Consider the following 110,670-nt stretch of genomic DNA (forward strand, 5'->3'; position numbering starts at 1 on the left):
GGCACCGAATAGCAGGTAGGAGGTGAACGTCATGAAGAAGACCATCAAGGTCCGCAAGAACAGCAACTACCTCGGCACCCTCCTGGGCTGAGGCAGAACTGCCCACGCCGGCACCGAATAGCAGGTAGGAGGTGAACGTCATGAAGAAGACCATCAAGGTCCGCAAGAACAGCAACTACCTCGGCACCCTCCTGGGCTGAGGCAGGACTGCCCACGCCGGCACCGAATAGCAGGTGGGGGGTGAATGTCATGAAGAAGACCATCAAGGTCCGCAAGAACAGCAACTACCTCGGCACCCTCCTGGGCTGAGGCAGGCAGTGGGCAACAGCCGCGCACGGGACAACTCACAAACGCTGCGCGAGCGTGCCGTAAGCGGGGCGGGCCGAGGTGATAGCTCGGCCCGCCCCGCCGACACGCCAACAAATAATTGGGGAGTGTCATAGTGATTGTCGTCCGTCCCGATGCTTACCGCCAGTACCCGGTAGGCCATAACCGATTCATGCTCGTCCTGGAACGGTGGCTGTCGGAACACGTGCAGGTCGAACCCCCGAGCCGCTACGGAGTGTGGGACACACTCACGGTCGAACCGGGGCGCTCCCTGACCGACGTTCTGCGTTCCGACATCCCGCAGGACAGCGACGTTCTCGTCGTGGCCCAGGACGGCCGTCTGCTGGCAGCTCCCGCTTCTGAGGTGAGCCCGCACCGTACCGTCGCTGCCCTGCACGTGGCTACGGGTTCTTTCGCCCTCGATCAACTGGGCAAGATCTTCGTGGCACTGGAGAAGAGCGACCCGGAGGCTTTTGGCGCGGCCGGCGCTGCGCTCGGCGAGGCTGCGGCTGCGGCTGGCGGCCTGGTCCTTGAGGATCCCCTGACCGAGTCCATAGCCAAGGTGACCTTCTCGGCACCGGTCTGGTCGCGGATCGACGGCAGCTTCCAGCCCGGGATGGTGCAGTACGCGCCCACCGGCCTGCGACGTCTTGACCTTGCGGCCTCTGGTAGCACCATCAGCGGTCAGATCGCGGTGAAGGGCTGGTCCGTCGTCCGTGCGCACGAGTCTGACAGGGCCGCCGGCCAGGAACTGTTCGAAAAGCTTTCCGGGCTCTTTCACTACCCGCTCGTCCTTACCGTCGAGGACGGGAAGGTGACCGAAACGAAGGCGACGGAGGCGGGTTCCGCCATCGCGGCCACCGCCTTGACGGAGATCTTCGCCGCACATCCGGGTCACGCCGAGGTCACTGCTCTCGAGTTCGGGCTCAATCCGGCCGTCCCCCATCTCCCCTTCAACTCCGAGTCCAATGCGGTCGGCACGGGCAAGGCATCGGCATCCATCCATCTAGTGCTGGGAACCCTGCCGCTCACCCAATTCGAGATCGTCCTCGACTGCGTCACCAGCTCCCTCACCGCCCTCGGCGGCACCACGTCCCTTGCCGGAGCGGGTACAGCTCTTGCCGATCAGACTCCCCGCCGTCGGATGAATCGCGTCATCGCGGCCAACTGCGGTTGCCACTGACATGACCGCTCCGGAGACACCAATATGGGAGCAGCGTTTCCGAGTAACACGCCACACGCTCCCCGCCTGGGCCAAGAGTTCCCCGGACCGCTGTGTGTTCGTCAGCGACCGCTCCGGGAACGCCCAGGTCTACTGCTGGGACCGCACGGTCGGCACGCTGCGGCAGGTCACAGATCGTCCCGCCGGCGTTCAGCGCTGCGCCATCGAAGCCTCTGGCGAGACCGTTTGGTGGTTCGCGGACACCAACGGTGACGAACTCGGCCAGTGGATGCGGCAGCCGTTCGCAGGAGGCTCTGACGAGCCGGCCGTACGGGGTCTGACCTCTTACTGGCCCGCAGGACTCGCTCTCGGCCTGGGTGGTCACAATCTGCTCGGTCACAGCTCCGAGCAGGGCACCGACGTCTCCCTTGTGCTGCCCGATGGCACGCTTCGACGCCTTTACCGGCACGAGGAGCCCGCACACGCCGTCGACCTGTCCCGCGACCTCGCTCTCGCCGTCATCGCGCACAGCGAACGCGGCGACCTGTGGCAGCCCGGCGTACGTGTCCTGACGACGGACGGACTTGCTGTCGCCGAGCTGGAAGGCGAGGCCATCGGTTTCTCTCCCATGCTGGGTGACAACCGGCTGCTGCTTCTGCAGCCGTGCGAAGACCGCTGGGAGCCTGTCATTTACGAGCCGCACACCGGTGAGCGCACGAGTCTTGATCTTGAGCTGCCCGGTGAGATTTCCATCGAGTGGTCACAGGACGCCGCCTCCTTACTCGTCGTTCACGATCACCATGCCCGCTCCGAGGCATTCCGCTATGACCTGGCGGCCCGTGAGCTGTCGCCACTGCAGATCCCTCAAGGCACTATCGAGAACGCCCGTACCCGGCCCGGCGGCGACGTGTGGTTCCAGTGGTCCAACTCCGCGAACCCGTCCGTGTTCCAGGCCCTCGACAGCGATCCGCAGTTCCCTCTCACCAGCCGTCCGCCGCAGACCGCGCTCGCCACTGACATCTGGGTCGACGGCCCGGGCGGCAGCGTGCACGCCCTGCTGAGTCTGCCCCGGACAGGTGTGCAACCGCACCCCGCGGTATTCCTTCTGCACGGCGGACCCGACGAGCACGACCAGGACGCTTTCGACCCTGAGGTCGCGGCCTGGACGGATGAGGGATTCGCCGTCGTACGCATCAACTACCGCGGATCGACCGGCTACGGAAGAGCGTGGACAGAAGCCCTACGGCACCGTGTCGGTCATACAGAACTCGAGGACATCACCGCGGTGCGGCAGTGGGCCATCGGCCAAGGGATCGTCGACCCTGCCCGCCTGATACTCGCCGGCTGGTCCTGGGGCGGCTATCTCACCCTGTTGGGCCTGGGAACCAGGCCAGACGACTGGACGCTCGGCCTCGCGGGTGCTCCGGTGGCCGACTGTGCCGCCGCCCACCGGCAGGCCATGGACGACATCAAGGCTCTCGACCGCAGTCTTTTCGGCGGGACACCGGACGAAGTACCCGACCTCTACCGCGACTCCTCACCCATCACCTACGTCGACGCCGTTCGAGCCCCGGTCTTCATCTGCGCTGGCATCAACGATGCCCGCTGCCCCATCGACCAGGCCCGCGTCTACGCCGACCGTCTCAGAGACCGCGGCCTGACCGTCGAGTTTCACACCATCGACGGGGGCCACAGCATGACGGCAGTGGAGGAGCGCGTCGCGGTCTTCCGCCGACAGCTCGAGTTCTCCCGCAAGCACATTGATGACCGAAGGGGACTCTCATGATCCGCCGGTACGCGCCGGGAGGCCGCGACGAGATCGTCGTCCACGGTGTGCGGCGCCGCCGCGACCTCTTGCTCCGTTGGCACACTCCCGCCTGAACGAACCTGGGCTACTCCAAGGCCCCGCCCACGCGGGCCATGTGGAGCCGGAAGGTGTACGAGGGGTCTTCGCGCCGTCGTTCCTTGAATTCCGTCCAGCGGAGCTGCTCGCGCAGAGTCACTCCGCGAAGTGCCTGTTCGGCTTGCTGCTGCTCGGCCGCCACGATGGTCCGAGCGGTGTCCACGATGTCCGATCGCCCCTCTGCAGGGATGATGACCAGGCCGTCGCAGTCGCCCACGGCCACATCGCCCGGCTGGAATGGGAAGGGCTGCCCTGCGGCGTCATCGGTTTCCGGATGCGGCAGGGGCGATGAGGGGCACGGCCCCAGGCTGAACACCGGTAGCTGGATAACCGCCAGGTCATCGGTATCCCGGTGGCACCCCCACACCACCAGGCCGGTTACTCCTGCGAGCCGTGCTTCGATCGCGACAAGGTCGCCCACACACGCCTCGTCTGTCCGTCCTCTGTTGTCGATGAGCAGCACGTCTCCCGGGCGGGCCTCGTCCAGGCCTTGAAAGATTGAGGCGACTCCTTCGGTGTGACAGATGCGGCGTAGGGGGCCGGCGAGCCTCATCCCTGTCACCGCCGGCCGCAGTGGCAGCGGTGGCAGTGTAAGCGGCTGTCCCAGCCGCATGGCCGCATCCCAGATAGCGGCTGTAGGCCATGTCTGCCCGTCGGCCGGATCGACGCTCATGTCCAAGGCCGCGCTCATCCCGCGATCAGCCGTGTAATGGCTGCCGCGGCGGCCCCCAGGAACACCACGAGCAGGGTGGGCCACTTCCGCCAGACTCCGAATGCGCCCACGGCCAGACCCACCACACGGGCATCGATCGTCAGCGCCTGACCGGCACTGAAGATCTGAGTGGAGATCAGTGCCGCCAGCAGTGTCGGCGCCATGAGGGCTACTACCCGCTGCATGCTGCTCGGCAGCTCCTGCCCACCTAGCAACACTGGCCCGGCGGCCTTCATCGCCATCGACACAGCACCCACGAGGAGTACCGCAAGCCATACTCCGCTCATCATTTCCTCAATCCCAGAAGACAAGCCACGGTTGATGCGATCAACGGCACGCCCGGTGAGGCGACCGGAGTCAGTGACAGTGCGATCGCGACCCCGAGGATCGCGCACACGAGCGCACGCCGGTCACTGATCTGGCTCCTGAGCAGGGCCAGGAAGAGGACCGGCGAGACTACATCCAGCCCGAAACGCAGCGGATCCCCGACGTACTGTGCCCCCAGCACGCCCACGGCTGTACCACCCACCCAGGCGCAGTAGACCACTACGCCCGCGCCCAGAAGCCGTCCGCGCGAGTAGCGCCCTTCACCCAGATGGCCCACGGCCCAGGACTCATCGACTACCAGCTGCGCGCCGAAGAAGCGCTTGAGCGCGTTGCCGGTCATCACCGGGGCGACGCTGATCCCGATGGGCAGGTAGCGGGAGTTGAGCAAAATGGCGGCCACGATGGCCGCAGCGATGCCTCCGCCCGTGCCCACCACGGATGCGGCCGCGAACTGGGCCGATCCGGCGAATGTGGTCAGAGACATGGCGATGGGCGCCGCGATCCCCATGTCAGCTGCCCGCGCAACCACGCCGAACGACACAGCGAAGCCGAAGACGGCGATCGCCAGTGGGACCGCCATGCGCAGCCCGAGGAGCCACTCTTCCTTGAAGGTGGGCGGGGAAGAATACCCTTCAGCTGTGCTGGCAGTACTAGGTAAGGCGCCTTGAGGGTCCATCGACCCTCCAGTCCCGAGATGATCCATACTGGTAGATGATACGGAGCCATGATGAGATTTGCTAGTTACTTTGAGAACCCGGTTACATGGGCCGAGGACCTGGTGAACACCTATAACATCGTCCGGGGAAAAGAGAAGATGCCAGATCCGGCCGCACTGGCGGAAATGCTCATCGCCCACGGAATCCGTCTCAAGGCTGCCCCCACCGGCAACGACCTTGAGAGGGCCTACACCCTGCGAGCGGCTCTGCGCGAGGTCTTCAGCGCCCCCGACGACGAAACTGCTGCCGCCCTCCTCAACCGCATACTTGCCGAGCACCACGCACTCCCCTACTTCCACAAGCACGACGGAAGCTGGCAACTCCATGCCACTGACCTGCAGGATGACCCCATCGATCAATACGCTGTCACTGCCGCCATGGGCCTTCTCGGCGTCATCACCACCGCAGGGATGAGCCGCCTCCACACCTGCGACGGCAACCGCTGCGAAGAGGTGTTCGTAGACATCTCCCGCAACCAGTCGCGCCGGTACTGCAGCCCACAAATCTGTGGAAACCGTGCAAGCGCCGCCGCGCACCGGGCTCGCCAAAAAGGGGCCACTTGACGGAGCAAGAGGAGTGGGGCACATCTGACTTAGTCGGGGATTTCTGGCATGCCCCACCAGGCGGTTTTGTTGCTGACTTCGGCTTTCGGGCATGTACGCCGCGCCTGCCCCTACGGGCGTCTGCTTCGCGCGCTTGGCGTTCCGTCCCATACCAGCCTTCTGATGGGTGGGCGTCTTCGATCAGGACAACGACATACGAACCAGGCAGGTTGACGTCACCGTGTCACCGGGGCGGGGGCAGCTCGTCGGGGTAGTTCTCAAGCGGTTCGTGCAGGTCGGGCAAAGGTTCCTCCCGTGCCGGATGCGAACCTCCCGATTCTCGATCTGCCCCGGCGCCAAGGCGGGACGAGGTCCGAGATCGGCCACGCACTGGCCGGTTGGCATCCTCTTGTTCAGCGTCCGGGCATCGGTCCCCTGTTCTGGCCGGGCCCGGCGTCTGGGCGCTGGCGCTGGTCGGCGGGAGCGGGGGCGGGAACTCCGTGCCAGCGTCCGGATCGGCCTGTGCCCGCTCGAAGAGCCGGCGGCGGGCATCGGCCTCCTGGGTGAACTTCGCGAGCCGGGTGAGGTTCTCCGGGGTCCGCAGCCACGTCGCCGGGTCGGTCGTACGGCCTCCGACGTACTCCTCGGGCATCGCCGCCTGGAGATGGGACCGAGTCGCCTCGGCGCGCTGCTTTGGGGTGAGGGCGGCGTCCCGGCCGGGGTGGTCGACCGCGTGCGGCGGCGCGGGGTCGTGCTCGCCCTGGTCGCGGTGCTCGGTGACCGTGGTGGTGCCGGCTTCGGCAGGAGCTCCGTCCGGCGCGGCGGGCACGGTGGTGCGGGCGGCGCGGATCACGTCCTGCACGGCGAGGCCGGCGACCTGGGCGCGCTCGTAGCGGGACGACTCCCTCGGCGGCCTGCCGTCAGTACCGGCGATCCACCACCGCTTCGGCTAAATGAAGCCGGCGGTGTAGGTGAGCAACTCCGGCGCCGGATCAGGGCGGCCTTGCTTCACCGGGGTGAGGCGGCGGGCGTGGCGGGCGAGGACCTTGTCGGCGATGTAGGTGTCCAGGCCGAGGACGAAGGCGCGGCCGCACAGGGTCTCCAGCAGATGCCGGCAGACGGTCCAGCCATCTGGCGGAGGACCGCGTCGACGCCTCGGTGCACCGCTGGATGTACGTCGGGGGCATGGCGCACGCCTACGCGGAGATGGTCAACGATCCGCAGGACACCGATATCGCGGTACTGCGCCTGGGTACCCCCTATGAGCCTCGGCCGGGACTGTTCGAGTCCTTCTTCCACGCCGGGCGTCTGGACTTCCCCAGGAACGAACTGGCCGACATCCTCAAGATCATGGGCGCTGTGCCTATCGTGATGGTGATCCATTTGGAGCGCTCTGCCGTAATCCCGGAGATCGCCGAACGAGCCGCGGCGCTGCTAGCCGATTTCGGCGCACACGACGAAGTCCTCCTAGACGTCCTGTTCGGGCACGCGCGTCCTGCAGGCCGTCTGCCCTTCCAGCTGGCGATGGCTCAGGGCAGCGTGAAGTGGTTCAACGCGGAGAAGGGCTGCGGGTTCATCCAGCAAGACAGCGGCGACCCGGACCTCTTCGTGCACTACTCGGAGATCATGGGCCAGGGCTTCAAGTCCCTGGAGCAGGCGCAGAAGGTCGAGTTCGAGATCGGCCAGGGCTCAAGGGGACCACAGGCCCAGCAGGTCCGCGCGATCTGACCCTGTCCGGGCGACCACCGGTGAATACAGCGGTGGCTACGATCGGCAACGGCCCGGCCACGGCAGGTGCGATGCCGGGGCCGAGCCGTTGCCATGCGGGCGGCTACCTGAGCCAGACGATGTTCAGGACCGTCAAGCTGCGCAAGGGCCGGTTGATCCAGTAGGTGAGGGAGAGCTGGCCGACGGCCGCGTAGCGGACGTCCTCGCCCTCGTCGTCGTCGGTGTCGAACTGCCGGAAGCCGAACGGATCGGCGGCGGCCGCGGCAAACATGTCCCACACGATGTCCGCCGCGTGCTCGGGCAGGGCGTCGAGAACCTTGGCGGCCGCGGCGGAGACGCGGACCGCGTACGGCGACGGGCTCACCTTCGACGGCGGCGAAGCTCCGCCAGGTCGACGGCGTCGCTGTCGTCGTAGCCGGAGGCGACGAACGCGTCGACGGCCGGGGCGTGCGCGATGCGGCCCTGCCAGTCCTGGACGACCTCGTAGAGCCCGGCCAGGGAGAACGTGCGCCAGGACTCCTCAAGGGCGGCCGCGTAGTCGCGCTCGAAGGCCGGCACCCACCGGTCCGCGCGTTTGTCGGCGCGGATTTGGGCGAGGAGTTCGGCCGGCGCTCCGGGCTCGGGGGCGTAGGTAGTGACGGGTGCGTGGTCAGGTTGCGCGCTCATCTGGTCCTCCCGGCGGGTCGTCACTTCACCGTACGCGCGCCGAATGGCCGTGGACGCCGTCATGGGCAGATCCCCTCCTCCTGGGCGTGGGGCCGGATGCGGGCCACGAGGACCTTGAACTCCGTCAGCGCCATCCCAGCTCTTCCTCCCAGTCGAGGAAGTCGGCACCTTCCTCTTCCTCCTCCTGGCGCTGGTAGTCGTCAGCGGCCTGGCGGTTCGCCGCACGTTCGACATGGTTCTTCGGGTCCGGATACGGGTGAGCCGAAGCACGATGGTCGCCACCATTGGCAGCCACTGAGCAGCGAGTTCGAGGTTGTAAAACACCATAATTGCCACAAAGCTGGCACGCTATATGTCACCATTGATGTGGAAAGCATTCTTGATGTCACCGATTTACCGCTTCCTCGGCTACCTGGACTACCTGACCGCCCCGGGCAATAGCCCTGTACCTCCGTGGCTGATCGTTTCAGTTGTACCTGCAAAGTGAGCTTGCGACCGCAGACGCTCCAGCGCCAGCACGAACAGGCCCATGGACAGAGCAAAGAATTTCCATCAGCCTGGTTCGGTGATCACACTTATGACTGCCATCGTCGGCTTGCTCGCTAGCATGTCTGCGCTATGGATCACTCTCGCGGACCGTCGACGGGCCATCGCGAAGGAGCGACGAGAAGAGGCCGAAGCGGGCCGACGCGCCGCTGCCGAAGAAGCCGCCGAACTGGCTCAATCCGCCAGGCTCGTGGCACAGGAGGAAATGTCACAGGCCAAGTCCGTGCAGCTCCGACTTACTAGCAGATCGCCCGCTGAAGACTTAGGTAATGCGCCAAAGGTCTGGCTGGTAACGGTCGCTAATCGGGGACCGCTACCGATCACAAACACGCAGGTGGTCCACACTGTGGGGCCCGCGATGCCGTACCACTCGGATTCCTTCGACCTGCAAGGCGAAAGCACGCATGAAGTTGAACTCCCCGGTACAGGGGAACAGCCCCGCTTGGCTGAAGTCACTACGGTGTTTACTGACGCAGCGGGCCGCCGTTGGCAACGCCACCTCACCGGTGGCCTTTGCCTGGGCACCCTCGAAGGCGATGGCACCTATCAGTGGGACGAGCCGCGCTTCCCCGAGACCATGGTCTTCCCAAGCTACCCACCAACCCCTGCGGTGTCTCGCAGACGGGTGTACCCCGCCCTGGTGGTGCCGTTGCTCGTCCTCGTCGCGATCGGCTGTCTGCTCTCCATTCTTCTCCGCTGAGACTGAAGTTAGTACTCCAGCAGCGGATCGTGTCCTGAGCTGGTGTGGTTCGTTGTCCGGGCATGGTGGGGATGTTGGATGGTGTGGCCTGGGCTGCGGAGTTGGAGTCGGTGTTCGCGCGGGTGGCGGGCCGGTTCCCCCGGGCGGATCTGCGGTGGCGGATGCGGGACTATCTGCGGGGGCTGCTGGCGCCGGTGGCCAGGAAGAATGGTTGGCAGCTGGCCGAATACGCAGGTCACAGGACTCCGGACGGGTTTCAGAGGCTGCTGAACTCGAGTGTCTGGGACGCGGACGCGGTCCGTGACGACGTGCGTGATTACGTCGCCGAGCGGCTTGGTCCGGGTGGTGTGCTGATTATTGACGACACCGGGTTCATCAAGAAGGGATCCACCTCGGCGGGGGTGGGACGGCAGTACACCGGAACCTCCGGGAAGATCGACAACTGTCAGATCGGGGTGTTCGCCGCCTATGCCACGAGTCGTGGACGGGCTTTGGTGGACCGGGAGTTGTATCTGCCGAAGGCCTGGACGTCGGACCGGGAACGTTGCCGGGCGGCGAAGATCCCCGATAAGCGCCAGTTCGCCACGAAGGGCGAGCTCGCCAAGGCGATGGTCACCCGCTGTCTGGCCGCTGGGCTGCCCGCGGAGTGGGTGACGGCGGACGAGGCCTATGGTCAGGAGTGGAAGTTCCGGCGCCTGCTCGAGGAACTCGGGGTCGGTTACGTGGTCGCGGTGCCGAAATCACAGCAGGTCAAGAGCCTGGCTGGGTTCTGGCGGATCGACGAGCTGATCGCCCAGGCGCCCGAGGACGCCTGGCAGCGGCTCTCCTGCGGCGACGGTGCCAAAGGCCCGCGCATCTACGACTGGGCCAGCGCGAAGCTGCCGGCGATCGGCTTCTTCGACGGTGACACCCCGACGCACAATCGCTGGGTGCTGGCCCGCCGGAGCCTGGCCCGGCCGGACGAGATCGCCTACTACTTCGCCTACGCGCCGCTGGCCTGCACCGTCGCCGACCTCGCGAGGGTGGCCGGGATGCGGTGGGCGATCGAGGAGTGCTTCCAGGCCGCCAAGAACGAATGCGGCCTGGACGAGTACGAGGTCCGTCGGTATGTCGGCTGGTACCGGCACATCACCCTGGCCATGCTCGCCCACGCCTTCCTCGCCGGCCTGGCCGCCGACGAGACGGTAAAGGGGGCAGCAGAAACGACCCCACCAGCAGGATTGTCGCCCTCACCGTGGCAGAGATCCGCCGGCTCCTGGAACATCTCCTGCCCCACCAGCGAAGACACCGGCCTCATCCTCGAGATCACGCACTGAACTGGTCCCGCTGGCGACGACATCGGCAAGCCACCGCCCGCCGTTGCCACTACCTCAGAAGAACCAGTTCAGGACACGATCCGCTGCTGGAGTACTAAGCAGCGGTACGCGGATCGGGATGATCTTGGCGCCGGGGGCGAGGCCCTGGAGTCCGCCGCCCTTGCCTGTTCCCGCGATCAGTTCGGCGGTCGTTGTCCCCTGGCCGTTGCGGTCGCTGGTGTCGGGGCCGCCGCCGTCGGGGATGGACGCGTCCCGGCCGGGCAGGACCTGGCCCTTGAGGGAGGATGTCGAGGGGTTCACGCCCGAGTCGATGACGGCGATCTTGATCCCCTCGCCCGTCGTCTTCTTCCAGATCTTGTCGGCGTGCATGAGGTCGAGGTACCACTGCCGGTCCCTGACCTCGTCCGCATGCGCCGGGGCGGCCTGACCGACCAGTCCGGTCGCCGCCATCAGGGCGGCGGCCAGAGCGCGCGTCCACACGCCGTGCTGTCGGGCGACGGCGCTCGGTCTCCGTCCTCTCGGTCCGCGGAGGGGTTTCAGGAAGGATGCCATGCACTCGATTGGATCACGCCGCCTGGGGGTTCAGGTGCCGGGCTGCTGTCCAGGGGGTGACGATGCCCGCTCGCTGACGGACCGCAAGATGTGCCCCCTCATGAGCCTTATCCCGACGAAGGCCACAGGGCACTGTCGGTCCTGGGCGGCGCCTTGTCGCGGGCCGCGTCGTTCCTCTCCTCGTTCGTCGGCCAGTGCTGGAGGATTTGATGATCGGTTCAAGACCGCCGGGCACCCGGGGCTGTCTGTCGGTCCCCTCGATCAGGTCGGTCGGCACGGCCGTCGCCGGCCAGGGCTACTCGCAGGACGCCCTTCTCGACTACTTCGGTGTTTCCGATCCGAGGGTCGCCGGTTTGTTCCGGGCGAGCGGAATCCAGCGCCGTTTCCTGACGCTTCCCGCCTCGGGCGCCGATGGACGTCCCGCCGAAGAGGGGCCGGGTGGTCTGCGGGACAAGCACCGGCGGGTCGCGCTCGACATGGGCGGCCGGGCGGTGCGTACGTGCCTGGAGCGGGCCGGGATCGGCGTCGGGGAGGTGGGTTTTGTGTGCTGTGTGACAACGACGGGTCTGCTCACCCCGGCGCTGAGTGCGCTGCTGGTGCGGGAGATGGAGCTGCCGGCGGCTGTCCAGCGGCTCGACATCGTGGGGATGGGTTGCCATGCGGCCATGAACGGCCTGGATGCCGCCAGGTCCTGGTGCGTGGCCAACCCGGGGGCCGTCGCGGTGGTGCTGTGTGCCGAGGTCTGCTCGGCCGCGTACGTTTTCGACTCCACGATGCGCACCGCGGTGGTCAACTCGCTCTTCGGTGACGGCGCGGCCGCCGTCACTCTCGTCTGTCAGCCCCCGGGCGCCGCCCCGGGGCGGCAGGGCGGGAGCGGGCCGGTGCCGTATCTGCTGTCGTCGGCCAGCCGGGTGATCCCGTCGGCGGTGGACGCGATGCGCTACGACTGGGACGACCAGCAGGGGCGTCTTTCATTCTTCCTCGACCCGCAGATCCCCTACGTCATCGGGGCGCACGCGGAGGAGGTCGTCGATGGCCTCCTCGCCGGTGCCGGGCTGCGCCGCAGCGCCGTACGCCACTGGCTGGTGCACGGCGGGGGCAAGAAGGTCGTCGACGCGGTGCGGGTGAACCTGCGGCTGAGCCGGGAGGAGGTGCGGCACACGATGGGGGTGCTGCGCGACTACGGGAATCTGTCCAGCGGCTCGGTGCTGTTCTCCTACGAGCGTCTGGTCGAGGAGGGGGCCGTCCGGGCCGGGGACTACGGAGTGATCATGGCGATGGGGCCGGGCTCGGCGATCGAGACGGCGCTGGTGCGGTGGGAGGAAGCGTGATGAGGGAAGAGACGGTGCGGGCCGTGGAGGTGCTGGAGGTCGGCATCGACGCCGCGGCGGGACTCACCAGGGAGCTGATCGTGGCCGTCGGCGAGGTCTGCGACCGGGCGGAGGACGGCCAGGGAGCCGTCGTCGTGCTGCGGACCTTGGGCGCCGCCGGTCACGTGCCGGCGCTGGACACGGCCGTGCTGACGAAGTGGGAGGGCGTACTGCGGCGGCTGGAACGGCTTCCGGCCGTCTCGGTGGCGGCGATGAGCAGGCCGTGCGGCGGGGTCGCGCTGGACGCGGCGATGGCGGCGGACTACCGCGTCGCCCATCCGGAGACGGAACTGGTGCTCTCGACCGCGTCCGGCGAGGTCTGGCCGGGGATGGCCCTGTACCGGATGAGCCGCCTGTCCCAGCGGGCCCCGGTGCGGCGGGCGGCGCTGTTCGGTATGCCGGTCAGCGCGCACGACGCCCTCGCGGCCGGCCTGGTGGACGAGCTGTCGGAAGAGCCGGTGACGGGCGTGGCACGGCTGGTGGGGCATCTGTCCGGCGGGTGGGGCGCGGACCTGGCGATCCGGCGGGATCTGCTGCGGGGCAGCACTGCGGAGTTCGAGGGGGCCCTGGGCGGGCACCTGGCGGCCTGCGACCGGGTCCTGCGCCGGGCGGCCTCTGTCTGAACGGATCATCCACTCGTCCGCCGGGAGCCCGGCGCCCCTCACGAAGGGCGCCGGGCTCCCGCACGGTCAGGCCGGGAGGGGCACGCGCATCTCCCGGTTCGCGCGCAGGGCCAGCTCGCGGATGCCCGTGTGGCGCTTCCACCGGCCGGCCGCGCCCAGCAGTTGACCCATGTAGTCGCGGGCGCGGGCGGACTGGACGCCGGCGAGGATGTCGACGGCCTGGTGCCCGCTGGCGACGCCCTCCTCCAGGGCTCCGGCCTGCATGTAGGTGGCGCCGATCACGGCGGTTCTCAGTCCCACGGCCCGGGTGAAGTCGTCCTTGCTCATGGCACCGGCCTCGCGGCTCCAGCGCAGCGCGGCCTCGGGCTGGGCGAGGTCGCGGTGGATCTCGACGGCGTCGGAGGCGAGCCGGGCGTGGGTGAAGTACGCGAGCCACGGCGGGTCGTCGTCGGCGCGGATCTGGCCCAGCAGCGTTTCGGCCTGGTGGAGCGCGGCGCCGGCGTCCTTGGTGTGGGCCGGTCCCTGGCGGGCGTGCGCGCGGGCCTCGGCGAGTTTCGCGAAGGCGAGCACGCGCGGCGCGGCAGCGTGCCGGGCCCGCTCGTAGGCGCCTTCCGCCATGTCGGCGGCTTCGGCGGGGTGTCCGGCGAGGAACGCCTGGAGGGCCATCGTGGACAGCACGTAGCAGCCGCTCTGCACGTCTCCGGCCAGCCGGGCCAGGCGCAGAGCGTGCGTCAGGTGCTGCTGGGCGGCCTGGTGGTGGCCCATGTCGACCGCTGCCCAGCCCACCGAGCGGGAGAGTTCCGCGGCCGCCGTGAACAGTCCGCGCCCGATCGTCTCCGAGTAGGTGCCCCGCAGCATCGGGGCCGCCTGCATCCGCAGGGTCCGGGCAATGGCGCTGGTGCGCCAGTCCCCTCCGCCGAACCGGGCGTCCTGCCGCCTGGCGAGCGAGGCGGCATGCCACAGGGCATCGACGTCGTCGCGGCCGACCCGGCGGCCGGCGAGGCCGGGGACGGGAGGGTCGGCGGGGACGGACAGCCACCGGGTGACGGGGGCGGTGAACGCCGAGGCGGCGAAGGCCGAGCCGGCAGTGAGGAATTCTCTGCGGTCCATGGTGCTCCAGAAGTCGGCGACTCCCCGCAGCGCCTCGGCGGGGTCGCGGGGAAACGACGTTCCCGGCCGAGAGCATGGGTTCTTGGGGGCGTAGCCGATCTCCGCCTCGGTCACGGGCCGCCCCAGCGCCTCGCCCAGGATGTTGGTGATGAGGGGGACTATCGCATCCCGGGGACGGACCCCGAGGACGGTCCAGTTCTTAACGCTCGTATGGGTGTAACTTGCCGCCTCACCGACGGCGAGCGCCCGCACGTTGACGCGCCGGGCTAGCTCCTTGTTGCTCAGCTCCGCCTTCGTGATCAGCTCTGCCAGCAATGGGTTACCCGCTCCCACAGCCATCTGCACCTCCCGTGACGCCCCCAGGGCCCGCTCGTACGCTCCGGCGCGGGCTCAGTGCCCACCAGGCTCGTACATCCGGGCCGCCGGGGGAGGCGGGACGCGGAAGATGTGCCCCCTCATGAGCCTCCCTGGAGTCGCCGGCGCCCGGGAGCCTGTGGGCGAAGGGAGCGGTGGCCCTGCCGCGTGGACGGCAGGCCGGCGCAGCACCCCCCGGGATTCGTCTCATCCATCCAGGAGATCGCCATGCGTCTGCTCGTCACCGGCGGTGCCGGCTTCATCGGATCGCACTTCGTCCGCCGTGTCCTGTCCACCACCAGCGACCGGGTGACGGTCCTGGACGCCCTGACCTACGCCGGCTCCCGGGAGAACCTGGGCCCGGCGCTGGCCTCGGACCGGCTGACGTTCGTCGAGGGCGACATCCTGGACGCCGCCCTGGTCGACGAGCTCGTGAGAGAGCACGACGCGGTGGTGCACCTGGCGGCCGAGTCGCACGTCGACCGCTCGCTCCTGGACGGCGGCCACTTCCTGACCGTGAACGTCATGGGCACCCAGATCCTCCTGGACGCCGCGCGCCGCCACCGGACCGGCAAGTTCGTGCACGTGTCCACCGACGAGGTCTACGGCCCGCTGCTGAAGGGCGCCGCGACGGAGGACGTGCCCCTGCGGCCCACCGTGCCCTACGCGGCGTCGAAGGCGGCGAGCGACCTGGTGGCCCTGTCCGCGTACGCCACCCACCGCGTGCCGGTGTGCGTCACCCGCTCCTCGAACAACTACGGTCCCCACCAGCACCCGGAGAAGGTGATCCCGCGGTTCGTGACCCGGCTGCTCAAGGGTGAGCGGATCGGGCTGCACGGCCGCGGCGAGCACGTGCGCAACTGGGTCCACGTCGAGGACAACGCGGCCGGCATCGACCTCGTGCTGCGGCACGGTACGCCCGGCGAGGTCTACAACCTGGGCGGCGGCACCGACCTCACCGGCCGTCAGCTCGCCGAGCACGTCCTGAAGGCCTGCGGCGCCGGCCGGGACCGCGTCGACTACATCCCCGACCGCCCGTCCAACGACCTGCGCTACGCGATGACCTGGGACAAGGCCGCACGGCTGGGCTACCACCCGCGCCGCGCCTTCGAAGAGGGCCTGGCCCAGACCGTCGCCTGGTACCGGGCCAACCCCGGCCGGTGGGAGCCCGCCTCCCACGAAGCCGGCTCCCCCGTGCTCCACACCTGACCACCCGCCCTCCCGGCCCGAACCCCCGCCCGGCCCGCGCGGGCCGGGCGGGGACGGCACCGTCTTCCGCCCGCTGCGACCACCGTCCGCGAAGGAGAGCCCGTGCTCCCGTCGAACGCCGCCGTCCCTCCCGCCTCGGTGCGGCACAACGCGCGCCCCTACCTGCACGGCCCGGAGATCGCCGCGATGGCCCGCGCCGTTCAGGCCGGACAGTACGGCCACGGCCCCCAGGCGGAGCGGTTCGAGCGCGAGCTCGCCGCCCACCTGGACGTGCCCGATGTCGTGGCCGTCTCCTCCGCCACCACCGGCATCCACCTCGCGCTCCTGGCCTGCGGGGTCGGCCCCGGCGACGAGGTGATCGTGCCCTCCCAGACCTTCGCCGCGACGATCCAGCCGATCGTGGCCCTGGGCGCCGTCCCCCGCTTCGTCGACCACCACCCCGCCACCCTGTGCGTCGAGGTGGAGGCCGTACGCGAGGCGATAGGCCCGGCGACCCGCGCGGTCCTGCCGGTCCTCTACGGCGGGCGTCCGGTCGACCTCGGTGCCATCGTCCCCGAGCTGGAGCGGCGCGGCATCCACATCGTCGAGGACGCCGCGCAGGCCTTCGGGTCCCGGCGGACGACCGCAGCGGCGACGACGGTGTACTCCTTCGGGCCGATCAAGCAGCTCACCGCCCTGGTCGGCGGGGCGATCGTGCCGCGCACCGCCGACGAGGCCCAGGCCCTGCGCCGGATGCGCGCCCTGGGCATCACCAGCTCCCAGACCGACCGCATCCGGGCCACCACCTACACCGTCGAAGGGCCCGGCCTGCGCGGCGTCCTGCCGGACATGAACGCCGCGGTCGGCCGCATCCAACTGGCGCGGTTCGACAAGGTCGCGGCCCGGCGAATCGCCCTGTGGAAGGCGTACGAACGCGCCCTGCGCGGCGCCTTGGACGTCTCCCTGGTCGATGTCGGGGACGACGCCGTGCCGTTCAACTGCGTGGTCCGCGTCCCCGGCCGCGACCGCGTCCACCGGATCATGCGGGAGCGGGGCATCGGCGTGGGCGTCCACTACCCGCCCAACCACCTGCAACCCGCCTTCGCCCGCTGGACCCGGCACCTGCCCGTCACCGAACAGGCGGCCGGGGAAATCCTCTCCCTGCCGTTCCACCCGGCCATGACCCCCGACGACACGCAATGGACGGCCACCGCCCTCCTCGACGCCCTGGCCGACACGACCGCCTGACCCCCGGCCTCTGCCGACTCCTGGGAGGAACAGACCACCATGACCGCGCCCCCCTGCCCCGCGGCCCCCCGCCGGCGCCTGCTGCTGACCGGCGTCGGCGGGGCCCCCGGCCTCGACCTCGCCGCCCGCCTGGCCTGCACCGGCCACACCGTGCTCGGCACCGACTCCAACCCCCTCGCCCCCGGACTGATCATCCCGGGCATCTCCTCCCGGACCGTCGCCCGCGCCGACAGCCCGGCCTACAAGGACGAGCTGCGCACGCTGCTCGGCGAGTTCCGGCCCGAGGCGATCATCTCGGGCGTCGAGCGCGAGCTGCCCCTCCTCATCGAGATGCGCGACGAGCTTGACGCGGCGGGTATCCGGACGTGGCTGCCCCCGGCCCGCACGGCGGCCGTCACCCTGGACAAGGCCCTCTTCCACGAGGCCGTCACCGCCGCGGGCATCCCCACCCCGCGCACCGGTGGGCCCGGGGACCTGCACACCCTGCCCGAGGACGGCGGCCTCGTGGTCAAGCCCCGCCGCGGGCAGGGCTCCAAGGACGTCCACTTCTGTGCCACCCGCCGGCAGGCGGCGGTGCTGTGCGAGCTGGTCGAGGACCCGATCGTGCAGGAGCGCATTGGCGGGCAGGAGTTCAGCGCGGACTGTCTGGTCGACCGCGACGGGGTCGCCTCGGTGGTCCTGCGCCACCGGCTCCTGGTCAGCGGCGGCATGTCGATGGTCGCCGCCACCTTCCACCACGAGCAGGCGACACGCCTGGTCAAGGCCACCCTCGCGGCGATCGGAGCCACCGGCCCGTGCGACGTCCAGGGGTTCATCACCATTGCACACCCCCACCCGGTCGTGATCACCGAGGTCAACCACCGTCTCGCCGCCGGGTTCCGGCTCGCCGAAGCCGCCGGCGCCGACCTCGTCGACCAGATCCTCAACGGTCTTTTCGGCCTCCCCGTGGACCACCGGCGCCTGGCCTACCGGCCTGGGGTCCACCTCACTAAGTACGTCGCCGAGCTCTCCACCCAGACCAGACCCGAGCCCGTAAGGAGCCACCTGTGACGCCCCCGCTGCCCGCTCGCCTGACCGGCCCCGGACTGACGCTGCGTCCCCTCTCCCCCGGGGACGAGCCGCTCGTCGCCCAGGCCCTCGACGATGCCGAGATCATCCGCTGGGCCACCGGAGCCCACCTCCATTCCCTTCCCGTCGGCGAGCGCGCCGCGCGGTGGCTGGGGCGCCGCCTGGAGGCGTGGTCCGGCGGCGTCCCCCACTTCGCCATCGCCGATCCCCGCACCGACGAGCTCACCGGGTACATCGGCCTGCGCCGCATCCACGGCGGTAACGCCGAGGTCGGAAGCTGGATCGCGCCGTGGGCCCGGGGCCGGGGCCTGGCGGCGGGCGCCCTGCTGACCGCCGCCGGATGGGCGCTGGCTCCCGCCGCCGACGGGGGCATGGGGCTCCACCGGATCGCCCTGCACCACTCCACCGGCAACCCAGCCTCGTGCGCCGTCGCGGCCAGGGCCGGACTCCTGCTGGAAGGCACCATGCGGCAGGCCACCACCGACCACACCGGCGCCCGCTACGACTCCCACCTCCATGCCCGGCTGGCCACCGACCCCGACCCCCGCGAGCGCGTTCCCGCCCCCGCGTGACCGGGGCCGTGGGACGATCCCCAGGTCCGCCGGCCTGCCGCCATCACCCGCGCCACACCGAGGAATCCCGTGCCCAGTCGAACAGAACTCCGCTCCGTCCTCGCTTCCTACCTGGCCCGCCACCCCGCCGAGAGCGCCCGCCTGGCCCCCGTGGAAACCGCCCTCGCTGCACACACGGCACCGGGTCCGGCTCTGGTGACGTGCAGCGCGGTCGTCGTCGACCGAACCGGCCACATCCTGCACGTGCCGGACTCCCCCACCGGAGCGGGCCTGCCGGGCACTCGCCCCGAAACCGGCGACCGCAGCCCGCTGGCCACCGCCCTGCGCGCCGTCCGGGAGCAGACCGGCATCCCGCCCGCCGACCTCTGCCTCACCCCGCAGTACCTCCGCGCCCCGATCGACATCGCCCCAGGCACCGGGACGGCCGGTGCGCCGATCGCCGACTTCCGCTTCGCCTTCTACCTCGCCCATGCCTCCCGCACCGAAGGGTCCTGGCGCCCGGCCGCGGACCCCGGTCTCGGGAAGAAAGCGGCGGCTCTGGACGGACAGGCCGCTCCGCTGAACGCCTCCGCGCTGATCCACAACTCGCGCGGCGAGTACCTGCTGCACCTGCGGGACATGCGCGACGGCATCTGGGCCCCGGGCTGCTGGGCCCTGCTGGGCGGCGGCCACGATCCCGGCGACCGCACCCCCGAGGACACGATCCGCCGCGAACTCCGGGAAGAAGCGGGCATCGTCCCCGAGCATCTGGAGACGTTCCTCGACGAGGAGCTCCGCGACGCCGACGGCCTGACCATGCCCGTGCGGATCTTCTCCGCGCTCTGGGAAGGCGACCCCACCCGCCTGCCTCTGACAGAGGGCGTGATGTGCGCCTGGTTCCCCCCGGCCACCGTGCCCCGCCTGCGTCTCGGCGGCGAAACCCTCGACCTGGTCCAACGCCACGCCCGCGTGACGGAGCCGGCATAGACCCTTGAAGCCGGTCTCAGGGGGCAGTGGAGCAGCCGATATCGGCTGTTCCACTGCCCCCTGGCCCTGTCGATGACGAAGAGCAACGCTTATCAAGCGGTTCGGGAGGCGCTGCCCGCGTCGGATACCGATAGCTCCGGACGGCAGCTCGGCGCCGACCGGCAAGGCGCCGTGTGCCGCTCGTCCGGGGCCCGGGACAAAAACGCTGGCTACGGGCGTAGGTGGCGGCCCTCGTCCCGCCCTTGCCGAGTGCCGGCAGGTACCTCCCCTTCTCGTCGACATCGAGCCCCGGGCGCGGGTGAGTACCCCCCGAGGGCGTCGACAACCGCTGTCGGGTGACGTCGACAAAACCAGACATGGGCAGGCCGGGTGTCGCCTGCCCCGCCCCAGCGGTTATCCGGCGCTGCCCGTCCGGCTCTGTGACAGCAGGAAGTACGTCCGGCTCTGCGACATCAGGTAGTTCTGGACGCGCTCCACGACGTGGTCCGGGTGCCCGACCCGCTGGTGCCGTTGCAGGTACCGGTCGGCCACCGTCTCCCAGCCGCCCGTCCGGCCCGCGACCGTACTGAACCCGCCCACGAGGGTGGCCGCGACCTCGACGTACCGGTCCGGGCCCGTCACCCAGCCGGTGACGACCCGGACGATCTCCTCCACCGCCGTCTCGTCGTACCGCTTCGACTTCTCGGCCAGCTCGGCGCCGATGCCCCAAGCCAGGCGCACCATGACCTCGGACTCCCAGGAACCCTCCCGGCCGGCCATGATCCGGTACCGGGCTCCGCCCTGCCGCCGCTCGCCGCTCCCCTGCTGTGCCTCGGCAAGCACCAGCCGGTACAGCGCCACCAGCACGGACGCCGCCGCCTTCCGCCCGGCCCCGGCGAGTGCCGCCTCGATCGCGGCGCATTCCTCCGCCGCCGCCACATCCACCGGCCGTACCGGCCCGCGGGTTTCCACCAGGGCCTGGTACGAGCGTTCCTCCAGGTTCCGGCGCCATCCGGCGTCGGCGGCGTACAGGCCGTCCCCGCGCTCGTGCCAGCCCTGGAAGTCACGGTCGACGACCCGGTAGGGGCGCTCGACGGGATCCGGGTCACCGATCGGCGCCTGCGGCACCCACTTCGTCAGGTCGCCCTGGGTGTCCCAGTCGACGAGGACGGTGGTCTTCTCCAGCCCGCCGGGCGCGTTGGGGATGCCGAAGGCCACATCCATCAGGGTGACCGGCCCGGGCTCCCCGGCCGCGGGTGCCGGAGCGGTACCGGCCGGCAGGGCTTCGGCGGACAGCCGGGCGGCCATCAGCTCGGCCCAGCCCCCGGGGAGCGCCGCGTCCTCGTACCGGGTGTGGGCGGCGAACTCACAGCACGCGGTCAGCGCACGCGCACGGGTCATCCCGAGCCAGAGTGCGGCCGAGGTCTCTTCGACGGGCACGGGGCAGTGCTCCTGGAACCACGCGCGCGCCACGGCGTGGAAGTCGGTGATGACCGCTCCCAGTTCACCGTCGCGGCCCCACAGGCGTGCCGCCCAGGCGCGGACAAGCAGCAGGCCGGCGAAGTATCCCGGCAGGTTCGGCTCCGGCGGCCAGAACCCGAAGGGCACAAGCACGTCCGCCCGGCCCGGGTACTGCTCGCCGGTCTTCTCCCGGCGCAAGGTGTACATCTGGTCGGCCAGGACCTGGGCGAGCTCGCGCCGGTCGGCATCGGCGGGCACGGTGAGGGTGAGAACGAAGTGGACGAAGTCCAGTCGCCGCTCGTCACCGGCCTGCCCGGCGGTGGCGGTGCGGCGGTCGAGCTCGTGGGCGGCCTGGGTGTAGCGCAGGCCGGTCTCGTCCATGACGGCCCGGACGGCGTTCACGCGGGAGCGGAAGTCCTTCGGCATCGGACACTCCTCGTACGACGGCATGCCCCACGCGCACGCCGCGGTCGTTGAGAGCGGTCGATGCTGCGCGAGGAGTCGAAAGACGTCTGGTCCGGTCGGCCGGGGACCGGGCGTGGGCCGGTGATCCCCTCTCGGAGTCTGGCGGTCGCGGACCGCCGCACGCCCGACCTTACCGAAGGAGACCACCGCCAAGGACCTCTACCGTCCGGCCCCACGGCCCGGGGTGCCCGGCCGACTCCTACGCCGGCCAGCCGGGCGGCGTCCGGGTCGCCGGGGGTGAGCGAGGCCCTGGCCCGCGAAGCAGGGCGGATCCTGGAGCACTCAGACGACAACCCCACGACTGTTACGCAGGCCCAGGATGTCCTCGACCGGACAAGGCCCATGGGCCGGCTCACCGTCAGGAAGGTGACACACGACAAACGCGCCACCACCGTCTCCGCTCTCCTGACCGATACCGCCCAAACGATCGAGCAGTGCTTTCTCTTCACCCTGTCCCATCCCGGAAGCCAGGTGCCGAGCCCTGTCGCCGTCACTGAACCTTTTTCATCCTGCCCCTGAAGGGCTATAAGACCTGTTCAGCCGGGGTGGTGACGTGACAGAGCCCCCGGTCGTTGGCGGTGTTGATTCCACTCGACACTGCCGACAGCCCGGGGGCTCTGAAGGTTTCCGTATCCTGCCATGCTCGACGTTCCGCACGAGCTGGTCGAGCATGTTTCCTGGCTGATCTACGCCCGAAGGCGTGAACTGAACTCGCCTTGGAGACGGCTCGGCTGCTTCAAGCAGGCACTCCTCACGCTGGCCCACCTACGGAAGAACGAGACGTTCGCCCAACTCGCAGCCGGCTTCGGCGTCTCAACAGCAACCGCCTGGCGCTACGTCGACGAGACTCTCGACATCCTCGCAACGTGGGCGCCAGGCTTGCGCGAGGCCCTGACCGGCCTGGGCGAGGGCGACCACGTGATCGTCGACGGCACGTTGATCCCCATCGACCGCATCACCGCCGACGAGCCGTATTACTCCATGAAGCACCGTCGGCATGGCATGAACGTGCAGGTCATCGCCCGTTCTGACGGCGCACCGCTGTGGTTCTCCCGTGCGACACCCGGCCGCACTCATGACCTGACCGCGGCCCGGGCCCACGGGATCGTGCAAGCCTGTCTGACACGGCAGATCCTTGTCCTGGCGGACCGTGCCTACCAGGGCGCCGGTGCCACTGTTCGCACCCCGTACAAGAACCACCGCGAACAGCTCGAGCACTACCAGCAGTTCAACCGCGACCACGCCCGCCTGAGAGCTCCCGGCGAACGCGCCTTTGCGCAGCTCAAATCCTGGCGGATCCTCCGCCGAGCCCGATGCTCCACCCGCCGCATCGGCACCATCATTCAAGCCGTCCACATCCTGCTGACCTGCAACTATTCAGGATGAAAAAGGCTCATTGTCGACCACATGAACGTGCCGCCCGGCCTGGATCGTCAGACCCTGCGTCTAGAGTGCGACAGGATGGGGCCGGTCCCGAGGCCGCCAGCACCGGAAAACGGCAGCCTCCCTGGTCTGCTCGGGGGTGGTTTCGGCCCAACCAGCGTCCAGGCATCGTCGAGGGCCACGAGTGCAGCCTGACAGCCCGGCCCCGTCTCACCCGGCGCTCTGGATTCCGCGGTGCACTTTCAGGGCACGTCGACAGGGCTGGCCGGGGGTGTCACGAACCTGCATCGGTAGCCATCCGTTCCACCCACTCACGCACGGTCACTGCTTGCTCGATGCGGCTGACGATGTCCTTCTTGGAGGCCGTGTCCAGGGTCTCCGGGATCTTGTCGAAGGTGTCGGGAAGGACGTCGAGCAGACCCCAGATCTGTTCGCCGGTGTTGACGGTCAGCAGTTGCTGGCACCTCCACTGCAGCGGCGTCTCGGGACGGTGCGTGAGTCGCTGCACGAGTGTCGGGAACAGGTAGTGCGTCGCCTCTGCGGCAAGGTGTTCTCGGAGCCAGTCGACCGGGAGCCGCTGGCTGAAGCCGTGCATGGCGGCTTCCTGGGTTAGGTCCAGGAGCTGAGCGGTGTCGACGGCTCGGACGGTGCGGGGAAGGGGCGGGGTCATGTCGCGATGATGCCAAGAAGCCTCCGCGGGGCCGAGCGGTCAGCCGGGCCGGGCTGCAATCTGGCGACGGGCAGACCCCCAGACTTCCTCGAACTCCTCGAAGGTGAGTTGTTCGGGGTCGTGGCCTTCCCATTCCGAGACGGGCAGCTCGGCTGTCATCCCGAACCTGCTGTCGTACTCGTCGAGGCGGCCTGCGTCGCGGGCCCGCTGCCACTCGGCGAGGGAGGCAGCTGCGATCGGGGTCAGCTCAGGCCCTTCGAGTTCGACCTGCCGGATCACCCAGCCTTCGGCGTCGACCTCGAAGTAGAACCAGGTGTCTTCCTCGTCCCAGTAGCAGCGCATCCATGTGGTCACCAGGCCATGATGCCGGGCCAGATGCGCCGCCCTGCTCCGCTCTGTCTCATGGCTGGGCGATGAATCCTGCGGATCGGTCGAGCTGGAAAGGAGAACCGACCCGGGTTGGATCCCAGCCTTGATCCCGTGCCTCTCGAATGCCGGCAGCAACGTGAGACGGACGAATAGGCTCCGTCTCGACGCCCACCCAGTTGTTGGGATGGGCCTGGCCGCTGGTGACGATCAAGGTCGTGCCCGGCTGGCTGTCGCCGGCCGCTTCAACCGCATAGGTCATCGGTGTCCAGCAGAGTCCTTGCATGTAGGAGGGCTTCCTGCGGATCCGCCAGCGGTACTCGATCCCGTCAACGGTTATGCGCCGGGAACCCTTCTTGTTCAACGCCACCTTCCCTCCTCCGCTGTCGGACTGTAGCGCCGTACGACAGGTCCGTCTCCTGGGTGGCCATTTGCTCAGCGCAGACGGCAGACTCCAGCGGTGACCTTCACCTCCCCGTGCCCCGCTCGACACGAACCGACTCCTGCCGACCCTGATCTCTATCCGGATCTCGCGGCTGCTGGCAGTCTGGCCGCGGCACTGGCACTGGCTGCCGCCGAGCAGGGACTCGACCTGGATGTGGTACTAAGCAACGATTCGGACCCGCTGCGGACAGCCGGCGTCACCAGCACAGCCCCTGGCCGGGAGCCCTGCTGGACCTTCATCGGGTCGGAGAGCCGTTGGTTCAACATCAATGGCCCGTGCAAGGGGGTTCAGCTGCTCTCGGGATCGACTTCCGATCTGGGCGAGCTGGCCCGAGCTGCGGCAGGTTGGCGTGACGGGGCCAGGATCCGTAAGATCCAGGGTGATGCTGCCTTCATCGAGGTGAGCGAGTTGGCCGAAGCGCATGAACGCGGTCCGGCCGAGGCAGTCACCGTGCAGTGGCGACTTCTCTTGGAAGACTTGCACCAGGACGCCGATCAACTCAACCTCGCCCGCCAGACACTGGCGCTCGCCGAAGCTGCGTCCGCCGAACCGAAGCTGCGGCAGTTGTATCCGTTCACCAGCCACTGGTCGCTGCACTTCACGACCTGCACCGGGCTCCCGTACTCATGGGACGTACCGTTCATCGATCCGCTGAGCGACGGTCGATATCGCGTCTGCGGTCCTTCTCGTGGAACGGTCATCGGTGAAGGCGACACCGCTGCGGCAGCCATCTCCATGGTGGTGGGGGCGCTTTCGGCGAACTGCGGGCATGCTGTCGCAGGCACTGCAAACGATCAGCGTCAGGGCTGACTCGCGATCTGACCCTGCATGGTGCTGATGGCCGCGGTGACCTTCTCGCCGAAGGGAGTCAGTTTCATGGCCCGGCCGCGTTCCGCGCGTTCAAGCAGTGCCTTTCCGAGGTCCCGTTAGAGGCGGTTGATCTGGATCACCAGGGCCGACTGGTGGAGGCCGAGATCTTGGGCTGCTTCGGTGAGGGTGGGATAGGACTGGACTGCCAGGAATCGCGCGAGTCGTTGCCGCGCGTATTGGCCAGTGAGAGCTTTGCGGAGGATGACGGGAAGAGCCTCGGCTTCGTCGGCGGTGCATGGACGCCAAGCACGCCCGGGAACTGGAGAAGCTCGGCATGGCCTGGTCTCACCACGACGTCGCCGGGAAAGAAGGAGTCACCGCCGCGCGCGGGTGGGACAAGGAGAACGGGCACCTCCTGGCGCCGCTGGACGCGGTGTTCCAGGGGGCGGCGGTGGGGATCTGGTTGAAGAACGCGCGGGCCGCCGCCCGCAGGGCGGCCGACCTGGAACAGCGCCAGGCCAAAAAGCTGCCCGTGGAGTCGTGGGCCGGGGCACTGTCGCAGGCACGGCGCGAGCAATTGGAGGAGATCGACCCGTCCTGGTGCCCGAGCTGGCCAGTGGAGTGGCAGCGCACCTTCCACCTCGTCCGCCAGCACCTGGACGAGGGCGGGACGCTGCCGCTGGCGGCCAGGGAGACCGTACGACAGGGCGAGGACCTGGGGCGGTGGGTGCGGGCGCAGAGGCTCGGGTTCGACAAACTCACGAGCGTGCAGCAGTGGATGTGCGAGCACGTCCTCGGCATCACCCCCGCCACCGAGGAGGAGAAGCCGAAGCCGCGTACGAGCCAGGCGGCCAAGTGGGCGATGCACTACACCGCCGCCCGCCAGTTCTACGAGCGCGAGGGACATCTGACGGTTCCGAGGAAGCACGTCGAGACCGTCATGCTCGGCGGCGACGATGAGAGCGGGGGCCAGGAGCGGCGGGAGGTGTCACTCAAGCTCGGCGCATGGGTCAGCAACCAGCGCACCCGGGTCACGTCGCTCTCTCCCGAGCGGATCGAGCAGCTCTCCAAGATCGGCATGTGGTGGGCGTGATGGGCATGGGCGGCTGTATCAGCGGCTGAAGATCGTGAACAGGATGACCGTGGCCACCACACTGATGCGCAGAGAATCCAGGCAGCCGATCCGGTTGCCGGAGAAGAACATGCTGTCCGCCTACCCGGGAGCTTCTTGATCACATCGAGGCTTCGAATTCTGGATCTTCGTTCCGGGGCTTGCGGATGGGCGGTACAGTCCGCGTCGTGGACATACCTGATTGGTCCGTCTGGGTCGCGCTGGGCATGATCGTCCTGCAGCTCCTGGGCCTCGTGCCTGTCACCCGCCGTATGCGTGATCCCGATCCCGCGGTGCGTTCCAAGGGTCGCCTCGACCTGCTGGAGACCATCGGCTGTCTCCTGCTCTTCGGCGGCGTGCTGCTGAGCCTTGCGATAGCGGAGTCCTGGGTCTGGCTTACCCTCATCGGCTTCGTCCTCATGGCGGCCACCTACGTAGCGAAGGGCATCCGCCGGCTCCGTATCCACCGTTCCGCGGCTCATCCGGAACGCACCTCGTAAACGGCCAACAAGCCCCGGCTCACCAGACTATAGATACTCGGCGACCGGGGCCGTCAGGTCATCATGATCCTCGCCCACCTCCTCACTGAGCCGCGCAAGAGCCGGCAGACCGCGCGGGCCCCGGCCGCGAAGACACCTCCACAGGCGCCGGTGGCCGTGCCCGTACGCGCCCCGGAGCGGGCTGCCCAGCGGGCCCGGGACGACGAAGGAGGAACGGCGTGAGGATGGGGTCGTACCACGCGTACGCCTACTGACTGGAACTGGCGCGGTTCCGTCGGCACCAGGACGAGGCGGTGAACGCGTGCCTGGATATGTTCCGGGCCCTGGCCGCCGCCGGGATCCCGGCCAAGCGCGCGGACGAGCTCGTCGCGCAGCTGGAGGCCGGAGCGGTCGCCGGGGCCTACACCTGGATCGTGGAGAGCAGCGCTCCCGACTGGGTCGAGGAGCGGTTCGAGGACGGCTGGGACGCGGGTGTACGCGCGGCCGCCACCGACGTGTTGCGCCTGGCCGGACAGGGTGACGCCCAACGCGGCCGCGCCGCCACCCACTACCTCTCCCCCGAACGGCAGCATGGTGCCCCGGGCGGGACGGCGGCACGGGGCCGCTGTCCGGGCCCTCGCGATGTCAGTGGCTGGAGCCGTGGGAGCCGCCGGACCGGCCCGTCCGCTTGCGGAGGGCCACGGCGAGGACGGTGCCCGCGGCGGCTCCGGCGAGGGCCCAGGGAATGCTGGGGTGTCCGTCGTTCAGGTTGTAGCCAATGGCACAGCAGAGCAGGAACAGGGCAAAGCCGTACACGAGGGCCAGCTGCCTGTGGTTCATGGTGCTCCTTTCGGGGTCAGAGGTGCCGAGGGGGCCGGACGACGGGTGTCGTCCGGCCCCGTCAGGGTGCGTCGGTCACCGCTTGAAGCGGAATCCGCAGTGCTTGTTGGTGCAACGTACGTTCCAGACCGCAGTGTTGCGGGCGGGAGCGGAGCCGAACCACGCGGAGGTGTAGTAGTCCATCTTCATCTCGAAGCGCTCCTGGAAGCCACAGACTGGGAGGATCTTCAACATGCACACCTGGCCCTTGCCGTTGGCCTTCCACTGGTGCCAGGCGTAGCGGTTGACGCTGCGGTAGGCGCTGTGGAGGGACAGGTCCCAGCCGATCTTCGAGGCGACGCCGCCCTCGTCGCCCCAGCTGGAACCGCTGGACCAGGTGATGCCGGCGTTCTTGGTGCAGACCTCGACTCGCATGCCGACAGTGCCGATCTGGACCGGTGCGCCGCCCTCGAAGACCTTGTAGCTGCGGGTGTAGGTGCGGCAGGCGGTACCGGTGGTGTCGCTCTTGTTGACCGGGTCACCGCAGGAGTAGTCGTTGCAGCTGCCGCCGGGGACGGAGTCCTGGCTCAGGAAGCGGCCGGTGGCGGGCGAGTACAGGCGGGCGCCCATCAGGACGGTGCCGTCGGCGGTCTCGGTGGAGCGCTGACGGGAGCCGAGCCAGCCTTAGCGGGCCGTCTCGCCGGTGGCGTTGCCGTACTCGTCGGTGGACAGGACCAGTGGGGCGAACGCCGTGTCCAGCGGGTACTGCACGGCCACGTCGCCGTGGAGGTCCGTCAGTTGCAGGGCGGTGCCGCCGCCGGCGATCGCGGCGAGGACGCCCTCGCTGCTCTTGACGAAGCGGCTGGTCTGGCGGGGCGCGGCGCTCTCCAGGATCCAGTCGGGGCTGTCGGCCTCGGAGCCGTAGTGGTTGGTCCGGGTCGCGGTGGTCTCCCAGGTGCCCTCGGGGGACTTGGACTCGGCGGTCCAGGAGCCGAGGCGGCCCGCAGCGTCCAGACTCCAGTTCTGCCGGCGGTCGCCGGTGGTCTGGGAGCGGACCATGTCGTTGGCGAAGTAGGAGTAGTCGGTGCCCGCGGCCTTGGTGGTGCGGCCGAAGGCGTCGTATTCGGTGCCGGCGGTGATCAGCCGGTCGGCGCTGTCGTAGGAGTACGAGGTGGTGTCGCCTGCTCCGTCGGCGCACGGGGCGCCCCCGGTGCCGGTGGTGACGTTGAGGGAGGTGCGGTTGGCGTTGGCGTCGAAGCCGTAGGAGCGGCGGGCGCAGATCTCGCCCGACGAGGTGTCGTCGGTCCGGACGAGGGCTCCGGCTCCGTCGTAGGTGTAGCGGCGTTCCTGGGTGCCGCCGCTGGTGCGGTCGCTGCGCAGCAGCTGGCCGTGGATGCTGAATTCCGCGGTGTCGGAGAGGATTACGGCGCCGTCGGAGTTCCGGCGGTAGGTGCGGGTGATCGGGTCGCCGGTCTGGTCGCGGATGATGGTGAGCGTGATGTCACCGGGGAGCTGCTCCTGGGTGAGGTTGCCTTCCAGGTCGTAGGTGGGGGTGAAGGTGCCCGCGTCGGAGTCGGTGGTAGCGGTGGGCAGGCCGCCGGGCAGGGCGGTGTCGTATCGGTAGGTGCGGGCGGACGGGGCGGAGTCGGTCACCTTGACGGGCCGGTCGGCGGCGTCGTACTCGGTGACGGTGGTGCTGCCCGCGCCGTCGCCGTAGGAGGTGAGGCGGCCGAGCTTGTCGTAGGCGCGGGTGATGGTGGCGTCGCCGGTGGTGGTGGTCAGCGGGTTCCCGGTCTCGGGGCTGTAGGTGACCGTGGTGTCGGCGCCGGCGCCGGCGCCTCCTCCGGTGACGGTGGCCTTCAGGGTGCGGCCCGCCGGGTCGGCGGTCACGGTGGTGGTGCGGGTCTGTCCATTGGCGGTCTCGGTGAGGCGGGCGACGCCGCCCCAGCGGTCGTATTCCGTGGTCTTGACGGGGAGGGCCGTGGGGTTGTCACCGCCGCCCGTGATGGCTCCCGCGGGGCCGGTGCTGCAGGGCAGGCCCGCCCATTCGGGGTGGCCCTGGCAGGCGCCGGTGCCTCCGGCGCTCCAGTAGGTGGTGATCTCCGTGCCTGCGTCGGATCCGCCGGACTTGGGGGCGGTGCTCTTGGTGAGGCGTCCCTGGGCGTCGTACTCGGTCAGGCGGGTGATCTTGCGTCCGTCGGCGTCCTGGACGGCCTTGGTGCGCAGTCCGCTCTTCCAGTCGTAGCCGCTGGTGGTGGTGCGCCGGTCGGCGTCCTGCGGGTAGCCCTCGATCCAGGCGCCGGTGGTGACGGTGGTGGGGCGGTCGGAGACGGGGCTGTCGGTGGGACGGCCTTCGTCGTAGACGGTGCGGGTGTGCTCGCGGGCGGCGACAATGGATCCTGCGGGCAGGGCGGGCCGGGGCCCGGCCGCGGCGACGGGCTCTATGAGCGTGACCCGGTGCAGCGGGTGGTGCAGGTCGGTCTCGCGGAGGCCGTCGGCGCTGTAGGTGGTGGTGGAGAGGAGCTGGGCGCGGTTGGCGGTGGAGCGGTCGGCGATGCCGAGGGCGTCGAGTTCCGCCTGATGGGCGGGAGTGCCGCCGAGGGCGAGTTCGCGGTTGTTGGGCGACAGCTCGCGGACGGGTTGCCGTGCCGGTCGTACTCGACGGTACTCAGGCCACTGCCCGGCAGACCCTTGTTGACCTCGCGGCCGGAGGGGTCGATGTAGCTGAGGGTTGCGCGGGTGTAGGCGTCGCCGGTGAGGGCGGCACCGTCGTGGCCGGCGGGTTCCGTGCCGGTGGGGAAGACCGCGGTGGCGTCGGAGGGCAGGCCGGTCTGGCCCCAGGCGGCGGCGTTCTGCGCGCCGAGGGCGTGCGGCGCCTTGTCGCCGGTCAGGGGGACGTCGTACACGATGCTGCTGGCCGTCTGCCCCTCGGTCTCGGAGGCGTCGCCCTGCTTGAGGGCGGGGCGGGAGACCTTCAGGAGCATGCCCTCACCAGCGGTGGCGGCGTTGCCGGCCTTGCCGTAGTGGAAGGTCCAGGGCAGTTCCCCGGCGGGGGTGAGCGTCGCGACGCGGCCTGCGGAGTCGTAGGTGTAGCCGGTCTTGAGAGCGGGGGTGATGCGCGGGTCCCATCCCTCGCGGAGACGGCCCTGCTCGTCGTAGGCGTAGCGCGCCACGGCGGAGGGGGTGGAGGCGTTCTCGCCGGGTCCGGTAACCCAGATTCGGATCTCCTTCACCCGGCCGGTGTGGTCACCGAAGGTGCCCGCGGTGGCGGTGGTGGCGGTGGTGGCGTCGGCGTACACGTACTCCAGGACGCGGCAGCCTGCGGTCGCCGGGGTGGCCCCGCAGGTGGCGACGGAGACCGCCGGGGTCGGGTTGACGGCCCACTTACTGATCGTTTCAGAATGCCGCCCTGCGGAGACGCTGGCAGCCCATGGAACAATCCCCTTCAACCACGGGCTCAGGGGGGATGACGCCGTATGGAACGGGTTGGGGATGCACGAGGGCTCGTGCTTGGTTACGTCGACGCTCTGAACGCAGTTCACGCGGCCATGAGGGCGGCGATCCCTTCGCTTGAGCGACTCGCAGATGTCCTCGGCCTGGTCCGTTCGCACCGGGTCATCAACCGGAGTGGGCGGGTCGGCACCTACTCCTACTCGGTTCATGGGGCCGGGTGCCGCTTCGTCAGCGGCGACGGCATCGAGGTCGATGTCGACTTCGCGTCCGACGGGAGCGAGATCTTCGACCTCTGGCGGCTGCGCTGGTACGGGCTGAGCCTGCCTGAGCCTCTTGACGTCACGGATCAGGACCTGCGGACCGCCGTGCGGTCCCTTCAACCGTTTCTGACCGAGGTGCGACCGGGGTGGTTCAGTGTCGCCAGCTGATCGCTTCAGGATGAGGTTCGCAGGCGGCGCAGGCATATGAGGCTGCAGGCCAGTTCGAGCAGGCCCTGGTGGAGATCGGCGCGTCGTTCGTAGCGGGTGCGGAGTCGTTTGAACTGGTGCAGCCAGGCGAAGGTGCGCTCGACGACCCAGCGCACCTTGCCCAGTCCGGAGCTGTGCGCGACGCCGCGTCGGGCGATCATCGGCTTGATGCCGCGTTTCCACAGCAGGCGGCGGTACTTGTCGTAGTCGTAGCCCCGGTCGGCATACAGACGCCGGGGCCTGCGGCGGGGACGCCCCCGCAGACCCCGGATCGACGGAACGGCGTCGAGCAGGGGCAAGAGCTGGGTGACGTCGTGCCGGTTGTCGCCGGTGAGCGTGACGGCGAGTGGGGTTCCGTGCCGGTCGACGATCAGGTGGTGCTTCGAGCCAGAGCGGGCCCGATCGACGGGCGAGGGTCCGACGTGGTCCCCCCTTTCAGCGCCCGGACGTGCGATCCGTCCACGGAGCAGTCGTCCAGGTCCAGCAGGCCGGCGCGGCGCAGCTCGGTCAACAGGGCCGCGTGCAGGCGCGGCCAGACACCAGCCTCGGTCCAGTCCCGCAGCCGGCGCCAGGCCGTCACCCCGGAACAGCCCACCGTCTCAGCGGGGACATCACGCCACGCGACACCGGTCCGCAGCACATACATGACGCCGACGAGCGCCACCCGATCGGGAACACGCAGCCGCCCCGGGTGGCGATGGCGCCGTTCGGGGGCGGGCGGCAGCAGCGGGGCCGCCCGCTCCCACAGGTCATCCGGAACAAGATCAACACGCACGCCGGACACCCTGCCGACCAAGATTGCCGAGCGCAAGACACACGGCTCAACTCATTCTGAAACGATCAGTCAGACGAGGTGGTGGTGGCCGCCGACAGTTGGGCTTCGGCCACGGATCTCCTTCGAGCCTGCGGCTACCTCAAGGTCCCCAGGCGGGCCATGAGCACGAAAATCCCGGCAGAGGCAGTCGAAGCAGCCCTTACCAATCCCGGAACAGTTTTCCGAAAGCGCTTCATGACGGACACACCGTGGACACTCATCACCAAGTGAGAGACCCGTTTTCATCCTGAATAGTTGCAGGTCAGCAGGGTGTGGACGGCTTGGACGATGGTGCCGATGCGGCGGGTAGAGCATTGGGCTCGGCGGAGGATGCGCCAGGACTTCAGCTGGGCGAAGGCGCGTTCGCCGGGAGCTCTCAGGCGCGCGTGGTCGCGGTTGAACCGCTGATAGTGCTCGGGTTGTTCGCGGTGGTGGTAGTAGGGGGTGCGGACGGTGGGGCCGGCGCCCCGGTAGGCGCGGTCCGCGAGGACGAGGATCTGCCGGGTCAGACAGGCCTGCACGATCCCGTGGGCCCGGGCCGCGGTCAGATCATGAGTCCGCCCGGGTGTCGCACGGGAGAACCACAGGGGTGTGCCGTCGGGGCGGGCGATGACCTGCACGTTCATGCCGTGCTTGCGATGTTTTTGTGAGTAGTACGGCTCATCGACGGCAATGCGGTCGATGGGGATCAGCGTGCCGTCGACGATCACATGGTCATTCTCGCCCAGGCCGGTCAGGGCCTCGTGCAAGCCCGGCGCCCACGCCGCGAGGACGTCGAGAGTCTCGTCGACGTAGCGCCAGGCTGTGGCTGTCGAGACGCCGAAGCCGGCTGCCAGGGCGGGCAGCGGCTCGTTCTTCCGCAAGTGCGCCAGTACGAGCAGGGCCTGGCGAAAGCATCCCAACTTCCGCCACCGCGAGCGGCGTTCACACCTTCGTTCGTAGATCAGCCAGGAAACATGCTCAACCAGCTCATGCGGGACATCGAGCGTGGCACGATACGGGACCAAGCGAGGCTCCTCGGACGATGCGTGGTGCGTAGAGAACACCACCGCAACGACCAGGAGCCTCGCCTCGTCACCCACCCCCGCTGACCTGCCGTTTCACCCCACAGAGACAGGATGAAAACGACTCCGTGACCTTCCACATCACCTGCGGACGCGGCAACGCCCCCACGGCAAGAAAGACTGCACCTGACACCAGCAAACAGCACGTGATGTTCCGCCCTCGATGAGGACGACGCAGCGGGAAAGATACCGTCCGTCCGCTGCCTGTGGCTTGGGAGGCCGGCCGATGTCCTGCGTGTCCCCGGCTTTCTTATGCCGACCGCCGGTCGTCACGTCAGGTGGTGCGCGGTTTTCTGAGGGGGGCTCCCGCCGCGTGGAGGCTGGCGAGGGTCTGCTGGTAGGACTTGATCAGGCTGGTTTCCAGGTAGCTGATCCCGAGTTCCTGACAGTGCTGTCGGACGATGATCTGGGCTCTGGGCAGGTACGGGCTGGGCATGCTCGGGAAGAGATGGTGTTCGATCTGGTAGTTAAGGCCACCCAGAACGACATCAGTGAAACGGCCTCCACGCACGTTGCGGGAGGTCAGGACCTGGCGCCTCAGGAAGTCGGGCCGGTCGGCGCCGCTCAGGATCGGCATGCCCTTATGGTTCGGGGCGAAGATCGAACCGAGGTAGACGCCAAAAAGGCACTGGTGCACGAGCAGGAACACAATCGCTTTGCCGGGCGGAAGTACCAGGAACAGCGCGCCAAGGTAAACGGCGAAGTGCGCGGTGATCAGGGCGCCTTCCCATATGCGGTGCTTGAGCGAGCGGTCGAGCAACGACCTCGCTGCAGACACGTGCAGGTTGAACCCTTCCAGGGTGAGCAGGGGGAAGAACAGCCACGCCTGCGAGCGGCCGAGCAGTCGGGGCAGTCCTCTAGCCGCACGGGCCTGGTTCTGCGTCCAGACGAGGATGTCCGGATCGAGATCGGGGTCGAGGTCCTCATGGTTGGGGTTGGCGTGGTGCCGGGTGTGTTTGTCCTGCCACCAGCCGTAACCCATGCCGATGCCGAGGTTCCCGGCGATGCGCCCGGATATCTCGCTGGCCTTGCGCAACCGGAAGACCTGCCGGTGGGCGAGGTCGTGTGCAAGGAGCGCCACCTGCCCGAACACGAAGGCGAGGAAGCCAGCCGTCAGGAGCGTCCACCAACTGTCCCCGACCAGGACGAAGGCCGTCCACCCGGCGGCGTACAGGACGCTCACAACCGTGATGCGCAGTGCGTAATAACCGGGGCGCCGGGCCATGAGCCCGGCCTCCTGGATCTTGCGGGAAAGACGGGCGAAGTCGCTGCCCGCGTCCTTACGTACGGGAGGGGGACGAACCGTCTGTGAAGAGATCATGGCCGGGATCGCTTTCCGTAATTGTAGAACGAAGGAGCGCGCCGGACAGGCGGGACACCGTGTCCGGGGTTCCACCCACTGCGGGTGGGCCTCCTCCCACTGCGCTTACCCGGGATACCAGGTTTGACGTTCTTCCCAGCCCGTCTCTCTTCCTCACCCGGGCCAGGTCAGATTGGATCACTGCAGGGTTTTGAATGTGCTGGTGGTCGGATCCGGAGAGTAACCGGGCTCGATCTGGAATGGCTTTCTGCTGTCGGTCAGCTCCAGCGGTTTGCGAACGGGCCCGGTCAGCGGTCCCAGGAGAATGAGTCGGGTGCAGCGGTGTCGGGCATCGACAAGGGCGCAGTCGCCGAAGGTCACGCGGGTCAGGTCCAGCATGATCGGCTGCATCTGGATCATGCATACGCAGTCGAGGACCCCATACAGATAATGAGCCTTTTCCAACCTGGCTCGGGCGTACGGCTGTTGGGCTGACAACGCGGTGAAGCCCCTGGTAGATGGGTTTTCGACCAAGAGAACCATCTCCACCAGAGGCTTCACGTGCTTGTCTATCTGTCGGGCGTCGACGTGTCCAGCTCCGCCCTGCGCTTCCTCACGCAGCAGCTGCGGCGCCATCGCCGTGTGATCGGCTCCCGGTGGTGGCGCCTGAGCGCGGGCCGCCAGGCCCTGCTCACCCTCGCCCACCTGCGGATGGGACATACCTATGCCCAACTCGCGGCCGGATTCGGCATCGGCACCACGACGGCCCACCGGTACGTCACCGAGGCGGTCGAGCTCCTGGCCGCTCTCGCCCCTGGCCTGGCCGCCGCGGTGCGGACCGCGTCGGCGAAGGCGTACCTGATCCTGGACGGCACCCTCCTGCCCATTGACCGCATCGCTGCGGACCGGCCGTTCTACTCCGGCAAACACAAGAGACACGGGATGAACGTGCAGGTCATCGCCGCCCCCTTCGGCCGGCTGCTGTGGGCCTCACCGGCGCCGTGCACGACGTCCGCGCGGCCCGCGAGCACGGCATCGTCGACGCCCTCGCCGAGGCCGGCATCCCGTGCTGGGCCGACAAGGGATACCGAGGTGCCGGCGGCACCGTCCGCATCCCGTGCTGGGGACGGTGGGAGAACCTCTCCACCGGCCAGCAAGCGGTCAACCGATCCCACGCGAAGATCCGGGCCCTCGTCGAGAAGGCCGTCGCCACCCTCAAGTCCTGGCGACTCCTCCGCAAACTGCGATGCTCGACCACCCGGATCACCAAGCTCGTCCAGGCCGTCCTCACTCTGCATCTGACCAGCTCAGAGTAAGGATGGAAAAGGCCCAGTATCTCGACCTGGTGTTCCGCTTCGGCTGGCAGTCCGGCGTTCCGCATCCCGCCGACGGCGAGAACACGGCCGCCGACTGGTTCCCGCTGAACGACCTGCCTCCGATGCCAGACGACATGCGCAAGCGAATCGCAGCCGCCCTGTCCAACGCGCAGACAGCCCAGTACGTCTTCTCTCCGCCGTCACCCGGCAGCGCCTGAGAACCCGGCCCCACCGCGCCATGTGAACAGGCACGCCCACGACAGCCGGCCACCCTCGCGATGGACAGCCGACAGCAGCGGCCCGGTCACCTCATAACAACCGTGATCACCAACGCCGCACAGCTGAAGCAGGTCTGGACCCGCCCGTCCTTACTGACGCCCCTCCAGCGCCACTACCGCACCCATTCACAGCAGTAGTTGGCGTTCGCCACCATCGCGGACATGTCCTGAGATCCATCCCCACGAGCGCGGGGAGCAGACGTGCAGATCGTCGATGATCCCGCCGTGCACGGGTCCATCCCCGCGGGCGCGGGGAGCAATCGCCGGCCGGCTTCTGGGCGGCGCAGGCGATGGGTCCATCCCCGCGAACGCGGGGAGCAGCGGACTCAGCGTACGCCGGACGCGCCGAACAGGGGTCCATCCCCGCAGGGGCGGGGAGCAGCACTCATCGTTACCGCGATCGAGGCTCTGTCCGCAGCCCAGGAGCCCGATGCCACCTGGCCCCCAACGGCGAATGGCGCCCCCTCCGCCCGAAGTCGGAGAGGGTGATGTCATGCTTACTGATCTTTTCGTTAGTTGGGTGGGGCTAGTGGGTGGAGGGTGAGGCCGGTGTGAGTGAGAAAGGACCAGGGCAGTTGCGGGTTGTCGTTGATCCGGCGGATGCCTTGTTCGGTGGCGTCGGCGACGTCGGCGAGGTGGTCGCCGGCAAGGTTGGCGAGCTCGCGTTTCTTCAGCGAGGACCACAGCAGTTCCACCGGGTTCAGCTCGGGTGCGTAAGCCGGTAATCGCTCCAGGGTGAGCCAGTCCTGCTCGGCGGCCCAGGCCCGCATGTCCCGGCTCCAGTGAGCCGATAGCCCGTCCCAGACCAGCACCACCCGTTCGCCGTTGTAGAACGTCTTCAGCTGCTCCAGAACCTCGATGAGCGCGGCGGTGTCGTAGCTGCCGGGTTTGAGGTGGAAGCACAACCGAGGGCCTCGGTCCGGGTCGGCGGCGCGGTAACCGAGGGCGCCGGCCATCGAGGCCCGCTTCCAGTTCAGCCGGTGTCGCAGCAGCGGGGTGCGGCCGCGGGGCGCGTAGGTGCGGCGGACCTGCGGCAGCAGCGACACTCCTGATTCATCGAGGAACACGATCCAGGCACGTGTGTTCACGGCCCCTTTTTGATCCGCGGCCACTCGTGCGCGATCCAGCGGGCGATCTCGGACTCGTCGCGCTCCACCGCACGCCGCTCGGGCCGCTGCAGACTCCACCCGAGCCGGCCGGTCAGCAACCGCCACACCGACGCCCGCGACAAGGCCACGCCGGTCACCCGCTCAACCACCAGGCCGACCCGCTCCAGCGTCCACAGATCCGCCTCGAAGCCATGGGCCTGGGCGCCCTGCTCCAGCGCAGTCCGTACCCGCTCGACCTGGGCATCGTCCAGCTTGGGCGGACGACCACTGGCCGGACGCCGACGCAACCCGTCAGCGCCGCCTTCCTCCCAGACGCGTCTCCACCGCCGCACACTCTCCTCGCTGACGCCCAGCATCCGCGCGATCTCAGCACCAGAACGTTCCTGATCGAACAACTCGGCCGCCCGCACACGACGCGCCTCGGCCAACTGCGGCCGCGTCAAAGGAGGAACCACAGGCGAAGACTTGAAAGACACGCCATCAGACTCCCACCAATGACGTCACCGCACCCACGGAACTAAAGAAAAGATCAGTAGGGGGTTGTGCCGTTGTGCTCACCGGCCGAACGAACGCACTCGGTCGATGCCCCACGAGCACCTCCAAGATCAGGTCTTGGGGACAGTCTGCCGGCAGGTAAGCAGCAGGTCGTGCGACCGCTCTGGGCACTTCGGCTGGTGAGTCGGCAGGGCGGAGCTCGCGAACGGGCGCCGAATCACACCGCCGGCGGTTCCAGGTCGACCGCGTCGCGGAACCGGAACCCCAAGGCGTGAACCAGCGCGAAGACCAAGTCCTCCGCCAGCGGATCACACTCAGCCACCAGGGCAGCCCTAAGCGCCACCAGGTCCGGCTGAAGGCCGGCCCCTCGAGCCCAGGCTGCAGCTCGCTCGCTTACTTTGACCGAATCACCGATCCACTCACCAGGCAGGCCGTAATCCCCCGCCATCTCCGGCGACAAAGCACACTGCCATGACAGGTCATCGGGGCTCGCTGCCTGAACGGTCGCGAAGTCACTGTCGACCACATGGCAGACCAGGACAGAAGCGCGCGTCTCGCCGATGATCGAAGGCTCCGGATCCGTGATGGGACACGCTTGCAGGATCTGCCACTCGCCATCGCGCGCCGACCACAACGGCACACAGTCCGACGCCCGTATCGCCGCCAACTCCGTCAGCGGCCGACCGGCTCGCGCCACGATGAAAGACCCCGAGAACCCCATGACCGGGAACCATAGCCCCGATCAATGACGCTGCTGATTACCCGGCCAAGGCTGGGTGACGAGCCACTGACATGGAGGTCTCATTCCTCCTCGGGTGCGTCGTCGAAGGGCGAGGGGTAATCGTCGAGGGTCGGCATCCGCAGGAGTTCGCTGGTGACCGGGGCCCATGGCGACAGGTCCTGGTCGGTAGCCCGGCGCATGGCGACGATGTCGGTGAAGGAGATGCCCGATAGGGTGCCATCAGCCCACTGGGCGCGCATCCAGGGGACATCACGCGGGCCGGTGGAGTGGCCTTCGATCTTCCAGACAGCCGCTGCAGGCGGTGGGCGCGGGCCACGCCCAGCAGGTGCCGCTCGATGTTCTGCATCCGCTGAACGGTCGTGTCGCACAGAAGGCTCGGGGCGTTCAGTGGGCTGGGACGCAGGAGGCTGTTCCAGATGTGGTGCTGGGCCCTGAGCCCCTTGGCCACCTGGGTACGGCGGCCGTCGGCGCAGTGGGCCGCCCAGGCCCAGCCGGCGATCACGGCCATGGGCAGGGCGTGAAGCCCCAGGTGGGGGCCGCTCCCCCACTGCGTGACGAGTGCGACCGTCAGCATCCAGACAACGACGCCGTGACTCCAGAAGCGATCTCGTATCCAGCCCACCGAGCGCCTCACCCCTCCACCCGGCCAAGCAGCGCGGTGCGCCGGTGCCGCACGAGGGCAGGAGTTTGTCGGCGCTCGGGGCGGACGGCGCCGAACTCCTCGAACTCTCGCGGCCCGCAGGCATACGCAGCGGCCGCGGCGGATGTGCTTCTTCGGGTCGGCGTGATGGTCATGAAGGCTCCCAGGGTCAGGCAGCGTGCAGGCAGGGCGCGGAGTGGGCGTGTGCGGGCTCGGCCAGGGCCGGCCGAGGAGCTGCGCAGGGCTGGTCGAGGCAGTCGACCCAGCCCCCGGCGGTGTGGATGGAGATGTGCGCGCCGTAGCGGGCGAGGACGTCGGCCAGGCGTCCCCCGCACACCGCGCAGCAAGGTCGCGGCGGCACCGCGCGGCGGGCGGGCCGGGCGGGTTGCCGGGCGAGGGGTACTGAGGGTGTCGGGGAGGGGCGCGTGCAGTGGTGTCCGGTTCGGGCGGCCAGTTGGTGAGCGCGCCGGTTGTCCTGCTCGGCCCTGCGGCGGGCTTCGGCCGCCTTGCGGCGGATGTCCTGGTGCTCGGTGGCGAGCTTGCGCTGCAGGTCTTCGGGCAGTACCAGGCCAGTGCTGTTGCCCGAGCCGGTCCAGGGGACGGTCTCCTCGTGGAGGTCGTCGCCTGGGCAGGGCGGGTGGTGCAGGGCGTAGCGGGACAGGTCCTCGTTCTGCCACCAGCGGCCGGTGCGCGGGTGGGGGGCGGCCCCACAGGAGGCGAACCCGGCGGTCGGCGAGGTCCAGGACGCACACCGTGCTCTGCTCGGCGAGCAGGACGTGGGGCAGGGCTGTTCCCGGGCGCATGAACCAGATGTCGCGGAGGCCGGCTGCTGTGTAGTCCCGGTGGCGCTGCTGCCACAACGAGTCGGTAATCAGACCGCTTTGGGCCTCCAGGGCGAGGCGGGAGCCGTCGGCGAGGCGGACGTGGACATCGGCGCGGCGCTCGCGGCCGGCAATCCACTGCTCCTGGCGGACCTCGGTGGTGCCGGGCAGTGAGTACGCCCACCGTTCGAGCCGGTTCTTGGCTTCCAGGTGCCAGAGCGTTTCGGGGTGGTGGCCGCCGGGCGGGGCCATGTGCGGCGGGTGCGCAAAGTGGTGGCGCCGGGCGCCGCCGATCCTGCCCCGCGCGATCAGCGGGACGCGCGTGCCCGCCGGTACTACGTCCAGGCCCAGGAAGCAGGCCGCGCACACCAGGCTTTCGCGGTGGTCGTAGCCCAGCGTGCGCCACTGGCCGATGGGCCGGTCCTCGATGTGGACGTGGCGGCCGGTTGTCAGGTCGAGCCCGATCACCAGCAGATCGTCCGCTGCCATGCGCTGCCCCCGTCGTTGCCGGTCTGCTCGGTGCTGGCAGTTTTCGGGACGCAAGTGCTGGTGGAACGCCGTGCGGGGGCTGCATCCCGCCAGGCGGACTGTCGGGCGCGGAGCATCTTTCGTGGCGGTCCGCCTGGCGGGACAAGGGGCAAGGTCCGGGACAGGCGGGCGGAAGGCGGCCGCTGGGGGCAGGGGCGATGCCCGGCGGCGGCGCCGGGACGGAGACGGTGATGGTCGGCTCAGGCGGCCGCATCCGGTCACTTCTCATGATCCCTGCACGCAGGTGAACGGCGCTGTCTAGGCTGAGGGTTGCCGTCCCGGTGGTCCCCCCGTGCCATCGGGACGCTGCATGCCGAGGGTCTTGCCGATCGTTTCAGAATGAGTTCGGGGCACACTCGGGGTATGAGCCCGCCCATCGAGTTCCCCGATGCTCTTCTGCGCGCCACCGTCGTGGCGATCGCCCGCCGGACGGCGGAGAATCCGGGACTGGCCGGGGCTCTGCAGTCGGTGCTTGAACTCATCGACAACGACGAGGCAGAGCTCGCCCTGGACCACCTCGCGCGGAGTGTGAAGTACCACCGCATTCCGGTGTTGCGGGAGGAGTACGACCGGCTGGTTGCCGAGGCGGCCCGTCTGGACTCCGAAGATTCGCTGTCGGAGACGGGGCTCGAACGGTTGGTCATCGGCTGAAGCCACACGCGCCGGGATGCGATCCCCCGCATCTCCGGGAAAGGTGGCGTGGGGTTGGCCGGGCAGGATCGATACTGCGCACCGAAACGCGGCCGGTGAGCGGCCCGGCCGGTGGCCTCCCGGGGGCTGCGACGGCGAGCTGGGATGCCGTTCCCCACGGCGGGAAAGCCACGGTTTCCTGGGCGGGGGTGGTGTCCGGCGGTCCCGGGATCGCAGGCGCGAGGACGGGCGTGGCAGAAGGCCGGTGACCTCGTTGGGTGACGGCTTCCGGGCGGCATGTCACTTGGGTGTGAGTTCTTCGGGCAAATCGCTGGAGTGGGCACGAAAGACCGCGAACGGGGCAGGATGAGAACAGGCCGCACGGGTCTGGGTGAGCCTCACAACTGGCCCAGCTCGTCGGCCTCTTGCTGCGTTACGGTTCAATCCCTGTCAACGTCAGCAAAGGCCAGGAACCGATGAGTGACCCGAAGCCGGCCAGCGTGGTCTTGCTGGTGTTGTACTCGTCCCGGCTTGAGGAATGCCGCCGCTTCTACCAGGGCCTTGGCTTGGATTTCGCCGCGGAATGGCACGGCCAGGGTCCCGAGCACTACGCCGCGGTCCTTCCGAACGGCATGGTGTTCGAGCTCTACCCAGCCCGTCCTGAACGTCAGACGGACATACTGTGCCTCGGCCTGGCCGTCGACGGCAGTACGGCTACTCCGCCACTCACGCCAGGACGCCACATCCTCACCGATCCCGACGGCCGCACGGTCGAGGTCCACTCGACCTGAGCACCGTCAACCGCTCCCAGGCCATTACGGATCGCTGGACAAGTGCCGGGGTGCCGGTGGTGTGATGGGCCTATGCGGCCTGAGCATTGTGTAACCAGGAACCACCTCGAAGTGTGGCACGAGCGTGCGCTGCCGTCAGGACCTGAACGAGTAGGGCTGGGTGCGGTCCTGCGCGGTTCGCTGTTGCCGGTCGTTGTGTGGACTGGGGTGGCGTGCTTTACGTACTTCGTCTACAACCCGGTCGTGACGATGGTCCTCGGCGGGCTATTCGTCTTGTCATTCGTCGTGGGATTCGGGCTGCGCCGCAGGGCGAGGCACTCGGTTCGCTGCAGCGCCTACGGTGCGCTGGGCGGGGTGTTCGACAAGTCCATGGCCGGGTTCTGAGCCGTTACGCCCCAGGACGCTCGTAGTTGTCGGGCAGGGGCAGGAGGGTGTTCGCCATGTCCGGTGGGCGCGTGCCAGTCCGGACGGCGATCGGTGGTGACCGGCACTACAAGCAGGGCCATGCCCGCAAGGTCGATGGGCACAGAGCCTGCGCCCACCTGAATGAACAGGTCGAGAGGCTGGCGTGACAGCCTTCCGGGGGCCTTGTACCGGGCGTGGATGGCAGCCTGCGGTGTAGATCGTTGGGCGGATCCTGAACGGTTCCAGTCCGGAGAGCTTGTCAGTGCTTGTCGTTAATCTTCCGTCGTGGGAAACGCACCGGGTCAGGATGATGGGCGCCGCTACGCATGGCGGGATCTGCTGCAGCGGTGGAGTGATGAGTGGCTTGACCCTGTGCTGCATGAGCAGGAACGGGCCGAGCCGTTTCCGGCCGCCGTGCACAGGGCCCGATGGCTGGGGAGCACTGGAGCCAGCGGCGAGGAACTCGGCACTCTCGAAAAGCGCCTGGGTGCGCCTCTGCCGCCGAGCTACCGGCAGTTCCTGCTGATCAGCAACGGCTGGCTCAACACCACGCCGGACATTCACCGTGTCCTGCCGTCCCACGAGGTCGGATGGACCCGGGACCTGGACCCGGGACTCGTCACCGACTGGACAGCGGGGTACCAGGGCGTCGAGCGAGTGGGTGATGAGGAGTACTTCCTCTACGGCGAGGCCCATTCCCCCACCAGCCTGCGCCCTGAATACCTTCCGCACACCCTGAAAATCAGTCATACCCCGAACGCCACTGACGTCTACCTCCTCAACCCCTGCGTGCTCACCCCGGACGGGGAATGGGAAGCCTGGTACCTCGCTCACTGGCTGCCCGGCGTGGTCCGCTACCCGTCTTTCTGGGACTTGATGAACGACGAGTACAGAGACTTCCACGGCGAACAGTGAGCCCCACAGGTTCACTCAGGCGCCGACTGCGCCGAGGGACGATCTGCTGCTTGGGCTGTCGTCCGTGATCAGCACGGATGCGCCGAGAACCGATCACACCAGCAGATGTTCGACCGCGCAGGCTTCGGCCTCCTGCGCAGACGGGTCTTGCTCGCGTGACGAAGCCATGCGGCCTTCCACGGCCGAAACGGCTACACCGGCTCCTCGAACAAGTCGATCCCGGCGGGCCTGCGGTCAAGAAGCGGTCCGAGACGCTCCTCCATGGCAGCGAACCACCCGTCGAGGTCCGTATCGGTGTCGTGAAAGAACCAGGAGTCGAAACTTCCCAGAGCGTCCAGGTCCAGTGCCGGCGTGTAGCGGAGTTCGCAGCGAACTTGCACGTACTGGTCGTGCTCGATGTCGTCACTGACGTTGAGCTGTCTCGTGAGGTCCACAGTGAACATCGGCCGTCCGCTGGTGACGTACGTGCCGTACTGGAAGAGCAGGCCGTCGGAGTCGGCCTGGGGCACTGTGTGAAAGCGCATCCGCCCGAAGCGCATGAAGGCGAGCCATACACCCCGAGTCGTCCCCTCAGCCGTCGTCGACTGCTCGGCCACCAGCTCGGCACGCAGACAGTCGAGAACGTCCTTGGACTGCGCCCTGTCGGGCATGCCGACTCCCCTCCTTTTGTGGATCAGCACCATAACCTGGCGTGATCGGATCGAATTCAGCCCTGGTGTCGGCGTGCGGGTTTGCCTCCCCATCTATGTACAGACGAACGGGCTCTGTCGCTGATCTTGTGACGCCGTGATGATTGGATCATTTCGCGTAGGTGTGCGTATCCGGGGGTTTGCATCAGGTCTTGCCACATCTTGCGGACGTCGTGGTTGAGCGGGTGCATCAGGGTGTGGATGTCCACGTGCTGCGTGCGCGTTCTCGTAGGCACACGGCCGATATGAGCGGCGGGTCGGGGGCGCACCGCTGGGCGGGCTGCCGATGGTGATCGTGCTACTGATCCGGCGCTTCAAGTGTCTGACGGCGGACTGCCCAGCGGTCGCGTTCGCCGAGCAGATACCAGGGTTGACTCGTCCACACGCCCGACACACACCTGTGCTGCGAGACCTGCTGGCCCGCGTCGCGCAGGGACTGGCTGGACGGCCTGGCGCACGGCTCGCTCGGAGACTGGGAATGTCGGTGGCGAAGGACACCATGCTGCGGCTGCTGCCAGCCAGCCCGCTGGAAGAAGCGGGAACCGTGCGGGTCCTGGGTATCGACGAGTTCGCTCTACTCAAGGGCCACACCTACGCCACGCTGCTGGTCGACCTCGAAGCCCGCCAGCCGATTGACGTCCTGCCCGGCAGAGAGGCCGCTCCGGTGGCCCGCTAGTTGGCGGACCACCCCGAAGTGCAGATTGTCTGCCGCGACCATGCTTCCGCCTATGCCGAGGCTGCCAAGCAAGCCGCGCTTCAAGCCGTCCAGGTCGCGGACGCCTGGCACCTGTGGAACAACCTGGCCAAGGCCGTGGAGAAGACCGTCACCGCGCACTACGGCTGCATCCGCGCCGCCCGCGCCGCCGTGCACCAGCCCGCGAAGGCCCAACTGCCGACGGAGCCGGACGGGATGCTCGACGTCCGAGGACGCCCCCGTCGCATCGTCGCCACCATCCGCGAACGCCATCGAGCAGTCCACGAACTCCTCGCCCAAGGCCGTTCCCTGCGCGGCATCAGCCGCGACCTGGACCTGGACTACTACTCCGTTCGCCAATACGCGCGGACGGTGAACGTCGACGAACTGCTGGTGAAGGTGACCCAGCGCTGGACCCTGCTGGACGACTACAAGCCCTACATCTACCAGCGGTTCCTCCAAGGCTGCCGCAACGCCAGCCAGCTCCACCGAGAGGTACGCGAGCAGGGCTTCCCGGGCGACAGGAGCGTCGTTAATTCCTACGTCCGCCTCCTCAAGCAGGGCACAATCACGACGCCGCCGTCCCCGCCGCTGCCGAAGCCAAGGCGGGCCCTGCGCTGGATCATGACCCGACCTGAGCACCTGCGGCCCGAGAAGGCCGTGGGCTTGAAGGAGGTCCGAGAAGCCTGCCCCGAACTCAACGCGACCATTGAACACGTCCGGGGCTTCGGTTCGCTCATGCACGAACGCCGCGGCGAAGACCTCGAAGGATGGATCGACCAGGTTAGAACCCACGATCTGCCCGCCCTGCAGCAGTTCGCCGGCGGGCTCCTGCGTGACCGGGACGCAGTCGTCGCCGGACTGTCGAGTACCTGGAGCTCCGGCCAGGTCAACCGGGTCAAACTACTCAAAGACGCCGGCTACGGCCGGGCTAAGCTCGATCTCCTCCGCACTCGCATCTTGCTGAGAAGCTGATCGGCTGCTCTCCTCTTCAGCCGTCAACGCCTCAAAAGACCGCCGCGACGTGTCGGCCACGTCAGTGCGAGCACGAGAGGGTTCGTGACCACCCAATACGCCGGGTGCACCCAGCCTCTCTCCTTGGCGAGAAGACCCGGTCCGTCCTCACGGTTCTGATGCCGCATGAGCCAGTCGTATGCCGGGCCGCCGCCAACCAGGAGTAGCGGAGCAACGAGCACCGCACCGCTCCAGACAACGCACCGGAGCGCGAGCTGAGGAAATCCACCTGTGCGCACCGGACGAGTATCGCTCAGCAACCGAAAAGCCGGCAGGCCGGATCACGATCGGCAGAACAGACCTGAACGTCACAAGATCAGCGACAGATCCGATGAAAGTGCACCGTTGTTAATGCGGTGAGGTCGGTCTCGCGCGAGTCTTCTGTCGTCCTGTTCGGGGTCGGTGGAGGGCGGCGAGGGTGGTCTTGGATCCACATCGCTGGTTGGAGTTGAGGCGGTTTCGCGGGCTGTATGAGTCCGGTGCGATGAGCCTGCGGGAGATCGCGAAGGAGACCGGGCTGAACCGGCGTACGGTCGCTAAGTACCTGTCGGGTGAGACTCCGGTCGCGCCGCCGCGGAGGGCTCCCAACGGGCAGCCGTACCGGCGGGTGGTGGATGAGGTCGCGCCGCTGATCGACGCGATGCTGTGGGCCGAGATCTTGCTCAAGGGCGCCGTGATTCACGAGCGCCTGGTGACCGAGTACGGCTTCACGGGCAGCTATCAGCGGATCAATATGTACTTGCAGGAAGCCCGCCTGCGGGTCGCGAAGGAGCTGGGCATCAGCCCGGGTGAGCTTGCCGGGCTGCACCGCAGGTTCGAGGTGGTGCCCGGGGCCCAGGCTCAGGTCGACTGGGGTGACGAGAGGAAGATCCTCGCCCATGTCGGTATCCCGAAGGTCTACTCGTTCCACATGACCTTGTCGTACTCGCGTGATCCGTTCTGCTGCTTCACCACCAGCCAGGACCTGGCCACCTTCTTTGACTGCCACCGCCAGGCGTTCGCGCACTTCGGCGGTGTCCCAATGTCGATCGTCTACGACCACACGAAAACGGTGGTCCGCCGGCATGTAGCACCAGGTGAGGCCGTCCCTCTCCATCCGGAGGCCGTCGCGTTCGCCGGGCACTACGACTTCGATCCCGACGTGCTGGCTGCCTACCGGCCCACGGGCAAAGGCCGGGTCGAGCGGCAGGTGCTGATCGTCCGCGACCACGTCCTGGCCGGGCCTTCTCGCCGGTCGAAGAACTGAACGCCGCGTTCACCGCCTGGGTGCCGCTGCGGCGGGCGAAGGTCCACGGCACCCATGGTGAGGTCATCGGCCTGAGGGCGATCCGCGACCACGTCGCTCTCCGCCCGCTGCCGAAGACGCCCTATGTGGTCACCCAGCGGCATCTCCGCCATGTCGGCAAGGACTGCCTCGTCGCCTTCGACGCGAACCTCTACTCGGTGCAGGCCCGCAAGGTCCGCCCCCGCCAGCTGGTCGAGGTCAGGGCGACGAAGTCCCAGTTCATGCTGCATGGCATCGGCCCCGATCACATGGGCGAAACGCTACTGGCCGTCCATCCCCGGGCGGTTGGCAGAGGCGCCCGGATCGTGGATGAGAAGCACTGGGACGGCCTGCCCACAGGGGTCGGCCGTCGCGTCACCGCTGGGGATGGTGGCTTGCCGCGGCCACGCCGCCACGACGATCCGGGCTCGCAGGCTGGCCCGCTGACGGCCCTGCTCAACCGGGCCGCGATCACCCAGGTCGAGGTCGACCGCCGGCCGTTGTCGGTCTATGACTAGCTGACCGGCACCCGCCCCTTCACCACCCACCGAACGCCGAAGGAAATGTCTTGAGCGAGCTGGTCTCCACCCGCATCCGCAACACGGCCGGCAAGCTGGGCCTGCCCCACCTGGCCGAGGCCCTGACTCAGTACGCCCAGCGGGCCGACGAGGCCAAGATGGGCTACCTCGACCTCATCGATCTGGTCCTCTCCGAAGAACTCGCCGTCCGTGACGACCGCCGCTTCCGCACCGGTCTGCGGATCTCGAAGCTGCCGCACCACAAAACACTGGACGACTACGACTTCTCGTTCCATCCTGAGCTCGATCCTCGCAGGGTAAAGGACCTTGCCACGTTGTCGTTCGTCGAGGCCAAGGCCAACGCTGCCCTGCTCGGGCCGCCGAGAGTGGGCAAGACGCATATCGCCGTCGCTCTCGCGGTCACGGCCTGCCGAGCCGGGTACTCGATCTACTTCACCAGCCTTGACGACATAGTCCGCAACCTCAAAGCCGCCGAGGCCGCCGGACGCCTGACCAGCAAGCTCGGCAGCTACCTGCGGCCGGCCGTTCTTGTGGTCGACGAGGTCAGCTACCAGCCCCTCGAACGCGCCGAGGCCAACCTGGTCTTCCAGGTGATATCAAGGTGCTACGAAAAGGGCTCCATCATCCTGACCTCGAACAAGAGCTTCAGCGAATGGGGGCGGGTGTTCGGCGACGAAGTCCTCACCACCGCCATCCTCGACCGCCTCCTCCACCACTGCGACGTCATCTCCATCAACGGCCTCAGCTACCGGCTCAAGAACCGGCTCGCTACCATCGAGCGAGACCAGGACAACGCAGCCTGACAACAACGTGGCCGACAATGAGCGCATGGACGTCCCTGAGCTGCTCGAATCGGCTTCCCTGCTGGTTCCGGAAGAGACCGCCACCGAGAACGACATCACGGTGCGAGACATCTGGGACTACCTCGCTCACGACGAGTGGGAGATCGCCCTGGGCCTGCTGGAGGAGCTCGGGGATGGTCATCCGCTTCCGCTCGCCTTCTGGGAACAGCTCGCCGACGCGGCTGACCAACTCCGCCTTGAGCGGAGCTCGGCCTGGTGCCACTGGCGGTGCTCCGAGATTCGCAACGGCGTGATCCAGGCAGACCTGACGCTCCGTCCTGCCGCCGAGGCGCGACGCACGACGCCAGTCGCTGGCCACGGTGTTCTGCGGCCCATGTGGGACATCGGACATCTCTCGCCCACCGGTGGACGTGCGGTCAGCATTGCCTCGCTCTGGGTTGAGAACATGCCAACCCTGGAGCCCGGCGGCCGAGCCACGGTTCGCCTCGTGCCCCTCACTCCCTCCCGCTGGACGCACCTCCAGCCCGGCCAGCAGATCACCATGCACGAGGACCAAACCGTGGCCGGCACCGCAGTCATACTGGAGGTTCACCGCCCTGCCACCGCTATGCCCACGGAATGACGTCGACTGATCGCAGGGCCTTCGGTGGTGCACATACCTCTGTACTTGGTGGAGCACTCACAGAAGTACGCCGACACTCCTCGCCGCCCAGGCCCCGCGCCTGGACCGCGCCCTGAAGAAGGTCGCTAAGCAGGGCGGGGAGGTGGTCCTAATCGACGGCACCCTCCTCCCCACCCAGCGCCGCACTGGAAAGGCCGACCGGCGCAACTATTCCGGCAAGCACCGTCGTCACAGCCTGCACTTCCTCGCCCTGACCGACGAGAGGGGCTGCCTGATCTGAATATCCGCCGCCCGGCCCGGCCGCACCCACGACAACACCGCCGCCCGCCACGACCACATCCTGGCCCACCTGCGCGCCGCAGGCCTCGGAGCGATGGCCGACCTCGGCTTCCGCGGCCTGGACAACGACACTCTCGACCCCGTGCTCGTCACCGGCTACACCGCCAGCCGCACCCACAAGCTCACCCCGGGCCAGAAGACTGCTAACCGAGTTCTCGCCGTCGTACGTGCACCGGTCGAGCACGGCTTCGCCCACCTCAAGAACTGGCGGATCCTCACCAAGCTCCGTACCGATCCCGACCGAGCCACCCGCCTCCTGCGCGCTCTGCTCGTCCTGACGAACCTCGAAGTCAACCGCTGACGGATGATCTTTTCCGTGGACCTCCGCTCACGACCAGCACGAGCACCCCGAGAACCAGTCACACCAGCCCTTTGAACTGCGGCTTCAAGTTGGCGGAAGCTCACTGTGGTGCCAACGCTCCAGCCGACGCGAGCTAGGTCCTGCCGACCCAGGTGGGTGAGGCCACCGGGTCGCCATCGCCTGGGCCGAAGGACGGTTCACCCGATGGTGTGAAGATCCGGTTCTGACTCCTGCCGCTGCTCCTGTGCCTCTATCGTGTTCCGCGAGTTGAACGGATCGAGAGAGATCATCGTGACCAGCGAACGAGCCCGTCCGGGCCACACGCCGCACGGGTTGTTTCCCCACCTTGTTGGGCCTGTCGGGACGGAGAGGGCCGAGTTCGACAAGGACATGGCCCGAGCGGTTCGTGAAGGCTCCCTTACGCCTCTGGAATTGGTGCAGATCGCGCATTCTGTGCGGGATCTGCCGCGCGCGTCTCGGAAGGCGTGGTCCCGGTTTGCCGAGGATCCGGCGCTCGCGTGGACAGCTCTGGGCCTTCTGGCGGATTCCGTGGGGGCGGAAGTGGTCCGCCGCAGCGGGCCCCTTGAGGGCTGTTGGGAAAGCGTCCAGCTGGGGCTCCAAAAACACGACAAGGTTTTGTCCGGCCCGGTGGGCGTGGGAGTTGAACAGCGTCACGCATTGCACCAGGCAGTACTGGCCCTTCTGGAGGCCGTCATCCGGCCGAGGGCCGATTTCCGCGAGCCGACACCGCAGGCACCCCCCTGGTCCCCAGCCGCAGAACTGCTCGAACGGGAAGTTCCCTCTGAACTACCTGCCGTCCCTGTCCCGTCAGGGCACATGGGCAAGAACGACAGCACTCGGCTCCTTGTGGATTCCTTGGGGGACGCGAGAGATCGGGCGGCCGCCCAGAAGACTGCAGCCGTAGCCCAGAGGCTTGCAGCGGAGAAGGAGCTCGCCCGGGTCAAGGCCGATCATGCGAGGGCTGCGGAGTCTCATGGCGATCTCCTACGCCTCGCGGAGGAATTCGAGCGGCTCGCGAGCGAACGTCATGCCTTGGAAACGAGCACCCTTCCGGAGGCAGAGCGTACGGCCGCAGACGAGGCGCTGGCGAAGCGGGAGGAGGAGCTTGTCCGGGAGCGGCTTGAGTACTTCCGGGTGAGGATGGCGCAAGCCGGGGCTGCCGATCTCTTCGTCTCCGGGGCTCTGCCGGGACAGGAGCACTGGGAGTGCCACAGCGAGGCACGGCCGACTGGTGATGTGGAGGGGTGTTCGCTGTGGGTCGGTGAGATCCGCGGGCGGCACGCCGATGGGCGGGGTCCCTGCGAGGGGACGGTCGCCGAGCGGGATGCGGACGGCTGGTACACGTGGCGTGGTCCGCTGCGGGAGTCGCCGGGTGCTGCTCTGGATGCCGCGGCCCGGCTTGTGTGGGGTGAGCTGCAGGACCAGTGCGTCCCCGATCCGTATGTCCCGGGAGCGTGGCCCGGCTTCGTCATCCCGCAGCGGTCGGCGCCGGTCCTTGCGGCCCTGGCCGAGGGCGGTGCGCTGCAGGGGTTCGACATCCGGGAGGAGCAGGTTGGTGATGCCTGCCGGGTGGAGATGACTTGCTGGTCCGGTGGTGTGCGTCTTGAGGTGTCGGCGGACGGCGTCTCCGAGGAGGCGCGGGAGTGGTGCGCGCGGCGGCTGCTGGGCGTGCTGGCCGCCGAGACGGGCTTCGGAAGCGTGCCGTGGTCCCCGGGTGAGGCCGGGGAGCGCCTGGAGGAGTTCGCGCGGGAGCCGTGGCTCGAGGAGGTGCGGCACCGGACGTGGGCGGCTCGCGGCGGCGGCCGGCATGTGGAGTTCTCCTGTCTCGTCGACGGGGCGGTCGTCCGCGCCGAGGCCGTGGCCGAGCAGGAGGCTGTGGCCGTGTCGACGGCGGCGTGGCTGCTGGCCCAGCGTCTGGGGCGGGGCGGGAAGGGTCTGGTGCTGGACGCGCGGCCGCCGTCCGCTGCAGTGACTGTGGAAGCGCTGCGGGAGCGGGGCGTCGTCGGGGCGGTGGAGTTGGCGGACGGGCCCGGCGGCGTGGAGGCGGTGGTCGCGTCGGTGGAGTTCGGCGGGCGGCGGCTGTGGGCGGCCGGTGAAGAGCGCGAGCAGGCTCTTGACGGAGTGCTGGCGGCGGTGCGGTGCTGGACGATGGCGCCCGGGGTGGCGCAGGCATCGAAGGTGGGCGCGGTGCGGCCCGGCTGGGTGCGCCGGCGTTCCTGGGACGGCGAACGCATCGAGGACCCCGAGGAGTTGCGGCTGCTGCTCGGCGAGGGCACGCGGTTGTGCGTGGCCGGGGTGGAAGGCGGCCGGCCGGGGTTCGTGCTGGTGCCGCCGTCCGGCGGCCGGAGCGCGGCGCCGGCGGGTGGCGGGCAAGGGTGGCGGGTGTGGACCGAGCGGGGCCAGGTCCGGGTTCCCGGGACGCTGATTGCGGTGGAGCTGGTGGCGCGCGCGGTGGTGGGCCGGGAGTGCGAGCCGGGGTGGGATGCGTCGGTGGCGGCGTGGAGGGAGGTTCTGCGCTTCGGCTGTGAAGCGGTGGCCGCGGGCCAGGTGTGGCCCGGGGTACGGGGGGACGACAGCGTGGTGTGGCGGCCGGGCCCGTGGAGCGATGAGCAGGCCGAGGAGGTGAAGCGGCTGGCGGCCGCGCTGCCGCCGTGGGCGCACAGCGCGGCGGTCGACGCCGGCAAGGGGGCGATGCTGTCAGCCGGCGCGGCGGTGAGTCTGGTGCTGGTGGCGCTCGCGGACGAGCTGGTCCGCGGCCCCGGGGTGGCGGCGGTGTGGGGCTCTTCGGCGCTGACGAGCCCGCGGGGCGGGCCGGCGGAGGGCGCGGTGGCCCAGTGGCTGGACACAGTCGAGGAGATCGCCGACGCCCTCCCGCCGCCGGGGGTGGTGCTGTCGGTGCAGCCGCCGCCCAAGCCGAGGGTGGCAGCGTCCTCGCTGAAGGTCCACATCCGGCTGCGTTCCGCCGAGAAGGCCGGGAAGCTGGTGACGCTGCCGGACCTGCAGAAACGGCTGGGGGCCGAGCACCCGGCCGTGCTGCGGGCACTGCGGGCGCTGCGCAAGGCCGCCGGGTGCTGGCCGGTCCTGGCGCCGGCCGTGCGGGAGCGGGCAGATCAGGTCCGCGTCTCGCCCGGTGAGGCGGCGCTGCTGCTGGGGCAGCTGGGCCGGGCGCTGCGGCGGGCCGGTATCGAGGTGGAGTGGCCGCAGCAGTGGGCCCGCCGCCTGCGTCCGGTCGTCGTGGCCGCCGGGCCGTCCGAGGCGACGCTGTCGCTGCAGGAGCTGGTCGACTACCGGTGGCAGATCCGGCTGGACGGCACGGTGCTGAGCGCCGAGGAGTGCGTCCGCGTCGCGGAAGCCGCCGGCACGCTGGTGTGGCTGCGCGACCGGTGGGTCCTCGTCGACGCCGTCACCGCCGAGCGGGCCCGCGGCGGCCGGCTGCGGCAGGCCGTTCCCGCCGGCGAGGCCCTGACCGCGGTGCTCCTGGGATCGGTCAGCGTCGGGCAGGACGAGCACGCGGATCTGGTGGCCGAAGGTGAACTCGGCCGGCTCGCCGCGCTGCTGTCGGGGGACTTGTTCACCGCGGTCGAACCGCCCCGGTCCCTGGTGGGTGAGCTGTGGCCCTACCAGCGGGACGGGCTGGTGTGGCTGGCGAACGTCTCCTCAAGGTTCGGGGCGCTGCTGTGCGACGACATGGGGCTGGGCAAGAGCGTCCAGGCGATCGCGCTGGTCCTGCACCGCCTCGAGCAGGGCCTGTCCCAGGGCCTGCCGGTCCTGCTCGTCGTTCCGACGTCGATGATGCTGACCTGGGTACGGCAGCTCGAACGGTTCGCCCCCGGCGTGCCGGTGCGGATGTACCACGGCGCGGGGCGGACCCTGGAAGGCCTTCAGCTCGACACCGTGGTGGTCACCAGCTACGGCACGCTCCTGGCCAGCCAGGACGAACTCGCCGCCCAGACCTACTCCCTGGTCGTCGCCGACGAGGCCCAGCACGTGAAGAACGCCTCCAGCAAGACCGCCCGGGCCCTGTCCCGGCTGCTCGCCCTGGCCCGGGTCGCCCTCACCGGGACCCCGGTCGAAAACCGCCTGAGCGACCTGTGGGCCCTGCTGCACTGGACCAACCCGTCGCTGTTCACCTCGCTGCCCTCCTTCCAGCAGGCGTTCGGGGCCCTGGAGGCAGGGCCCGCGCCGGAGGTGGCCGCCGCGATGAACCGGGTCGTGGGCCGGTTCCTGCTGCGGCGCCGCAAGAGCGACCCCCACGTCGCTCTCCAGCTCCCGGAGAGAATCGACTCTCTCCATACCCTCGCGCTCACCCCGACCCAGGTGGGCCTCTACACCAGCACCGTGCAGATGGCGATGGAACAGCTCCGCAAGACAAGCGGCAACGAGCGCAGCGGCCTGGTCCTGCGGCTGCTGGCCCACCTGCGGCAGATCTGCAACGCCCCCGCCCACCTGCGTGTCGGCGCCGCGGACTCCGGACGATTGGAAGCGGCCCTGGCCGGCTACCAGCCCCACCAGGACGGCAAGGACTCCTGCAAGCTCACCGCGCTCGACGAACTGGTGCCGGCCATCGTCGACGCAGGCGAGTCGATGGTGGCCTTCACCGAGTACCGCACCATGGCGATGCTGCTGCACCGGCATGCCGCCGACTGGGGCGTGCAGCCCCTCCTGCACGTGGGCACGATGAGCTCCGGCGAACGCGACGCGGCCCTGGACGCCTTCCGGCGCCGCAAGAGCCGGCTGCTGATCGTCACCTACGGCTCGGGCGGCACCGGCCTGGACCTGACCGCCGCCAGCCACGCCGTCCTGTTCGACCGGCCCTTCAACCCCGCCACCGTCGCCCAGGCCATCGACCGCCTGCACCGCCCCGGCCAGGTGGCCGACGTCCACGTCCACCGCCTGGCCGCGGCCGGCACCATCGAGGACAAGATCGAGCAGCTCCTCGCCCGTAAAACCGGCCTGCTCAACGCCCTGGACACAGGGACCGCGCTGAACCCGGCGATGCTGACCGACGAAGAACTCCACGCGCTCGTCGCCCTGGGAACCGCCTCATGACCAAGCACCGCATCGCCGTCCCCCGCACACCCGCCCCCGGCGACATGCACGCCCCCACAGCTGAGCCCCCGGAGCTGACCACCTTCTCCGCGGCCCTCACCCAGTGGAAGACCACCCCGCCCGAGCCCGCCAGCCGGCCGGCCGGCGAAGCCGCCACCCCCGCAGCATCCGGGCCCCGGCTCCTGCACGACCAGGCCCTGCCCGAGCCCCCGTCCAGGCTTCCCGCCCTGCCTGCCCTGCAGAATCTCGCCCACGCGGCGGCAGACCGCGCCCGCCGCATCCTCGACGGCATCGCGCTGCCCGACACCCCCCTCGCCGACGCCGTCCACATCGCCGACACCGCCTCCCTCACCGACCCGACCCCCGCCTACCGCCTCGACGTCGACCTCGGCCACTGGCGCGAACTGCTCACCCGCCATCGCACCCACGGTTGTACCACCGGAGACACCGCACCAGGCCAGGACCCATCCAAGGCCCATTCCTGCCGGCAGTGACCCGAGAACCGAGACCAAGCCGGATACGGGTGACGGTCTCCTCACGTCGACGGCCCGGCGTCCGCCGGTGGAGACATCTACTGCGTACCGCGCATAGCCTGTACGCCACCAGGAGACGATCCCAGGATCTTCAGGACTTCGCTTTCGTCGTCCGCGTCAGCGCCCGCCTCCGGATCCTCGGCGTCATCGTGGAGCCCGGAGGGACAACGCTGACCATCACCGCCCCGCCACCATCGAGCCCGCCGCCGTCATCAGGACATTGCACCGGATGCGCTCGAAGATTGCCGCCCAGGTCCTCAAGGCCCACGCATACGCCCCCGCCGGCCCCGCGCCCGAGGAGGTGAACGGCGAAGGGTTCACGTGACTCGGCAGAACACAGCTAGCCGGCCAGGTCCGCCATCAGCTCGTCGCGCCAGTGCAGGGACATGCGCAGGCTCAGGACCGTCTCCGCCGCCGCGGGCAGGGGCAGCAGCAGGAACCGGCGCAGGGCCCCGGCCGCCGCGTCCCGGCCGTGCCACGCCGCGGAGTCGGCCTCGGTGACGGGCGCCGGGTCCGGTCGGCGGCGGGCCGCGTCGAGCAGTCCGCAGACGGCCCGGGCCTCCGCCCGAATTGTCCGCATCCGCAGGTCGAGGGGCCCGTCGGCCGTCAGGTCTACCGGCTCGCCCCGGCCGGCCCGCTCCAGCGCCCGGGCGATCTCCGGGTAGCCGTCGATTCCGGTCTCCGACGCCAGCCGGGCGAGCTGCGCCGCCACCGCGGAGCGCAACCGCTCCGGCGGGGTCCGCTCCACGAGGGCGCCGAGGTCGAAGTCGCGTACGACGGTGACCGGGTGCCGTGCCTCCGGCACCTCGTCGAGGACCGGCAGCAGCAGCGCGCTGGTCAGTGGCGCCGCCGCGTCGTCCGCTGGATCCCAGTCGATGCCGTGCTCCGCCTTCAAGCCTGCCAGTAGCCGCGCGTAGGCGGCCGTCGAGCCGGGCCAGGGATCGACGCCGATCCGCTGGAACTGCTGTCCGGTCCGGTCGAGCACGGGCTGCCCGTCGGGGCCGGTCACGTAGTCCTCGCGCGGCGATTCGACCCGGTGGCCCGCTTCCGGCCGCTCCGTGCCGTCCTCCACGACGGTCACACGTACCTCGGGGCCCTGCTTCGTCAGTCGTACTACCCGGGTTCCACGGGACAGCCGTTCCAGCACCTCGGGACGGTCGAACTGGGTGTCACCGCCCTCCTGCGTGGCGTACGACCACCCGCCGCCGCAGGACCGGGCCCGGACCATCGGGCGGTGCGCGGCCCAGGGCGCGCCGGCGGACAGCCGCGCCTGTTCCCGGCTGCGCGGCCGGGTGGTCGCGGGCACGGAGCCCAGCCGGTCCAGCAGCTCCCCGGGGTCGGCGCCCGCCACGAACACGACGTCCGGCTGCACCGGCGGTGCGGGCTCGGATTCGAAGAATCCGCCGCTCCCGAAGGCGATGACGGCACAGGCTCCGTCGGACTGTGGGACGGGCGGAGCGGGCTCGGTCGCGGAGGGGACCTGCGGCTCGGGGAGCCCGGCGGCTGCGTCCAGGGTGGAGGCCGGGTCGGCGACGACCGTCCTGGCGCCGTCCCAGATCAGCCGGTCCTCGTGGGCCAGGGGCGTCCGCCCGTCGAAGGGCAGACCGTCCTCCAGGGCCGCGGCGAAGTCGGAGAGGACGTGCCGCAGTCCCGGCCAGGGAGTGAAGGCCGAGCCCGTCTCGTCGAAGTACCGGCCGACCCGCCCGTGGTGTGGGCCGGGGCGGGTGGCCAGGAAGAGCCCGTCGGAGGACTGCCAGCCGATGCCCAGGGTGATCAGCAGTCGTTCGTGCGGCCAGTACGCGTACTCGTCGCGCTCCTCCTCGGCGAGGTCGGTCTCCTCCTCGGCGGCGTCCTTCCCGACCTCGCGCAGGAACTCGGTGCTCCGCACGATCTCCCTGACTCCGGACAATGGTCCGTGGTAGTCGAGCAGGAGCGTTCCGTCCTGGAGCTCCACACCGTCGTGCCGCAGCAGCGATTCCCTCAGGTCGTGCGGGAAGGCCACCCCCAGCCGGAGTTCGGCCGCCGCGACGTCCGCCGGGGAGGCGGGCGGTCGCAGCAGCCCGTGGGTGACGGGGGCGTGCCGCGCGAGCCAGCTCTCGATGCGGTTCCAGGACTCTTCGACGGTGAACGTGATCATGCCCCGCACTCTAGGCTCGGGCACTGACGCCCAGACGGCCGGAGCTGTCTGTCGTCCCCTCGGTTCCGGCCACCTATAAACTACTGATCTTTTCGTTAATTGGGTGGGGCTGGTGGGTGGAGGGTGAGGCCGGTGTGGGTGAGGAAGGACCAGGGCAGCTGTGGGTTGGTGTTGATCCGGCGGATGCCCTGTTCGGTGGCGTCCGCGACGTCGGCGAGGTGGTCGCCGGCGAGGTTGGCGAGCTCGCGTTTCTTCAGCGAGGACCACAGCAGTTCCACTGGGTTGAGCTCGGGTGCGTAGGCCGGTAATCGTTCCAGGGTGAGCCAGTCCTGCTCGGCCATCCAGGCCCGCATGGCCCGGCTCCAGTGAGCCGACAGCCCGTCCCAGACCAGCACCACCCGCTCCCCGCGGTAGAACGTCTTCATCTGCTCCAGGACCTTGATGAGAGCAGGGGTGTCATAGCTGCCGGGTTTGAGGTGGAAGCACAACCGAGGACCTCGGTCCGGGTCGGCGGCGTGGTAACCGAGGGCCCCGGCCATCAAGGCGCGTTTCCAGTTCAGCCGGTGCCGCAGGAGCGGGGTGCGGCCGCGGGGCGCATAGGTGCGGCGGACCTGCGGCAGCAAAGAGACGCCTGACTCGTCGAGGAAGACGATCCAGGCACGTGTGTTCACGGCCCCTTTTTGATCCGCGGCCACTCATGGGCGATCCAGCGGGCGATCTCCGACTCGTCCCGCTCCACCACCCGCCGCTCGGGACGCTGCAGGCTCCATCCGAGCCGGCCGGTCAGCAGCCGCCACACCGAGGCTCTCGACAGCGTCACCCCTGTCACCCGCCCAACGACCAGACCAACGCGTTCCAGGGTCCACAGATCGGCCTCGAAGCCATGGGCCTGGGCGCCCTGCTCGAGTGCGGTCCGCACCTGCTCGACCTGGGCGTCGTCCAGTTTGGGCGGGCGACCGGTGGCCGGACGCCGGCGCAGAGCATCGGCGTCGTCCTTCTCCCAGACCCGTCTCCACCGCCGCACGCTCTCCTGGCTGACTCCCAGCATCCGTGCGATCTCGGCACCAGAACGTTCCTGATCGAACAGTTCGGCCGCCCGCACACGCCGGGCCTCGGCCAACTGCGGCCGCGTCAAAGGAGGAACCACGAGCGAAGGCTTGAAAGACACCACACCAAGATCTCACCAACACGGCTGCCATGCCCACGGAACTAACGAAAAGATCAGTAGGACGTATGTCGAAACTCTCATAGGAGGTGACACGATGACGGACAGCATCTGGAATCACGCCCCGAACGCCGACGTCACCGCGGGCACGGACCTGACGGGCTGGAAGGTCGAGGCCACTGACGAGCACATCGGGAAGATCGACAAGCACTCTCGTGAGGTCGGCGCGCAGTACATCGTTGTCGACACCGGAGTCTGGATCTTCGGCAAGGAGGTCCTCCTCCCCGCCGGCGTCATTCGCTCGCTCGACCCGGAGAACGAGACCGTCCACGTCGACCGTACGAAGGACGAGATCAAGGACGCGCCGGAGTTCGACAAGGAGAAGCACCTCGGCAACGCCGACTATCACCAGCAGGTCGGGAGCCACTACACCAACCGGCCCGGCAGCGGCATCTCCGGCACCCTCTGACTGATCCCGGCCGGGCCCCGCGCCTGGCATCGTCCGGGGTGGACCGTCGTTCGATGGTCCGCCCCGGACGTGTCCCACCCGGTCCCTGGGCCGTCGGGACGACGGCGGCGGCGGCGTGTCAGGCGGCGGGACGTCGATGCACGCTGACGGCGTACCCGCAGCCTGGTGTGTAGGGCTCACCGTCCCACGTGGCGTAGCGGTGCAGCAGGGTCAGGTCGGCCAGGACGCACCAGTGGTCGAACGTATCGATTTCAAAAGGGGGTTCGGGCAGCGGCAGGTGTGTCGCGTCGAGTCCCATGCCGGTGACGAGCAGGCCTCCGGGGCGCAGTGCGGCGGCGAGGTGCCGGACGACCGTCGGTTCGGTACCGGGGGCGAGCAGGGGGATGACGTTCCCGGCGGCGAGCACCAGGTCGAAGTCCGTCTGCAGCCCGAGGGTGTCGAGCCGGGCGAGGTCGCCGAGGAGCCAGTCCTGCGCGGGGGCGGCGCGGCGGGCGACCGCGAGCATCGAGGCGTCGACGTCTACCCCGGTGCAGTCGTGGCCCAGCTCCGCGAGCCGGATCGCGATCCGGCCGGTGCCGCAGCCCGCGTCGAGGACCCGCGCGGCCGGACGCAGCAGCGCGTCGCAGAAGGCGGCCTCACCGTGGACGTCCTGCCCGGCCGCGGCGAGCCGGGCGAACCGCCGCGCGTACTCCTCGCCGGCCTGCCCCCCGGTGAGCTCCGCCCAACGGTCCTTTTGCTCCGCCATATGCAGCGTCCCCTCGCGGTCTGCGTCGCCCGGCGGGTACGACGGCGATGTTGTCGGCCCGTCCATCCTCTCAGGTGGCCTGCGCGCGACGGTTGTAGGGGGCGGCACGCATGGCGGGGCGGCTCGAAGCCTCGCAAACGACGACGGCCGACCGTTCACGGCCCATCGAACGCCTCCGCGCGGACGGCGGACGCTACCGGCCCTGCGCCCCGTGCCGACCCAGAGCAGGCCGCACCGGGCAAGTTCCGCTTTCCTCGCTCTCGCGTCCCCGCCCGGCGGCGGGCCCGCCTGGACCTCGCCGGCGAACGGCACAACGCTGTGCCCGGTACCGGCGCGGGCCACCCACCTGACGCTGATCCCCGGCCGGGACACGATCTACAATCCACGCGCCCGTCAGGGCTCGGTGTCCGTCGAGTTCCACTTCGAGGACGACTCGACCTGCGAGGCGGCCCTCATCCTTACCTCGGTGGAACTGGAGTGGCTGTACGCGCAGACCAGCCGCCTCCTTGACGCGCACGAGAACACCCTCGGCGAGACCTCGTGAACAGGGCCCGTCACCGCTTCCCCCGCTGCGCGCCCGTTGCGCGGGTGGACCGCAGCGACCGGATCGCCCTGACGTTTCTCGCCTTTGCCGACCTGGTCGGGCCCGCCTGGACGCTGCATACCTACGCCAGGCAGATGCTGGATGCCCACGGCCCACCGAGCGGCCATGGCAACACCGGACAACGTCTGGGCGCTGACATCGACGGCCAGGACCAGCCAGCCGTCCGCCGACCGGGAGAGCGGCACCGAGGTCAGGGCCTGTCGTATCCGGTCCGCGTCGATCCGGCCTCGGGCGAGGGCGGCGTAGAGCCCTGCGTGTCCGCAGCGGTGTCCGTTGAAGCGGAACAAGCTCACCTTGTCGCGGGTCGCGCTTTCGCGTACCTGTGCCCTGTGTTGGCAGCGTCAGAGTGTCAGTAACGGCTGTTCATCGCGGCACGCACCTCGGCGAGTGTTTTGTCGGCAACGGCGTTGGCTCGCTCGTTGCCCTCGCGCAGGATCTCGCGGAGGTAGGTGCGGTCATTCGCGTATTCGCTTCGGCGGGCCCGGATGGGGGCCAGGTATTCGTTGACGGCCTCGGTCACCGTCTTCTTCAATGCGGCGGCTCCTGCGGAGCCGATGTCGGAGGCGATCTGCTCTGGTGTCCGGTTCTGGCATAGGGCCGCCAAGAGGAGGAGAGAGGACACTTCCGGGCGGCTAGCCGGGTCGTAGGCGATGTGGCGTTCGGAGTCGGTTTTGGCCCCCTTGATCAGGCGGGCGGTCTCGTCGGCGTCGGCGGCCAGGGTGATGGCGTTGCCGCGGCTCTTGCTCATCTTGCCGCCGTCCGTGCCAAGCAGGAGGGGTGCGTTCGACAGTAGGGCATCGGGCCGGGGGAAGACGGCGGAGCCGGCGCTGTAGCGGTCGTTGAAACGACGGGCGATGGTCCGGGTGAGTTCCAGGTGAGGGAGCTGGTCCTTGCCGACCGGGACCAGGTTGGCCTTGCAGAAGAGGATGTCGGCGGCCTGATGGGCGGGGTAGGTGAACATCAGGCCGCTGACAGTGGACTGCCGCGAGTGGGCGATCTCATCTTTCACTGTGGGATTGCGTTCGAGGTCGGCGACGGAGACCAGGCTGAGGAAGGGCAGCAGCAGCTGGTTGAGAGCCGGCACGGCGCTGTGTGTGAAGATCGTGCTGCGTGCCGGGTTCACACCGATGGCCAGGTAGTCCAAGACCAGTTCTTCGACGTGCTCGGTCAGGTTGTCCGCGATGTCGCGGTCGGTCAGGACCTGGTAGTCCGCGATGATCACGTACATCTCTACCCCGAGGTTCTGCAGACGCACTCGGTTGTGCAGCGTGCCGAAATAGTGGCCCAGATGCAGGCGGCCGGTGGGACGGTCTCCGGTCAGCACCCGGAAGTGTCCGGGGTTCTTGAGGATCAGCTCTTCGAGCACCGCGCTGCGATCCTGAGCTGCGGACATCCCCAGTGGGTCGGCGAAAGCAGAGGAGGGGGCCGTGGGGGCTACAGCCTGGGCGGTGGTGTTCATCGGTGTCTCCTGGCGAGTTGGATGTCGCCGTCAGGACGGCAAGACCCTGGTCCAGGGGACACGAAAAGGGCCGTCCGTCCGAACGGCCCTTTTGCATGCGTGAGAGGTGGCCGCTCCTACGAGGAGCGCCACCAGCTCAGACACGACGAAAGATGCATGTGCCTACTGTACTGGGCGCCTGCAGATGAACGAGAGAGGCAATCGGGCGATTGGCAGGTCGCTGACCTTGGGGCAGCGCAGTCGGTGATCGGCGGACGAAGACTTCGGTCCGAAAGCGGGCGTCACCGTCGCGCCGTAGGTTCCGGGCCCGCAATGTCGGTAACGGCATCGAGTGTGGGGGTGCAGGCGGACGGGGGTAGGTGGAGCTGATCGGTGGGGTAGACGCCGAAGATGATCGCCGAACTGGGTTTCGACGAGTCCGCGGTCATGGCTGGGGAAGATGCCAGAGGTGTATTGCGAGGCTTCACCGGCTGAAGCACCCAGCCACCCGCGCCCGCCGAGTACATACAGGCCCTCAGCCGGACTCCTTATCGCGGGGCGAACGTCTCAGGCCTGGCGGGGGCGCCGGTAAGGCTTGCGCGGGCGGCGAATCGTGTCGGTGCCCATCCCGGCGGCGTCGGCGGAGGAGAACAGGCTGGGCACGCCCGGGTGCGGCAGCACCTGCGTCCGACTCCCCTGACCCTGACCCTGGCTCTGGGGCTTGGCGGTGGTGCGTCGGGCGGGGGCCGCGGCGCGGGCCAGGACCCGGGCGTGCGGGATGCGGGGCGCGCACATCGCACAGACTTCCTCGACGATCCAGACCTGTCCGACGATCGGGTCGTGGCGCAGGATCATCACCACTTCGCCCGCGCACAGTGTCTTGTCTGCGGGGTGTGCTTCACAGCGTTCGGCGCGGCAGTGGCAGGCGGCGTCGGGCCGGACGGTGGCCGCCTTGGCGTGGGCGGCGGCGTGCTGCGCGGCGAAGGTGCGCAAAGCGGCCAGGTCGCGGGTACGGGCGGGCATCGTGCACGGCGAGGTGCAGGTGACGCTCACCGTGCGGTCGCTGTGTCCGGTCAGGCGGACGGTCCAGGCCCGCCCGGGCACACGCGTAGTCGAGGGTTCCAGAGGGGTGGTCGTCACGCGGCAGGTTCCGTTTCGGTAGAGGGGGCGATCATGGACCGGATCCACTATGCGCTCTGCACGGGCTTCCGGAACCACGGGGTTTCTTCCCCCCGGACGCGTCACGCAAGCAGGGTGGTCCCGCTTGCGCCACAGCGATCTGCCGAAGGTGGCCGGCTCGTGTCTTTCGGGCTGAACGGCCTGGTCCGATCTGTCGCCTGCTTGCTCGGCTCAGTTCGGCGGCGTGGGGGCCTTGTGCGCGTTACCGCGGAACGCAACAGCGTCCTCACCGATCCCGATCACTTGCAAGAGGGCGCCGAGAGCTTCATCGGCCCGCTCGTGCGGCTGAGTGAGCCAGACATCGTAGATGTCGCGCGGATCACCGTCGTGCTTGCTGATCGCGAAGCTGAATCCTTTGAGCCGGAACAGGACGACATCGAGTTCGTCCAGCCCGTCCCAAAAGCGTTCCACCTGCAGACGCAGTCGCCAGGCCACGGACTGCACCGGCAGCACCAGTCCGCCGATCATCTGGAACAGCGGCGCGCAGCGTTCCCAGACGCTGTACTGGTAGGCGGGGTTCTTGCCGGTGTAGTAGGGCATCTGCACGGCCGGCTGCCAGTTGGGGTCGGGCCCGGGCATCTCGATTTCTGCCATAGCCCTCCCCCTCCCTTCGCCGCACTGTGAGCTGGTGATCAATCTGCCTGCACCACGCCATCGGGTGGGATGCGGTGATGGCCGCGACTGGTTCAGAACTGTCTTTCTTGTGCTTCCAGCCTGTCCTTGAGCGGTTTGCAGAGGGTGTCCCAAGTGTGGGGGGCACTGGTAGAGGTCGGTGATGAGGAGGGTGAACGGGCGCGGGTAGAAGTTGGTCGGGTACAGGGCGCCGCCGATGGTGTGGTGCGCACGTTCGATATCCGTCCAGGCCGTCAGCCGGGCCTCTGTCTGCTGGTGCCGCCCGGGCACCGGCCGCTTCTTCGCCGACGCTGTCGTGCCCTTCAAACCCGGCTGAGTGTGAGGGTGCGTCTGCCAGACTTGGGCTGGGTGCGCCGCGGTCGGCGGTGCAGGGGGAACGGATCTCAGCGTGTCCAGGTGGATCGTGCTTGCCATACCTGTCAGCGGTGTCAGCGAGATGGACCGAGACGCACGAACGATCGCGGAATTCGACGGCAGCGCGGAGGAAGCCGAAGCGGCCTTGGTGGAAGCGGCGCACACCTACGAGCACACGCTGTGGAAGGTGAACCGCCGTGAGATATTCGAGTGCTCCAGCCGGTCCTGCTTCCTGCGCATCCACGGCCGAGTGGCGACCTACGGGTTTCTGATCCAACTCGCCGAGCGGGTCCACGACACGGCGGCATCCACAAGCAAGACCCCTTCCTGAGAATCGCCCAGCACAGAATCCGATCCAGAACCGCTCCCCGTGAACAGTGCCACTCTCTATCACCAGGCGCCTGTCTTGGCGGGCCTCAGTGCCTGCCGCAAGCAGGCGATGCTCGTCGGATGTACTGAAGCCGGGACAAGCTTGGCTACTTGACCGTAGACTCGCCAGCCGATCTCTCTCCCTTCAAGGGGTGTCTGTGCACCAACGTGAGTCCACCGGCCCGGCAGCCGGCAGCGCCCCGATCTACACGGCGCTCGTGCGGGAGTGGGGAGATGTGCCTGCGCAGGTTCGGCAGACGGCGGATGAGTGCCTGCGCATGGCGGAGCGAGCGGTCGACTTCAGTTCTCTGCACGCCGGCCGGACGAGCTCGCCGTCTGCCGGCTGGACCGCTTGGCAGCGAGTGCCCGGACCGCAGCAGCACTGACGTGAGAGCCTGGGTGCCGGTGTCGTATGGCAGCTGACCGGCGGATGCTGAGCTTGTTGTTTACGGCCCGGGATGGAACGTGACTCGAACGTGCTGAGGGTTCTGCAGCCTGTGCACCGAACCCATCCCGTCCTGGCCCGGGTCGGTCGTCCGGTGTAAAGAGCCACCTCCTGGCAACTCGTCACGGCATGGGCCGGGTCCTTGATACTGGCGAGGCATTCAGTCGCCTCGTCGACCACAGGCTCTGTACTAGGCAGTGTCTTCAAATGGGCCGGAGCCAGAGGAGGAGGGAGGCGATGGTGATGGCTGCCTGGTAGGACTCTCGGGTTTTGTCGTAGCGGGTGGTGATGGCGCGGTACTGCTTGAGGCGGTTGAAGCAGCGTTCGACGACGTTGCGTTTCTTGTAGAGCTGTTTGTCGAAGGCGCATGGTCTGCCTCCGTCGCGGCCTCTGCGTGATCGGTGGGCTCGTTGGTCGCGGCGTTCGGGGATGGTGTGGCCGATCCCGCGTTTACGCAGGTAGGCGCGTATCTTGCGGGAACTGTAGCCCTTGTCGCCCAGGACGTGGTCCGGGCGGGTCGGGGCCGTCCGGGTCCGGCCCGACGGACCTTGACGGTGTCCGTGACCTCCTCGAAGCGGCTGCAGTCGGCGGCGTTGCCGCCGGTGAGGACGAAGCCGAGCGGCCGGCCTCGCCCGTCGCAGGCGAGGTGGATCTTCGTGGTCAGCCCGCCCCGGGATCGTCCGAGGGCGTGATCACATACTTCGTCCCCCGGCCCAGCCCCTTTTTGCGGGCACCGGCGGCATGCTGGTGAGCCCGGGCGACGGTGGAGTCGACCGACACCAGCCAGTCGATGTCACCAGCCGCATCCCTCTCCGCCTGGACCGCGGCCAGCATCCGCGTGAACGTCCCGTCCAGCACCCACCTGCGAAAACGCGTATACAGAGTCCTCCAGAACCCGTAACGCTCCGGCACATCACGCCACGCCGACCCCGTCCGCAGCTTCCACACGATGCCATTCAGAACCCGCTAGTCATCCAGTCGCGGCCGCCCCGACGACGCCCGCGGCAACAACCCGGACAGCGCTTCCCACTTCACATCCGGCAGCTCATGACGACGCACCATGCCTCACATGATCCCCCATCAGAACCCTTTGAAGACAGGCCCTAGCCCCAACGCTGCCGGTCATCAGGATCGAACCTCCAGCGTGCCAGGTGGCCGACATCGGGACCCGGCCCGCGTTCACTTCACCGGCCAGCCTGCAGAGCCGTCCATGTTGCCGGACCCACGACGCCGTCCACCGTCAACGACCGGCTGGTCTGGAAGTCCCTGACCGCCTGCGCAGTGCCGGGGCCGAAGCTGCCGTCGATCTCTACGGTCCGGCTCAGTGCGGCCGTCAGCGACCGCTGGAGTCGCTTGACGTCGGCGCCCGAGGAGGTCTCCTGCAAGACGGGCTTGGTTCCGGCCGAGAGCAGTGCGGTCCAGGACTGGCGGCCGATGACCCCGTCGGGCGACAGACCGCGCGCGCTCTGGAAGGCCTTCACGGCGGTCTCGGTCTTCGTGCCGAAGACGCCGTCCGCGGTACCGGCGGCGAAACCTTGTGCGTTGAGCAGTGTCTGCGCCGCCGTGACCTGGGTGCCGGTGGACTCGCTGCGGAGCGTGTTGTAGGCCGGGAAGTCGAGGTTGACCGGCGTACTCGTGCTGCCCCCGACGAGCTGCATGTAGTAGGTCCAGTTCCAGTTCGGCCCCGGGTCGGTGTGGTCATTGTTCGGGACTTCAGAGTGCCCTATAATGTGCGCCCGGTCCTTAGGGATGCCGTACTTGTCGGTCAGGTGACGCGTGAGGGCGGCGGATGACCGGTACATGGCGTCGGTGAACCAGGCAGGGTTGTCGACGTATCCCTCGTGCTCGATGCCGACGCTGTAGGCGTTGCCCGAACGTGCATGGTAAGCGGTGTCCTTGTCGCGGACGGTCTGGGTGACCTGCCCGTCGGACGAACGGATCACGTAGTGCGCGCTGACGTTTGAGCTCGGGTTCTGGAACCAGCTGATCGACCCGGCGTACGACCCCTGGGTAACGTGGATGACGACGGCGGAGATTGCGGCGGACCGACCCACGGTGTAGTTGCCGCTGTTCGCGGCCACCCACAGCGCGGGCGGATAGTCGGTGCTCAAAGTCCCCACGGCGGCCGAAGCCCCCTCATCCAGGGCGGGTACATCCGTGTAGCGGCCCCGTTCGGGACGTACGGCCTGTGGGTGTACGTCGACGGTCTCGCCTAGGGGCGTGGTGGCGCGGACGCCGTTCGCGAGGAAGTCGTAAACGGAGTCCGCGTAGAGCCGGGCCATGCGGTCGTCCGTACTGCCGCTGTACTCGGCCACAGCCGGGTACCAGGCGCCGATGTCGTCGTGGTCCTCCAATTGTAGGCCCAGCCGGTCGGCGTATGAGCGCAGGACGGCGGCGGCGCCACGGATGTTGGTCGCAGTATTACGCTGCAACGCGTTCGGTGCCGCGCCCGTCAGCTCTGCGGCCCGCTCCAGGGTGTGTGAGCGAGGGTTGCTGACCAGGTGCATGACGCCGTACCCGTTCGCGTGACTGGGCTTGCCGTCGTGGGAGTCGAGTCGGCTCTCGCCGTATCCAATGGCCACGAGCAGATCGCGAGGGACGTCGAATTCGGCGCCGGCCCGGGTGAAGGCCTGGTCGACGGTGTCGTGTGGGGTCGGCGTCGCGGCGGCGGAAGGCCCGTCCGTACCGGTGAGCAGGACGGCGACAGCGGTACCGAGTACGAGCGAGGTGGTGTATCTCCATGATCGCTGGGGTCGGTTCATTGGTGGTTTCCCCTCGGTGGCGTCGAATCGAACGGTGTCACGACGACCCGGATAGGACCGTGACACGGCGTTCCGGTGTGTGCAGGGAGCCGCTCCAACCGCCATTGCATGCTCACGGCAGCATGATGTGCTGGTTACTGTGGCGCGAGGACTTCGGCCCCTTCGGCTCCGTCATTGATGGCACCGATGACGGAGTCTCTTCCCTCTTGGTGCTTGAGGTGTGCTGGTCATCAACTGGGTACGCTCTGCCCGGCTCTGGATGCGTTGGCCGAAGGAGTGTCGGATGAGCTTCCGTGGACGTGGTTCTCTTGTTAGGCGTTGCCCTCCCCCTCGCCGGGCAGGAGGGCCCTGCCGGGGCGTTTGCGGTGCGGGACGACGAGCCCGGTGTTGAGATGGGCGCCGTCGGCCGGCACTGCCGCGCTCTCGCAGGCGATGGCTGGACGGAGTTCCGCCAGGCCGTGGTGTCTGCGGTATGCCGCTCACGGCGGCACCGCGGACACCCCGGGTCCCCAGTACCGCCGTCCTCATGACCCGGCAGGGTAGTTCAGCAAGTCGGGACGCCCGGAAGCCAGCCCTCGGGAACATCGATGTAGATGTTGGAGATATAGCCGCCGTAGTCCGGCAGGTAGGACCAGGCGTCGTTGCTGTAGCCGTCGACCTGCACGAGTTGGCCGTGCACTTGGCACTGGACGTGGACGGTGGTGGGACCGGAGAGTTGGGCGACCTGGGTGGACGCCGAGGTGGCCTGCTTGCGGATATTTACGCCGGTTCCCCAGGTGGGAAAGGGCCGGGTGGCGGCGTCGCCAGTCCAGAGATAGGTGACGGTCACCCAGCCGTTGTTGTTGAGGCCGACGTTGTAGAAGGTGCCGTCGGCCAGGTCGATGCCCGCCGGGTTGAGCACCCGGCGGCCGAATTCGTCGAGGCCGCCGTGGTAGCCGTTCTCGTAGGCCGCCTGTGCTTCTGGCTTGCCCTGGGGAAGGTCCTTGAAGGTTTCGCGGACGGAGGAGGGATTCCAGTAGTCGTCGTGGGTGTTCCAGGGGCCGACGTCCCAGACTGGCGCGGTCTCGCACCGGGCTGGGCCGCAGACGCGCACGGAGTACTGGGCGCTGCCTTTGGGGGACAGCCCGCGCCGTGACGGCAGGGCAACGAAGTGGTCGTTGGGGACGATTACGTGGCCGTTGGCGGTGGTTCCGCCGACCAGGCCCTCGCGCGTGGCGAACACCCGGGCGGAGAACTGAGTGGCGGCGGCCGAGACGGCCGCATCGTTCGCCCCGGCATCGGCGGCGGGCGTTCGGAGTTCCGCGCTCAGCCCAAGGCCGCGGATCTCCGGCGTGGCGCCTGCCGGTGTGCCGACGAGGGTGAGGCGGACCTGGACCTCGGTGACGGCCCGGGGTAGCACGGCGGGTTTGCCGACGCGTGCCTCGCGCCACTCGGTCCATCGTCCGAGTCCGTCGCGTCCGCGGACGTCGACGGCCGTCCTGGTGCCGGCGGGCGAGGTGGCGTCGAGGTCAACCGCGATGTGGTTCACGGCCTGGCCGAGCACCCGGGCGGGCAGCACGGTGGTGCCCTGGGCCTGGCCGGCACGGACCGAGGCGGGCCTCAGATGCCCGTCGCGCAGCCGCAGGGAGCCGCCGGCGTGGATGATGTTGGCCTCGTCACCGGAGCCGGCCGTGAGGTCGGCGCGCCAGGTCACCGGCACCGCAGCGCGATGCGCTGCCGGATCCTGAACGCCAGCCGGGCCGAAGCCGAGTGCGAAGGCGGACAGGGCGGTCAGTGAGACGGTGAGCACGGGCAGGCGGCGTCCGGAGCGAGGTCTGTCGGTTCGGCGCATGGTGCGCCTCCTTCGGGTCGTGGGGGGGGTGAGGGCAGTGCGCGCGAGGGGGGTCAGGGGCAGTCGGGGACGCCGGGCAACTTGTCGGCGGGTGAGTTGATGTAGATCTGGGTGATCCAGCCGTCGTACTGCGGTAGGTAGGCCCACCAGTCGTTGGTGTAAGGAGGGATGGTGACGCGCTCGCCCCGGCGCTGGCAGCCCACCAGGACTTCGATCCCGGTCGGGAGGGTGATGAGATGGGTGGATCCGGTGTGCGCCGCGGCCCTGACGCGTACGCCGCTGCCCCAGGTGCCGAACCGGGTGCCCGCCGGGCGGACGGCGCCCGGTACGTTGAGGGAGTCGGTGAGGCGGGTGACCTTGCTGTACGCGGTGCCGTAGGGCGTTCCGTCGGGGTGGAGGGTGAGGACGGCGACCACGGTGCGGTCGTCGGGGCCGACAGTGCCGGTGGTGTGGAGCGCCTCGGACACCAGGTCCAGTGAGACGGCGTGGGTATCGGGGGCAGTTGCCGGGGTGGGCTTCGAGACGGCGCGGGCAGCGGGGGCTGTGGTGCAGCCGCCGGAGGTGAAGCCGGACCATCCCTGCTTGACGGCCCGGGGGCCGTCGAAGGCGGAAGGGATGCCGAAGTACTGGTCGAAGCCGTCGTTCCCGCAGCGGGTGGCCGAGTGCAGGGCGTCCATTATGAAGGTGCGCACGGGGGCCGGTGCGGTGTCGAGGATATGGCGGTAGACGCGGACGGTGTCGACCGCCGTGGTCGCGGTGTAGCCCCAGTAGCCGGGGTGGGATGCGGGCGGCGGGGCCGTGCCGGTGAGGCCGAGGCGGGAGGCGGTGCGGGTGACGACGGCGCTCCCTCCGCGGGTGGTCCAGTAGTGGCTGGCCGCAGCGTCGTCGCTGCTGCGCAGCATGGCGGTGAGGCGCACTCGGTCGGTCTCGAGGAGGGCGGCGGGGCTGTCGTCGCCGAGGACGTCGAGGGCGAGCAGCAGCTTCACCAGCGAGGCGGACCGGAACTGCCTTTCGGAGTCGCGGAGTTCGGTGAACTTGCCGGCCTTCCGGTCGTACACGGCGACGCCTGCGGTCATGCCGGTGGGGATGTCAGGCATGGTGAGGGCGTCCGTCCTCTCGGCGACCGTCGCTTCCGTGACGGAACCGGGCGCCCGATGGGATGCGGGAGAAGCGGCGGCTGTCCCGGCCAGGAGGGCTCCGAGCAGGACGGACAGCGCGGCGATGGCCGGTAGGGCACCGCGCCGCAGCGGTGCGCAGGGCCGATGATGCCGGGGCATGGGGCGATGGCTCCTCAGTGGTGTGGTGGCGGCTGACAGGGCGTCGGGCATCCGGTGCGAGGACGTCAGCGTGGAGAGGAGCAGCGTTCGGGCACAAGGATTTCGTTCCTGGTCGAAGAAACACGGGGCACGCTTGTCAGGGTCATGTCTTCCCGCTACGTTCCCGACGTCTCACAGAACCCTCGTCCGGAGCGTCGCAGCCCGGCACCCCTCACCACCTAGGAGCAGTCGTGAGGTTCCTCAAACGCCTTCCGGCCCTGGCCGCTGCCGCGCTGCTGGCACTGGCCGGTCTTTCCGTCTCCCCCGCACACGCGGGAGAGACGGCGGTGACGGCCGCACCCCCCTTCAAGGCGCCGTTCCCTTGCGGGCAGCGGTGGACCTATAGCCATCACTCGGCGGAGGTCCGGCGCGCCCTCGACTTCGTCCGCGCCGACGGCGGTGCGACGGCAGGCACCCCGGTGCTCGCCTCGGCGGCGGGTACGGCCACCCGGTACTCCCAGCCCAGCGGTGCAGGCAACTACATCGTGGTGGACCATGGTGGCGGCTGGAAGACGTACTACTTCCATCTGGCCGCGTACTCGGTGGCCAGCGGCGCCTGGGTGAGCCAGGGGCAGCAGGTCGGCACCACCGGCAGCACCGGCAACTCCTCCGGCGCGCACATCCACTACGAGCAGCTCTACAACGGCGTGGGCCAGAACATCGTCATCAACGGCGCCGGGCTGTCTTACCCGGGCAGCTACAACCAGGCGTACCTGACGAGCGACAACGGCTGCAGCGGTAGCGGCACCCCGTTCACCACCTGGGGCAGTGGCGTCAAAGTCCGTGCCGACGCGCGGCTGTCCGCCGCGGTCGTGACCACTCTGGGCGGCCCGACGGCCGTGCGCGTGCTCTGCCAGAAGCAGGGCGACACCGTCAACGCGGAGGGCTACACCAACAACTGGTGGAGCAAGCTCCGTGATCAGAACGGTTTCATCAGCAACATCTACATCGATCACCCCAGCGCCCAGCTCCCCGGCGTGCCGCTCTGCTGACGCGGCGCCGGGCCGTAGAGCTGCGGCGGTGCACACCGGCGGGACCGTCGGGGTGGGGAGCCCTGATGGTCCCACCGACGCATGCACCGAGCCGCGGCGGCGCATGCCTGTGAAAGTCTCATGACATGCCCACATCGATACCTCAACGCGCATAGAATTTTGGACCGGCGCCATCAGGCGCCCCTGACTTCCTGGGGGTGCACAGTGCTTCGCGTGGACTTCACCAGTCAGGAGTTGGTCCGGCTGCGCGTGGCCGCCGGCGTGGACCCGCTCTGGGAGACCGCGCTCAGCCTCCATCTCCTCCAGAACCGGACCGCCCCGCTCACCTTCGGGCCCTGGCGCCGAGAGGTTGGCGCCGCGCTACGCCTCACCGGGCTGCTGCCAGCCGCACACGACCTCATGCGACTATGTCCCGACGGCGCCTACTTCCCCGATTTCCTGACCCCCGGGCGCGGAGATCTCGACATCGAGGTCGGTGTCGACCGGCTGCTCGCGACCCCCCGCCGACGGCTCCTCGCCGAACTGACCCGGCTTCACACCCATACCCGAGGCCCGGTCCCCCCCGGCGTGCGACTGCTGGCCGACGGCTGCCCCCGGACACTGCGCCGACTCGGCGACTCTCTGCGCGCCTACTACCGCGTTGCCGTCGAGCCGTACCTCCCCGCGATGCGGGCCCATGCGGCGGCCGACCGGGCACAGCGCGCCGAGGCGGCACTTGCCCACGGCGCGAAGGGCATGCTGACCGGCTACGACGACCTGCCCGGATGGGAGTACCGTCACGGCCGGCTGCGCGCCCCATACCCCGTGGACCGTGAGCTGCTGTTGCACGGCAGGGCGCTGACCCTGGTGCCGGCCTTCTTCTGCGTGCGTGCCCCGCTGGCCCTGGTGAACGAGTCGCTGCCGCCCGTCCTCGTCCATCCCCTCACGCCCGCACCTGGCTGGCTCGAGCGTGGGCGCGGCGCTCCGACCAGCCCGGCGGCACAGCTCATCGGCCCCTCGCGCGCCGAGCTGCTACGAATGCTGGATCGCCCCATGACTACCACCGATCTCGCCGCCGCACTGCGGCTCGCCCCCTCTACGGCAAGTCGGCACGCATCGGTGCTCCGTGACGCAGGACTGTTGCTGTCACACCGTGAGGGTGTACGGGTGCTCCATCACAGGACCCGGCTGGGCGAGGCGCTACTCGATGGAGCTCTGTCGATCGGTTCGCGGTGGGAGAAAGCAAGCACGCCGCCCGACACAGGCATGCGGCGGTCCGAGGGAACAGCTCCTCGAAGTCGGTGAACCAGACGGCGCCTCAGATCGAGTAGATCGCATCGAATCGGCCGATGTCTTCGTCCAGGTAGGCGATGCCGTCCACGATCCACAACCGGTCCACCGCGCCGGCTGGGCGAGCGGCCGGCTCGATCGCGAGCAGCGGCCGCAGCCGCTGGATGACCCGGCTGGTTTTGTTCACGACTTCGGGTTCTGGCACAACTTCTGTGGAGCTGACGTGAGGCGGCCGGTCTGTCCGTTCCACCACGTCCTGGTCGGCTGCGGTGCCGACGGGATTCGAACCCGCGAGACAGATGGGGGCAGGTCCGCCCCGTCCCCGTCACTCGCCGCGGGAGGAACCTCGCCCACGGCGATCGCCGTGGACCGCTCCGCCACGGCACCCCAACCTGCAAGCCGGGCGGCCACGTAGGGGTTGTCCTCGATCAGCGTTGCTGTGGCTCTGCGGTCGCGCAGCGCGCGACGGGCCGCGATCGCCGGGTCCCACGGGCCCGGTCCCGGGCCGGGTGATGCGTTGCTTCTTGCGCCTGCTCGCCTTGCTCACGCTCGCGCCGCCCTCATCTCTCGTCGCCCCCCCCTCGGGGGGCGTTGCTTGCTCTGTGCCACAGGGTCTGTGCGGGCCGGCGGCAGGCTGTGGGGAGGAAGTGGCGGCCGTCCCGCCTGGCGGAACAAACGCACGTGTCTTTGTGCCGCTCGTTCCGCCGGGCGGGATACCTGGGGGGGGCGGGAGCTATTGCCTCCTGGCCCGTGCCGGGTCCGGAAGGCCGGTCAGGCGCGCGAGGATCAGGACACCGCACTGAGTATCAACGCCGAGACCGTTTCCGCCGGCTGGATGCAGGAGCTGCCCAGTGAGCTCTACCGGCAGCACCCGGGCCAGGCCACCCGCCAGCGCGCGGCCGCCGAACGGTCTGCCTGTATCAAGGCACTGGTCGACCAGGCGGAGGCCCTGTACCGGACCGGATGGCGCTACACCCCTTCAGCAGCTGCCGTGGCCCTCGACCCTGCCTGGCCGCCGGTGAGCGCGGCCTGACCCGAGAGAGGTCACCACTCCCCCATGCGCCGACCGTCCCGCGCGCCCCACCGCCGGCAAGAAGCGATGAGCACGGCAGGAGGAGCACTGGGAGGGCGCGGTCCAGGAGGTGTCTTCGAAGCGCTCTGGCCGCGGGCCTCCGTCTCTGCAGTGGCAGGTGACGTCTGCGGTCAGCGGTAGTCGTCGGGGTGGTCCTGCATCCATGTGTTGATGAAGTCGCGGGTGGCGACGAGCTGCTTGTGATGCTTCTCCAGGTTCTCGAAGGAGGCGTCCCCGCCGAGCGTGTTGTTGAGCTCGGTCATCTTCTGGATCGGCTCGGGGAAGTGCCCGGGCCCCTTGGGGTCGTTCTTCATCGCCCGGTCCAGTTCCTGAAGCTCCTTGTTCACACGGCCCAGGAAGTAGCCGCAGTCCTTCGCGCAGGAGTCGTTGAGCGTGGCCTGGAGGGTGGCGAAGGCGTCCCGGACCTTCTCGCCGGTGGACGGCGCGTAGGCGTTGTCCGGGTAGGGGGTCGCGCCGGCCCCGTCGGGCGTGTTTGCGCCTGATGCCGGGCGGACGGGTTTGGGGGTTGTGCCGCAGGAGACGGCCAGGGCCGCCAGGACGGCGGCGACTAGGCCGTGTCTTCAAAGTGGCCTGATGGGGGATCATGTCGTCATGGTGCGTCGTCATGAGCTGTCGGATGTGGAGTGGGAAGCGCTGTCCGGGTTGTTGCCACGGCCGTCTTCGGGTCGGCCACGGTTGGATGACCGGCGGGTGCTGAATGGCATCGTGTGGAAGCTGCGGACGGGGTCGGCGTGGCGTGATGTGCCGGAGCGTTACGGGCCTTGGAGGACTCTGTATACGCGTTTTCGCAGGTGGGCGCTGGATGGGACGTTCGCGCGGATGCTGGCCGCGGTCCAGGCGGAGAGGGACGCGGCCGGTGACATCGACTGGCTGGTGTCGGTCGACTCCACCGTCGCGCGGGCTCACCAGCATGCCGCCGGTGCCCGCAAAAAGGGGTGGGGCCGGGGGACGAAGTATGTGATCACGCCCTCGGACGATCCCGGGGCGGACTGACCACGAAGATCCATCTCGCCTGTGACGGCCGTGGCCGGCCGCTCGGCTTCGTCCTCACCGGCGGCAACGTTGCCGACTGCAGCCGCTTCGAGGAGGTCATGGACACCATCAAGGTCCGCCGGGCCGGACCCGGACGGCCCCGAACCCGCCCGGACCACGTCCTGGGCGACAAGGGCTACAGCTCCCGCAAGATACGCGCCTACCTGCGTAAACGCGGGATCGGCCACACCATCCCCGAACGCCGTGACCAGCGGGCCAACCGATCACGCAGAGGCCGCGACGGAGGCAGACCGTGCGCCTTCGACAAGCAGCTCTACAAGAAGCGCAACGTCGTCGAGCGCTGCTTCAACCACCTCAAGCAGTACCGCGCGATCGCCACTCGCTACGACAAAACCCGAGAGTCCTACCAGGCGGCCGTCACCATCGCTTCCCTCCTCCTCTGGCTCCGACCCATTTGAAGACACTGCCTAACACGGTGCCTTGCACGGACTTGTTGCGGATCATGTGGGTCCCTCCCCGGCGTCGTGGAACCAGGCGAGCGTATACGGCGTGACTGGGCTCACGGCTTCCGGCGGCAGCCCGGTACGGTGAACAACCCGGGGGACGAGGGCCCCGGCTGGCCAGGGTCTGCCCGGGCAAGCACGGCCGCCGGGGGCGGATCGCGTCTTGGACGACGGCCATGAGACCGCGTTGGAGGAGCCGCACTGGGGCCGCAATAGCGAGGGCTGGCCGATCGCGTGGATGGGCGGCGCGCCTGACGGCTGGTAGCGGCGACAGGACCCCCGGGCGCACGGGCGACCGGGGATGGAAGCCCGGCTCGGGACTAGAACTCGGCCTTGCGGTAGGAGGGGTCCAGGTCGCGGACCTCGGCGGAGACGTGCATCCGGCAGCCGTCCTCGGGCCCGGCGAACCTGCGCAGCAGGTCCACCACTGCCTCCGTGAGCTCCGCCTTCGTCTCATCGGTGCGTCCGGCGAGCAGGCCGATCGCGACGTGCACCAGGCCCCCGTGCTCCTCGACGTCGGTGCCGACCGCCGAGTCCTCGCCGCGCACGACCTGCGTCTTGCACGTCTCCAGACGCGTGGCGGCCTTCTCGGCGACCAGCTGGTTCAGCGCGCTCGCGAACCCTTCCCAGTCGACGTCGTCCCGCCCGGTCCGGGTGACGAGAATCTGCGGCATGGACACTCCTGTTCATCGAACATGCGGCACGAGCCTGCCACGAGCCACTCCCGTTCTCAAGATCACGTACGTGGTCCGCAACGACTGGCAGAGCCGAAACCCGGCCATGACCGCGGCCCTGACCTGCTACAAGAATCTCGCGGAACTTGCCACGTGAGACAACCTCTTAGAAGTCGTTTCTTATGGCGTGATCGTTCGTTGTTCCATGCATGACGGATCTGGTTGAGCGGTTGGTGCCGGAGGAGTTGTGGGTGTTATTCCGGCGGGTGGTGCCGCCCACTGAGGTGATACGTCCGCAGGGCGGTGGCCGGCGCCGGGCAGGTGACCGCGAAGCCCTGGCGGCGATCATCTTCGTGGCGACATCGGGTTGCACCTGGCGGCAGCTGCCGCCGATGTTCGGCCCGGCCTGGCAAACGGTCTACCGCCGGTTCGCTCAGTGGAGCCGGGACCGGGTCTGGGCCAGGCTCTACCGCGTGATCCTCGACGAACTCGGGGCACGGGGCGAGCTCGACTGGTCGCGGTGCGCGATCGACTCGGTCAGTCTGCGGGCTGCAAAAGGGGGCCACTGACGGGACCGAATCCGACCGACCGCGGCAAACTCGGATCGAAAATCCACCTGATCTGCGACCGGAACGGACTGCCCCTGTCCCTGGGCATCTCCGGCGCGAACATGCACGACAGCCAGGGCCTGGAGCCGCTCATACGCGGCATCCCACCCATCCGCTCCCGCTGCGGCCCCCGCCGCCGACGCCCGGCGAAACTGCACGCCGACAAGGGCTACGACTACGACCACCTACGCCGATGGCTCCGCAAACGCGGCATCCGCCACCGCATTGCCCGCAAGGGCATCGAGTCCTCGAAGCGGCTGGGCCGGCACCGCTGGGTGGTCGAGCGAACCGTGTCCTGGCTGGCCGGCTGCCGACGGCTGCACCGCCGCTACGAACGCAAGGCCGAACACTTCCTCGCCTTCGTCGGCATAGCAGCGACCCTGATCGGCTACCGCCGCCTGAGCCCCTTGCTCACGGCCTGAGCCGGTCCTGCTGCACGTCAAAGCAGACCAGCCCCATGGACTCCGCCACGGCTGCCGCATAGACCGACGCCTCCTCGGCCATGCTGAATCGCATGGGGAAGTAGATCAGTGGCCCGCTGGCTTCGTCGATCAGCGGGCCGGTCGACCAGGGCGAGGTGTCCTCATCGTCCTCGGTGAGGTCGCACCACCGCTCAAGCAGCACGGCGACGTATGCCGCAATGCGTTCGGACGGAGGCTCTTCCGTCCCGCTGTCGATATATCGGTCGTACAGGTCGCTGAAGACCTGGCCGGCGGTCTTGTCATCCGCCGGCCTCTCGCCTTCCCAGACAGCAAGGTCGTAGCTCATGACCGGAGACTCTCATGCCGCTCCGACAGCCATAAGAAACGACGTCTTAGTCGGCGATCCCCGACGAGGGGACCATCCCCGCGTGCGCGGGGAGCAGCGCGCGGGCCACGACTCCGTGCTCGCGTACATGGGACCATCCCTGCGTGCGCGGGGAGCAGGAGAACGTCTTCCCGGAGAAGGCCGATCTGTGGGGACCATCCCCGCGTGTGCGGGGAGCAGCCCGTCGCCCGCAGGTCGACCGACAGGTTCCAGGGACCATCCCCGCGTGCGCGGGGAGCAGGCCACGACCCGGATGGCCGGGCTGACCGCCGGGGGACCATCCCCGCGTGCGCGGGGAGCAGGGCCCGGCGAAACGCTTCTCGCCCGTGACCGTGGGACCATCCCCGGGTGCGCGGGGAACAGTGGTGTAGGCCGCAGCCGATAGGCCACATGGAGGGACCATCCCCGCGTGCGCGGGGAGCAGACTCGCTGACCTGCGATTTTTAATCAGTGATGTACCTGTTCAAGCGAGCTTTTAAAGATCCGACCTTCATTACATAAAAGGCATTCACCTGGTCACTTCCTACCGAAGCGCCGACGCTTTGATGCCTTGCTCCATCCCTGGGCCGGCTTTGCCGAAGTTTCTGCGGAGCGAGAGGCCGGGCGGTGGATGAGGGTGAGGCCTTCATGATCGATGGGCTCCCATTTGTGATCATGGGTGCGGAAGGTGTAGCCCTGTTCGGTGTTGGTGGTGTGGGCGAGTAGGGCTCGGCCTTGGCCGGCGTATCGGCGGACCTCGTCCCACAGGATGTCCCGGATACGGGCGGACGGGTTGCCGATGAAGACGCCGGGTGAGATCTCCAGCAACCAGCGGGTGAGAAAGCCTCTCAGACCTACCGGGCAGTTGGTGAGAACGATGACGGTCACCAGTCGGCCCCGTCGCTGTAGTTGATACCAGAGGGAAGCAGCTGGTCGTGGTCGGACTGGAGGGAGACCCGATCGATCTCACTGTCCGAAACCGTAATCCTGGATGCCTCTATTCCGGTTGGCAGGAGGAGGCCTTTGATGTCGGTGACACAGCGGTCCAGGAGACCGAGCTGGTGGATACGGTCGCGTAGAGCGCGGCGGGTGCGGGGACCTGGCTCTTCGTCGGATTCCGCTGCGATGTCGAAAGCCAGAGGGATTCCGATCTCCGTTTTGTAAAGGTCGGCGACGTCCAGGACGAAGGACAGCTCGTGGCCGGAGTGGACGAACCCGAGCGCTGGTGAGCATCCGAGTGCGGCGACGACGGCGTGGGCGATGCCGTACATGCACTGAGCGGCTGCGGTGATGGCCTGGTTGACGGTGTCGCCGGCGGTGAAGTCACCGGGGACGTAGTGACGTTTGCGCCAGCGGACCCCAGTACGTTCGGAATTCTTGCGGTAGCAGTCCTTCACACGGTCCCCTTCCCGTCCGAGGAGTCCTCGGCGGGTGAGGCCGGCGGGGTCCTCGCCGGGGAAGCGCAGGCGGTACATGGCGCGAGCGACGTCCAGCCGGGTGCGCTGGTTGGCCCAGGCGACGGCCTGGGCTTCGGCCAGGGCGGAGGAGCGGGTGAGGGCCCGGCCGCCGGCGTAGTAGCGCACGGCGTTCTCCCCGACCCAGATCACTGCGGCACCGCATTCTCCCAGCACGCTCATGGCCTGGTGGGTGATGCGGGTGCCGGGGCCCAGCAGGAGGGTGCCGATGGTGGCGGCGGGGATGTGGGTGGTGCCCTCGGCGTCTTCGGCGGTGATGGCGTTGGCGTCCCGGTGGACGGTGCAGCGTTCGAGGTAGATGAAGGAGGATCGGTCCGCGACGCGTGTCAGTTCGCGCGGACTGCTCAGCGATCTGCGACTGACTGTCTCTGTCATCGCACGTCTGTGGGGGCGAGGGTCATCAGTCCGCATCCGTACGCCTTGGCCTTGCCCAGTCCTGTGGTCAGCAGGCGGCGCAGGGCGTCGGGGTCGGTGATCTCGAGGCGGCCGTCGTAGGTGACGGTTTTGACGCTCACGCGTCCTTTCGCGCCGCGTTTGGGGAAGTCCAGGGTGCGCTGGTCGCTGACGGCCACCTGGTGGGTGTCGCCGAACTCGGTGTGCTGTTTGTCCGCCGGTTTCTCGATGATGCGGAATCCGCCCGCCTCCTGGCGCTGGAGCAGCCAGGCCACCTGGTGGCGGGGGGTGAGGTGAGCGGTGCGTTTGGTGGGGGCGCCGTCCCGGTTGCGGACACTGTGGACGGGGTTGGCGGTCAGGCGGAAGTTCCAGGTGCTGCCCTTGTCGAGGCCGGCGAGGAACGGCGCGTAGTCGTAGGAGGTCCATCCCCGGGCCTGATCGGTGGCCACTGCGGGCCATCCGGCCTGTTCGACGAGGTGGGTGAGGTCCGGGCGGGTGGGTGAGGCGATGAACAGGTGGACCTGGGCGGAGGCGGCCCGGTCCAGGCGCCACAGGACGCGCGGGGTGTCGGTGTCGGTGGGCAGCAGGTCGGGGAAGGAAGACATGACGGCGGCGTGCGTGGACTGCGGTGAGGACAGCAGCCGTCGGGCCTGGGAGCGTGCGGTGTTGACGCGGAAGCGGGTGAGGAACATCAGGCGATTTCCAGGTGGCCGACGGGATTGTGGGCGGGCGGTTCCCGGCGGGGCCGGGCGCAGGGGTTGGGCACGCTGACCGTGGAGGTGTGCACCGTGCGCAGGGCGTACCTGCGGTGGCGGGGGTCGAAGCTCAGTGGCTGGTCGCGCAGGGTGTCCCCGGTGGCGCTGTTTTCGTTGGAGGAGGGGGTTGCGGTGCCGGGGGCGGGTTCGGTCAGGGTGGTGAGGGTGACCGTCGTGTCGCGTCGGCGTTGCTGCTGGTACCAGTCGGCGGCTCTCCAGGGTTCCTTGCGCAGGACGTCCTCGAGTTCGGCTCCTTCGTGGACGGCGAGTTCGACCGGCCGGGACGGCGGGCAGGAGCGCCGGCCGAGGAAGGGCAGGTAGACCGGCGTGCGCAGAGCGGCGTGGAGTTCAGTGAGCAGGGCGTGGTCGCCGCTGAGGGCGGCGACGAACACGGCATCGGCCAGGTAGAAGCGCTCCGACAGCGGCATGGCGGTGCCGGTGTCGCCGTGGTGGGCGGTGTGGAAGTCCCGCAGCCGGGTGCCGGGCTGGTCGATGCGCACGCCGAAACGCAAGGAGGCCAGAGTGGACAGGTCGGCGCCGCGTTCCAGGCCCTGGGCTGCGGCGAGCAGGCCGATGACGCCGCTCTTGGTGGGGGCGTTTTCGGTGGTGCGGCGGCTGGCGAAGCGGGACGAGGCCCCCCACGACTGCAGGGGGCCGGCCAGTTGCAGGGTGAGCACGCTCATCCGCGCTGCTCCAGGCGGGCGGCGACCGCGGCGCCGGCGGTCTCGACGAGCTTGGTCAGGCTGGGAACCTCGGTGCCGATACCGGAGAGCTTGTGGGTGGCGGGGCCGATCCGCAGTACCCAGGTGTCGGTGGTCTCGTCGCCGTAGGCCCGTTCGATTTCGGGGATGTAGTCGGCGAGGCGGGCGCAGGCCGTTTCCATGTGGCCGCCGTCGATGTCTGCGCTGACGGGCTTTTCGAAGGCGGAGACGAAGCTGACCGGCCGGGTGGTGCGGAGCTTGACGACGACGGCGTCCGGGAGGGTGTGGTTGCCGAAGGTGTTGATCTTTCCGGTGGGCAGGGAGGAGACGAAGCCGGCGAGGAAGGCTTCCACGGCCCGGCGGACGGGGGTGGCGGGTGACGCGTCCGGGTCCAGGCCGTGGCCGAGGTTCCTCTCGAGGAGATCGATGTCGAGAGCGGCGTACCGGTAGAGGGTGGCGGAGTTGAAGTCGACTGTGCCGATCATGCCGGCGCCCGGCTCGGCGTCGGTGTTGCTGTCGTCGACGGCCGTGAAGTAGTCCGACTCGTTCTCCACCCGGTGCACGCTGAGCGCATGGGCGACCTGGGCTGCGGCATCGACGTTGATGTCCGCAGCGTCGGCGACCATCCGGCCGAACAGGGCGATGTCGACGGAGTGCTCGGTGTTCGCCAGCTGCTTGGCCCGGGCCTTGGTGTCCTTGTCCTTGAAGAAGGCCTTGATGTCGTCGGCGCCCTCCACCGCGAGTTCTGCCAGTGCGTCGAGCTGGCGGGCGCTGAGGAACATCAGGTAGGAGGACTCCGGCGCGGGGGCTGCTGCACCGCTCTTCTTCGCCGCGTCCACCTTCCGCTTGGGCGGTTCGATCTTGGAGCCGGTGGCGGTCTGCAGGACTTCGGCGGCAAGAGCCCACGCCTGGGGGCCGTCGAGGCCGGGGAGGAGGGCGGTGATGCGCGGGGCGAGGAGCTCGGCCACCCGCTTGGTGCGCACCCCCAGCTCATCGGCGGGGAGCAGGTCCTGGAACGTCTTGCGGGTGGCCCGCTTCCACGCCTGGCTGGAGACCCGGGCCCGGACGGCTCCTCCGTAGACGGCCGTCTTGGGTGCCCCGGTGTCGTCGCGGTTGATGTTGCTGGGCGGGACGTTCTGCAGGGCATGTACGTCGAGGATGATGCGGCTGGTCACGAGGCGTCCTTCTGGTCGGTCTCATCGGGGGTGCGCGCGGGGGCGTCGGTGTTCTTGGGCGGGCGGTGGGCGTGGAAGGAGCGGCCCCAGGAGCGGCGCACCTGATCCCGGCCGCCGGGGCGCTGCCAGGCGTAGAGCTGCTGGGCGAGCAGCGCGTAGTCGAGGCTGAGGTCCGCACCCCGCAGCAGCAGGGTGATCTCCCGCAGGCGAGCGGCGAGCACGGCCAGGGTCGGGGCGCTGCCGGCCCTAACGAAGCGTTTGCGTACGGGTTCGTCGATCTCGCCCGGAGGCATCAGCCGGCGTACGGCCGCGCCCAGTTCGTCGCCACCGGTGCGATGCATGGCGGCGCTGCGGGACTGCTGGTGCAGGGCGTAGAGAGTCATGGCGATGAACACGGCTTCCTCGGCCTCGTCGGGACGTACACCCGGCGTGCTGTGAAGCAGTTCGATGTCCAGCAGTCCCCACAGGTTCGGGATCGTCGCAGCGTCCTTGCCTGCGCCGCGGCGCAGCCGGGCGAGGTCGGCGACCGCCTCGGACCGGTCGGACAGGTAGCCCTGCTGCAGGCGGCCGATCTCTTTGCGCACCACCTCGGCAACCGGATCGGCAGGAGCGGAAGGCCGGAGGGAGGTTGTGGGTGTGGTGGTCATAAGGGCACCTTCGGGGAGGGCGGAGCGGGCACGGTGTCGCAGCCGTCTGCGGTGTCGGGCTGCGAGAGTTCGTTCCCTGAGGGGTCAGCAGGGGTGCTCGTGGGGGCGGCCGGTTCGTAGGCCAGGGGGAGGCACTTCTTCAGGCGGGAGCGGAACCACAGATCGGCCGAAGCGGTGTTCAGCCACTCCGGGCCCTTGGCCTGGTCGACGATCCGGCCCTCCCAGGCAGCCTCGCCCGCGCCGGCCAGCTGCTCCTGGGCGAGTCGGCTGATCTCGCGCCGGACGGTGCGCTGCCAGGCGGTGCGCCGCTCCTGGGGGTCGGCGCCGGGACCCAGAGCCGCCAGCCAGATCCGGTAGGGGCCGTCGAGTGCGGCGAACCCCGTGTGGCGGGCGGTGCTGCGGCCCGCGTCGGACTCACCGCCTGCCGCACGGGTGAGGTCGGAGGCGAGATCGCCCAGCGTGTTCACGGCCTTCTCCGCGTCGGCGACCGCGTCCACCGCCTCTTGGGCGAGGCGCCGGTCGCTCTCGCTGAGCAGCACGACCGACATCGCGACCGCGTCCTCGGTGATCTCGTCGATGACGGACTGCTGGGTGCCGTAGACCACGCCGCACGTCCGGACGCGGATCAGTGTCTCCTTCGGCAGTACCCGTTCGTTGATCAGTTGTGCCAGCCAGTCGACGACACCGGGCCGCAGCGCGGAAGGGGCCTCGCCGCGTGCGGAGGTGTCCTGGCTGCGGGGGACGATGAGCGTCTCCAGACCGCGCCACGCCGAACGCGACGGATCGTGCTCGCGCGGCATGTAGACCAGCGGCCGGCCCAGCTTCTTCTCCTGCGCCGCACTGCGCCGCCAGCCCGTCATCGGCTCTTGCTCGTGCATGTTCTGCGGGGCGAGCGGATCGCCGTAGGTGAGGACCACACCGCAGACCAGGTTCCCGTTGTGATGCAGACGGATCCGGCGTGACTGCCAGGTGTAGAGATCCCTCACCCCGCCCGGCCGTCCGGCTGTGTCGCCGGCCCCCGGCCCGCGCGGGGGGCGCCGCCAGGCCGGCACATCGTCCTTCGCGCTGCCGTCCGAGGCGATGAGGTTGAGCAGGAGCGTCTCGTGCAGATCGTTGCCCTCGGCGGCGACCCCTCCGAGGTTTCCCGCCCACGCCACGCCCTGGGGATAGGCCTTACCGCCTTTGACCCGCGGGTCCCCCTCCACCCCGGTCTTGATGCCGGAGGTGTCGAAGGCGTGGGCATGGACCACCCAGCGTGCGGCCTCCGCGAACGGCACCTGCTCCACCCCGGGGAAGCGAGTGGTGAAGAACGGGTGCCCGTTGGGGACGTCGGCGACGATCCGGTTCAGCCCGAACACTTCGTCCTTCGCCGTACGCAACCCGGCCACCTGGAAGAACGGCTGCACAGGATGCAGCAGGTCAAAACGTTCCCGGTGCGCCTCGAGGTAGCCGGACACTATGGTGAACGGCTCGCTGTCCTCCCACAGCTCCGCCCAGTCATCGAGGTCCTGCGGCCCTTCCAGGGCATCGTGAAGGATCGCCAGAAGCAACCGCAGCAGGGCGAAGTCCTGAGTGGGAACGTCACCGGCGAGGCGCCGGATCTCCCGGGCCCGTGCGAACACCTCACGAAGAGACAGCTCCGTCTCGGTGCCGTTCAGGAGCAGGACCGGCAGCCACGGCTCCTCGGTCAGATCGAAACAGGCCCTTTGCTCGCGGTGGCCTTCTGCCGGTACCGGATCATCCCTCACGCCGTACCTCGAGTCCTTCATCGCGGCTGTACTGGAGTGCATAACCTGCCAGTTGGGTCTGACAATCATCCTGAACGGGGAGAATGAGCTCCCCCGCCAGCCAGGGGCTGTCCTTGCTCTGCCAGGCGGGAATACAGAACTCCTCGAGTTCGGCGATGACCCGGTCGATGATCCGCGGCTGCGACAGCTGCAGAGGCAACCGCAGTCCGCACGCGGCCGCCGCCCGCGCCGCCCGGGGGGCGGGGACAGCATCCTGCGGCAGCGGCAGCCCACCACGCTCTTCGCCCACCCAGTCGACCGTGGTCAGCGACCCGTCCGCCTGCCGCTGGACGACAATCACTTCCAGGCTCTCCTGGCTGTCACGGACCTGTGCCCGTCCGGCCCGGGTGTCGTCGGCATCCCCCGCTCCGGCACCCAGCCAACCGATCAGAGACCGCCCCGCCCTGCCCGCCGCGGAAAGACGGAAGGCGTCCGCCCGTGCTTCTTTGTCCGCCTGGACCCGCTGGTGCACCTCCCGCGCCTCGGCCAGGACCGGCGCCCAGGACACGGGGCCGCTGTCCGCCTCGCCGTACGCTTCCTGGACCAGCAGGCTGATGTCCTGAGGAAGCCGCACAGCAGGCGCCGGTTCCTTCCCCGCCCTCGGCACGGATGACGCCCCGTGCATGTACGGCGCGAGGGCAGCCAGGGAACGCAGCAGCGGATAGCGGCCGTAGACCAGTTCCGAGCCCCGGACCGGCCGGGGAGGCACCTCACCGGCCCAGCCAACCCCCGTCAGCAGACAACGGGCCCCACGCAGCCGCCCGGGGCGGTCCTCTCGCGGGTGACGATGGAGGCGGCCCATGCGCTGCAGGACCAGGTCGACGGGGGCCAGGTCGGTGACCAGGAGGTCGAAGTCCACGTCCAGCGACTGCTCGGCGACCTGGCTGGCCACCACGATGTGCCGACCGGGCCGGGCATCGGATCCGGGGCCGAAACGCCGGACCAGATCAGCGTCCTTCTCCACCCGGTCCAAATCGATGAACCGCGCGTGAGCGACAGTGACATCACCCGGGCCGAAACGCTCACGCAGCACCTTCGCCGTCTCAAGGACACGGGCGACGGTGTTCCGCACGACCAGCACGCACCCCCCGTCGGCCAGTTCGCTCTCCAGCCGGTCGGCGAGCATCCCCAGATCGTCTTCCAGCGCTTCGAGACACACGCGCGAACCGCGCCCGGATGCTGCGGGCACTTCCTGCAGCGGCGGGTGCCCGGGTGCCACCGCGGTCAGCAGCGGGTACCCCCGCGCCTCCTCCACCGCAGCAAAGTCCGCCTCCCCCGCCCGCGCCCCGGCATACGCGGCCGCCAGCTCCCGGCGCCTACGGGCCGGCAGCGTCGCCGAGAGCATCACCACCGGCACCCCGTACTCTCCCAGCCAGGCCAGCACCCGGTCCAGATAAGCGTTCATGTAGGTGTCGTAGGCGTGCGCCTCGTCGATCACGACGACCTTGCCCGCCAGCGCCAGGTGCCGTAGGGCGAGATGCCGGCTCTTCAGTCCCGCGAACAGCAGCTGGTCGATCGTCCCGACGACGAACGACGACAGCATCGCCTTCTTCCGCCCCTCCAGCCACTGATGCGCGACCAGCTCCGCCGGCGAGGACCGGTCCTGGGCTCCGGGTGCCGGCACCCGGTCCTCACCGTCCAGGTCCACCGAGGCGATACGCTTCCGCGTACCGGCCTTCAGCGCGGCGAAGTCCTCGTTCAACGCTGCCTTGGAGTGCGCCAGCCGCACCGACAACCGCTCCCCCTCCCCGGCAGGAAGACGGTCCAGCCAGGCCAGCAGACGCGGGAACATCGCGTTCCCCGTCGCCATCGTCGGCAGGGCGAAGAACACCCCGCCCGCCCCGGCACGCCCGGCCAGCACCTCGGCCGCGGCGAGCGCAGCCTCCGTCTTCCCCTCCCCCATCGGCGCCTCGACGATCACCAGCCCCGGAACAGCCATCTCCCGGGCCACCCGCACGACAGCCTCCTGAACCGGGCGCGGCCGCGCACCGGCCGGCAGGGCGAACCGGGAGGCGAACAACTCGCTCGCCGTCTCCTGCGGCGTCTCGGGTCGCCACGGCTCGGGCAGGTCCAGCCGGGACCAGCCTGCCTCCACCCGCTCCGCCTCTGTGGAGGAGCCGCTGTCGGAAAGGTAGGGGAAAAGATCCTGGTTGCTGGCGATCCAATCAGCCATGATCACCAACGCCGACAGCAGCACCTGAACACTCTGCGGAAGCTTCACCCCGCGCCAGTCGGTCAGCCGCTCACGCACACCGAAATCATCGGTACACGCCTCCAGCAGCTCGTCCTGCACCCGGCGCCACACCACCTCGCAAGGCCCTTCAGTGCGCAGGAAACCCGGGTGCGTGTCGAGATCGTGAACCTGTGGGTGATCCGGCGGAGCCCCGTGGTGCCCGCCCACCACGACCGCGAACTGCGCCGTTGCCCGCCCCGGCCACCCATGGCGTTCCTCCAGCCACTCCTGCAGTAGCAGCTGTCCGGCCAGCGCATGCGGAGCCATGCGGCGGTCGGTCCCCATCTGCCGCTGCGTCGCCATCTCCAGCCCGGCAGCACGCATACGATCGGCCAACGGTTCCACCTGACAGGCGAACGCCGGCGTCGCTTTGCCGATGTCGTGCACCCCGGCCAGCCATACCGCCAGACGACGCCCGTCATCAGCTCCACCGGGCAGCGGAGCGGACACGATCTGCCTCACCCGCTCCGGCAGCCACCGGTCCCATAGCAGACCGGCGACAGCAGCACTGTCGGCCATGTGCCGCCACAGCGGCAGCCAACCATCATCCGCCCGCTCGTACTTCGCCCACACCGTCCGTGCGGCAGGCGATAACGCCTTGCCTGCGAGCCGACGTCGACTCGCGCACACTTTGATCACACGAGAATCAAATTACAACCACATGGCCCACGTCAGCCGTTCAGCACTTTTCTTCCCGCAGGCCCGGCAATCCCCTCCAGTCGTGTGACCATGAATAACGGCCAGCTTGGGGAGAAACGGCGAAAGAAGCGAGCTGCAGGCGTAGAGAAGCGCGGCACTTGTGTCTGTATGACCGTTATAGGGAATTCGGTGAAGATGGTTCAAACCGTTGCGCCTCCCGAAAGAACATGCAGGTCAGCGAGTCTGCTCCCCGCGCACGCGGGGATGGTCCCATGATCGCCCTCGGTCACCACGACGACCGCCGCTGCTCCCCGCGCACGCGGGGATGGTCCCTGGTCGGCGCGCAGCCAGCCGGCGTGCCAGTCGCTGCTCCCCGCGCACGCGGGGATGGTCCCAACACCACCGAGACGTCGATCACCCTGACGACCTGCTCCCCGCGCACGCGGGGATGGTCCCTGGACCCGGGCGCGGACCGCGTCCGGCCCGTCCTGCTCCCCGCGCACGCGGGGATGGTCCCACCGAGCGGGGCGCCCCCCAGGCGCGGGCCGCCTGCTCCCCGCGCACGCGGGGATGGTCCCTCGATGCATGCCAACCCGCGCTCGGTGCATGCCTGCTCCCCGCGCACGCGGGGATGGTCCCTTCATGACCTCGTTCGCCGCCGGGGACACGTTCTGCTCCCCGCGCACGCGGGGATGGTCCCCGTCATGGGACAGACCCTCATCGCCATCCTCGCTGCTCCCCGCGCACGCGGGGATGGTCCCGTATGCCGGGTGACGTGGAAGCCGTCCTCGCGCTGCTCCCCGCGCACGCGGGGATGGTCCCTCTCCTGCGCGGTGGCACGGGATCCCCTCAATCTGCTCCCCGCGCACGCGGGGATGGTCCCTCCCGGCGGGGGAGCTGACCAACGACGACCTGCTGCTCCCCGCGCACGCGGGGATGGTCCCCACTGGGCTTCGAGGTCGTACCGGCCGAAGCTCTGCTCCCCGCGCACGCGGGGATGGTCCCGGCGACCGCTACGTGAATACCAAGGACAACGGCTGCTCCCCGCGCACGCGGGGATGGTCCTATGACAGGAGCATCCCGCCGGTCGGGACGGCTCTGCTCCCCGCGCACGCGGGGATGGTCCCGCGACGTACGACTTCACGGTTCTGGACAGGGACTGCTCCCCGCGCACGCGGGGATGGTCCCCTCCGCGCCCGCTCCCACGCCCTGGTGCCCATCTGCTCCCCGCGCACGCGGGGATGGTCCCACGCTCCCCAATGCTTCTACTTTTACTTGCAAACTGCTCCCCGCGCACGCGGGGATGGTCCCGCCTGCTCGGGTCCATCCCCGCGGGCACGGGACTGCTCCCCGTGCCCGCGGGGATGGTCCCAGTCTCAGTCTCAGCAGCCACCACCGCAGTCTCTGCTCCCCGCGCACGCGGGGATGGTCCCAGAGGCGGCACGCGATCTTGGCTTGCTTCCCCCTGCTCCCCGCGCACGCGGGGATGGTCCCGGCAAGGAGCAGAAGCTGAGCAGCACTGGAGCCTGCTCCCCGCGCACGTGGGGATGGTCCCCCGTCGGAAAACACGTCACCCGCGATGCCGCCCTGCTCCCCGCGCACGCGGGGATGGTCCCGGCAGCGGGGCCCGGCGGGCCGGGATGGTGCGCTGCTCCCCGCGCACGCGGGGATGGTCCCATTGCGCGGGGTGCCGGCACCCGAGGGCATGCCTGCTCCCCGCGCACGCGGGGATGGTCCCCACCTGTCCATCGGGAGGATCAGATCAGCGGTCTGCTCCCCGCGCACGCGGGGATGGTCCCATTTTCGAGGAGGGCCACCGCACCCACTCGAACTGCTCCCCGCGCACGCGGGGATGGTTCCTGCTTTGATTCCTTCGTGGCGCCGCCGAGCTGCTGCTCCCCGCGCACGCGGGGATGGTCCCGAGGCGCTGATCCGCGCCGAGTCGACCTCCACCTGCTCCCCGCGCACGCGGGGATGGTCCCACCATCGCCGACGGAGCAGCCAGTGCCGCAGTCTGCTCCCCGCGCACGCGGGGATGGTCCCAACAACGAAGGCCCCTCCTCGGGGGCCTGGTGCTGCTCCCCGCGCACGCGGGGATGGTCCCCCCGAGGCGCGTCGGGACGTCGAGCTGTGCGCCTGCTCCCCGCGCGCGCGGGGATGGTCCCGCGCTAGGCCGTTTCCTCTGGATCGCTCCCGAGGGGGCAGGGTGTCGCTGCGGCGTGGGAGAGTTTTGGGCATGACGATGCCGGAGGGCCTTGAGCGAGTGCTGCCTGAGATGGTCGGACGCGACATGTTCGACGCTCTCGTCATCAGGACCGACTTCAGTGACGACGAGTCGTGGAGTGTGGTGGTTAGGGAGCTTCGCCGGCCGTGGGGGCCGGACAGCGAGTTTCCCGCAAATGTGCAGGTGGTTGACGTGCTCGCTTGGTCGGGGGCGACAGCTGATGAGGTTCTTACCGCGGTGGACGAGGACGAATACCTGAGTGTTGTGTTCGTCGCCGACCGCTACACAATGGAGTCACCGAGACGAGGGTTGTTGGCCCTCTCAACGGTCTGGGAGGACGAGGGCGATCTTGATCCCGTCTACTACCAGGAGCTCATCGAGTCGCCGGAGCCCCGGGAGTTCCGGGCCGCGCCCGCCGCAGTGCACTCGGCCCATGTGAACGTGACGCTCGGCAACATGGGCTTCGCCGAGTTCGCCACGGCCGCTTCCGCAGAGTCTGATCAGGTCCTGCGACCTGTCTGACGGGCGCAGCGGGCCGCCGTTGCCTTGGAACGGCCTCGGGGAACATCGGTACAGCGGTTATCGGTGAGAACGATCATGGTCAGGACGTAAGGGCGCTGACCCGGTTCTCGTACTCGCGGCGGGCCTTGCGCTGGGCCGGGACCGCGGGGAGGCCCTGGCCGCCGTCGAGCGGCTGACAGCGGGTGAGGAGCTGCCGGTGTACGGCGGGGACAGCCGTCACGCGCAGGGTGTAGCCCTGGCCGCGGCGTACGGTCACCTCTTGGTCGAGCGCGGCGCGCTCGGCGGGCTCCAGCTCGGTGAGGCGGAGGTATTCGGCGATCTTGCCCGGCATGTCGAGGGTGATCGGCAGCTCCGGGGCGGGCGCGTCTTCCTCGCTGGCGGTGTGTTCGGGCAGGAGGTCGGCGACGGCGGTGCGGATCGCGCCGCGGCTGACCCGGTAGTCGCGCGCGAGGGCGGCGATGGAGCGGCCTTCCAGGTACGCGGTGCGTACGTCGGCGGTTTGGGTGGCCGCGACGGCGGGGCGGCGCCCGCCCTTCGCGCCCTTGGTCTCGGCGGCGCGCAGTCCGTCGTAGGTCAGCTCGCGCTGGAGGTCGAGTTGGAGTTCGCCGGCGGCGGCGAGGGTCTGCATCATGAACTTCACGGTGGACAGCAGCTCGCCGGTGCGGGGGCGGCGGGCGGTGAGGTCCATGGCGGAGAACGCGCCGTCGTGGATGCGCAGGGCGAGCTGGTCACGGTGGAGGACGTCGAGCACGTCGAGAATGTGCCCGGTGCCGCGCACGAGGCGGAACATCTCAGTACCGCACGCACCGTGCACATCTGGAGCGCGAAGCCGAGCCAGTGATGCTCCGTCCGCCGCAGGGCGATCAGGTCCCGGTCCACGTCGTCCAGGAAGAAGAACCGCTCCAGCTCGGGCCTCGTCGGTCCTTCGCCCTTGACGGCGTCGCCACCGGTCGCGGTCTGCTGAAGGGTGCGGACGTACCGGTCGGCCTCCAGGGAGGGGCTGCGGTGGAAGGCACGAGCGACGGCGGTCAGGTGCCGCCACGCATTCGCGGTCGCCTGGGTGGCGATGAAGACACCAGAGGGCAAGGGGATCTCCTCACAGATGAACGAGTAGGCAAGACCGGTGGCCACTGGGGGGCTTCGCCGCCCAATGCAGTTGCCTTAGAGCTGCGGGGATCGTTGCCCCGTCTGTGACGGAGTGGGGCGTGGGCCAGCGGGTCGGGCATGCTCCGTACCATCCATAGGTGATCAACCCGTTCTTTCACACACCCAGACGCCGCTTCATTACCCTGGCCATGCTGGCTGCCGTTGTCGCCTTCGGGTGGTACGCCGTTCAGCCGGTCTATCCGCGATGCACGATCCACTCAGCGGTCGGCTCGGGGGCCCTCGTGTCCGCTGGCACCTCGGCGGAAGAGATGGAAGCCGTAGCCAGGCAGGCTTACGAGGATGCCTTGGCCGACGGCGCCTGCGGACCATCACACGCCCGATTCCGAGACTGGATCGGCTGACCTGAGCCCGCAGCCCCGACGCGCTGCGGCCCTTGGCGCCGCCGTGGGACCCGCGACGAGATAGAGGCCGCCGCTGCCCTCGCCCGGGCCCGAGCCGAGGAGCCGATCGTCATTCTCGGTACCTCGTCACCTACTCCTTAGGCGGTGACGAGGCTCGGGTTCCCTGAGTACCGGTCTTCCGGTTCGGCGGTTGCTCTTCGGTTTTGTGGTCTGGTTGTGGGCCCAGCGGCCCGGCTGGACTGTGTCTCGTCTGGCTCGGGTCCTCAGGATGGGCCAGCGATTCGGCTTCTTGATCGCGCGCGGGCACTCCCGGCTGCGCCGGGCCGGCAGAAGGCGTGCACGTGCCTCCCGCCCAGCCTCGGCAAAGGAGCGGATGAGCTTGGTGGCGGTCGCTCCGAGCTGGGATGCTGCGGCGGATGATGCGTACACACTTCAAGTAGGAGACACGGTCGGCGTCCACCGTCGGGCGGGCGAGCGCGGCCGTGTGGACGAACTGGCGGATTGCGTGGTGGACCGCGAGGCAGGCCCACAGTTCCTGCCGGACACCTTCCGGGGTCCGCGACCTGATCGGCCCGCCGGGGCCGAGGTGGTTCTTGATCTCGTTGAAGGCGAGCTCGATCTCCCAGCGTTCCCGGTAGATCACGTGCTTCGGTAGCGTTCGGCCCTCTCGCGCGGCTCGGAGCCGGACGTCCTTGCCCGGTCGCGCCATCGACAAATACGAGCCGTCCGGAAGTTCTTCCTGGGCGGTGCCGAGGTGGTTGGACTGGAGCCTGACCAGCAGATCCGCGCCCACTGCGGTGAAGACGTGAGCGAACTCGACCGACCAGAAGCCGCGGTCGGCGATGACCAGGTCACCGGGACCGGTGGAGCCGGCCAGCGGGTAAGCGAGGCTGCGCTCGCCGTCGCGGTAGCCGCCGAGGCGGGCATCGAGGACTCCGTACGTTCCGATCTCGGCGAGGACCACCGCCCTGACCTGGGGGAATCCGAAGGGGACGCCGCCGGTGGTGGAGGGGCCGTCGAAGGTGTCGCCGTTGCTCGTCGAATCCGGGAGATCGAACTGGGTGCCGTCCAGGGCGAGGAGCCGCAGTCCTAGCCACCATGCGCCGGGCGTGGCCGGGGTGGCGAGCGGGCCGGCGACCTGGCGGAACACGGTCGCCAGCACGTCCTCGCCGAGGCGGGCGCGGGCTCGGCACAACGACGACCGGTTCACCCGCGCGAGGGCCCGGCTGCTCGGGATGCCGCTGGTCAGCACTCGCAGCACCTCCTCGTACGACTCCCGGGCGAACAGGCACAGGGTCAGGACGAAGTACACGACCAGCCGCGCCGGCAGGAGTCGGCGGCGCCGCTCGGCACGGTCGTGCTTGGCTATCGCCGCGTCGACCAGACGGTGCGGGCCTGGCGTGCCGACTCGGCCGCCTACCGGACACGGCCGGCCTCCTTGATGGCGGGTCTTGGCCGCGATTGTGTCCTGCTCCTTGGCCTCGTGCAGGAAGGCTCGGACGGCGTCGGCGAGCTGCTCGTCGGTCTTCGTGCTGTAGGGGCGGTCTTTCCACGACGGCGTCTGCTCGGGACGTTCCCCGGCCGGGGCGGCGCCGCGGTTCGCCTCGGTTTCCGCGTTGTGCTGGGGGATGCTCTCCGTGGTCTTCGACTGCATCGCGCCGCTCTGGCCGACACGGTCCGGCGGGCTTGGTCGAGCCGGACCTGGTGGGGCACACTCACCCGGCCTGCCGCAGCGCAGGCGCGGCGGGCGGCATCGTCCGTCCGGCGCGCTCGGTGCGGGCCTGCAGGATCGCGGCGGCGCGTACGGCTTCAGCGGTCTGGCGCTGCTGGGCGCGAACGTCTTCGAGGGCCGGCGGCGCCTCGTCCTCCTGGTCCTGCTCGACGTCAGGGAAGGCGCGGCCGGCGAGCTCGCGGCGGACCTGCTCTTGGCGTTCGACGGCGGCGGCCAGAGCCGGGTCCTCTTGGCGGGGCGGGGCGACCGCGCGGTGGGCTTCGAGGGCCCGGCGGTAGCCGGCCGACGCGGTCTCCCTCGTCTTCACCGGCCCGGCCGGAACGACCGGGCGCGGCGCCGGATCGGCGGCGGCCGGGGACGTCGCCGACGTGGTGACGGCGCGGGCGGCGGGCGCCAGGACGTGCACGGCCCTGATGCTCGCGCCGGGCACCGCCTGGTTGGCGGCCGCGAGCAGCTTCGGCGCGCACCAGCGGGCCTGCGTGGCGTACGCGGGGGCGTCGGGGACGAGGTCCAGGCGGCCGGACTCCTCGTCGACCGCGACGGCCCGGACGTGACCGGCGAGTTCGGGCGCGGCCGCGGTGAGGATGGTGTCCCACTGGGCCAGGACGCTGCCGCCGGCGGCCGGGGCGATCAGACCGCGCTCGGTCATCATCATGCCGATCGCTGCGCCGAAGGCGAGCGGGGCGCGGCCGTCGCGGACGACGGTGGTGGTCCGCCGCCTCGGCTTCTGCCGGACCTCGGACTTCTTCGCCTTGGCCGCCTCACGGGCGGCGAGGAGGGCCTGGCGGGCGAGGTCGACGCCGCTCGTCTCCGGTGCGGGGCTCATGCGATCACCTCCGGGGTCTCGTCGTGCAGCGGGCGGGCGGCGAACTCGGGCAGGCGCTGCGACCACGGCTCGGGCCGGACCGGCTCCGGGCGGGCCCGGGTGTGCAGCTGCTCCAGCCGCACGGCAAGCAGGTGCTCGGCAGTGCGGGTCTGGGCCTGCACGGCGGCCTCGGTCGCAGCCCGCAGGGCGTCGTCGCTGTCGGGCAGCGCCCGGAACCAGGGCTTGGCGAGCTCGGTGGCGTACGCCTTGCGGGCCTCGGCCTGGGCGTCCTCGCTGCGGCCGAGCATCACCAGGGCCTCGTGCCGGTACTGCGCGACCGCGCTCTCGGCGACCAGGAACGCGTTGTGCGCGGCTGCGTCCCGGGCGGCGTCCGGGCCGGCTGCCTCCAGGGCGGCCGGGTCGGTGATCTGGAGGAACTCGGCCCACCCTGAGGCGATGCCGGTCTCGATGGCCGTACGGACCTCGGCGGCGACGGCCGCGACAACGTTCTGGTCGGCCGGGTCGGCCGACCAGATGGCCGCGAGGAGACCGGCCTCGGCGATCAAGGCCTGGGTCTGGCGCCGGTGACCGCACGCCTCGCACAGCCCGGCCGACCGCTCCCGGCCGCAGTCCGCGCACGCCACGACCTGCCGGGCCGCCGCCTCGGCCGCCACCCGCTCCCGCTCGACCAGGGCCTGCGCCTCGGCCTCGGCACGGAACGCCGCACGGCGCGCCTCCCGATCCCGGGCCTCGGCCTGCCGGGCCACCAGGTCCGCGGCCTCGGCCTCGGCGTGACGGCGCAGCCGGGCCTCGATCTCCCGGTAGCGCGCGTCGGTCTCCAGGCCGGGGAGCTCCTGGTCGACCTCGGCCGCGATCCGCACCCGCCACGCCCGGCGGCTGTGCAGGACGTTCTCGCAGTTGGCGCAGTCGGCGCCGGTGTCGATCCGGGCGCCGTCGTCGCACCGCACGTCCGAGCACGACGGCCGGCGCACCAGCCCGCGGTGGGTGATCCAGCCGTACGGCCGGGCGATCAGGGCCTCGCCGCCGGTCTCCTCGAGCCGGGACGTCAGCCGGGAGGCCAGCACCGACGGAGCCTGCCCCGCCCACTCCAGCACGTTCCGCAACTGCGCGAGCTCCGCCTTCGCGGCCTCCACGACGCGGTCTTGCTGCCAGCGGTTCAGTTTCGTCCACAGCCAGGACACCGGCGCCAGAGCCACCCGCAGGTCAAGATCGGCCGGGAGTTCCGACCGCTCCTGCTGCTGCGTCTTTCGACCATCCACGACCGTCAGCCGGACACCGGCACCAGCAGTGACGCCGCCTGCCTGCTCCTGCTCCTGCTCGTCGACGGATGACTTAGTGGGCTTTTCACTGCGAAGCGGGTCGGCCCCGGCTACCGGGTCCCCGGACTCGGCAACGCCGCTCTCGCCGTCGACGGCCTGGTCCTCGCGCACGCACGCGCGGTCCGGCAGATCACAGGACCCCCCACGGCCTTCGCCGGAAAAGCCACCAAAAAGCTGCGGGGGAACGACGGGAGTAACCAGGTGAGAGTGGTCAGTGTGAAGGGCTGCCGCAACGTCGGGCTCTGCAACATCCGCCTCATCCGTCACCGCCACCCCGCTGACCTGGGGCTCCGTCGCCAGGCCGGGTGTCTCACTAGGCCCTGCCGTAACGTCGGGGTCTGAAAAATCGGGCTCCAGGTCCTCTGCACGGTCCTCTTGGACGTCGTCGGCGACCGTACGGCCGTGCGCGGCGGCGACCGCCGCCACCATCAGCCGCGTCCGGTACGCCATCTTCGACGCCGTCTTCAGCCGCACCCGCAGCACCAGCTCCCGGGCCTCCAGACGCTCCAGCACCCGCTCTCCCGCCGACGCCGAGCAGCCCAGCAGCCGGGCCACCGTCGCCGCGGCCCGGCCACGCCGGGTGTCCACCGTCCCGCCGCACAGCCGCACCCGGCCGGACTCCCGCGCCTCCAGCACCAGCAGCAGCAGCGCCAGACGATCCGTCGCCGCACCCCGACCGGTACGCGTACCGATCAGCCCGGCCGGAGTGATCCGGCCGTCCTTGTGCTTCCAGCCCGGCGCCATGACGGCCTCGAGCAGCCGCTGGAGCGTCGCGAACTCCTTCTTCGCCAGATTCAGCGGGTGCCCGACGACGTCCTGCGCCGCCCACAGCGGCAGCACCTTGCACTCCAGGCCGATGTCCTCGCGGTACTCGCCCTTCTCGGTCTCCACCGACACCACACCCGAGCGGCGCAGCCCCGACACCACATCAGACGCCGTGTACGACGCGGACATCCCGATCCACCGGCCCAGCTCTGAGGTATGGATCTGCACCACGCCGTTCTCCGCCGGAGTCCGCGACGCCAGCACCAGCACCGCCAGACGCACCGCGTCCGACGCACCGTCCAGGCCGGGCACGTCCAGCAGCGCGCGCACCGCGCCACCCAGACGGGCACGCGCGTCCCGGCCGAGCGACAGCGGATGACCCGCCAACCGCTCCGGGACCGGCCCGGCTGGGACGGACCACAGCCGACGCCGCCTCCCGCCCGACGGACCGCCGACGGAGTTGTCGACGACGTCCCACAGGGGGTGGTCCAGGGCAGCGGCCGACGCCGCGCCCGCATTCATCGGGGGCCCCCGACGAGCGTGATGGAGGAAGCGGGGGCGTAGAGAGGCGACGGGGCGGACAGGACGGTGCAGGCGGTCATGGCCGTGGTGTAGCAGCCAGACCGGACACCCCCCTCGGGGGCGATGCGAGGGCCAGGTACAAGGGCGCGAGAAGAGATCACCCCGGCAGCCTGGGCCGGCCGCCCTGTGGACAGAGACCACCGAGCCCCGATTACCCTCGGCGCTCCCGCGCGGCGAACAACAACTTCAGATCGCGTCCCGCCACACGGGAAGCCGCCCCCGAGGACGGTCTCGTCGACGAGGTCCGTACGGGAATGCGCGAACGCGTCGGCCACCGCCACGGCGCTCACCGAGCACCGCCGGACACCTGCACGACGGAGGAAAAACCGGCGTCGAGGACGGCAGACCCGACTGCCCAAAACGAGGTAAAAGCGACTACGCGCGCATAGCCGGGGTGGAAAACGGCATAGCAGTCCTGCACAATGACTCCTGTCGTGGAGGCATCGCCAAGACGGCACAGCGAAGCCCCCTGTGGGTGCTTCGTGGTTCTGGGAGAACCAGTACGAGCGTTCGGATCCGGCTGCTAACCGATCCGGACGACCCCTTCGATCGGGCTGCTAACCCGGTCGGTGTCAGATGGGGGCGCTCGGTCGAGGTGTTGTACGCACCTCGGGGACTGAGCGTCCCGGCGGCCATGAGCTCTCCAACGAGTGCCGCCTCACGCAGCTACGACGTAACCGCCTCCAGCAGTGAGACCTGCCCGCACCGCCTACCGGCGCGGAAGTCGATGTGCTTCAGCTGGCCCCGGTCAGGAGCGGTATCGCGGAGGTCCTGAAGACGCGGGCACCCCGCCGGAGCGACGCTCATGCGTCGCTGCAACGGCGGGGTGCTGTGTGTCCGCGTGCGGGTACGGGTACCCTTCATCACGCGACCTCCTTTCCTGCATCGAAAGTAGTTCGCCGGGCCGGGTTATCCCGGTCGAGAGCCCCTGAAGACCCTGGCCGGTCAAGGGGGCTTTTTCTTGTGCGGTTGTGGATCAGCTCCGAGGACACCCTACTCCCACCATCTGCCAGAGAGTGACGACAGGTAACAACGTGTCGGTCGGATGCGCCGCAGAAGATGGGCTGGTCAGCCTCGGAGACCGAGGCCTGTAGCAACTGACCTGTCACGAGAGGCCCTTCGGAGAGGTATCCACCCGCATCCGATACCGCAGACGGTACCGATGCGCCGCTTTCGTCATCAGCGTGGCCTCGATGGGCCGACGATCGTCCGAGTAGACCACCCGGAAGGAGACCAAGACGGGCATCCCTTTCGGCAGCTCCAGCGCGACGGCCTCTTCCTCGGTGGGGATTTCGGCGGAGACATCGTCGACGGACTCACGAGGGGGGAATCCCATGCTGCTGAGCAGAGCGGGAGTTCCGCCCTTGATGCGTCGGTTCTCCATCATGGGAGTGCCTTCGCAGAGGCTGAGCGGGTAGTACGAGCGCGTTAGCTCGGTCGGTTCACCATCGAGGGTCAGGAGCAGCTTGCGCAGGAGAACCTGCTCCATGCCTTCCAGCTCCAGCGCGGCGGCAACTTCGGCCGGGGGCGTTACAACGGCGACGTCCAGAAGCCGTGCACCTCCGACCTGGCCACGTTTCGATGCCTCCGTCATCCACTTGTAGGGCTCGCCTGCGTTGGCCGGGGCCATGTAGGCCAGAGGCTCGATCGCCTGCTGTCCGTGCTGCCGTACGTATACGCCCTTTCCCGGGCGGCCTTCGATGATGCCCTCGTCCTTCAGCAGCTGTAGAGCCTTCTGGACTGTGACATTTGAGGGGTTTCCGTACTGTTCCATCAACTTCACCACAGCCGGCAGCTTGGCTCCCGGCTCGAGGTCGCCCCGGAGGATCCCGCGCCGAATGTCGGAGGCGATCTTCTGGTAGGGGTCCCTGGCGTCGGTGTACTCACGATTCACGGGACGCTCCCTGTACTAGTCGGTAGGTGAGGTGTCGGTCTGAAGGCATCGTCATGATCGACACCTCGAAGGGAACGTCCTCGGCGGTCGAGCTGATCCTGACGAGTGTGAGTACTGCACTGCCGGGAGCAAGCCCTAGGTGGGTGGCCTGGCTTTCAGTGGCGGTGGCTGCGTGTACCTGCTCGACCGTCACCTCGCTCAAAAATCCTAGATCGGCCAGTAGCTTCACCGCTCCGCCAGGGATTTTCCGGGAGTCGGCAAGCCGGGTGCCAACCGCGATGGAAGCGGGGTAGTAGGAGTCGGACAGTTCGACAGCTACCTCGTCCAGGAGGATCAATCGCCGTCGGACTACCACCAGGGAGTCGGGCTCCAGGCGCAACGCCTCCGCCACCTCCATTGGAGGGGGGAGGGTTGCCACCTGCAAGGTCTTCTGGCCGCCACGACGCCCGTGATGTGCAGCCTCGTCAGTCCAGGCGTTCGCGGAGCCTCCTGGTCGGGGACGGATGTAGGGCCCGGAATCACTGATCCAAGACTGGTCTGACATGGCCTTCCCCTTCTGCGGTTGATCTCCAATGACCTTACTGCCATACGTGCACAAGCATTATGCACACCATACTTGCTTGCCTAGTATGCAGGTATACCGGTACGGTGTGAGCCATGGAAGCCACGGAAACCACGGAAGTGGGACCCGGTGAAGTAGAGCTGGCTGTCGGCGAGTACGTCCGGGCCAGCACCATCGCCGAGTACTTCGACATCGGCCTCTCGACCGTCTACCAGGCCATCGAGCAGGGTGACCTGCCCGCCATCGGTGTGGGCAATGGTTCGAAGAAAGCCCTCCGAGTGAGGCTCAGCGACGTACTTGCGTACGAGAAGAGCCGCCGGATCAAGCCCAAGAACGCGCCGACCCTCTAGTTGAAGCGCAGTTCTCACAGGACGCACCAAACGAGCACCACCGCACCATCGCAAAACAGCGGGTTTCGCCTCTTCGGAGGCGGCCGGGGTCGTCGGGCATCTACTGCCGAAAACGAGAGCTCCATCAACTCCCCCGGGTCTAACCCGCACGACGTGTATGTGCACGTCACAGCGCTCTGCGCTGTCCGTCCTGCGGGACGCCGGCCTCGTGCCGTGCGGCCTGCGGGGCGGAGAGCACAGCGAGCCCTCGTCACCCGCCCCGTGAGGAGCCCCCCATGTCCACTCCCCTCTCTGATGGCACCGCCCGTCCCCGCAGGACCCGCACCCGTTCGCGCCGAGTCTCCGTCCAGCCGGTGCTCGCCGTTTCCTCCCTGAAGGTCCACCAGTACGACCTGGACCCCAAGTGCATCTCGCTGATCTGCCCCGACTGCAAGACCTGGGTGCCGATCGACCGCTTCCAGCACACGAAGCACCGCCTGGTCCCGCACGACACCGGCGTCGCCTGGCAGGACAAGGCCGCCCGCTGCCGGGGCAGCAACCGCCTGGTCGACGTCGACGTCGACGTCGACACCTGGCGTCTGAAGACCGCGGAGACGGCCTCGACGGTCGCCTCCCGTCGGCCGAACCGAGTCACCCGCAAGCCCCGGACCGCCATCGCTCCGGCCGTCAGTCAGATCGCCGCCCAGCGACAGGCGCCGGCCGTGAAGCCGATCCGTACCCCGTCGTGGAAGCTGCGCAAGACGCAGTGGGAGAAGACCGCACCGGCGGTTCGCAGGACCGACGCCCGGCGCGCGGAGCGGCCCGCCGGGGCCGCCCCGCTGGGCGCACCGCTGGTGCCGACCAAGACCCTCCACCCCAAGCCGCACGCGGCCTGACCCGCACGAACGACCGCGGCCCCGGCCGTCCCCGAACCACCGGGGACGGCCGGGGCCGCGGCTGCTCGTCCGGCAGTCACCCGAAAAGCAGATCGGCCCCCGGGTGCATCCGGAGGCCGATCGACGGACCCGGTAGGAGGCCCAGTTGAACACCCTCAGCATCCCACACGCCTTCCCGCGAATCACCGGCAACTGCCCGTCCTGCAGCGGCACGTTCGAGACGTGCCGCTGCGGCCAGCGGCCTGCTGCCCGGACCGGCAGTCCCGTCCGGGCCTGGGTCGGCGAGGACATCCACGAAGAGGACGAGGCCAAGGGCTACGAGCCCGAGGAGCTGTACCGGCCCCACGACCTCGTGAAGCTGACCGGCCCGGTGCGGGCTGCCGAAGACCCCTGCCCGATCTGCGAGCACTGGCGTTGCCGGTGCGCCACCTCACTCACCTCCGTTCCGGCCCTGACCGGTGCCGGATCGGTCTGGGGGTGGGCGGCATGACCGAGGAGGAGCGCGCGGCGATGCTGCGCAAGCTGGCCGAGACGAATAAGCGCTCGGAGAACCACCAGAAGTAACGCCTTCCCGGCATTGCCCATCGGTCCCGCGCCTTTTCGGGCGGGGTCGGTGGAGAGCGTCGGGACGACCTCGCTCCGGCCGGTACGGCCGTCGACACAGCAACAGCCCCGGGTCCGCAACCCCGGGGCTGTCTTGCACCAAGGACCTGTCTGGAGGCCCCTGATGAAGTTCATCGTACCCACCCGCCACTACGCGCCGACCTCGACGAAGGCGGTGCCCGCCGACACCCGCCCGGCCTGCGAGAACACGGACGACCCGGACCTGTTCTTCCCCAACGGCAACACCGGGCCCGCGCTCCTGCAGATCGCCGAGGCCAAGCGCCTGTGCGCCCTCTGCCCGCAGCTGATCCAGTGCGGCAACGACGCCCTGAAGCGCGGCGAGGAGTACGGCGTGTGGGGCGGGCTGTCCGAGGACGAGCGCCGCGCCCTGCGCCGCCGCACGGCCCGCGACCGGTTCACGGACGCCGCCTGACACCGAGGACCCGGCTGTCGTTCCCGCCTGCCGGGAGCGCGACCGAAGTCCCTGCCCGCCCGAGTGCCCCAACCGAGGCCGGCCGCCCGCCCGACGGGCCGCCGGTCTTGCCGTACGGCCCCGTCCGGGAAGTCCCTGGACGAACCCGCTCGCTGGAGGAATCGCGATGACGCGCACGATCCCGCTCCTGCACCCCCTCGACGACCGCGGCCGCCTGCCGCGCCCGCTGGCCGACGAGACCAGCCGTCTCCCGAAGGACGTCCGCGACGCCGCCGACGCCCTGGCGGCCGCGTCCGCGAAGCCGGTGCTCTCCTCGGCCGCCGACATCGCCCGTTACTGCCACCCTCACTACCTGCGCGCCGAGCCGATGGCGTTCGGCTCCGCCACCTTCTACTTCCGCGCCTTCACCGGCCGCGAGCCGCGGCCGGAGATGCCGCGTGAGGCGTGGAGCGACCCGGCGCTGACCCGGGAGCAGCGGCGCGAGCTGGACGGCCAGTACACCGTGGCCGAGTCGCTGTGGTCGCAGGGCCGGCTGAGGATCCAGGCCGCGCCGGTGCTGCACCGGGCCGCCCCGCTGTGGCAGGCGTGGAAGGAGGCCGAGGCCCTGCTGCGCGAGACGTTCGAGGCGTTCCGTCACTCCCCCGACGGGATGTGGCGCGCGCAGCTGCTCCGGCTCACCGAGGCCGAGCAGTCCGCCCTCGAGGCGGCGAGGGCGTGGGACACGGTCGCCGAGGAACTCTCCCTGCTCGCCGCCGAGCAGCGTCGCGCTGCGACCGAGGGGCACGAGCTGGAGCTGACCACGGTCGCCGCCGAGCTCGGCCTGGACGCCTCCGGCTGGGTCATCCACTGGCCCGACGACTACTCGCCCCGCCCCTACTCCTGGGAGCACCAGACCCCGGTGGTCCGCGCGCTCACCACCGAGATCGAGCAGCAGCGTAAGCGCCTGAAGGAGGTCGCCCGGCTCGCGGGCGACTCCCACACCATCTGAGACCCGAAGGAGAACCTCCGTGCAGACCACGGAAATCACCGAGCTCACCAAGAAGAAGGACGCCGACCCGCCCGTCCGGGAGCTGGGCACGCTGCGCACCGGCATCCTGATCGCCGCGACCGTGCCGATGCTCGTCGTCGGCGGTGTCGGCGCCTGGGGCACGTTCACTAACATCCGGTCGGAGTTTCCCCGCAACGCCACGGCGCTGGGCGTCGTGGTGGCGGGCGAGGGCGGCACGCTCATCCTGGCCCTGGTCATGGTCCTGGTGACCCTGCTGGGGCAGTCCTCGCCCCGCATGGTCCGCCTGGGCCTGTGGCTGCTGCCCATGGTCGCCTCCGTGACCGGCGCGGTCGTCGCCGACACGGTCGAGGAGCGGATGGTCTACGCCGTCACACCGCTGGCGATGATCGCGGCCTCCGAGGGCCTGGGCCTGATCGCCCGCCGGGTCGTCATCTACTGCACCGGCGTCGACGCCGAGGCCCGGCGCCGCAACGCGAGCACCATGCAGCGCCTGGCGGTGCGGCGGGCGCTGGCGAAGGGTCACCCCTGGGGCTGGTACCGCGCAATGTCGGAACTCGCCTCGTGGCGGCTGGTGCGCAAGGTCGGCGTCGGCGACGACGACCTGGGCGCCGGCCTGGTGAGCGTGCAGCGCGACCGGCTGGGCGAGGGAGCCGACACGGCCCTGGCCACGATGTTCGGCCTGCCCGTCACACCGGCCGTCCCGGAACTCGTCGCGTCCGTCACGCCCGCCCTCGAACCGGGGGCACGCAATGACGGACCCGTCGCACCGGCCGGGGCGCCTTCCGTGACGGAAACGGCCTCCGGTCACAGCGCCGCCACGGCCCCCGGGAACATCGTCACGCAGGTCAGCGGCCCGGCGCCCGCCGGACCGTCGCACCCGGCCGGAACCGTCACGGGCACGGACAGCGCCGCCGTCGCACCGCCCGCGACGGAATCCGTCACGGGCAGCGCGACGAACCCGGCGCCCGGTGCGCCGTCCGTGACGGAAACCGGCACGGACGGCGACGCCACGGCCAAGTCCGTCACGCCCCCGGCGGCGCCGAAGACGACCGTGACGCTTGAGGAGGTCGCGGCCGTCGCGGGCGTGCCGGTTCCCGAGACCGGCGAGCGCCTGACCGACGAGCAGCTCCTCGTCGTCCTGCGGCACCTGCGCTACCGCGACGACCCGCCCACCTCCTACCGCCAGGCCGTCGCCGACTTCCGCGACGCCGGCTTCGTCGGCGGCGAGGAGCGCATCCGCCGCACCTGGGGCGAGCTGATGTCGCACGAGGAGAGCGAGGCCAAGAAGACCGAAGAGGCGGCGGAATCCGGCCACTCCGACGAGGCCGCGAATGCGGACGAAGAGGACGAGGAGGAAGCCGGGCCGAAGTCCTGAAACCCCCTCTCCGGCACCACCGGTGAAGGCCGGCCCGGCTACCTGCCGGACCGGCCCTCGCCGCGACTGCCGGAGCAGTCGATCTCACCTGCACCGACCCAAAGGGGTCCGGCATGAGCACCTGGCAGTTCGCGGTGGGCGTGGTCCTCGCCCTGGTGGCCCCGGCCGCCGTGGTGACCGCCCCGTTCCTGGCCGTCCACGCGCGCACCGAGCACGACCACGGCCCCGGCTGCTGGTGGTGCCACCCGCGCCTGATGCACCGCCGCACCCGCCCCTGAACCCCTGCGTCGGCACCACCGGTGAGGGTCAGCCCAGCCCCCGCCGGACTGACCCTCGCCGCGACTGCCGGACCCGCTTCACGCAGTCGACCGGCGGCAGCAGACCCGCCCGGCAGACCCGGCGAGCGACCCGACGAGCGGCCCCTTGGCCGCAGACCCGGAACGCAGACCCGGCGAGCCCTCCGGCGAGCACCGCCCAGTCCTACCGACCCACCCCCCGATCGATGGGAGGAGACACCGCACGATGAGCGGCTCTACGTACTGGACCAAAGAGATCCGCAGGGCCGACGGCCGCTCCCCGAAGGAGGGCGCGACCAAGCGCCTGGACCGCCTGCGCGGCGTGCTGCGTGAGGTCGACCCAGCGGTCGCCAACCGCGCCTGGCGCGAGGTCGGCGACGCCCTCCAGAAGATCACCGAACGCTACACACGGTGACGTTCACTCAATTCATTCACCCGCGGACGGAGGTGAACGGTCGCGGGCCCTACACGCGTACGTACGCGTACGAGGCCCGCGTTCACCTCCGCCCGGTCGCAGACCGTGAAGGGAACGCGATGGAGATTCTGCTCGCCGCCTGCCTGCTGGCATGGGCGGCAGGAGCGCAGAGCGAGCGCGCGGCCTTAGGCGTCAGCCCGGCCCAGCGCGCTCTGATCAAGGAACAGGTCCGCCACGACAGGACCGTCCAGAAGATCGCCGAGAAGCACGGCACGGCGCCCCCGCCGGCCACCGGAAGCGGGGTTCCGCTGTCGACGACGGTGCCCGCGCCGGTCGCTCCGGGCTCGGTCCCGGCGGCGCCCGAGCCGGTCACGATCCCGGCCGCGTTCCTGGCCGGCTACCGGGGCCACACCCCCGTCGCCCGCGTCGCCACCCCCGTGGGGCGGCACGTGGGCGGCTGGGCGGCCCGCGGGGTCGCCTGGACCAAGGACTCGGGCCGCTCGGCGGTCAAGGAGTTCCGCAAGCGCCGGGCGGCCGAGGGCAAACCCGACCCCGCCCCGGTCCTCGCGCCGATCCCGCCGATGCCTACCGAACCGCCCACCGTCGGCACCACCCCGGCCACCCCGGTCGCGACCGTGCCCTCCGCGGCCACGGTCCCGCCGAAGCCGGCGGAGCCGCCCACGGCGGGCACTGTGACGCCGCCGACGCCCCCCGGCGCGGACGGCGAGGACCTCTGGTCCGACACGGACGACGACAAGTCCGGCTCCGCCGCAGCGCCCAAGGCGCCCGAGAAAGCTCCTGAGGCCGCCTCAGGGCCTTCCGCAGCCGCGCCGGGTGGTACGGAGCCGTCCGAGCCCCCGACGGGCCCGCAGGGGGCCGTCGAGCCGCCCGTCGTGGCGGTCCCGGCGCCCCGTCTCGCCGAACCGGCCCAGTCGGAGCCGCCTGAGTCCGGGCCGGAACCGGCGACGGTTTCCGGCCCCGAACCGGCCCCGGCGCCCGTCCCGGAACCCTCCGGTGGCGGTGGCTCAAAAACGCCCACGACCCCTCAGGGAGGGATTGGCCGCATGGCATCCGAAATCAGCTACGGCTCGGTCATGGAGGAGAGCGACGAGCTCGCCCTCATGTGCGACGACGACCTGCTGGTCTACAAGCGGATCAAGGACCGCTGCGTACGGGAGATCGGCCGTGCCGACGAACTCAAGGCCCAGTTGAAGTCCGGCGGCGTCAAGGACTGGGTCACGCGCTGCCAGGAGCAGTACCGCCAGCTCCTGGTCCAGATGGAGGACCTGGAGACGAACACCGTCTCCCAGGCCGAGGCGGTGGTGAAGGCCAAGGCGCTCCTCGAGCAGGGCCAGGGCTTCTACGCCGACATCGCCCTCGACATGGAGAGCGTCGAGGAGCGCCAGTTCTACATCTCCGACCAGACCGACGCCGAGGACACGAACGCCGTGTCCGAGACCTACGAGACCAAGGGAGCATCCGCATGAGCGTCGCCGGAAAGGCCATCTCGGCCACCACCTACGCCGCCGTCCTGGCCCGCGCCGCCGCCTACGGCGTGCGCGCCGGACGGACCCGGGCCGCCGTCGAGCGCATGCAGACCCGGTTCAACGACCGCGCCGACTCCGCCCGCTACCTCTCCGAGGCCATGGGCCGCCTCGACGTCGACGCACCGACCGTGACCGCCTACATGGAGGTCGCGACCCTGTCCAACGCGATGGCGGACAACGTCGGCTCCATCGTGTCCACCTCCGACGCCCTGGCGGCCGCCGCCGAGGGCCTGGACGACGAGACCCGCTCCCAGCACAGCCGCATGGCCGAGGCCAACCGCACCCACCACGTGCCCATGGCGGCGTCTTCCTTCATCCAGCGCCAGTAGGCGCACCCTCACCCCAGGAGCGGCCGGGGCCGCCCCTGGGGTGGCCCCGGTCGCTCCCTTTCCCATGGGAGAAGCCGATGGCGACGAAGCACGCGCCCACGACCAAAGACACCACCGAGAAGACCGAGAAGAACGAGGACACCGAGCAGGAGCTGAGCGGTGTCCGGGCGCGGGTCGCCGAACTGCAGCGCTCCCCCGGCCTGTACGCCGGGGCCGCACTCGGCCTCGCCCCCCACCTGCTGCCCGACGGACCCCTGCTGGTCACCACGATCAGCGCGGGCGGCGCGGCCGCCACCTGGTCGGCGCTCGGGATGATGCCCGGGCCCTGGCGGTGGCTCCCGGGCAATGGGGAGCCGTGGGAGTGGATGTGCCGCTCCAGCCGCCGCGGCTACCGACGCACTCTGCGCCGGATGCGCACCCGCCTCGCCCAGGACCACACCCTCAACCCGGTCGTCGGCGCGGACGGACTGCTCGTCCCCACGCTCGCCGCCGGACAAGGCTGGTACGACCACGACCAGCGCCCCGCGCTCGTCCGCGAGGCCACCGCCGGCGCCCGCCGGGCCCGCTGCGAGCTGCTGCGGGCCGTTTGGGCGAAGGCGCTGCCGAACTGGGAGAAGAGCTGGTGGCGCCGCTACAGCCCCGTCGAGATGGCGCTGCGCGCCGGGCCGCTGGCCGCGATCCCGGCCTCCGGGCTCGCGGACATGCCCTGGTGGGCGGACCTGCTCGTCGGCTCCATAGCGGCCACCTGGGGCGCGAAGGTGTGGGCGAAGCCCGACTCCGCCCACCCCGAGGAGACCGGAGCCGAGGGCCCGGACTGGTACCTGGCCCGCTGGGACGAGTGGATCTCCTGCGAGCGCGGCTCGCTGCCCGGCTCCCGGCTCGTCAGCATGCACCTGGACGAGGACAAGCTGTCCGCGGTCATCGTCTCCACCACCGCGAAGGCCGCGACGACGCTGACGCAGGACTCGGTGTCCATCGCGTTCGACGTGCCCCCGCGGGCGGTGAACATCTACCGGCCCGACGACATGCCGGCCTCCCGCGCCAAGCTCACCGTCCGCCTCCGCGCCCGGACGGTCAAGGCGCTCGACGAGGACGACCTGCCGGCCGTGTGGAAGGAGTACGGTCCCTACCCCGGCAGCGAGCTCTACGACGTCGAGGAGACGCAGTTCGGCCGCCGCTTCAAACTCCTGCTGCCTCGGCGGGGTGCGGGGGTCGGGGAGGTCCAGGAGCTCAGCATCGCCCAAGCCCTCGACATGGAGGGTGAGAACGGCGCCTCCCGCCTGCATCTGCGGGTCCTGGACGCGCGCCGGATCGAGGTCAACGACATGTCCGTCAACCCGCTCGCGGGGGGCGTGCCGTTGGACCTGGACGCGCTGATGATGGACGGGCAGGGCTACGTCACCGTCGGCCGCGACGTCTACGGCGCACCCGCGAAGTGGCGGCTGCTGAAGTTCGACCCCAAGCGGCGTGGCCTGTCCGGTGCGGCGTCGGCCTCGTCCGTGCACTCCTTCGGGTCGGGGACCACCGGCGCGGGCAAGACCTCCCTGGAGGAGGACCTGCAGATCGCGCAGCGGGCCAACGGGTTCGTCTCCTGGCTCGCCGACGGCAAGGGCGGCGCCGGGTACGCACCCTGGATGCGCGACCTGGATTGGATCGTGAAGTCGCCCTACGGGGCGATGCTTATGGGCCAGGCGTCCAACGCCGTCTCGGAGTTCCGCTACGCGGAGCAGATGACGATGCAGTGGCTCGACGAGGAGGGCTACACCGAGCACGGCAGGTCGTTCTTCGTGCCCGGTGAGCCGTTCGCGCCGATGGTCGTCACCTGGGACGAGTTCAACGAGATGATCCTCAAGAACCCGCAGGCCGACCACGTCAAGCCGCTGCTGCGTTCCGTCTCCAGCGTCGGCCGGCTCTCCCGCGCGGCCGGGATCGCCGCCCGGATCTGGGTCCAGATCCCCAACCTGGACTCCATCGGCTCCGACGCGTCCGCGAACGCGATCCGCGACATGCTCCAGTCCGGCAACATCGCCCTCTTCCGCACCGCCCGGTCGGACGTGGACATCATGTCGCTGGGCTCGCGCACCCCCGAGTACCGCCTGGCCCCGCTTCCCGAGCGGTTCCCCGACGGCTCGGAGACCGGCGGCCTGTTCTACATCGCCGACGGCAAGGCCCAGTACACCCAGTCGAGGGCCATGTTCCACACCAACCCCGCCCGCGTGAGCCGGCAGTTTCCGCTGCCGACGCTCACCGACCGCGAGGCCGAGGTCGCCGGCGAGGCCTACCTGCGCCGGGAGGAGTACCGGGACCTCGACGCCGCCGGCGAAGAGGAGTTCCTGCGCGACCTCGTCGGCCAGCAGCAGGCCAAGCCCGACAAGAGGCCCACCGTCATCGACCTCGCACCCCGGCCCGGCCCCGCCGGCCCGGTGGGCGGGGCCGAGGTGGACGTCGACGACGAGGACCTGGACGAGCTCGTTCCCCCGACCCGCTCCGAGCTGGTGTGGGGCGCGGTCGATTCCGGGGCCCGCCGCAACAAGGAGATCTCGGTCGTCACCGAGCTCAAGCCGACCAACGTCGCGAACGCGACCCGGCGCCTGGAGCGTCTCGGAAAGCTCCGCAAGGTCGAGCGCGATTGGCACACCGCCGAACGCCTCGACGCCTGACCAGCACTTTTCCCCGCTCCACCCACTCCATCCCACCGCCACCCTGAACGGGAGTCACCTCATGGCCTTCAACCTCACCCTCACCGCCCTGTGCACCCTCGCCGCCCTCGGCCTCGGCATCTGGTTCAAGAAGGACAGCAGCTTCCGCAAGCGCGAGTTCATCGCCGTCTCCGCGTTCTGGATCCTCGTGGTCGCCACCCCCTGGGGCGCCACCGCCATCGCCAAGGCCCACGAGGCCCTCGGCACCGGAGCCCGGGTCGCCAGCGACACCGTCAACAGCGTCTCCAGCAAGTAACCCCCACAGCCCCGCGCCCGGCGGCGGCCCGCGCACCCGGCGGGCCGCCTCCGGGCGTGTCCGGTCCCGGATCAGGAAGGAAACCCACGTCATGGCCGACCACCGCGACAGCGTCGAACGGGTCCCGATGACGGCCCAGGAAGAGTTCGAGGCGGCCCGGCTCCTCGCCGACGGCTACAGCACCACCACCCCCGCCGCCTCCCGCTACCGCGACCTCACCCCCGAACCGGACCGGGGAGATGCCGTGCCGCAGGTGCAGCCCGGACGGCCGCCCATGTCCCAGAAGACCACCGACCACGTCTCCCTGGTCCTGGCCTACTCCCTCGGCTCCCTACCCGTCGGCGGCGCGTTCTCCCTGGTGCTGTGGCCACTCTCCAGCGTGGACGCCACCACCCTCGCCCTGGCCGCGGCCGCCCCGGCCGGACTCGTCGGCACCGTCGGCATCGCCGCCCGGATGATCGGCCGCGCCGTCCGCGACGGCGCCCCCGCCCTGCCCCGCACCACCACCACGGTGCACCACCACCACGGCACCACCCACCTGCAGCACAACGAGCTGCACAGCGACAGCAAGTGGTTCGGCCGCACCACCAACCAGCTCCCGCACGACCCGAGCTGACGCTGACGTCTGCCTGTCCCTGCCCGTACCCCTTCACCGGGGCCCGGGCACGGGCAGGGAGCCGACACAGCCCCGGCACCACCCACCCCGCACCACCCGCACGTCGTCCAGACCCGTTCCCGACGTAAAGGAAGCCCAGCCGTGAGCAGCATTCCCCGCCCCCGCTCCAACGCCGACGAGCACCGTCCCAACGCCGCCTCCCCGGCCGCCTCCGGCCCTGACCGTGCCCGCGGCTGGCTGCGTGCCCGCTTTTACGACATCGACATGGGAGCCACCTACGGCTGGGCGATGATGGCCGGCTGGCTGCGGATCGCCTCCGTCGTCGGCGTCGTCCTGGTCGTCCTCGGCATCGTCTACGGGATCGGCTCGGCCGCCCTCGACGCCGGACACGCCCTGCCGTGGAAGATCCCGGCCGACCGCGACCCCAACGGCCTGCTGGCCAC

Annotated in this window: 108 protein-coding genes, 1 tRNA gene, 9 pseudogenes and 2 CRISPR repeat arrays (1 of these 120 only partly in view); of the genes and pseudogenes, 58 read left to right on the top strand and 60 right to left on the bottom strand. The window is 69.4% G+C overall.

The annotated features are described in order from the left end of the window. Positions 1-499 precede the first annotated feature (499 nt). Together ACFY7E_RS23985 and ACFY7E_RS23990 are read left to right on the top strand one after the other, a co-directional pair. Positions 500-1,510: a hypothetical protein gene (locus ACFY7E_RS23985; RefSeq protein ID WP_389487988.1), complete on the top strand. Its 1,011-nt coding sequence runs from the start codon at positions 500-502 to the stop codon at positions 1,508-1,510. 94 nt (positions 1,511-1,604) lie between these two features. After that, positions 1,605-3,275 (top strand): prolyl oligopeptidase family serine peptidase, encoded by a 1,671-nt coding sequence (locus ACFY7E_RS23990; RefSeq protein ID WP_389487990.1) that lies wholly within the window; start codon positions 1,605-1,607, stop codon positions 3,273-3,275. Positions 3,276-3,381: 106 nt separating this feature from the next. On the opposite strand, the gene ACFY7E_RS23995 is transcribed toward ACFY7E_RS23990, so the two are convergent. The 3 genes from ACFY7E_RS23995 to ACFY7E_RS24005 are packed head-to-tail and all read right to left on the bottom strand — an operon-like array spanning position 3,382 to position 5,134. Further along, entirely contained in the window at positions 3,382-4,083 is a 702-nt protein-coding gene (locus ACFY7E_RS23995) for an RraA family protein (RefSeq protein WP_389487992.1), read from the bottom strand. Next, complete coding sequence (locus tag ACFY7E_RS24000; protein ID WP_389488214.1) at positions 4,080-4,394, bottom strand: AzlD domain-containing protein; 315 nt, start codon at positions 4,392-4,394, stop codon at positions 4,080-4,082. The genes ACFY7E_RS23995 and ACFY7E_RS24000 overlap by 4 nt, the downstream gene beginning before the upstream one ends. After that, a complete protein-coding gene (locus tag ACFY7E_RS24005; RefSeq protein WP_389487994.1) occupies positions 4,391-5,134 on the bottom strand; it encodes an AzlC family ABC transporter permease in 744 nt (247 codons plus the stop codon). The genes ACFY7E_RS24000 and ACFY7E_RS24005 overlap by 4 nt, the downstream gene beginning before the upstream one ends. 75 nt (positions 5,135-5,209) lie before the next feature. On the opposite strand from ACFY7E_RS24005, the gene ACFY7E_RS24010 reads away from it, so the two are divergent. Beyond that, positions 5,210-5,710, top strand: coding sequence for a CGNR zinc finger domain-containing protein (locus ACFY7E_RS24010; RefSeq protein WP_389487996.1), 501 nt, complete (start codon positions 5,210-5,212; stop codon positions 5,708-5,710). 223 nt (positions 5,711-5,933) lie between these two features. Here ACFY7E_RS24010 and ACFY7E_RS24015 read toward each other — a convergent pair whose 3' ends face one another. After that, on the bottom strand, positions 5,934-6,551 hold the full coding sequence (locus tag ACFY7E_RS24015; RefSeq protein ID WP_389487998.1) for a hypothetical protein: 618 nt from the start codon (positions 6,549-6,551) through the stop codon (positions 5,934-5,936). A 662-nt stretch (positions 6,552-7,213) separates the two neighbouring features. On the opposite strand from ACFY7E_RS24015, the gene ACFY7E_RS24020 reads away from it, so the two are divergent. Continuing rightward, a complete protein-coding gene (locus ACFY7E_RS24020) occupies positions 7,214-7,417 on the top strand; it encodes a cold-shock protein (RefSeq protein ID WP_389488216.1) in 204 nt (67 codons plus the stop codon). Positions 7,418-7,520: 103 nt separating this feature from the next. Here ACFY7E_RS24020 and ACFY7E_RS24025 read toward each other — a convergent pair whose 3' ends face one another. From ACFY7E_RS24025 to ACFY7E_RS24035, 3 genes are all read right to left on the bottom strand, one after another. Beyond that, positions 7,521-7,781: a hypothetical protein gene (locus tag ACFY7E_RS24025; RefSeq protein ID WP_389488000.1), complete on the bottom strand. Its 261-nt coding sequence runs from the start codon at positions 7,779-7,781 to the stop codon at positions 7,521-7,523. Further along, positions 7,778-8,083, bottom strand: a complete 306-nt coding sequence (locus ACFY7E_RS24030) for a DUF6247 family protein (RefSeq protein ID WP_389488002.1) — start codon at positions 8,081-8,083, stop codon at positions 7,778-7,780. The genes ACFY7E_RS24025 and ACFY7E_RS24030 overlap by 4 nt, the downstream gene beginning before the upstream one ends. A gap of 124 nt (positions 8,084-8,207) precedes the next feature. Further along, a complete protein-coding gene (locus ACFY7E_RS24035; protein WP_389488004.1) occupies positions 8,208-8,378 on the bottom strand; it encodes a hypothetical protein in 171 nt (56 codons plus the stop codon). A gap of 234 nt (positions 8,379-8,612) precedes the next feature. On the opposite strand from ACFY7E_RS24035, the gene ACFY7E_RS24040 reads away from it, so the two are divergent. Both ACFY7E_RS24040 and ACFY7E_RS24045 read left to right on the top strand, forming a co-directional pair. Beyond that, positions 8,613-9,329 (top strand): hypothetical protein, encoded by a 717-nt coding sequence (locus tag ACFY7E_RS24040; RefSeq protein ID WP_389488006.1) that lies wholly within the window; start codon positions 8,613-8,615, stop codon positions 9,327-9,329. A 62-nt stretch (positions 9,330-9,391) separates the two neighbouring features. Continuing rightward, positions 9,392-10,645, top strand: a complete 1,254-nt coding sequence (locus tag ACFY7E_RS24045; protein WP_389488008.1) for an IS701 family transposase — start codon at positions 9,392-9,394, stop codon at positions 10,643-10,645. Positions 10,646-10,699: 54 nt separating this feature from the next. On the opposite strand, the gene ACFY7E_RS24050 is transcribed toward ACFY7E_RS24045, so the two are convergent. Continuing rightward, positions 10,700-11,125, bottom strand: coding sequence for a S8 family serine peptidase (locus ACFY7E_RS24050; protein WP_389488010.1), 426 nt, complete (start codon positions 11,123-11,125; stop codon positions 10,700-10,702). Between the two features lie 281 nt (positions 11,126-11,406). Between ACFY7E_RS24050 and dpgA the strand changes: the two genes are divergently transcribed. Both dpgA and dpgB read left to right on the top strand, forming a co-directional pair. Continuing rightward, the gene (gene dpgA / locus ACFY7E_RS24055; RefSeq protein WP_389488012.1) at positions 11,407-12,528 is read left to right on the top strand and encodes a 3,5-dihydroxyphenylacetyl-CoA synthase DpgA; all 1,122 of its coding nucleotides are present in this window, start codon (positions 11,407-11,409) and stop codon (positions 12,526-12,528) included. Continuing rightward, positions 12,528-13,190, top strand: a complete 663-nt coding sequence (dpgB, locus tag ACFY7E_RS24060) for an enoyl-CoA-hydratase DpgB (RefSeq protein ID WP_389488014.1) — start codon at positions 12,528-12,530, stop codon at positions 13,188-13,190. Before dpgA ends, dpgB begins: the two co-directional genes overlap by 1 nt. Positions 13,191-13,256: 66 nt before the next feature. Here the strand turns inward: dpgB and ACFY7E_RS24065 are convergent, their stop codons facing one another. Next, positions 13,257-14,639 (bottom strand): sporulation protein, encoded by a 1,383-nt coding sequence (locus tag ACFY7E_RS24065; RefSeq protein ID WP_389488016.1) that lies wholly within the window; start codon positions 14,637-14,639, stop codon positions 13,257-13,259. Between the two features lie 243 nt (positions 14,640-14,882). Between ACFY7E_RS24065 and ACFY7E_RS24070 the strand changes: the two genes are divergently transcribed. From ACFY7E_RS24070 to ACFY7E_RS24090, 5 genes are all read left to right on the top strand, one after another. Next, positions 14,883-15,863 (top strand): dTDP-glucose 4,6-dehydratase, encoded by a 981-nt coding sequence (locus ACFY7E_RS24070; RefSeq protein WP_389488018.1) that lies wholly within the window; start codon positions 14,883-14,885, stop codon positions 15,861-15,863. 102 nt (positions 15,864-15,965) lie between these two features. Then, a complete protein-coding gene (locus ACFY7E_RS24075; RefSeq protein ID WP_389488020.1) occupies positions 15,966-17,090 on the top strand; it encodes a DegT/DnrJ/EryC1/StrS family aminotransferase in 1,125 nt (374 codons plus the stop codon). Positions 17,091-17,129: 39 nt separating this feature from the next. After that, the gene (locus ACFY7E_RS24080; RefSeq protein WP_389488022.1) at positions 17,130-18,140 is read left to right on the top strand and encodes an ATP-grasp domain-containing protein; all 1,011 of its coding nucleotides are present in this window, start codon (positions 17,130-17,132) and stop codon (positions 18,138-18,140) included. Further along, a complete protein-coding gene (locus ACFY7E_RS24085; protein ID WP_389488024.1) occupies positions 18,137-18,730 on the top strand; it encodes a GNAT family N-acetyltransferase in 594 nt (197 codons plus the stop codon). Before ACFY7E_RS24080 ends, ACFY7E_RS24085 begins: the two co-directional genes overlap by 4 nt. Positions 18,731-18,799: 69 nt before the next feature. After that, complete coding sequence (locus ACFY7E_RS24090) at positions 18,800-19,696, top strand: NUDIX domain-containing protein (protein WP_389488026.1); 897 nt, start codon at positions 18,800-18,802, stop codon at positions 19,694-19,696. A 393-nt stretch (positions 19,697-20,089) separates the two neighbouring features. Here the strand turns inward: ACFY7E_RS24090 and ACFY7E_RS24095 are convergent, their stop codons facing one another. Beyond that, positions 20,090-21,562 (bottom strand): hypothetical protein, encoded by a 1,473-nt coding sequence (locus ACFY7E_RS24095; protein ID WP_389488028.1) that lies wholly within the window; start codon positions 21,560-21,562, stop codon positions 20,090-20,092. A 276-nt stretch (positions 21,563-21,838) separates the two neighbouring features. On the opposite strand from ACFY7E_RS24095, the gene ACFY7E_RS24100 reads away from it, so the two are divergent. Both ACFY7E_RS24100 and ACFY7E_RS24105 read left to right on the top strand, forming a co-directional pair. Then, complete coding sequence (locus tag ACFY7E_RS24100; protein ID WP_389488030.1) at positions 21,839-22,120, top strand: hypothetical protein; 282 nt, start codon at positions 21,839-21,841, stop codon at positions 22,118-22,120. A 59-nt stretch (positions 22,121-22,179) separates the two neighbouring features. Beyond that, positions 22,180-22,987: pseudogene (locus ACFY7E_RS24105) on the top strand (IS5 family transposase). Positions 22,988-23,258: 271 nt separating this feature from the next. On the opposite strand, the gene ACFY7E_RS24110 reads toward ACFY7E_RS24105, so the two are convergent. Genes ACFY7E_RS24110 through ACFY7E_RS24120 form a run of 3 tightly spaced genes read right to left on the bottom strand, consistent with a single transcriptional unit; the run spans position 23,259 to position 24,390 of the window. After that, positions 23,259-23,654, bottom strand: a complete 396-nt coding sequence (locus tag ACFY7E_RS24110) for a hypothetical protein (RefSeq protein ID WP_389488032.1) — start codon at positions 23,652-23,654, stop codon at positions 23,259-23,261. Between the two features lie 39 nt (positions 23,655-23,693). Further along, complete coding sequence (locus tag ACFY7E_RS24115; RefSeq protein WP_389488218.1) at positions 23,694-23,996, bottom strand: hypothetical protein; 303 nt, start codon at positions 23,994-23,996, stop codon at positions 23,694-23,696. 58 nt (positions 23,997-24,054) lie between these two features. Continuing rightward, entirely contained in the window at positions 24,055-24,390 is a 336-nt protein-coding gene (locus ACFY7E_RS24120; protein WP_389488034.1) for a hypothetical protein, read from the bottom strand. 90 nt (positions 24,391-24,480) lie between these two features. Here ACFY7E_RS24120 and ACFY7E_RS24125 point away from each other — a divergent pair, with 90 nt between their 5' ends. The 3 genes from ACFY7E_RS24125 (at position 24,481) to ACFY7E_RS24135 (ending at position 26,886) form a co-directional block, all read left to right on the top strand. Continuing rightward, positions 24,481-25,275 carry a DUF6193 family natural product biosynthesis protein gene (locus tag ACFY7E_RS24125; protein ID WP_389488036.1) on the top strand — a complete coding sequence of 265 codons (795 nt, stop codon included), beginning with the start codon at positions 24,481-24,483 and terminating at the stop codon, positions 25,273-25,275. 295 nt (positions 25,276-25,570) lie between these two features. Further along, positions 25,571-26,368: a helicase associated domain-containing protein gene (locus tag ACFY7E_RS24130; RefSeq protein ID WP_389488038.1), complete on the top strand. Its 798-nt coding sequence runs from the start codon at positions 25,571-25,573 to the stop codon at positions 26,366-26,368. A 206-nt stretch (positions 26,369-26,574) separates the two neighbouring features. Beyond that, the gene (locus ACFY7E_RS24135) at positions 26,575-26,886 is read left to right on the top strand and encodes a hypothetical protein (protein WP_389488040.1); all 312 of its coding nucleotides are present in this window, start codon (positions 26,575-26,577) and stop codon (positions 26,884-26,886) included. A gap of 624 nt (positions 26,887-27,510) precedes the next feature. Here ACFY7E_RS24135 and ACFY7E_RS24140 read toward each other — a convergent pair. From ACFY7E_RS24140 to ACFY7E_RS24155, 4 genes and pseudogenes are all read right to left on the bottom strand, one after another. Next, a complete protein-coding gene (locus ACFY7E_RS24140; RefSeq protein WP_389488042.1) occupies positions 27,511-27,705 on the bottom strand; it encodes a hypothetical protein in 195 nt (64 codons plus the stop codon). 75 nt (positions 27,706-27,780) lie between these two features. After that, positions 27,781-28,323 (bottom strand): annotated as a pseudogene (locus ACFY7E_RS24145) (hypothetical protein); the annotation flags it as partial. Between the two features lie 45 nt (positions 28,324-28,368). Next, positions 28,369-29,574, bottom strand: coding sequence for a hypothetical protein (locus ACFY7E_RS24150; RefSeq protein ID WP_389488044.1), 1,206 nt, complete (start codon positions 29,572-29,574; stop codon positions 28,369-28,371). A gap of 551 nt (positions 29,575-30,125) precedes the next feature. After that, positions 30,126-30,983 (bottom strand): hypothetical protein, encoded by an 858-nt coding sequence (locus ACFY7E_RS24155; RefSeq protein WP_389488046.1) that lies wholly within the window; start codon positions 30,981-30,983, stop codon positions 30,126-30,128. 207 nt (positions 30,984-31,190) lie between these two features. Between ACFY7E_RS24155 and ACFY7E_RS24160 the strand changes: the two genes are divergently transcribed. Beyond that, positions 31,191-31,565, top strand: coding sequence for a DUF6896 domain-containing protein (locus ACFY7E_RS24160; RefSeq protein ID WP_389488048.1), 375 nt, complete (start codon positions 31,191-31,193; stop codon positions 31,563-31,565). A 5-nt stretch (positions 31,566-31,570) separates the two neighbouring features. Here the strand turns inward: ACFY7E_RS24160 and ACFY7E_RS24165 are convergent. The 4 genes from ACFY7E_RS24165 to ACFY7E_RS24180 all read right to left on the bottom strand — a co-directional run bounded on the left by ACFY7E_RS24165 (position 31,571) and on the right by ACFY7E_RS24180 (position 35,202). Then, positions 31,571-32,379 (bottom strand): IS5 family transposase gene (locus tag ACFY7E_RS24165; RefSeq protein ID WP_389488050.1). Its coding sequence is split into 2 segments (ribosomal slippage): positions 31,571-32,040 and positions 32,040-32,379, totalling 810 coding nucleotides; the frame shifts between segments, so codons are not numbered across the junction. A gap of 281 nt (positions 32,380-32,660) precedes the next feature. After that, positions 32,661-33,425, bottom strand: coding sequence for an IS5 family transposase (locus tag ACFY7E_RS24170; RefSeq protein ID WP_389488052.1), 765 nt, complete (start codon positions 33,423-33,425; stop codon positions 32,661-32,663). A gap of 331 nt (positions 33,426-33,756) precedes the next feature. Continuing rightward, positions 33,757-34,803: a fatty acid desaturase family protein gene (locus tag ACFY7E_RS24175; protein WP_389488054.1), complete on the bottom strand. Its 1,047-nt coding sequence runs from the start codon at positions 34,801-34,803 to the stop codon at positions 33,757-33,759. A 177-nt stretch (positions 34,804-34,980) separates the two neighbouring features. Continuing rightward, complete coding sequence (locus ACFY7E_RS24180) at positions 34,981-35,202, bottom strand: hypothetical protein (protein WP_389488056.1); 222 nt, start codon at positions 35,200-35,202, stop codon at positions 34,981-34,983. Between the two features lie 141 nt (positions 35,203-35,343). Between ACFY7E_RS24180 and ACFY7E_RS24185 the strand changes: the two are divergent. The 3 genes and pseudogenes from ACFY7E_RS24185 to ACFY7E_RS24195 all read left to right on the top strand — a co-directional run bounded on the left by ACFY7E_RS24185 (position 35,344) and on the right by ACFY7E_RS24195 (position 36,514). Continuing rightward, positions 35,344-36,098 (top strand): annotated as a pseudogene (locus ACFY7E_RS24185) (transposase family protein). A 2-nt stretch (positions 36,099-36,100) separates the two neighbouring features. After that, complete coding sequence (locus ACFY7E_RS24190; protein ID WP_389488058.1) at positions 36,101-36,316, top strand: hypothetical protein; 216 nt, start codon at positions 36,101-36,103, stop codon at positions 36,314-36,316. Positions 36,317-36,376: 60 nt separating this feature from the next. After that, positions 36,377-36,514: a hypothetical protein gene (locus ACFY7E_RS24195; protein WP_389488060.1), complete on the top strand. Its 138-nt coding sequence runs from the start codon at positions 36,377-36,379 to the stop codon at positions 36,512-36,514. Positions 36,515-36,888: 374 nt separating this feature from the next. Here ACFY7E_RS24195 and ACFY7E_RS24200 read toward each other — a convergent pair whose 3' ends face one another. From ACFY7E_RS24200 to ACFY7E_RS24225, 6 genes and pseudogenes are all read right to left on the bottom strand, one after another. Beyond that, entirely contained in the window at positions 36,889-37,464 is a 576-nt protein-coding gene (locus ACFY7E_RS24200) for an IS630 family transposase (RefSeq protein ID WP_389488062.1), read from the bottom strand. Beyond that, a complete protein-coding gene (locus tag ACFY7E_RS24205; RefSeq protein ID WP_389488064.1) occupies positions 37,461-37,961 on the bottom strand; it encodes an IS630 family transposase in 501 nt (166 codons plus the stop codon). The genes ACFY7E_RS24200 and ACFY7E_RS24205 overlap by 4 nt, the downstream gene beginning before the upstream one ends. Before the next feature lie 236 nt (positions 37,962-38,197). Then, positions 38,198-38,701, bottom strand: coding sequence for a hypothetical protein (locus ACFY7E_RS24210; RefSeq protein ID WP_389488066.1), 504 nt, complete (start codon positions 38,699-38,701; stop codon positions 38,198-38,200). An 80-nt stretch (positions 38,702-38,781) separates the two neighbouring features. After that, entirely contained in the window at positions 38,782-38,961 is a 180-nt protein-coding gene (locus ACFY7E_RS24215; protein ID WP_389488068.1) for a hypothetical protein, read from the bottom strand. 570 nt (positions 38,962-39,531) lie between these two features. Then, positions 39,532-39,699 (bottom strand): hypothetical protein, encoded by a 168-nt coding sequence (locus ACFY7E_RS24220; protein ID WP_389488233.1) that lies wholly within the window; start codon positions 39,697-39,699, stop codon positions 39,532-39,534. Positions 39,700-40,177: 478 nt separating this feature from the next. Continuing rightward, positions 40,178-40,672 (bottom strand): annotated as a pseudogene (locus tag ACFY7E_RS24225) (competence protein CoiA family protein); the annotation flags it as partial. A 402-nt stretch (positions 40,673-41,074) separates the two neighbouring features. On the opposite strand from ACFY7E_RS24225, the gene ACFY7E_RS24230 reads away from it, so the two are divergent. The 3 genes from ACFY7E_RS24230 (at position 41,075) to ACFY7E_RS24240 (ending at position 43,452) form a co-directional block, all read left to right on the top strand. Further along, entirely contained in the window at positions 41,075-41,362 is a 288-nt protein-coding gene (locus ACFY7E_RS24230; RefSeq protein ID WP_389488070.1) for a hypothetical protein, read from the top strand. Between the two features lie 455 nt (positions 41,363-41,817). Further along, on the top strand, positions 41,818-42,132 hold the full coding sequence (locus ACFY7E_RS24235) for a glyoxalase/bleomycin resistance/dioxygenase family protein (protein WP_389488072.1): 315 nt from the start codon (positions 41,818-41,820) through the stop codon (positions 42,130-42,132). 690 nt (positions 42,133-42,822) lie between these two features. Next, positions 42,823-43,452 carry an SMI1/KNR4 family protein gene (locus ACFY7E_RS24240; protein ID WP_389488073.1) on the top strand — a complete coding sequence of 210 codons (630 nt, stop codon included), beginning with the start codon at positions 42,823-42,825 and terminating at the stop codon, positions 43,450-43,452. Between the two features lie 191 nt (positions 43,453-43,643). Here ACFY7E_RS24240 and ACFY7E_RS24245 read toward each other — a convergent pair whose 3' ends face one another. After that, the gene (locus tag ACFY7E_RS24245; protein WP_389488075.1) at positions 43,644-44,102 is read right to left on the bottom strand and encodes a hypothetical protein; all 459 of its coding nucleotides are present in this window, start codon (positions 44,100-44,102) and stop codon (positions 43,644-43,646) included. 523 nt (positions 44,103-44,625) lie between these two features. On the opposite strand from ACFY7E_RS24245, the gene ACFY7E_RS24250 reads away from it, so the two are divergent. The 9 genes and pseudogenes from ACFY7E_RS24250 (at position 44,626) to ACFY7E_RS24290 (ending at position 55,281) form a co-directional block, all read left to right on the top strand. Beyond that, positions 44,626-44,817 carry a transposase gene (locus tag ACFY7E_RS24250; RefSeq protein WP_389488076.1) on the top strand — a complete coding sequence of 64 codons (192 nt, stop codon included), beginning with the start codon at positions 44,626-44,628 and terminating at the stop codon, positions 44,815-44,817. 234 nt (positions 44,818-45,051) lie between these two features. Continuing rightward, the gene (locus ACFY7E_RS24255) at positions 45,052-45,810 is read left to right on the top strand and encodes a transposase (RefSeq protein WP_389488220.1); all 759 of its coding nucleotides are present in this window, start codon (positions 45,052-45,054) and stop codon (positions 45,808-45,810) included. A 457-nt stretch (positions 45,811-46,267) separates the two neighbouring features. Then, positions 46,268-47,631 (top strand): annotated as a pseudogene (gene istA / locus ACFY7E_RS24260) (IS21 family transposase). A 50-nt stretch (positions 47,632-47,681) separates the two neighbouring features. Then, positions 47,682-48,455, top strand: coding sequence for an IS21-like element helper ATPase IstB (gene istB, locus ACFY7E_RS24265; RefSeq protein ID WP_389488078.1), 774 nt, complete (start codon positions 47,682-47,684; stop codon positions 48,453-48,455). 25 nt (positions 48,456-48,480) lie between these two features. Further along, entirely contained in the window at positions 48,481-49,077 is a 597-nt protein-coding gene (locus tag ACFY7E_RS24270; protein ID WP_389488080.1) for a hypothetical protein, read from the top strand. 142 nt (positions 49,078-49,219) lie between these two features. Next, positions 49,220-49,357 carry a hypothetical protein gene (locus ACFY7E_RS24275; protein ID WP_389488082.1) on the top strand — a complete coding sequence of 46 codons (138 nt, stop codon included), beginning with the start codon at positions 49,220-49,222 and terminating at the stop codon, positions 49,355-49,357. Beyond that, positions 49,358-49,717, top strand: coding sequence for a transposase family protein (locus tag ACFY7E_RS24280; RefSeq protein ID WP_389488221.1), 360 nt, complete (start codon positions 49,358-49,360; stop codon positions 49,715-49,717). Between the two features lie 1,617 nt (positions 49,718-51,334). After that, complete coding sequence (locus ACFY7E_RS24285; RefSeq protein WP_389488084.1) at positions 51,335-54,787, top strand: DEAD/DEAH box helicase; 3,453 nt, start codon at positions 51,335-51,337, stop codon at positions 54,785-54,787. Continuing rightward, positions 54,784-55,281 (top strand): hypothetical protein, encoded by a 498-nt coding sequence (locus ACFY7E_RS24290; protein WP_389488086.1) that lies wholly within the window; start codon positions 54,784-54,786, stop codon positions 55,279-55,281. The genes ACFY7E_RS24285 and ACFY7E_RS24290 overlap by 4 nt, the downstream gene beginning before the upstream one ends. A gap of 379 nt (positions 55,282-55,660) precedes the next feature. Here ACFY7E_RS24290 and ACFY7E_RS24295 read toward each other — a convergent pair whose 3' ends face one another. The 3 genes from ACFY7E_RS24295 to ACFY7E_RS24305 form a co-directional block, all read right to left on the bottom strand. Beyond that, positions 55,661-57,457 (bottom strand): SMI1/KNR4 family protein, encoded by a 1,797-nt coding sequence (locus ACFY7E_RS24295; protein ID WP_389488088.1) that lies wholly within the window; start codon positions 57,455-57,457, stop codon positions 55,661-55,663. Between the two features lie 95 nt (positions 57,458-57,552). Continuing rightward, on the bottom strand, positions 57,553-58,128 hold the full coding sequence (locus ACFY7E_RS24300; protein WP_389488090.1) for a transposase: 576 nt from the start codon (positions 58,126-58,128) through the stop codon (positions 57,553-57,555). Next, positions 58,125-58,628 (bottom strand): winged helix-turn-helix domain-containing protein, encoded by a 504-nt coding sequence (locus ACFY7E_RS24305; RefSeq protein ID WP_389488092.1) that lies wholly within the window; start codon positions 58,626-58,628, stop codon positions 58,125-58,127. Before ACFY7E_RS24305 ends, ACFY7E_RS24300 begins: the two co-directional genes overlap by 4 nt. Positions 58,629-58,719: 91 nt before the next feature. Between ACFY7E_RS24305 and ACFY7E_RS24310 the strand changes: the two genes are divergently transcribed. Further along, positions 58,720-59,091, top strand: a complete 372-nt coding sequence (locus ACFY7E_RS24310) for a PRC-barrel domain containing protein (RefSeq protein WP_389488094.1) — start codon at positions 58,720-58,722, stop codon at positions 59,089-59,091. Between the two features lie 118 nt (positions 59,092-59,209). Here the strand turns inward: ACFY7E_RS24310 and ACFY7E_RS24315 are convergent, their stop codons facing one another. Then, positions 59,210-59,836, bottom strand: a complete 627-nt coding sequence (locus ACFY7E_RS24315; RefSeq protein ID WP_389488096.1) for a class I SAM-dependent methyltransferase — start codon at positions 59,834-59,836, stop codon at positions 59,210-59,212. 403 nt (positions 59,837-60,239) lie between these two features. Between ACFY7E_RS24315 and ACFY7E_RS24320 the strand changes: the two genes are divergently transcribed. Further along, positions 60,240-60,380, top strand: coding sequence for a hypothetical protein (locus tag ACFY7E_RS24320; RefSeq protein ID WP_389488234.1), 141 nt, complete (start codon positions 60,240-60,242; stop codon positions 60,378-60,380). Positions 60,381-60,424: 44 nt separating this feature from the next. Continuing rightward, entirely contained in the window at positions 60,425-60,796 is a 372-nt protein-coding gene (locus ACFY7E_RS24325) for a hypothetical protein (RefSeq protein WP_389488236.1), read from the top strand. Here the strand turns inward: ACFY7E_RS24325 and trpS are convergent. From trpS to ACFY7E_RS24340, 3 genes are all read right to left on the bottom strand, one after another. Beyond that, positions 60,790-61,899 (bottom strand): tryptophan--tRNA ligase, encoded by a 1,110-nt coding sequence (trpS, locus tag ACFY7E_RS24330; protein WP_389488098.1) that lies wholly within the window; start codon positions 61,897-61,899, stop codon positions 60,790-60,792. The two genes, ACFY7E_RS24325 and trpS, sit on opposite strands and share 7 nt — an antisense overlap. Positions 61,900-62,445: 546 nt before the next feature. Next, on the bottom strand, positions 62,446-63,018 hold the full coding sequence (locus ACFY7E_RS24335) for a hypothetical protein (protein WP_389488100.1): 573 nt from the start codon (positions 63,016-63,018) through the stop codon (positions 62,446-62,448). Between the two features lie 210 nt (positions 63,019-63,228). Beyond that, positions 63,229-63,651, bottom strand: coding sequence for a hypothetical protein (locus ACFY7E_RS24340; protein ID WP_389488102.1), 423 nt, complete (start codon positions 63,649-63,651; stop codon positions 63,229-63,231). Positions 63,652-64,078: 427 nt separating this feature from the next. Between ACFY7E_RS24340 and ACFY7E_RS24345 the strand changes: the two genes are divergently transcribed. After that, entirely contained in the window at positions 64,079-64,375 is a 297-nt protein-coding gene (locus tag ACFY7E_RS24345; protein ID WP_389488104.1) for a hypothetical protein, read from the top strand. Between the two features lie 686 nt (positions 64,376-65,061). Here ACFY7E_RS24345 and ACFY7E_RS24350 read toward each other — a convergent pair. From ACFY7E_RS24350 to ACFY7E_RS24370, 5 genes and pseudogenes are all read right to left on the bottom strand, one after another. Continuing rightward, positions 65,062-65,920: pseudogene (locus tag ACFY7E_RS24350) on the bottom strand (IS5 family transposase). Positions 65,921-66,042: 122 nt separating this feature from the next. Beyond that, the gene (locus tag ACFY7E_RS24355) at positions 66,043-67,620 is read right to left on the bottom strand and encodes a peptidoglycan-binding protein (RefSeq protein WP_389488106.1); all 1,578 of its coding nucleotides are present in this window, start codon (positions 67,618-67,620) and stop codon (positions 66,043-66,045) included. A 314-nt stretch (positions 67,621-67,934) separates the two neighbouring features. Further along, a pseudogene (locus tag ACFY7E_RS24360) lies at positions 67,935-68,089 on the bottom strand (IS5/IS1182 family transposase); the annotation flags it as partial. A 75-nt stretch (positions 68,090-68,164) separates the two neighbouring features. Beyond that, a complete protein-coding gene (locus ACFY7E_RS24365; RefSeq protein ID WP_389488108.1) occupies positions 68,165-69,451 on the bottom strand; it encodes a hypothetical protein in 1,287 nt (428 codons plus the stop codon). A 53-nt stretch (positions 69,452-69,504) separates the two neighbouring features. Further along, positions 69,505-70,548, bottom strand: coding sequence for a hypothetical protein (locus ACFY7E_RS24370; protein ID WP_389488110.1), 1,044 nt, complete (start codon positions 70,546-70,548; stop codon positions 69,505-69,507). Between the two features lie 410 nt (positions 70,549-70,958). On the opposite strand from ACFY7E_RS24370, the gene ACFY7E_RS24375 reads away from it, so the two are divergent. Continuing rightward, the gene (locus ACFY7E_RS24375; RefSeq protein WP_389488112.1) at positions 70,959-71,759 is read left to right on the top strand and encodes a peptidoglycan DD-metalloendopeptidase family protein; all 801 of its coding nucleotides are present in this window, start codon (positions 70,959-70,961) and stop codon (positions 71,757-71,759) included. Positions 71,760-71,972: 213 nt separating this feature from the next. Further along, positions 71,973-73,043, top strand: a complete 1,071-nt coding sequence (locus ACFY7E_RS24380; protein WP_389488114.1) for an ArsR/SmtB family transcription factor — start codon at positions 71,973-71,975, stop codon at positions 73,041-73,043. Positions 73,044-73,110: 67 nt separating this feature from the next. On the opposite strand, the pseudogene ACFY7E_RS24385 reads toward ACFY7E_RS24380, so the two are convergent. The 3 genes and pseudogenes from ACFY7E_RS24385 to ACFY7E_RS24395 all read right to left on the bottom strand — a co-directional run. Continuing rightward, a pseudogene (locus ACFY7E_RS24385) lies at positions 73,111-73,200 on the bottom strand (IS5/IS1182 family transposase); the annotation flags it as partial. 95 nt (positions 73,201-73,295) lie between these two features. Beyond that, positions 73,296-73,415, bottom strand: a tRNA-OTHER gene (locus ACFY7E_RS24390). A gap of 816 nt (positions 73,416-74,231) precedes the next feature. Further along, positions 74,232-74,447: a hypothetical protein gene (locus tag ACFY7E_RS24395; RefSeq protein ID WP_389488116.1), complete on the bottom strand. Its 216-nt coding sequence runs from the start codon at positions 74,445-74,447 to the stop codon at positions 74,232-74,234. A 265-nt stretch (positions 74,448-74,712) separates the two neighbouring features. Between ACFY7E_RS24395 and ACFY7E_RS24400 the strand changes: the two genes are divergently transcribed. Then, a protein-coding gene (locus ACFY7E_RS24400) for an IS5 family transposase (protein WP_389488223.1) occupies positions 74,713-75,572 on the top strand; the annotation gives its coding sequence in 2 pieces (ribosomal slippage) (positions 74,713-75,061 and positions 75,061-75,572; 861 coding nt in all). Between the two features lie 365 nt (positions 75,573-75,937). Here the strand turns inward: ACFY7E_RS24400 and ACFY7E_RS24405 are convergent. Further along, a complete protein-coding gene (locus tag ACFY7E_RS24405; RefSeq protein WP_389488118.1) occupies positions 75,938-76,291 on the bottom strand; it encodes a 5-carboxymethyl-2-hydroxymuconate Delta-isomerase in 354 nt (117 codons plus the stop codon). A 209-nt stretch (positions 76,292-76,500) separates the two neighbouring features. Between ACFY7E_RS24405 and ACFY7E_RS24410 the strand changes: the two genes are divergently transcribed. Further along, a protein-coding gene (locus ACFY7E_RS24410; protein ID WP_389488120.1) for an IS5 family transposase occupies positions 76,501-77,321 on the top strand; the annotation gives its coding sequence in 2 pieces (ribosomal slippage) (positions 76,501-76,858 and positions 76,858-77,321; 822 coding nt in all). Here the strand turns inward: ACFY7E_RS24410 and ACFY7E_RS24415 are convergent. The 9 genes from ACFY7E_RS24415 to cas3 form a co-directional block, all read right to left on the bottom strand. Then, on the bottom strand, positions 77,311-77,667 hold the full coding sequence (locus ACFY7E_RS24415) for a hypothetical protein (RefSeq protein ID WP_389488122.1): 357 nt from the start codon (positions 77,665-77,667) through the stop codon (positions 77,311-77,313). The two genes, ACFY7E_RS24410 and ACFY7E_RS24415, sit on opposite strands and share 11 nt — an antisense overlap. Before the next feature lie 68 nt (positions 77,668-77,735). After that, positions 77,736-78,130: direct repeats of the CRISPR family, unit length 29 nt; unit sequence GGGACCATCCCCGCGTGCGCGGGGAGCAG. 92 nt (positions 78,131-78,222) lie between these two features. Next, positions 78,223-78,573, bottom strand: a complete 351-nt coding sequence (gene cas2e / locus ACFY7E_RS24420; RefSeq protein ID WP_389488124.1) for a type I-E CRISPR-associated endoribonuclease Cas2e — start codon at positions 78,571-78,573, stop codon at positions 78,223-78,225. Further along, positions 78,570-79,535, bottom strand: coding sequence for a type I-E CRISPR-associated endonuclease Cas1e (cas1e, locus tag ACFY7E_RS24425; protein ID WP_389488126.1), 966 nt, complete (start codon positions 79,533-79,535; stop codon positions 78,570-78,572). Before cas1e ends, cas2e begins: the two co-directional genes overlap by 4 nt. Then, entirely contained in the window at positions 79,532-80,245 is a 714-nt protein-coding gene (gene cas6e / locus ACFY7E_RS24430; RefSeq protein WP_389488127.1) for a type I-E CRISPR-associated protein Cas6/Cse3/CasE, read from the bottom strand. Before cas6e ends, cas1e begins: the two co-directional genes overlap by 4 nt. Then, positions 80,245-80,991 (bottom strand): type I-E CRISPR-associated protein Cas5/CasD, encoded by a 747-nt coding sequence (gene cas5e / locus ACFY7E_RS24435; protein WP_389488129.1) that lies wholly within the window; start codon positions 80,989-80,991, stop codon positions 80,245-80,247. Before cas5e ends, cas6e begins: the two co-directional genes overlap by 1 nt. Beyond that, the gene (cas7e, locus tag ACFY7E_RS24440) at positions 80,988-82,184 is read right to left on the bottom strand and encodes a type I-E CRISPR-associated protein Cas7/Cse4/CasC (protein ID WP_389488131.1); all 1,197 of its coding nucleotides are present in this window, start codon (positions 82,182-82,184) and stop codon (positions 80,988-80,990) included. Before cas7e ends, cas5e begins: the two co-directional genes overlap by 4 nt. Then, positions 82,181-82,831, bottom strand: coding sequence for a type I-E CRISPR-associated protein Cse2/CasB (casB, locus tag ACFY7E_RS24445; protein WP_389488133.1), 651 nt, complete (start codon positions 82,829-82,831; stop codon positions 82,181-82,183). The genes cas7e and casB overlap by 4 nt, the downstream gene beginning before the upstream one ends. Next, the gene (casA, locus tag ACFY7E_RS24450; protein WP_389488135.1) at positions 82,828-84,579 is read right to left on the bottom strand and encodes a type I-E CRISPR-associated protein Cse1/CasA; all 1,752 of its coding nucleotides are present in this window, start codon (positions 84,577-84,579) and stop codon (positions 82,828-82,830) included. The genes casB and casA overlap by 4 nt, the downstream gene beginning before the upstream one ends. Continuing rightward, positions 84,569-87,370 (bottom strand): CRISPR-associated helicase Cas3', encoded by a 2,802-nt coding sequence (gene cas3 / locus ACFY7E_RS24455; RefSeq protein WP_389488225.1) that lies wholly within the window; start codon positions 87,368-87,370, stop codon positions 84,569-84,571. The genes casA and cas3 overlap by 11 nt, the downstream gene beginning before the upstream one ends. A gap of 363 nt (positions 87,371-87,733) precedes the next feature. Then, positions 87,734-89,655: a CRISPR direct-repeat array (repeat unit 29 nt; unit sequence CTGCTCCCCGCGCACGCGGGGATGGTCCC). 71 nt (positions 89,656-89,726) lie between these two features. Between cas3 and ACFY7E_RS24460 the strand changes: the two genes are divergently transcribed. Next, positions 89,727-90,236 (top strand): DUF6924 domain-containing protein, encoded by a 510-nt coding sequence (locus tag ACFY7E_RS24460; RefSeq protein WP_389488137.1) that lies wholly within the window; start codon positions 89,727-89,729, stop codon positions 90,234-90,236. A 79-nt stretch (positions 90,237-90,315) separates the two neighbouring features. Here ACFY7E_RS24460 and ACFY7E_RS24465 read toward each other — a convergent pair whose 3' ends face one another. Continuing rightward, the gene (locus ACFY7E_RS24465; protein ID WP_389488138.1) at positions 90,316-91,026 is read right to left on the bottom strand and encodes a hypothetical protein; all 711 of its coding nucleotides are present in this window, start codon (positions 91,024-91,026) and stop codon (positions 90,316-90,318) included. An 11-nt stretch (positions 91,027-91,037) separates the two neighbouring features. Further along, positions 91,038-91,157: pseudogene (locus ACFY7E_RS24470) on the bottom strand (DUF4158 domain-containing protein); the annotation flags it as partial. Positions 91,158-91,480: 323 nt separating this feature from the next. Here ACFY7E_RS24470 and ACFY7E_RS24475 point away from each other — a divergent pair. After that, positions 91,481-91,744: a hypothetical protein gene (locus ACFY7E_RS24475; protein WP_389488140.1), complete on the top strand. Its 264-nt coding sequence runs from the start codon at positions 91,481-91,483 to the stop codon at positions 91,742-91,744. 130 nt (positions 91,745-91,874) lie between these two features. On the opposite strand, the gene ACFY7E_RS24480 is transcribed toward ACFY7E_RS24475, so the two are convergent. From ACFY7E_RS24480 to ACFY7E_RS24500, 5 genes are all read right to left on the bottom strand, one after another. After that, complete coding sequence (locus ACFY7E_RS24480) at positions 91,875-93,398, bottom strand: IS4 family transposase (protein WP_389488141.1); 1,524 nt, start codon at positions 93,396-93,398, stop codon at positions 91,875-91,877. Positions 93,399-93,459: 61 nt separating this feature from the next. Then, complete coding sequence (locus tag ACFY7E_RS24485; RefSeq protein ID WP_389488143.1) at positions 93,460-94,302, bottom strand: DciA family protein; 843 nt, start codon at positions 94,300-94,302, stop codon at positions 93,460-93,462. Next, positions 94,299-96,716, bottom strand: coding sequence for a hypothetical protein (locus tag ACFY7E_RS24490; RefSeq protein ID WP_389488145.1), 2,418 nt, complete (start codon positions 96,714-96,716; stop codon positions 94,299-94,301). The genes ACFY7E_RS24485 and ACFY7E_RS24490 overlap by 4 nt, the downstream gene beginning before the upstream one ends. Positions 96,717-98,073: 1,357 nt before the next feature. Beyond that, positions 98,074-98,862: a GntR family transcriptional regulator gene (locus tag ACFY7E_RS24495; protein ID WP_389488147.1), complete on the bottom strand. Its 789-nt coding sequence runs from the start codon at positions 98,860-98,862 to the stop codon at positions 98,074-98,076. Further along, positions 98,852-99,406, bottom strand: a complete 555-nt coding sequence (locus tag ACFY7E_RS24500; protein ID WP_389488149.1) for a GntR family transcriptional regulator — start codon at positions 99,404-99,406, stop codon at positions 98,852-98,854. Before ACFY7E_RS24500 ends, ACFY7E_RS24495 begins: the two co-directional genes overlap by 11 nt. Positions 99,407-99,519: 113 nt before the next feature. Here ACFY7E_RS24500 and ACFY7E_RS24505 point away from each other — a divergent pair, with 113 nt between their 5' ends. The 14 genes from ACFY7E_RS24505 to ACFY7E_RS24570 form a co-directional block, all read left to right on the top strand. Then, a complete protein-coding gene (locus ACFY7E_RS24505) occupies positions 99,520-99,774 on the top strand; it encodes a helix-turn-helix domain-containing protein (RefSeq protein WP_389488151.1) in 255 nt (84 codons plus the stop codon). A 275-nt stretch (positions 99,775-100,049) separates the two neighbouring features. Continuing rightward, the gene (locus ACFY7E_RS24510) at positions 100,050-100,649 is read left to right on the top strand and encodes a hypothetical protein (RefSeq protein ID WP_389488153.1); all 600 of its coding nucleotides are present in this window, start codon (positions 100,050-100,052) and stop codon (positions 100,647-100,649) included. A gap of 145 nt (positions 100,650-100,794) precedes the next feature. Beyond that, positions 100,795-101,139, top strand: a complete 345-nt coding sequence (locus ACFY7E_RS24515) for a hypothetical protein (RefSeq protein WP_389488155.1) — start codon at positions 100,795-100,797, stop codon at positions 101,137-101,139. A 237-nt stretch (positions 101,140-101,376) separates the two neighbouring features. After that, entirely contained in the window at positions 101,377-101,685 is a 309-nt protein-coding gene (locus ACFY7E_RS24520; protein WP_389488157.1) for a WhiB family transcriptional regulator, read from the top strand. A 166-nt stretch (positions 101,686-101,851) separates the two neighbouring features. Next, entirely contained in the window at positions 101,852-102,673 is an 822-nt protein-coding gene (locus tag ACFY7E_RS24525) for a hypothetical protein (protein WP_389488159.1), read from the top strand. Positions 102,674-102,692: 19 nt separating this feature from the next. Beyond that, positions 102,693-104,069 (top strand): hypothetical protein, encoded by a 1,377-nt coding sequence (locus tag ACFY7E_RS24530; protein ID WP_389488161.1) that lies wholly within the window; start codon positions 102,693-102,695, stop codon positions 104,067-104,069. A 113-nt stretch (positions 104,070-104,182) separates the two neighbouring features. Beyond that, a complete protein-coding gene (locus ACFY7E_RS24535) occupies positions 104,183-104,347 on the top strand; it encodes a hypothetical protein (protein WP_389488163.1) in 165 nt (54 codons plus the stop codon). A 244-nt stretch (positions 104,348-104,591) separates the two neighbouring features. Next, complete coding sequence (locus tag ACFY7E_RS24540; protein WP_389488164.1) at positions 104,592-104,780, top strand: hypothetical protein; 189 nt, start codon at positions 104,592-104,594, stop codon at positions 104,778-104,780. Between the two features lie 119 nt (positions 104,781-104,899). After that, complete coding sequence (locus ACFY7E_RS24545; RefSeq protein WP_389488166.1) at positions 104,900-106,267, top strand: hypothetical protein; 1,368 nt, start codon at positions 104,900-104,902, stop codon at positions 106,265-106,267. Continuing rightward, positions 106,264-106,656 carry a hypothetical protein gene (locus tag ACFY7E_RS24550; protein ID WP_389488168.1) on the top strand — a complete coding sequence of 131 codons (393 nt, stop codon included), beginning with the start codon at positions 106,264-106,266 and terminating at the stop codon, positions 106,654-106,656. The genes ACFY7E_RS24545 and ACFY7E_RS24550 overlap by 4 nt, the downstream gene beginning before the upstream one ends. 77 nt (positions 106,657-106,733) lie before the next feature. Then, complete coding sequence (locus ACFY7E_RS24555) at positions 106,734-109,316, top strand: hypothetical protein (protein WP_389488169.1); 2,583 nt, start codon at positions 106,734-106,736, stop codon at positions 109,314-109,316. A 61-nt stretch (positions 109,317-109,377) separates the two neighbouring features. Beyond that, complete coding sequence (locus ACFY7E_RS24560; protein ID WP_389488171.1) at positions 109,378-109,611, top strand: hypothetical protein; 234 nt, start codon at positions 109,378-109,380, stop codon at positions 109,609-109,611. Positions 109,612-109,702: 91 nt separating this feature from the next. Next, complete coding sequence (locus ACFY7E_RS24565) at positions 109,703-110,227, top strand: hypothetical protein (RefSeq protein WP_389488173.1); 525 nt, start codon at positions 109,703-109,705, stop codon at positions 110,225-110,227. Positions 110,228-110,368: 141 nt separating this feature from the next. After that, on the top strand, positions 110,369-110,670 hold the 5' portion of the coding sequence (locus ACFY7E_RS24570; protein ID WP_389488175.1) for a hypothetical protein. It continues 418 nt past the right edge of the window; only the first 302 of its 720 coding nucleotides appear in the window; the start codon lies at positions 110,369-110,371; the stop codon falls past the right edge of the window.

The organism is Streptomyces sp. NPDC012825 (genome assembly GCF_042900925.1).
GTDB lineage: Bacteria > Actinomycetota > Actinomycetes > Streptomycetales > Streptomycetaceae > Streptomyces.

Coding starts and splice junctions, on each gene's coding strand:
- ACFY7E_RS24110 (WP_389488032.1), bottom strand. CDS start 23,654: ATGACCCCGCCCCTTCCCCGCACCGTCCGAGCCGTCGACACCGCTCAG.
- casB (WP_389488133.1), bottom strand. CDS start 82,831: ATGACCACCACACCCACAACCTCCCTCCGGCCTTCCGCTCCTGCCGAT.
- ACFY7E_RS24210 (WP_389488066.1), bottom strand. CDS start 38,701: ATGGGGTTCTCGGGGTCTTTCATCGTGGCGCGAGCCGGTCGGCCGCTG.
- ACFY7E_RS24560 (WP_389488171.1), top strand. CDS start 109,378: ATGGCCTTCAACCTCACCCTCACCGCCCTGTGCACCCTCGCCGCCCTC.
- ACFY7E_RS23995 (WP_389487992.1), bottom strand. CDS start 4,083: ATGAGCGCGGCCTTGGACATGAGCGTCGATCCGGCCGACGGGCAGACA.
- ACFY7E_RS24500 (WP_389488149.1), bottom strand. CDS start 99,406: ATGTCAGACCAGTCTTGGATCAGTGATTCCGGGCCCTACATCCGTCCC.
- ACFY7E_RS24245 (WP_389488075.1), bottom strand. CDS start 44,102: ATGCCCGACAGGGCGCAGTCCAAGGACGTTCTCGACTGTCTGCGTGCC.
- ACFY7E_RS24460 (WP_389488137.1), top strand. CDS start 89,727: ATGACGATGCCGGAGGGCCTTGAGCGAGTGCTGCCTGAGATGGTCGGA.
- ACFY7E_RS24115 (WP_389488218.1), bottom strand. CDS start 23,996: ATGCGCTGCTACTGGGACGAGGAAGACACCTGGTTCTACTTCGAGGTC.
- cas5e (WP_389488129.1), bottom strand. CDS start 80,991: ATGAGCGTGCTCACCCTGCAACTGGCCGGCCCCCTGCAGTCGTGGGGG.
- ACFY7E_RS24030 (WP_389488002.1), bottom strand. CDS start 8,083: ATGAGCGCGCAACCTGACCACGCACCCGTCACTACCTACGCCCCCGAG.
- ACFY7E_RS24535 (WP_389488163.1), top strand. CDS start 104,183: ATGAGCACCTGGCAGTTCGCGGTGGGCGTGGTCCTCGCCCTGGTGGCC.
- ACFY7E_RS24505 (WP_389488151.1), top strand. CDS start 99,520: ATGGAAGCCACGGAAACCACGGAAGTGGGACCCGGTGAAGTAGAGCTG.
- ACFY7E_RS24340 (WP_389488102.1), bottom strand. CDS start 63,651: ATGGCAGAAATCGAGATGCCCGGGCCCGACCCCAACTGGCAGCCGGCC.
- ACFY7E_RS24310 (WP_389488094.1), top strand. CDS start 58,720: ATGACGGACAGCATCTGGAATCACGCCCCGAACGCCGACGTCACCGCG.
- ACFY7E_RS24540 (WP_389488164.1), top strand. CDS start 104,592: ATGAGCGGCTCTACGTACTGGACCAAAGAGATCCGCAGGGCCGACGGC.
- ACFY7E_RS24370 (WP_389488110.1), bottom strand. CDS start 70,548: ATGCCTGACATCCCCACCGGCATGACCGCAGGCGTCGCCGTGTACGAC.
- ACFY7E_RS24005 (WP_389487994.1), bottom strand. CDS start 5,134: ATGGATCATCTCGGGACTGGAGGGTCGATGGACCCTCAAGGCGCCTTA.
- ACFY7E_RS24485 (WP_389488143.1), bottom strand. CDS start 94,302: ATGAGCCCCGCACCGGAGACGAGCGGCGTCGACCTCGCCCGCCAGGCC.
- ACFY7E_RS24180 (WP_389488056.1), bottom strand. CDS start 35,202: ATGATCCAGATGCAGCCGATCATGCTGGACCTGACCCGCGTGACCTTC.
- ACFY7E_RS24550 (WP_389488168.1), top strand. CDS start 106,264: ATGAGCGTCGCCGGAAAGGCCATCTCGGCCACCACCTACGCCGCCGTC.
- ACFY7E_RS24555 (WP_389488169.1), top strand. CDS start 106,734: ATGGCGACGAAGCACGCGCCCACGACCAAAGACACCACCGAGAAGACC.
- dpgA (WP_389488012.1), top strand. CDS start 11,407: ATGATCGGTTCAAGACCGCCGGGCACCCGGGGCTGTCTGTCGGTCCCC.
- ACFY7E_RS24415 (WP_389488122.1), bottom strand. CDS start 77,667: ATGAGCTACGACCTTGCTGTCTGGGAAGGCGAGAGGCCGGCGGATGAC.
- ACFY7E_RS24040 (WP_389488006.1), top strand. CDS start 8,613: ATGGACAGAGCAAAGAATTTCCATCAGCCTGGTTCGGTGATCACACTT.
- ACFY7E_RS24270 (WP_389488080.1), top strand. CDS start 48,481: ATGGACGTCCCTGAGCTGCTCGAATCGGCTTCCCTGCTGGTTCCGGAA.
- ACFY7E_RS24545 (WP_389488166.1), top strand. CDS start 104,900: ATGGAGATTCTGCTCGCCGCCTGCCTGCTGGCATGGGCGGCAGGAGCG.
- ACFY7E_RS24520 (WP_389488157.1), top strand. CDS start 101,377: ATGAAGTTCATCGTACCCACCCGCCACTACGCGCCGACCTCGACGAAG.
- ACFY7E_RS24465 (WP_389488138.1), bottom strand. CDS start 91,026: ATGTTCCGCCTCGTGCGCGGCACCGGGCACATTCTCGACGTGCTCGAC.
- ACFY7E_RS24045 (WP_389488008.1), top strand. CDS start 9,392: ATGGTGGGGATGTTGGATGGTGTGGCCTGGGCTGCGGAGTTGGAGTCG.
- ACFY7E_RS24255 (WP_389488220.1), top strand. CDS start 45,052: ATGCTCGACGTCCGAGGACGCCCCCGTCGCATCGTCGCCACCATCCGC.
- ACFY7E_RS24140 (WP_389488042.1), bottom strand. CDS start 27,705: ATGAACCACAGGCAGCTGGCCCTCGTGTACGGCTTTGCCCTGTTCCTG.
- ACFY7E_RS24355 (WP_389488106.1), bottom strand. CDS start 67,620: ATGAACCGACCCCAGCGATCATGGAGATACACCACCTCGCTCGTACTC.
- ACFY7E_RS24235 (WP_389488072.1), top strand. CDS start 41,818: ATGAGTGACCCGAAGCCGGCCAGCGTGGTCTTGCTGGTGTTGTACTCG.
- ACFY7E_RS23985 (WP_389487988.1), top strand. CDS start 500: ATGCTCGTCCTGGAACGGTGGCTGTCGGAACACGTGCAGGTCGAACCC.
- ACFY7E_RS24525 (WP_389488159.1), top strand. CDS start 101,852: ATGACGCGCACGATCCCGCTCCTGCACCCCCTCGACGACCGCGGCCGC.
- ACFY7E_RS24510 (WP_389488153.1), top strand. CDS start 100,050: ATGTCCACTCCCCTCTCTGATGGCACCGCCCGTCCCCGCAGGACCCGC.
- ACFY7E_RS24480 (WP_389488141.1), bottom strand. CDS start 93,398: ATGCAGTCGAAGACCACGGAGAGCATCCCCCAGCACAACGCGGAAACC.
- ACFY7E_RS24365 (WP_389488108.1), bottom strand. CDS start 69,451: ATGCGCCGAACCGACAGACCTCGCTCCGGACGCCGCCTGCCCGTGCTC.
- ACFY7E_RS24315 (WP_389488096.1), bottom strand. CDS start 59,836: ATGGCGGAGCAAAAGGACCGTTGGGCGGAGCTCACCGGGGGGCAGGCC.
- ACFY7E_RS24565 (WP_389488173.1), top strand. CDS start 109,703: ATGGCCGACCACCGCGACAGCGTCGAACGGGTCCCGATGACGGCCCAG.
- ACFY7E_RS24195 (WP_389488060.1), top strand. CDS start 36,377: ATGGACAGCCGACAGCAGCGGCCCGGTCACCTCATAACAACCGTGATC.
- ACFY7E_RS24175 (WP_389488054.1), bottom strand. CDS start 34,803: ATGATCTCTTCACAGACGGTTCGTCCCCCTCCCGTACGTAAGGACGCG.
- ACFY7E_RS24295 (WP_389488088.1), bottom strand. CDS start 57,457: ATGATCACGTTCACCGTCGAAGAGTCCTGGAACCGCATCGAGAGCTGG.
- cas1e (WP_389488126.1), bottom strand. CDS start 79,535: ATGACAGAGACAGTCAGTCGCAGATCGCTGAGCAGTCCGCGCGAACTG.
- cas6e (WP_389488127.1), bottom strand. CDS start 80,245: ATGTTCCTCACCCGCTTCCGCGTCAACACCGCACGCTCCCAGGCCCGA.
- ACFY7E_RS24215 (WP_389488068.1), bottom strand. CDS start 38,961: ATGCGCGCCCAGTGGGCTGATGGCACCCTATCGGGCATCTCCTTCACC.
- cas3 (WP_389488225.1), bottom strand. CDS start 87,370: ATGGCCGACAGTGCTGCTGTCGCCGGTCTGCTATGGGACCGGTGGCTG.
- ACFY7E_RS24000 (WP_389488214.1), bottom strand. CDS start 4,394: ATGATGAGCGGAGTATGGCTTGCGGTACTCCTCGTGGGTGCTGTGTCG.
- ACFY7E_RS24405 (WP_389488118.1), bottom strand. CDS start 76,291: ATGCCGCAGATTCTCGTCACCCGGACCGGGCGGGACGACGTCGACTGG.
- ACFY7E_RS24020 (WP_389488216.1), top strand. CDS start 7,214: ATGGCTCAGGGCAGCGTGAAGTGGTTCAACGCGGAGAAGGGCTGCGGG.
- ACFY7E_RS24230 (WP_389488070.1), top strand. CDS start 41,075: ATGAGCCCGCCCATCGAGTTCCCCGATGCTCTTCTGCGCGCCACCGTC.
- ACFY7E_RS24095 (WP_389488028.1), bottom strand. CDS start 21,562: ATGCCGAAGGACTTCCGCTCCCGCGTGAACGCCGTCCGGGCCGTCATG.
- trpS (WP_389488098.1), bottom strand. CDS start 61,899: ATGAACACCACCGCCCAGGCTGTAGCCCCCACGGCCCCCTCCTCTGCT.
- ACFY7E_RS24130 (WP_389488038.1), top strand. CDS start 25,571: ATGGACGCCAAGCACGCCCGGGAACTGGAGAAGCTCGGCATGGCCTGG.
- ACFY7E_RS24070 (WP_389488018.1), top strand. CDS start 14,883: ATGCGTCTGCTCGTCACCGGCGGTGCCGGCTTCATCGGATCGCACTTC.
- ACFY7E_RS24290 (WP_389488086.1), top strand. CDS start 54,784: ATGACCAAGCACCGCATCGCCGTCCCCCGCACACCCGCCCCCGGCGAC.
- ACFY7E_RS24065 (WP_389488016.1), bottom strand. CDS start 14,639: ATGGCTGTGGGAGCGGGTAACCCATTGCTGGCAGAGCTGATCACGAAG.
- dpgB (WP_389488014.1), top strand. CDS start 12,528: ATGAGGGAAGAGACGGTGCGGGCCGTGGAGGTGCTGGAGGTCGGCATC.
- ACFY7E_RS24080 (WP_389488022.1), top strand. CDS start 17,130: ATGACCGCGCCCCCCTGCCCCGCGGCCCCCCGCCGGCGCCTGCTGCTG.
- ACFY7E_RS24190 (WP_389488058.1), top strand. CDS start 36,101: ATGGAAAAGGCCCAGTATCTCGACCTGGTGTTCCGCTTCGGCTGGCAG.